The sequence below is a fragment of the Stenotrophomonas sp. NA06056 genome (genome assembly GCF_013364355.1).
GTDB lineage: Bacteria > Pseudomonadota > Gammaproteobacteria > Xanthomonadales > Xanthomonadaceae > Stenotrophomonas.
In genome coordinates, this window is record NZ_CP054931.1 from 2,227,007 (window position 1) to 2,342,349 (window position 115,343).

At 66.4% G+C, this 115,343-nt stretch carries 93 protein-coding genes (2 of these 93 running past the window's edge); 29 read left to right on the forward strand and 64 right to left on the reverse strand.

Features of this window, described 5'->3' with window-relative positions; translation table 11 throughout:
- Together HUT07_RS09860 and HUT07_RS09865 are read left to right on the forward strand one after the other, a co-directional pair.
- On the forward strand, window positions 1-369 hold the 3' end of the coding sequence (locus HUT07_RS09860) for a hypothetical protein (RefSeq protein WP_176020791.1). It extends 1,215 nt beyond the left edge of the window; the window shows 369 of its 1,584 coding nt (coding positions 1,216-1,584); its start codon lies off the left edge, out of view; the stop codon is at window positions 367-369.
- Between the two features lie 90 nt (window positions 370-459).
- Window positions 460-1,395 (forward strand): hypothetical protein, encoded by a 936-nt coding sequence (locus HUT07_RS09865; protein ID WP_176020792.1) that lies wholly within the window; start codon window positions 460-462, stop codon window positions 1,393-1,395.
- 175 nt (window positions 1,396-1,570) lie between these two features.
- Here HUT07_RS09865 and HUT07_RS09870 read toward each other — a convergent pair whose 3' ends face one another.
- From HUT07_RS09870 to HUT07_RS09885, 4 genes are all read right to left on the reverse strand, one after another.
- On the reverse strand, window positions 1,571-2,314 hold the full coding sequence (locus HUT07_RS09870; protein WP_176020793.1) for an energy transducer TonB: 744 nt from the start codon (window positions 2,312-2,314) through the stop codon (window positions 1,571-1,573).
- A gap of 168 nt (window positions 2,315-2,482) precedes the next feature.
- The gene (gene acnB, locus HUT07_RS09875) at window positions 2,483-5,074 is read right to left on the reverse strand and encodes a bifunctional aconitate hydratase 2/2-methylisocitrate dehydratase (RefSeq protein ID WP_176020794.1); all 2,592 of its coding nucleotides are present in this window, start codon (window positions 5,072-5,074) and stop codon (window positions 2,483-2,485) included.
- A gap of 39 nt (window positions 5,075-5,113) precedes the next feature.
- Window positions 5,114-5,512: a type II toxin-antitoxin system VapC family toxin gene (locus HUT07_RS09880; RefSeq protein WP_100465270.1), complete on the reverse strand. Its 399-nt coding sequence runs from the start codon at window positions 5,510-5,512 to the stop codon at window positions 5,114-5,116.
- A gap of 6 nt (window positions 5,513-5,518) precedes the next feature.
- Complete coding sequence (locus tag HUT07_RS09885) at window positions 5,519-5,743, reverse strand: AbrB/MazE/SpoVT family DNA-binding domain-containing protein (protein WP_099554759.1); 225 nt, start codon at window positions 5,741-5,743, stop codon at window positions 5,519-5,521.
- Between the two features lie 299 nt (window positions 5,744-6,042).
- Between HUT07_RS09885 and acnA the strand changes: the two genes are divergently transcribed.
- Window positions 6,043-8,796, forward strand: coding sequence for an aconitate hydratase AcnA (acnA, locus tag HUT07_RS09890; protein WP_176020795.1), 2,754 nt, complete (start codon window positions 6,043-6,045; stop codon window positions 8,794-8,796).
- An 86-nt stretch (window positions 8,797-8,882) separates the two neighbouring features.
- Here the strand turns inward: acnA and HUT07_RS09895 are convergent, their stop codons facing one another.
- Together HUT07_RS09895 and HUT07_RS09900 are read right to left on the reverse strand one after the other, a co-directional pair.
- On the reverse strand, window positions 8,883-9,335 hold the full coding sequence (locus HUT07_RS09895; protein WP_176020796.1) for a hypothetical protein: 453 nt from the start codon (window positions 9,333-9,335) through the stop codon (window positions 8,883-8,885).
- Window positions 9,336-9,452: 117 nt separating this feature from the next.
- Window positions 9,453-11,003, reverse strand: coding sequence for a BCCT family transporter (locus HUT07_RS09900; RefSeq protein WP_176020797.1), 1,551 nt, complete (start codon window positions 11,001-11,003; stop codon window positions 9,453-9,455).
- A 170-nt stretch (window positions 11,004-11,173) separates the two neighbouring features.
- Between HUT07_RS09900 and betI the strand changes: the two genes are divergently transcribed.
- The 5 genes from betI (at window position 11,174) to HUT07_RS09925 (ending at window position 18,022) form a co-directional block, all read left to right on the forward strand.
- Window positions 11,174-11,764, forward strand: a complete 591-nt coding sequence (betI, locus tag HUT07_RS09905; RefSeq protein WP_099818365.1) for a transcriptional regulator BetI — start codon at window positions 11,174-11,176, stop codon at window positions 11,762-11,764.
- 41 nt (window positions 11,765-11,805) lie between these two features.
- Window positions 11,806-13,278, forward strand: a complete 1,473-nt coding sequence (betB, locus tag HUT07_RS09910; RefSeq protein ID WP_176020798.1) for a betaine-aldehyde dehydrogenase — start codon at window positions 11,806-11,808, stop codon at window positions 13,276-13,278.
- A 100-nt stretch (window positions 13,279-13,378) separates the two neighbouring features.
- Complete coding sequence (gene betA, locus HUT07_RS09915; RefSeq protein ID WP_176020799.1) at window positions 13,379-15,061, forward strand: choline dehydrogenase; 1,683 nt, start codon at window positions 13,379-13,381, stop codon at window positions 15,059-15,061.
- Between the two features lie 250 nt (window positions 15,062-15,311).
- Window positions 15,312-16,988, forward strand: a complete 1,677-nt coding sequence (locus HUT07_RS09920) for a long-chain fatty acid--CoA ligase (protein ID WP_176020800.1) — start codon at window positions 15,312-15,314, stop codon at window positions 16,986-16,988.
- A gap of 161 nt (window positions 16,989-17,149) precedes the next feature.
- On the forward strand, window positions 17,150-18,022 hold the full coding sequence (locus HUT07_RS09925) for a crotonase/enoyl-CoA hydratase family protein (RefSeq protein WP_176020801.1): 873 nt from the start codon (window positions 17,150-17,152) through the stop codon (window positions 18,020-18,022).
- Window positions 18,023-18,116: 94 nt separating this feature from the next.
- On the opposite strand, the gene HUT07_RS09930 is transcribed toward HUT07_RS09925, so the two are convergent.
- From HUT07_RS09930 to HUT07_RS09965, 8 genes are all read right to left on the reverse strand, one after another.
- On the reverse strand, window positions 18,117-20,288 hold the full coding sequence (locus HUT07_RS09930; RefSeq protein ID WP_176020802.1) for a response regulator: 2,172 nt from the start codon (window positions 20,286-20,288) through the stop codon (window positions 18,117-18,119).
- On the reverse strand, window positions 20,285-21,430 hold the full coding sequence (locus HUT07_RS09935) for a two-component system response regulator (protein WP_176020803.1): 1,146 nt from the start codon (window positions 21,428-21,430) through the stop codon (window positions 20,285-20,287). The genes HUT07_RS09930 and HUT07_RS09935 overlap by 4 nt, the downstream gene beginning before the upstream one ends.
- A 203-nt stretch (window positions 21,431-21,633) precedes the next feature.
- Complete coding sequence (gene lysS, locus HUT07_RS09940) at window positions 21,634-23,145, reverse strand: lysine--tRNA ligase (protein ID WP_176020804.1); 1,512 nt, start codon at window positions 23,143-23,145, stop codon at window positions 21,634-21,636.
- A 175-nt stretch (window positions 23,146-23,320) separates the two neighbouring features.
- Entirely contained in the window at window positions 23,321-24,961 is a 1,641-nt protein-coding gene (locus HUT07_RS09945) for an acetolactate synthase large subunit (protein WP_108266093.1), read from the reverse strand.
- A 75-nt stretch (window positions 24,962-25,036) separates the two neighbouring features.
- A complete protein-coding gene (locus HUT07_RS09950) occupies window positions 25,037-26,428 on the reverse strand; it encodes an NAD-dependent succinate-semialdehyde dehydrogenase (protein ID WP_176020805.1) in 1,392 nt (463 codons plus the stop codon).
- Window positions 26,429-27,177: 749 nt separating this feature from the next.
- A complete protein-coding gene (locus HUT07_RS09955; RefSeq protein ID WP_176020806.1) occupies window positions 27,178-27,960 on the reverse strand; it encodes a helix-turn-helix transcriptional regulator in 783 nt (260 codons plus the stop codon).
- Window positions 27,961-28,059: 99 nt separating this feature from the next.
- Window positions 28,060-29,185 (reverse strand): peptide chain release factor 2 gene (prfB, locus tag HUT07_RS09960; RefSeq protein WP_176020807.1). Its coding sequence is split into 2 segments (ribosomal slippage): window positions 28,060-29,109 and window positions 29,111-29,185, totalling 1,125 coding nucleotides; the frame shifts between segments, so codons are not numbered across the junction.
- A gap of 90 nt (window positions 29,186-29,275) precedes the next feature.
- Complete coding sequence (locus HUT07_RS09965; protein ID WP_176022518.1) at window positions 29,276-30,118, reverse strand: LytTR family DNA-binding domain-containing protein; 843 nt, start codon at window positions 30,116-30,118, stop codon at window positions 29,276-29,278.
- Window positions 30,119-30,315: 197 nt separating this feature from the next.
- Here HUT07_RS09965 and HUT07_RS09970 point away from each other — a divergent pair, with 197 nt between their 5' ends.
- Window positions 30,316-31,527 (forward strand): acyltransferase family protein, encoded by a 1,212-nt coding sequence (locus tag HUT07_RS09970; RefSeq protein WP_176020808.1) that lies wholly within the window; start codon window positions 30,316-30,318, stop codon window positions 31,525-31,527.
- Window positions 31,528-31,629: 102 nt separating this feature from the next.
- Here HUT07_RS09970 and HUT07_RS09975 read toward each other — a convergent pair whose 3' ends face one another.
- Window positions 31,630-34,509: a VIT domain-containing protein gene (locus HUT07_RS09975; protein ID WP_176020809.1), complete on the reverse strand. Its 2,880-nt coding sequence runs from the start codon at window positions 34,507-34,509 to the stop codon at window positions 31,630-31,632.
- 133 nt (window positions 34,510-34,642) lie between these two features.
- Here HUT07_RS09975 and HUT07_RS09980 point away from each other — a divergent pair, with 133 nt between their 5' ends.
- Window positions 34,643-35,692: a DUF1176 domain-containing protein gene (locus HUT07_RS09980; RefSeq protein ID WP_176020810.1), complete on the forward strand. Its 1,050-nt coding sequence runs from the start codon at window positions 34,643-34,645 to the stop codon at window positions 35,690-35,692.
- Between the two features lie 84 nt (window positions 35,693-35,776).
- On the opposite strand, the gene recJ is transcribed toward HUT07_RS09980, so the two are convergent.
- Window positions 35,777-37,534: a single-stranded-DNA-specific exonuclease RecJ gene (gene recJ / locus HUT07_RS09985; protein ID WP_176020811.1), complete on the reverse strand. Its 1,758-nt coding sequence runs from the start codon at window positions 37,532-37,534 to the stop codon at window positions 35,777-35,779.
- Window positions 37,535-37,656: 122 nt separating this feature from the next.
- Between recJ and HUT07_RS09990 the strand changes: the two genes are divergently transcribed.
- Complete coding sequence (locus tag HUT07_RS09990) at window positions 37,657-38,700, forward strand: DUF1176 domain-containing protein (protein WP_176020812.1); 1,044 nt, start codon at window positions 37,657-37,659, stop codon at window positions 38,698-38,700.
- Between the two features lie 117 nt (window positions 38,701-38,817).
- On the opposite strand, the gene HUT07_RS09995 is transcribed toward HUT07_RS09990, so the two are convergent.
- From HUT07_RS09995 to HUT07_RS10035, 9 genes are all read right to left on the reverse strand, one after another.
- A complete protein-coding gene (locus tag HUT07_RS09995) occupies window positions 38,818-39,738 on the reverse strand; it encodes a phosphoglycerate mutase (protein WP_176020813.1) in 921 nt (306 codons plus the stop codon).
- Window positions 39,739-39,741: 3 nt separating this feature from the next.
- Complete coding sequence (gene greA / locus HUT07_RS10000) at window positions 39,742-40,206, reverse strand: transcription elongation factor GreA (RefSeq protein ID WP_176022519.1); 465 nt, start codon at window positions 40,204-40,206, stop codon at window positions 39,742-39,744.
- A gap of 8 nt (window positions 40,207-40,214) precedes the next feature.
- Window positions 40,215-43,457: a carbamoyl-phosphate synthase large subunit gene (carB, locus tag HUT07_RS10005; RefSeq protein ID WP_176020814.1), complete on the reverse strand. Its 3,243-nt coding sequence runs from the start codon at window positions 43,455-43,457 to the stop codon at window positions 40,215-40,217.
- A 54-nt stretch (window positions 43,458-43,511) separates the two neighbouring features.
- Window positions 43,512-44,066, reverse strand: coding sequence for a hypothetical protein (locus HUT07_RS10010; RefSeq protein WP_176020815.1), 555 nt, complete (start codon window positions 44,064-44,066; stop codon window positions 43,512-43,514).
- A complete protein-coding gene (gene carA, locus HUT07_RS10015) occupies window positions 44,066-45,196 on the reverse strand; it encodes a glutamine-hydrolyzing carbamoyl-phosphate synthase small subunit (RefSeq protein WP_176020816.1) in 1,131 nt (376 codons plus the stop codon). Before carA ends, HUT07_RS10010 begins: the two co-directional genes overlap by 1 nt.
- 308 nt (window positions 45,197-45,504) lie before the next feature.
- Window positions 45,505-46,224 carry a 4-hydroxy-tetrahydrodipicolinate reductase gene (gene dapB / locus HUT07_RS10020; protein WP_176020817.1) on the reverse strand — a complete coding sequence of 240 codons (720 nt, stop codon included), beginning with the start codon at window positions 46,222-46,224 and terminating at the stop codon, window positions 45,505-45,507.
- A gap of 197 nt (window positions 46,225-46,421) precedes the next feature.
- Complete coding sequence (locus HUT07_RS10025; RefSeq protein WP_176020818.1) at window positions 46,422-46,676, reverse strand: DUF6587 family protein; 255 nt, start codon at window positions 46,674-46,676, stop codon at window positions 46,422-46,424.
- Window positions 46,676-48,538: a ferrous iron transport protein B gene (gene feoB / locus HUT07_RS10030; protein WP_176020819.1), complete on the reverse strand. Its 1,863-nt coding sequence runs from the start codon at window positions 48,536-48,538 to the stop codon at window positions 46,676-46,678. The genes HUT07_RS10025 and feoB overlap by 1 nt, the downstream gene beginning before the upstream one ends.
- The gene (locus HUT07_RS10035; RefSeq protein WP_176020820.1) at window positions 48,535-48,789 is read right to left on the reverse strand and encodes a FeoA family protein; all 255 of its coding nucleotides are present in this window, start codon (window positions 48,787-48,789) and stop codon (window positions 48,535-48,537) included. Before HUT07_RS10035 ends, feoB begins: the two co-directional genes overlap by 4 nt.
- Before the next feature lie 119 nt (window positions 48,790-48,908).
- On the opposite strand from HUT07_RS10035, the gene HUT07_RS10040 reads away from it, so the two are divergent.
- The 7 genes from HUT07_RS10040 (at window position 48,909) to HUT07_RS10070 (ending at window position 55,709) form a co-directional block, all read left to right on the forward strand.
- Window positions 48,909-49,697, forward strand: a complete 789-nt coding sequence (locus tag HUT07_RS10040; protein WP_176020821.1) for an enoyl-CoA hydratase-related protein — start codon at window positions 48,909-48,911, stop codon at window positions 49,695-49,697.
- A 1-nt stretch (window position 49,698) separates the two neighbouring features.
- A complete protein-coding gene (locus HUT07_RS10045; RefSeq protein ID WP_108267325.1) occupies window positions 49,699-50,085 on the forward strand; it encodes a VOC family protein in 387 nt (128 codons plus the stop codon).
- Between the two features lie 171 nt (window positions 50,086-50,256).
- Window positions 50,257-51,150: a hydroxymethylglutaryl-CoA lyase gene (locus HUT07_RS10050; protein WP_176020822.1), complete on the forward strand. Its 894-nt coding sequence runs from the start codon at window positions 50,257-50,259 to the stop codon at window positions 51,148-51,150.
- The gene (locus tag HUT07_RS10055) at window positions 51,147-53,720 is read left to right on the forward strand and encodes an EAL domain-containing protein (protein WP_176020823.1); all 2,574 of its coding nucleotides are present in this window, start codon (window positions 51,147-51,149) and stop codon (window positions 53,718-53,720) included. The genes HUT07_RS10050 and HUT07_RS10055 overlap by 4 nt, the downstream gene beginning before the upstream one ends.
- 79 nt (window positions 53,721-53,799) lie before the next feature.
- Complete coding sequence (locus tag HUT07_RS10060) at window positions 53,800-54,570, forward strand: SDR family NAD(P)-dependent oxidoreductase (RefSeq protein WP_176020824.1); 771 nt, start codon at window positions 53,800-53,802, stop codon at window positions 54,568-54,570.
- A gap of 49 nt (window positions 54,571-54,619) precedes the next feature.
- Window positions 54,620-55,186 (forward strand): elongation factor P-like protein YeiP, encoded by a 567-nt coding sequence (gene yeiP / locus HUT07_RS10065; protein ID WP_006363947.1) that lies wholly within the window; start codon window positions 54,620-54,622, stop codon window positions 55,184-55,186.
- Window positions 55,176-55,709 carry a hypothetical protein gene (locus tag HUT07_RS10070; protein WP_176020825.1) on the forward strand — a complete coding sequence of 178 codons (534 nt, stop codon included), beginning with the start codon at window positions 55,176-55,178 and terminating at the stop codon, window positions 55,707-55,709. Before yeiP ends, HUT07_RS10070 begins: the two co-directional genes overlap by 11 nt.
- Window positions 55,710-55,782: 73 nt before the next feature.
- Here HUT07_RS10070 and HUT07_RS10075 read toward each other — a convergent pair whose 3' ends face one another.
- The 4 genes from HUT07_RS10075 to HUT07_RS10090 all read right to left on the reverse strand — a co-directional run bounded on the left by HUT07_RS10075 (window position 55,783) and on the right by HUT07_RS10090 (window position 61,278).
- Window positions 55,783-56,487 carry an MliC family protein gene (locus tag HUT07_RS10075; RefSeq protein WP_176020826.1) on the reverse strand — a complete coding sequence of 235 codons (705 nt, stop codon included), beginning with the start codon at window positions 56,485-56,487 and terminating at the stop codon, window positions 55,783-55,785.
- A gap of 83 nt (window positions 56,488-56,570) precedes the next feature.
- Entirely contained in the window at window positions 56,571-56,963 is a 393-nt protein-coding gene (locus HUT07_RS10080) for a nuclear transport factor 2 family protein (protein ID WP_176020827.1), read from the reverse strand.
- Window positions 56,944-60,108, reverse strand: coding sequence for a multidrug efflux RND transporter permease subunit (locus HUT07_RS10085; RefSeq protein WP_176020828.1), 3,165 nt, complete (start codon window positions 60,106-60,108; stop codon window positions 56,944-56,946). The genes HUT07_RS10080 and HUT07_RS10085 overlap by 20 nt, the downstream gene beginning before the upstream one ends.
- 21 nt (window positions 60,109-60,129) lie before the next feature.
- Entirely contained in the window at window positions 60,130-61,278 is a 1,149-nt protein-coding gene (locus tag HUT07_RS10090) for an efflux RND transporter periplasmic adaptor subunit (protein WP_176020829.1), read from the reverse strand.
- A 130-nt stretch (window positions 61,279-61,408) separates the two neighbouring features.
- On the opposite strand from HUT07_RS10090, the gene HUT07_RS10095 reads away from it, so the two are divergent.
- Window positions 61,409-62,125 (forward strand): response regulator, encoded by a 717-nt coding sequence (locus HUT07_RS10095; protein ID WP_176020830.1) that lies wholly within the window; start codon window positions 61,409-61,411, stop codon window positions 62,123-62,125.
- Complete coding sequence (locus HUT07_RS10100) at window positions 62,125-63,192, forward strand: ATP-binding protein (protein ID WP_176020831.1); 1,068 nt, start codon at window positions 62,125-62,127, stop codon at window positions 63,190-63,192. Before HUT07_RS10095 ends, HUT07_RS10100 begins: the two co-directional genes overlap by 1 nt.
- Here HUT07_RS10100 and HUT07_RS10105 read toward each other — a convergent pair.
- The 3 genes from HUT07_RS10105 to HUT07_RS10115 form a co-directional block, all read right to left on the reverse strand.
- Window positions 63,170-64,936: a DUF4105 domain-containing protein gene (locus HUT07_RS10105; RefSeq protein ID WP_176020832.1), complete on the reverse strand. Its 1,767-nt coding sequence runs from the start codon at window positions 64,934-64,936 to the stop codon at window positions 63,170-63,172. The genes HUT07_RS10100 and HUT07_RS10105 overlap by 23 nt on opposite strands.
- Window positions 64,937-65,036: 100 nt before the next feature.
- A complete protein-coding gene (locus HUT07_RS10110; protein WP_176022520.1) occupies window positions 65,037-65,336 on the reverse strand; it encodes a DUF2388 domain-containing protein in 300 nt (99 codons plus the stop codon).
- 62 nt (window positions 65,337-65,398) lie between these two features.
- Complete coding sequence (locus HUT07_RS10115) at window positions 65,399-66,787, reverse strand: FAD-binding oxidoreductase (RefSeq protein WP_176020833.1); 1,389 nt, start codon at window positions 66,785-66,787, stop codon at window positions 65,399-65,401.
- A gap of 169 nt (window positions 66,788-66,956) precedes the next feature.
- On the opposite strand from HUT07_RS10115, the gene serA reads away from it, so the two are divergent.
- Complete coding sequence (serA, locus tag HUT07_RS10120; RefSeq protein WP_176020834.1) at window positions 66,957-68,198, forward strand: phosphoglycerate dehydrogenase; 1,242 nt, start codon at window positions 66,957-66,959, stop codon at window positions 68,196-68,198.
- A 319-nt stretch (window positions 68,199-68,517) separates the two neighbouring features.
- Here the strand turns inward: serA and HUT07_RS10125 are convergent, their stop codons facing one another.
- Complete coding sequence (locus tag HUT07_RS10125) at window positions 68,518-69,132, reverse strand: NUDIX hydrolase (protein ID WP_176020835.1); 615 nt, start codon at window positions 69,130-69,132, stop codon at window positions 68,518-68,520.
- A 131-nt stretch (window positions 69,133-69,263) separates the two neighbouring features.
- On the opposite strand from HUT07_RS10125, the gene HUT07_RS10130 reads away from it, so the two are divergent.
- Window positions 69,264-70,739, forward strand: coding sequence for an amino acid permease (locus HUT07_RS10130; protein ID WP_176020836.1), 1,476 nt, complete (start codon window positions 69,264-69,266; stop codon window positions 70,737-70,739).
- Window positions 70,740-70,824: 85 nt separating this feature from the next.
- Window positions 70,825-72,252 (forward strand): amino acid permease, encoded by a 1,428-nt coding sequence (locus HUT07_RS10135; protein ID WP_176020837.1) that lies wholly within the window; start codon window positions 70,825-70,827, stop codon window positions 72,250-72,252.
- Window positions 72,253-72,521: 269 nt separating this feature from the next.
- Here HUT07_RS10135 and HUT07_RS10140 read toward each other — a convergent pair whose 3' ends face one another.
- The 3 genes from HUT07_RS10140 to HUT07_RS10150 all read right to left on the reverse strand — a co-directional run bounded on the left by HUT07_RS10140 (window position 72,522) and on the right by HUT07_RS10150 (window position 73,956).
- Window positions 72,522-72,956, reverse strand: a complete 435-nt coding sequence (locus HUT07_RS10140) for a hypothetical protein (RefSeq protein WP_254898841.1) — start codon at window positions 72,954-72,956, stop codon at window positions 72,522-72,524.
- Between the two features lie 114 nt (window positions 72,957-73,070).
- Window positions 73,071-73,523: a hypothetical protein gene (locus tag HUT07_RS10145; protein ID WP_254898842.1), complete on the reverse strand. Its 453-nt coding sequence runs from the start codon at window positions 73,521-73,523 to the stop codon at window positions 73,071-73,073.
- 205 nt (window positions 73,524-73,728) lie between these two features.
- On the reverse strand, window positions 73,729-73,956 hold the full coding sequence (locus HUT07_RS10150; RefSeq protein WP_176020838.1) for a hypothetical protein: 228 nt from the start codon (window positions 73,954-73,956) through the stop codon (window positions 73,729-73,731).
- Window positions 73,957-74,433: 477 nt separating this feature from the next.
- On the opposite strand from HUT07_RS10150, the gene HUT07_RS10155 reads away from it, so the two are divergent.
- From HUT07_RS10155 to mtnC, 3 genes are all read left to right on the forward strand, one after another.
- The gene (locus tag HUT07_RS10155; protein ID WP_176020839.1) at window positions 74,434-75,075 is read left to right on the forward strand and encodes a methylthioribulose 1-phosphate dehydratase; all 642 of its coding nucleotides are present in this window, start codon (window positions 74,434-74,436) and stop codon (window positions 75,073-75,075) included.
- 87 nt (window positions 75,076-75,162) lie between these two features.
- Window positions 75,163-75,720 (forward strand): acireductone dioxygenase, encoded by a 558-nt coding sequence (locus HUT07_RS10160; protein WP_176020840.1) that lies wholly within the window; start codon window positions 75,163-75,165, stop codon window positions 75,718-75,720.
- Between the two features lie 3 nt (window positions 75,721-75,723).
- Complete coding sequence (gene mtnC / locus HUT07_RS10165) at window positions 75,724-76,419, forward strand: acireductone synthase (RefSeq protein ID WP_176020841.1); 696 nt, start codon at window positions 75,724-75,726, stop codon at window positions 76,417-76,419.
- Window positions 76,420-76,519: 100 nt separating this feature from the next.
- Here mtnC and HUT07_RS10170 read toward each other — a convergent pair whose 3' ends face one another.
- From HUT07_RS10170 to HUT07_RS10195, 6 genes are all read right to left on the reverse strand, one after another.
- Window positions 76,520-79,141, reverse strand: coding sequence for a glycoside hydrolase family 2 protein (locus HUT07_RS10170; RefSeq protein ID WP_176020842.1), 2,622 nt, complete (start codon window positions 79,139-79,141; stop codon window positions 76,520-76,522).
- 57 nt (window positions 79,142-79,198) lie between these two features.
- Window positions 79,199-80,425 (reverse strand): AGE family epimerase/isomerase, encoded by a 1,227-nt coding sequence (locus HUT07_RS10175; protein WP_176020843.1) that lies wholly within the window; start codon window positions 80,423-80,425, stop codon window positions 79,199-79,201.
- Window positions 80,422-81,417: a carbohydrate kinase gene (locus HUT07_RS10180; protein ID WP_176020844.1), complete on the reverse strand. Its 996-nt coding sequence runs from the start codon at window positions 81,415-81,417 to the stop codon at window positions 80,422-80,424. Before HUT07_RS10180 ends, HUT07_RS10175 begins: the two co-directional genes overlap by 4 nt.
- Window positions 81,418-81,424: 7 nt before the next feature.
- Window positions 81,425-82,738, reverse strand: coding sequence for an L-fucose:H+ symporter permease (fucP, locus tag HUT07_RS10185; RefSeq protein WP_176020845.1), 1,314 nt, complete (start codon window positions 82,736-82,738; stop codon window positions 81,425-81,427).
- 70 nt (window positions 82,739-82,808) lie between these two features.
- Window positions 82,809-83,858 (reverse strand): LacI family DNA-binding transcriptional regulator, encoded by a 1,050-nt coding sequence (locus tag HUT07_RS10190; RefSeq protein WP_176020846.1) that lies wholly within the window; start codon window positions 83,856-83,858, stop codon window positions 82,809-82,811.
- A gap of 96 nt (window positions 83,859-83,954) precedes the next feature.
- Window positions 83,955-86,393: a GH92 family glycosyl hydrolase gene (locus HUT07_RS10195; protein WP_176022523.1), complete on the reverse strand. Its 2,439-nt coding sequence runs from the start codon at window positions 86,391-86,393 to the stop codon at window positions 83,955-83,957.
- Between the two features lie 1,064 nt (window positions 86,394-87,457).
- Between HUT07_RS10195 and HUT07_RS10200 the strand changes: the two genes are divergently transcribed.
- Together HUT07_RS10200 and HUT07_RS10205 are read left to right on the forward strand one after the other, a co-directional pair.
- Window positions 87,458-90,532 (forward strand): TonB-dependent receptor, encoded by a 3,075-nt coding sequence (locus HUT07_RS10200; protein WP_176020847.1) that lies wholly within the window; start codon window positions 87,458-87,460, stop codon window positions 90,530-90,532.
- 152 nt (window positions 90,533-90,684) lie between these two features.
- Window positions 90,685-90,879 carry a heavy-metal-associated domain-containing protein gene (locus tag HUT07_RS10205; protein WP_176020848.1) on the forward strand — a complete coding sequence of 65 codons (195 nt, stop codon included), beginning with the start codon at window positions 90,685-90,687 and terminating at the stop codon, window positions 90,877-90,879.
- A 77-nt stretch (window positions 90,880-90,956) separates the two neighbouring features.
- On the opposite strand, the gene cueR is transcribed toward HUT07_RS10205, so the two are convergent.
- The 19 genes from cueR to hisS all read right to left on the reverse strand — a co-directional run bounded on the left by cueR (window position 90,957) and on the right by hisS (window position 111,916).
- The gene (gene cueR / locus HUT07_RS10210) at window positions 90,957-91,409 is read right to left on the reverse strand and encodes a Cu(I)-responsive transcriptional regulator (protein ID WP_176020849.1); all 453 of its coding nucleotides are present in this window, start codon (window positions 91,407-91,409) and stop codon (window positions 90,957-90,959) included.
- A 12-nt stretch (window positions 91,410-91,421) separates the two neighbouring features.
- Window positions 91,422-93,923 (reverse strand): heavy metal translocating P-type ATPase, encoded by a 2,502-nt coding sequence (locus HUT07_RS10215; protein WP_176020850.1) that lies wholly within the window; start codon window positions 93,921-93,923, stop codon window positions 91,422-91,424.
- 336 nt (window positions 93,924-94,259) lie between these two features.
- Complete coding sequence (locus HUT07_RS10220; protein ID WP_176020851.1) at window positions 94,260-97,217, reverse strand: TonB-dependent receptor; 2,958 nt, start codon at window positions 97,215-97,217, stop codon at window positions 94,260-94,262.
- A gap of 300 nt (window positions 97,218-97,517) precedes the next feature.
- The gene (locus tag HUT07_RS10225; RefSeq protein WP_176020852.1) at window positions 97,518-98,249 is read right to left on the reverse strand and encodes a copper homeostasis protein CutC; all 732 of its coding nucleotides are present in this window, start codon (window positions 98,247-98,249) and stop codon (window positions 97,518-97,520) included.
- Complete coding sequence (locus tag HUT07_RS10230; protein ID WP_176020853.1) at window positions 98,246-99,244, reverse strand: N(4)-(beta-N-acetylglucosaminyl)-L-asparaginase; 999 nt, start codon at window positions 99,242-99,244, stop codon at window positions 98,246-98,248. Before HUT07_RS10230 ends, HUT07_RS10225 begins: the two co-directional genes overlap by 4 nt.
- Before the next feature lie 52 nt (window positions 99,245-99,296).
- A complete protein-coding gene (locus HUT07_RS10235; protein WP_176020854.1) occupies window positions 99,297-100,319 on the reverse strand; it encodes a glucokinase in 1,023 nt (340 codons plus the stop codon).
- Window positions 100,320-100,403: 84 nt separating this feature from the next.
- Complete coding sequence (locus tag HUT07_RS10240) at window positions 100,404-100,688, reverse strand: hypothetical protein (RefSeq protein WP_176020855.1); 285 nt, start codon at window positions 100,686-100,688, stop codon at window positions 100,404-100,406.
- Between the two features lie 48 nt (window positions 100,689-100,736).
- On the reverse strand, window positions 100,737-102,326 hold the full coding sequence (locus HUT07_RS10245; protein ID WP_176020856.1) for a calcineurin-like phosphoesterase family protein: 1,590 nt from the start codon (window positions 102,324-102,326) through the stop codon (window positions 100,737-100,739).
- Window positions 102,327-102,391: 65 nt separating this feature from the next.
- Entirely contained in the window at window positions 102,392-103,012 is a 621-nt protein-coding gene (gene hisIE / locus HUT07_RS10250; RefSeq protein WP_176020857.1) for a bifunctional phosphoribosyl-AMP cyclohydrolase/phosphoribosyl-ATP diphosphatase HisIE, read from the reverse strand.
- Complete coding sequence (gene hisF, locus HUT07_RS10255) at window positions 103,002-103,778, reverse strand: imidazole glycerol phosphate synthase subunit HisF (protein WP_176020858.1); 777 nt, start codon at window positions 103,776-103,778, stop codon at window positions 103,002-103,004. The genes hisIE and hisF overlap by 11 nt, the downstream gene beginning before the upstream one ends.
- Window positions 103,772-104,506, reverse strand: coding sequence for a 1-(5-phosphoribosyl)-5-[(5-phosphoribosylamino)methylideneamino]imidazole-4-carboxamide isomerase (gene hisA / locus HUT07_RS10260; protein ID WP_176020859.1), 735 nt, complete (start codon window positions 104,504-104,506; stop codon window positions 103,772-103,774). The genes hisF and hisA overlap by 7 nt, the downstream gene beginning before the upstream one ends.
- Complete coding sequence (hisH, locus tag HUT07_RS10265; protein WP_176020860.1) at window positions 104,503-105,105, reverse strand: imidazole glycerol phosphate synthase subunit HisH; 603 nt, start codon at window positions 105,103-105,105, stop codon at window positions 104,503-104,505. The genes hisA and hisH overlap by 4 nt, the downstream gene beginning before the upstream one ends.
- Window positions 105,102-106,175 (reverse strand): bifunctional histidinol-phosphatase/imidazoleglycerol-phosphate dehydratase HisB, encoded by a 1,074-nt coding sequence (hisB, locus tag HUT07_RS10270; RefSeq protein WP_176020861.1) that lies wholly within the window; start codon window positions 106,173-106,175, stop codon window positions 105,102-105,104. The genes hisH and hisB overlap by 4 nt, the downstream gene beginning before the upstream one ends.
- The gene (hisC, locus tag HUT07_RS10275; RefSeq protein WP_176020862.1) at window positions 106,172-107,266 is read right to left on the reverse strand and encodes a histidinol-phosphate transaminase; all 1,095 of its coding nucleotides are present in this window, start codon (window positions 107,264-107,266) and stop codon (window positions 106,172-106,174) included. Before hisC ends, hisB begins: the two co-directional genes overlap by 4 nt.
- Window positions 107,263-108,558 (reverse strand): histidinol dehydrogenase, encoded by a 1,296-nt coding sequence (gene hisD / locus HUT07_RS10280; RefSeq protein WP_176020863.1) that lies wholly within the window; start codon window positions 108,556-108,558, stop codon window positions 107,263-107,265. The genes hisC and hisD overlap by 4 nt, the downstream gene beginning before the upstream one ends.
- Window positions 108,555-109,466: an ATP phosphoribosyltransferase gene (hisG, locus tag HUT07_RS10285; protein ID WP_176020864.1), complete on the reverse strand. Its 912-nt coding sequence runs from the start codon at window positions 109,464-109,466 to the stop codon at window positions 108,555-108,557. Before hisG ends, hisD begins: the two co-directional genes overlap by 4 nt.
- Window positions 109,467-109,500: 34 nt before the next feature.
- Window positions 109,501-109,809 (reverse strand): YerC/YecD family TrpR-related protein, encoded by a 309-nt coding sequence (locus HUT07_RS10290; protein WP_176020865.1) that lies wholly within the window; start codon window positions 109,807-109,809, stop codon window positions 109,501-109,503.
- A 416-nt stretch (window positions 109,810-110,225) separates the two neighbouring features.
- Complete coding sequence (locus tag HUT07_RS10295; RefSeq protein WP_176020866.1) at window positions 110,226-110,522, reverse strand: hypothetical protein; 297 nt, start codon at window positions 110,520-110,522, stop codon at window positions 110,226-110,228.
- Window positions 110,519-111,916, reverse strand: a complete 1,398-nt coding sequence (hisS, locus tag HUT07_RS10300; protein ID WP_176020867.1) for a histidine--tRNA ligase — start codon at window positions 111,914-111,916, stop codon at window positions 110,519-110,521. The genes HUT07_RS10295 and hisS overlap by 4 nt, the downstream gene beginning before the upstream one ends.
- 139 nt (window positions 111,917-112,055) lie before the next feature.
- Here hisS and HUT07_RS10305 point away from each other — a divergent pair, with 139 nt between their 5' ends.
- A complete protein-coding gene (locus HUT07_RS10305; protein ID WP_176020868.1) occupies window positions 112,056-112,808 on the forward strand; it encodes a helix-turn-helix domain-containing protein in 753 nt (250 codons plus the stop codon).
- A 102-nt stretch (window positions 112,809-112,910) separates the two neighbouring features.
- On the opposite strand, the gene thrC is transcribed toward HUT07_RS10305, so the two are convergent.
- The 3 genes in view from thrC to thrA are tightly spaced (at most 29 nt apart) and all read right to left on the reverse strand, a layout consistent with a single transcriptional unit that may run on beyond the window.
- Entirely contained in the window at window positions 112,911-114,200 is a 1,290-nt protein-coding gene (gene thrC, locus HUT07_RS10310) for a threonine synthase (RefSeq protein WP_176020869.1), read from the reverse strand.
- Window positions 114,201-114,229: 29 nt separating this feature from the next.
- Complete coding sequence (locus HUT07_RS10315; RefSeq protein ID WP_176020870.1) at window positions 114,230-115,144, reverse strand: homoserine kinase; 915 nt, start codon at window positions 115,142-115,144, stop codon at window positions 114,230-114,232.
- Window positions 115,141-115,343: the end of a bifunctional aspartate kinase/homoserine dehydrogenase I gene (gene thrA / locus HUT07_RS10320; RefSeq protein ID WP_176020871.1), read on the reverse strand. Its footprint extends 2,302 nt past the window's final position; 203 of the gene's 2,505 nt are visible here — the last part of the coding sequence; the start codon falls outside the window, past its right edge; the stop codon is at window positions 115,141-115,143. The genes HUT07_RS10315 and thrA overlap by 4 nt, the downstream gene beginning before the upstream one ends.

Consider the following 115,343-nt stretch of genomic DNA (forward strand, 5'->3'; position numbering starts at 1 on the left):
CAGGACATGCAGGTACTGCTGTTCAGCCCTGGCCAACTGCAGATCCAGGATGCCAACCAGAGCAGCGCGCCGAAGCAGCTGAGCGACGATGCGGGCAGCAGCGAGGCACTGCAGCAGCTGCTGCAGCAGGCCAGCGGCACACCCGGCACGCGCTTGTGCGTGGTGCTACCGGCCACGGACTACAGCAGCGTCCTGCACGATGCCGTGCGCCAACGCGTGCTGGATGCACCGCAGGTATTGCCCAGCCTGTGGGAGGAAACGGCAACGCTGAACCAGCGCCGCAATGCCGCCGCCAATGCCCCGGTCGACATCGCCGCTGCGGTCACCCATTGCAAGGCGTTCCCGATCAAGGAATTCGCGGCGCACTGAGCTATTGCCCGCTGGCCCACGACGGTCAGCAGGCTTCAACCACCAGGGTGCGTCCTGCACCTCATTCCCGCTTTTCCAAGGAGTTCCACCGTGGCATTACGCCCAACCTGCCTCACCGCCGCGATCGCGGCCAGTCTGCTGCTGGCTCCCTCGGCCCATGCCAGCGACGAAACTCCCGTGCCCACGCCCGTCGCCGCCGCTGCGGTCACGAGTGAAGGATCATCCGATCCGGCAACGGACGCCACGCCCGTAACCGACGGCGTCGAGGCAGCACCGGCAGCGGTTTCCGCGGCCGAACCCGCTGCCGCGGATGTCGCAGCGGCGACGACGCCCGCGCTGGACTACAGCAGCCTGCAGCGCATCAAGATCACGTCCGGGCTGGGGGTTGGTCCCAACGGCAATCGTTTGGGCGATCCCGTGCTGCGCCTGGTGATGCGTGCCGACACCGCTGCCGTCACCGTAGCCAAAGTCGGGCTGTCTGCGCTGGCGTTCGTCACTGGCGTGGGTGACATCGGCACCAGCAACAGCTTCAGCAAGAACAACGTGCGCGGCGAAAACATCGGCGCCGTGCCCAGTCCGTCGTACGGACTGTTGCCCAGCATGATCCGCGAACAACTGGCGATCTACTTCGCGGCCCATCCCGGCGCCATTCCCAGTGATGAGCGCACGGTCGAAGCCAGCGCCGGTCAGTGGTCGCTGGTGTACCAGAAGCTCAGTGATGCCGACACGCCGTATGAGCTGCGCCACGACGCCACCATCGGCTTCCCGGTGGTGCGCAAGCTGTTCCGCAGCGCCAGTGGCGGCCAGGGCGTGCACTGCCAGGACGAAGCACGGGTTGCCCCGTTGCAGGAATGGCAGGCCGACGACTACGCCAAGGCCAAAGCGGCTTCGCGTGAGTTTGCCGACGCCTGCATTGCACGTTTCGTGGCTGAGCTGCCGCGCCTGTTCCCTGACCATGGCGTGTTGCCGCAGCCTGCGGAGCAAGCCGAGCTCCCGGCAGAAGCACCCGCCGCTACCGAGGCCTGAGTCAAGGCACACCTGCACCTTGGTAGTGCCGGCCGCTGGCCGGCAGCACTCCTGACCCCGCGCATCTGCCGGCCAGCGGCCGGCACTACCGCATCAGGCAGCGCCCCTCCCGGCCACATCCCGGTGCAGCTCGACCTGGACCAAATCCATCGGGCCTGCCGCTGCAATATGCGCTTCACGGTTGCTTGAAGCTCACCGGGATCCGGACGTGCCCCGGCACCGGCACGCCATTCTTCCTGGCGGCGGTGTACGTCCATTTCTTCACTGCCATCAGTGCCGCCTCATCCAGCACGGCCCAGCCGCTGCTTGTTTCCACGACGGCATCAGCAAGCGTGCCGTCGGCGGCCACGTGGCACACCACGATCACCTCGCCCTGCAAACCGTCCCGATAGGCCTGGCCCGGATAGATCGGGGCCTTGCCGTATCGCGATGACAGGTCCAGCGCCGCCGGGCCGTCCTGCGGCTCGACTGCAGCTTGCCCGGTAGCGGCTGTCGTCGGCACCGGCTCGCACGCCACCAAGCAGAACGACACCGGCAACCGCATCACGCCGGCCACCCGTTCGCCGTCGCGCACGGCCGCCTGATAGTCCCAGCGTTGGCTCGCCTTGACGTAGGCCGCATCGATGGCCTCCCAGCCGCTGCTTTCGATCACCTTCGTCGATGTCCACTCGCCCCGCGCATCCACATGCATTTCCAGCAGCAGTGACTTCCTGCCCGGGGGAACCTTCTTGTATACCGCCGCCGGGAACCATGCGGGGTTGTTCGCCATTGAACTGATGCCCACCGTCGGTGGATCTTCATAGGCGGCTGCGACGGATGCCACGCACAACAGTGCGACACCGGCCATCGATCTCACGAGCGCACGGAATGAACGACAGCGAACGGCGTCGGAGAGGGTCGGCACAGCAACGGGGCGCATGGAATGCTCCGGACGGACAGCCCGATAGCAGAACATGAACGCGGAAACGTGTCACCCATCGGTCAGGCCAGGTGATGCGTGGAAGACGATGCAGCAAACAGAAAACCCCCGGCTTGCACCGGGGGTTCTTCGTTTCAACGGGCTGCCGGCCAGCGGCCGGCACTACCCTCAGGCAGCGACCGTCTTGGCCACGTCCTGGTATTCCTCGATCTGGTCGAAGTTCATGTAGCGGTAGATCTCCGCGCCGCTGGCGGCGATCACGCCCACATCGGCCATGTACTCTTCCTTGGTCGGGATGCGGCCCAGACGCGAGCAGATCGCAGCCAGTTCGGCCGAACCCAGGTACACGTTGGTGTTGCGGCCCAGACGGTTCGGGAAGTTGCGGGTCGAGGTCGACATCGCGGTGGAGCCTTCGCGGATCTGCGCCTGGTTGCCCATGCACAGCGAGCAGCCCGGCATTTCCATGCGTGCGCCGGTGGCGCCGAAGGTGCCGTACACGCCTTCCTTGGTCAGCTCGGACGCATCCATCTTGGTCGGCGGTGCCACCCACAGGCGGGTCGGCAGGTCGCGCTTGCCTTCCAGCAGCTTCGCAGCGGCACGGAAGTGACCGATGTTGGTCATGCACGAACCGATGAACACTTCGTCGATCTTGGCGCCAGCGACTTCGGACAGGGTCTTCACGTCGTCCGGGTCGTTCGGGCAGGCCACGATCGGCTCGTGGATGTCGGCCAGGTCGATCTCGATGACGGCGGCGTACTCGGCGTCGGCATCCGGCTCCAGCAGTTCCGGGTTGGCCAGCCACGCTTCCATCTTCTCGATACGGCGCTGCAGCGAACGCGGATCCTGGTAGCCCTCGGCAATCATCCACTTCAGCAGGGTGATGTTGCTGGTCAGATACTCGATGATCGGTTCCTTGTTCAGGCGCACCGAGCAACCGGCCGCCGAACGCTCGGCCGAGGCATCGGACAGTTCGAACGCCTGTTCGACCTTCAGTTCCGGCAGGCCTTCGATTTCCAGGATGCGACCGGAGAAGATGTTCTTCTTGCCGGCCTTGGCCACAGTCAGCAGGCCCGACTTGATGGCGTACAGCGGGATCGCGTTGACCAGGTCACGCAGGGTCACGCCCGGCTGCATCTTGCCCTTGAAGCGCACCAGCACCGATTCCGGCATGTCCAGCGGCATCACGCCGGTGGCAGCGGCGAAGGCGACCAGGCCCGAACCGGCCGGGAACGAAATGCCCACCGGGAAACGGGTGTGCGAGTCGCCACCGGTACCGACGGTGTCCGGCAGCAGCATGCGGTTCAGCCAGCTGTGGATCACGCCGTCGCCCGGGCGCAGCGAGATGCCGCCACGGGTGGAGATGAATTCCGGCAGGGTGTGGTGGGTCTTCACGTCCACCGGCTTCGGGTAGGCGGCGGTGTGGCAGAACGACTGCATCACCAGGTCGGCCGAGAAGCCCAGGCAAGCCAGGTCCTTCAGCTCGTCGCGGGTCATCGGGCCGGTGGTGTCCTGCGAGCCGACCGAGGTCATCTTCGGTTCGCAGTAGGTGCCCGGGCGCATGCCCTGGCCTTCGGCCAGGCCACAGGCGCGGCCGACCATCTTCTGCGCCAGCGAGAAGCCCTTGCCGGTGTCGACCGGCTGCACTGGCAGGCGGAACAGATCGGTCGGGGCCAGGCCCAGCGCTTCACGCGCCTTGCCGGTCAGGCCGCGGCCGATGATCAGCGGAATGCGGCCACCGGCGCGCACTTCGTCGAACAGCACGTCGGACTTGACCTGGAACTCGGCGATCACTTCACCGTTCTTCAGCGCCTTGCCGTCGTACGGACGCAGCTCGACGACATCGCCGTGCTCCATCTTCGACACGTCCAGCTCGATCGGCAGCGCGCCGGCATCTTCCATGGTGTTGTAGAAGATCGGAGCGATCTTCGAGCCCAGGCAGACGCCACCGGCGCGCTTGTTCGGGATGAAGGGAATGTCATCGCCGGTCCACCACAGCACGCTGTTGGTGGCCGACTTGCGCGAGGAACCAGTGCCGACCACGTCGCCGACGTAGGCCACCAGATGGCCCTTGTCCTTCAGGTCGAGGATCTGCTGGATCGGGCCGCGCTTGCCGTCTTCTTCCGGGGTGAACGGCGCATCGTCGCGCTTGTTCTTCAGCATCGCCAGGGCGTGCATCGGGATATCCGGGCGGGTGGTCGCGTCCGGCGCCGGCGACAGGTCGTCGGTGTTGGTTTCGCCCGGCACCTTGAACACGGTGACGGTAAGGCTCTGCGGCACTTCCGGGTTGCTGGTGAACCACTCCGCATCGGCCCAGCTCTGCAGCACGGACTGGGCGTTGGCGTTGCCGGCCTTGGCCTTTTCCTGCACGTCATGGAAGGCATCGAACACCAGCAGGGTCTTCTTCAGGCCGTTGGCGGCGATGGTGCCGACGCTGGCGTCGTCCAGCAGCTGCACCAGCGGAGCGACGTTGTAGCCGCCGAGCATGGTGCCCAGCAGTTCGGTGGCGCGCTCGCGGCTGATCAGCGGGTTCTGCTCGCTGCCCAGCGCGATCGCGGCCAGGTACGAGGCCTTGACCTTGGCAGCGTCATCGACGCCGGCCGGTACGCGGTGGGTCAGCAGGTCGAGCAGGAACTCGGCCTCTCCCTGCGGCGGGTTCTTCAGCAGTTCGATGACATCGGCCGTCTGCTGCGCGGTCAGCGGCAGGGGCGGGATGCCAAGCGCAGCGCGCTCGGCGACGTGGTGGCGGTAGGCTTCCAACATGACAACTCCCGGGTAATGCGTAGGTTGAAAAAAATGGGCTCAGGCTTGCGGCACGATCAGCTTCAGGCCCTTGAAGTAGTCGCGGTAAAACGTATCGTTCCAGGTGATCAGGCCATCGCACTGCAGCAGTGCGTGAGCGCCGACCATGAATTCGTCCAGGCTGCGGCGGCTGCCGCTGCGTTGGCGGTGGCGCCGGTGCATTTCACCGGCGCGCAATGCGGACTTGGCCTCCATCGGATTGAAGTGCACGCCCATTTCCTCCAGCGCTTCAAGCACTTCGGCACCTCCGCGCAACGAAGCGCAGACCTCCGCCAAGGTGGCGCCGCACACCACCACGCGGCCACCGACCAGGCTCTGCCGCAGCATCGCCTCGACCGCGTCGGCCTGCGGGCCATTGCTGAGCAGTTCGACCAGCACCGGTGAATCGACGGCGATCATCACGGCTTATTCCTCGTCCCGCACCGCGCGCACGGCGGCCTCGGAAGATTCGAATCCATCCAGCGCGAACTTGCCGCGGGCGCGTGAGATCGCATCGTCCACGCTCTTGCGCAGGATGATGCGGCTGCCATCCAGCTCGACCTTCAGCAAGGTGCCCTTGGTCAGGCCCAGCGCGTCGCGCACGGCTTTGGGAAGGGTGATCTGCCCGCGTTCTGCAACAGTGGCTTCCATCGGTAGGCCCTCCAGAGTATGCACAAATTATACATACTTCCCCGGGCATACTTCCACCCTGAACCGGACAGGCGAACCGTCAGCCCCTGCCTCGCAAAGGATCGGCCACAAACGTGACATACGCCATACACCTTCCTCTGTAGTCTTGAACCGATGCCGCAGGCCGGACCCGGCCAGGTGAATCCATTCAGTTACGGGTTCATACTGGGACGACCGGGGCCGCAAGGCCTGCGGCGACCGCAAGCAGGCCCGTCCATGTACGGGCCACTGCAAGCCATCCGCAACAGGAGTCATCCCGCATGAGCGATTCGTTCTCCACCCGCAGCCAGCTGAACGTCGGCGGCAAGACCTACGACTATTTCAGCCTGCCCACGCTGGGCCAGCGCTTCGATATCTCCCACCTGCCCTACTCGATGAAGATCCTGCTGGAGAACCTCCTCCGGCACGAGGACGGCGGCGCCACCGTCGGCCCGGACCACATTGAAGCCGTCGCCCGCTGGAACCCGACCGCCGAGCCGGATACCGAGATCGCCTTCATGCCCGCGCGCGTGGTGCTGCAGGACTTCACCGGCGTGCCCTGCGTGGTCGACCTGGCCGCGATGCGCGATGCGGTGGTCAAGCTGGGCGGCAGCCCGGAGCAGATCAACCCGCTGATTCCCTCCGAACTGGTCATCGACCACTCGGTGCAGGTCGACGTGTTCGGCAAGCCCGACGCGCTGGACCTCAACGGCAAGATCGAGTTCCAGCGGAACCAGGAACGCTACGGCTTCCTGCGCTGGGGCCAGAAGGCCTTCGACAACTTCAAGGTGGTGCCGCCCAACACCGGCATCGTCCACCAGGTGAACCTGGAAAACCTGGCCCGCGTGGTGATGACCGCGGACAAGGATGGTAAGGCGGTTGCCTATCCCGACACGGTGTTCGGCACCGACAGCCACACCACCATGATCAACGGCATCGGCGTGCTCGGCTGGGGCGTAGGCGGCATCGAGGCTGAAGCGGCCATGCTCGGCCAGCCCTCGTCGATGCTGATCCCGCAGGTGGTCGGCTTCAAGCTGACCGGCAAGCTGCCCGAAGGCGCCACCGCCACCGACCTGGTGCTGACCGTCACCCAGATGCTGCGCAAGCTCGGCGTGGTCGGCAAGTTCGTCGAGTTCTATGGCGACGGCCTGCAGCACCTGCCACTGGCCGACCGCGCCACCATCGGCAACATGGCTCCGGAATACGGCGCCACCTGCGGCATCTTCCCGATCGACAACGAATCGCTCACCTACCTGCGCCTGTCCGGCCGCAGCGAAGAGCAGATCGCTTTGGTCGAAGCCTATGCCAAGGCGCAGGGCCTGTGGCACGACGCCAACAGCCCGCACGCCCAGTACAGCACCACGCTGGAACTGGACATGGGCACGGTGAAGCCGTCGCTGGCCGGCCCCAAGCGCCCGCAGGACCGCGTGCTGCTGGAAGACGTGCAGAAGAACTACCGCGATGCCCTGGTCGGCATGACCGCCAACCGGGACAAGCGCAGCGACGATGTATCGACCTTCGTCAATGAAGGCGGCGGCGCAGCAGTAGGCAACGAGCAGTTGGCCAAGGGCTTCGCCGACATCGAGATCGAGAACCGCAAGGTACGGCTGAAGGACGGCGCAGTGGTCATCGCCGCCATCACTTCGTGTACCAACACCTCCAACCCGGCGGTGATGATCGGTGCCGGCCTGCTGGCCCGCAATGCGGCCGCCAAGGGCCTGGACCGCAAGCCCTGGGTGAAGACCTCGCTCGGCCCAGGTTCGCGCGTGGTCACCGACTACCTGGAAAAGGCCGGCGTGCTGAAGGAGCTGGAGAAGATCGGCTTCTACGTGGTCGGCTATGGCTGCACCACCTGCATCGGCAACTCCGGCCCGCTGCCGACCGAAGTCAGCGCCGGCATCGCCAGTGGCGACCTGGTGGTCACCTCGGTGCTGTCGGGCAACCGCAACTTCGAGGGCCGCGTGCATCCCGAAGTGAAGATGAACTACCTGGCCAGCCCGCCGCTGGTGGTGGCCTACGCCATCGCCGGTACCACGGACATCGACCTGACCACCGAACCGCTCGGCACCGGCAGCGATGGCCAGCCGGTATACCTGCGTGACATCTGGCCCAGCAACAAGGAAATCGGCGATGTCATCGCTGCGACGGTCGGCCCGGAAATGTTCAAGCAGAACTACGCCGACGTGTTCAAGGGCGATACCCGCTGGAACACCATCGCCTCGCCGGACGGCAATCTGTACGAGTGGAGCGATGCCTCCACCTATATCAAGAACCCGCCGTACTTCGATGGCATGACCATGCAGGTCGGCAGCATCGACGACGTGCACGGCGCGCGCGTGATGGGCCTGTTCGGTGATTCGATCACCACCGACCACATCTCCCCCGCAGGCAACATCAAGAAGGACTCGCCTGCAGGCCGCTTCCTGCAGGAGCGCGGCGTGCAGCCGGCCGACTTCAACAGCTACGGCAGCCGCCGTGGCAACGATGACGTCATGGTCCGCGGCACCTTCGCCAATATCCGCATCAAGAACCTGATGTTCGGTGGCGAAGAAGGTGGCAACACCCTGTACTACCCGGCCAACGGCGGCCAGCCGGAAAAGCTGGCGATCTACGATGCGGCGATGAAGTACAAGGCCGACAACGTGCCGCTGGTGGTGCTGGCCGGCAAGGAATACGGTACCGGTTCGTCGCGTGACTGGGCGGCCAAGGGCACCCTGCTGCTGGGGGTGAAGGCGGTGATCGCTGAGAGCTTCGAGCGCATCCACCGTTCCAACCTGGTCGGCATGGGCGTGCTGCCGCTGCAGTTCCGCAACGGTGAGAACGCGCAGTCGCTGGGCCTGGACGGATCGGAAGTGCTCGATGTCACCGGCCTGCAGGACGGCGCCAGCAAGCGTGCCACGGTCACCGCGACCAAGGCCGATGGCACGAAAAAGACCTTCGAGGTCTCGGTGATGCTGCTGACCCCGAAGGAAGTCGAATACTTCCGCCACGGCGGCCTGCTGCAGTACGTACTGCGCCAACTGGCCAGCAAGTAACGCCTGACCTGTAGAGCCGAGCCATGCTCGGCTGCATTGCCACCAACCGCAGCCGAGCATCGGCTCGGCTCTACAGAATCACTGCCTTACGGCCTGACACCATAGATCCGCCAGGGCGCCTCGCTCGGCCCGACGTCATAGATCAGGCTTCGCAGCCCCTCCGGCATCATCGACTCGCCGTGCGCGGCGCCGACATTGAGCACGGTCACCACCATCTCGAACGCTGCATGTGGCGCCTGGCCGATGCGCGAACAGACCACACCGCGCTCGCCCGGATGCACCCGCGGGGTGAAGCCATCACCACACTGCACGCCTATGAACCGGTAGCCGCGATCCTCATCGCTGCCCGGCATCAGCGCATGCGCGGCATAGGACACGCGCCCCTGCCCGCCCGAATAGGCCGGCACCTTCACCCTGAACTGACCTGCGTCCCCCACTGCCAGCACCGGAAAGTCCAGCTGTCGCAACGGCGGCGGAAGCGGCTCGGCACTCAACGGAACCGTGGCGGACAGCAACAGGCCACAGAGGCATCGTTTCATCGGGATCTCCTGCTTGAAGAGACCCCATGGTCGATCACGACGCTATGCGACGTATCTAGGAATGCAACGAAATGTGGCGGGCACCGACCCACGTCGATACCCGCGCAGCGCCGGCACTCAGCGCCGCGGTGCGTCCGGGTCCGTGCGCAGCGCCTTCAGCAGGCCCCACATGTAGAGCGCCAGGATGGCCGAGAACGGCAGGCCGCACAGCACCACCGCCGTCTGCATCGCGCTGAAGTTGCCGGCCAGCAGCAGACCGACACTGGCCACAGTGATGCCCACCGCCCAGAACACGCGCAGCCAGATCGGCGCGTCATGCCCATCCTCCACCCCATCATCGACGCGGCGCGTGCACAGATTGGCAATCATCAGCGTGCCCGAATCGACCGGGGTCAGGAACAGCACGAACCCGATCACCACCGCAGCACCGGCGACATAGGGCGCTGCGGGCAGGTACTCCAGCAGCTTGAACAGGGTCATCGCCGCGTCATGCTGGGCCACTTCGCCCAGCACCGCCTGGCCATGGTTCAGCACCAGATCGATGGCGGTGTTGCCGAAGATCGACAGCCACGCCAGGGTGAAACCCAGCGGAATCAGCAGCACGCCCATGATCACTTCGCGGATGGTGCGACCGCGTGAGATGCGCGCTACGAACAGGCCCACGAACGGCGCCCAGGCAATCCACCAGGCCCAATAGAACAGCGTCCACGAGCCCATCCACTCACGCCCCTTCGGGTCGTTGAGGTACATGTCGAAGCTCTTGCGCACGAACGCACCGAGGTAGTCGCCGGTGTTCTGCACCAGACCATCGAACAGGTGCAGGGTCGGCCCGGTCACCAGCACGAACAGCAGCAACAGGCACAGCAACCGCACATTGAGGTTGGAGAGCCAGGCGATACCCTTCTCCACACCGGCAACGACGCCGATGGTGGCCACCACCATCATCACCAGCACGATCGCCACCAGCACCTGCGGCGTATCCGGGATGTGGAACAGGTAGACCAGGCCGGACTGCACCACCAGCGCACCGATGCCGAGGTTGGTGACCATCGAGATCAGCGTCGCCAGGATGCCGAAGCCATCCACCATGTCGCCGATACGGCCGTGGATGCGCTCACCGAAGATCGGATACAGCGCCGAACGCAGCGCCAGCGGCAGGTTACGGCGATAAGCGAAGTAGCCCAGCGCCACGCCGACCAGCGCGTACAACGCCCAGCCGTGCAGGCCCCAGTGCAGGAAGGTCAGCACCATCGCTTCGCGGCCGGCCGCAACGGTGCCGCCGGGCTGCCCGGGCGGGTTGAGGAAATGGTCCAGCGGCTCGTAGGCGCCGTAGTACAGCAGCGCGATGCCGATGCCGGCCGAGAACAGCATCGATACCCAGGCCACGTAGCCGAACGCCGGCGATTCCTCGTTATGGCCCAGGCGGATGCGGCCGTACGGGGAGAACGCCAGCCACAGCACGAACGCCAGGCAGGCCACGATCAGCAGCATGTACCACCAGCCGAACGCCGCCGAGACCTCGGCCTGCGCCAATTGCAGCCAGTGCTCGCTGGCCTCCGGGAAGAACACGGTCAACGCACCGAGGATGCCGATGGAGATCGAAGAACTGAAGAACACGAAACGGTTCAAGCGCAGGGGCGAGCGCTTGGGATGAGCCAGGGAAGACATGGGATCGTCTCATCAGTCCAAGGGGGCACATGGGCGGGGCCGGACCGGAAACCGGGCCCATGGCGTGGGGGCGCGACCGGCATCGTAGGGTTTATTGATTGAACGTTCAATCAATAAAAAGTATGATCTGCACCAGCCCGGCATTCCGGGTCGCAATCCGTGGAGAGACAATGCCGAAGAAAGGCGTGGAACCGGTCCGTCGCGAGCAGCTGATCCGGGCCACTTTCCAGACCATCGACGAGATCGGCATGGCCGATGCTACCGTCGCCACCATCGCGAAGAAGGCCGGCCTGTCCAGCGGCATCGTTGCCCACTACTTCGGCGACAAGGACGGCCTGCTCAATGCCGCAATGCGGCAGATCCTGCGTGAGCTGAAGGCCGCTGTCGCCCGCTACCGCGATGCCGCAGCCGACGACGCACGTTCACAGCTTCGCGCCATCGTTGATGGCAATTTCGACGACAGCCAGACCAACGGGACCGCCATGCGTGTATGGCTGACGTTCTGGGCCGCGAGCATGCACCAGCCGGAACTGACCCGGTTGCAACGCGCCAACGACCAGCGCCTGTTTTCCAACCTCTGCCACCAGTTCAACCGCCAGCTACCGCATGCGCAGGCACGCCTGTCCGCACGCGGACTGGCCGCGATGATCGACGGCCTGTGGCTTCGCGGCAGCCTGGTCGGCGGTGATTTCAACGCTGACAAGGCCCGCCGCATCGCCTACGGCTACATCGATTTCCAATTGCAGGCCAACGCGCCCTGAGCGCGCTGCGACCCCGCCCCACCCCTTCCAGGAGTACGCCGATGACCACCCTGCCCGTGCAACAGCTCTACATCCACGGCCGCCGCGTCGACGCCACCAGTGGCAAGACCTTCCAGACCGTCAACCCGGCCACTGGCCAGGTGCTGGCCGACGTGCAGATCGCCAGCCAGGCCGATGTCGAGCGCGCGGTTGAAAGCGCAAGCGAAGGCCAGAAGGTGTGGGCAGCGATGACCGCGATGGAGCGCTCGCGCATTCTGCGCCGCGCGGTCGAGATCCTGCGCGAGCGCAACGACGAGCTGGCCCACCTGGAAACCCTGGACACCGGCAAGGCGCTGGCTGAAACCACCACTGTGGACATCGTCACCGGTGCCGACGTGGTCGAGTACTACGCCGGCCTGGCCACTGCCATCGAAGGCATCCAGCTGCCGCTGCGCGAATCGAGCTTCTTCTACACCCGTCGCGAACCGCTGGGCGTGGTCGCCGGCATCGGCGCCTGGAACTACCCGATCCAGATCGCCATGTGGAAGTCGGCCCCAGCCCTGGCCGCCGGCAACGCGATGGTGTTCAAGCCGTCGGAAGTGACCCCGTTGACCGCGATCAAGCTGGCCGAGATCTACACCGAAGCCGGAGTGCCGGCCGGTGTGTTCAACGTGGTGCAGGGCCCGGGCCGTGAGATCGGCCAGTGGTTGACCGAGCACCCGGTGATCGAGAAGATCTCCTTCACCGGTGGCGTCGCCACTGGCAAGAAGGTGATGGCCAGCGCCGCGTCGTCGTCACTGAAGGAAGTGACCATGGAACTCGGCGGCAAGTCGCCGCTGGTGATCTGTGACGACGCCGATCTGGACCGTGCCGCCGACATCGCGGTGATGGCCAACTTCTTCAGCTCCGGCCAGGTCTGCACCAATGGCACCCGCGTATTCGTGCCGCGCAGCATGCTGGCCGCGTTCGAAGCCGCTGTTGTCGCGCGCGTCAAGCGCATCCGCGTCGGCGACCCGATGGCCGCCGAGACCAACTTCGGCCCGCTGACCAGCTTCCCGCACATGGAAAACGTGCTGCGCTACATCGAAAGCGGCAAGGCCGAAGGCGCGCGCCTGCTGACCGGCGGCGGCCGTGCCACCGACGGCGCCCTGGCCAACGGTGCCTACGTGCTGCCGACCGTGTTCTCCGACTGCCGCGATGACATGACCATTGTCCGCGAAGAGATCTTCGGACCGGTGATGAGCATCCTCGCTTACGACGACGAAGACGAAGTGGTGCGCCGCGCCAACGACACCACCTTCGGCCTGGCCGCAGGCGTGGTCAGCAAGGACATCAGCCGCGCGCATCGCATCATCCACCGTCTGGAAGCCGGCATCTGCTGGATCAACACCTGGGGCGAGTCGCCGGCCGAAATGCCGGTGGGCGGCTACAAGGAGTCCGGCGTCGGCCGCGAAAACGGCCTGTCCACCCTGGGCCACTACACCCGCATCAAATCGGTGCAGGTCGAGCTGGGCGACTACGCCAGCGTGTTCTGATCGGCGCGCTCTGAGCACGCCCCATCGTCCGGCCACCGCGCCGATCCGAGATTACGCCGGGACGCCTGCCTGCAGTGCGCCCGGCCTGAAGGAGACACCCATGAGCACTCATAACGAGTACGACTACATCATCATCGGCGCCGGTTCGGCCGGCAACGTGCTGGCCACCCGCCTCACCGAAGATGCCGATGTCAGCGTGCTGCTGCTGGAGGCCGGTGGCCCGGACTACCGGCTCGATTTCCGTACCCAGATGCCCGCCGCGCTGGCCTTCCCGCTGCAGGGCAAGCGCTACAACTGGGCGTACAAGACCGATCCCGAGCCCTTCATGAACAACCGCCGGATGGACTGCGGTCGTGGCAAGGGCCTGGGCGGTTCGTCGCTGATCAACGGCATGTGCTACATCCGTGGCAACGCGATGGACTACGACAACTGGGCCGGCATGCCGGGCCTGGAAGACTGGACCTACCTGGACTGCCTGCCGTACTTCCGCAAGGCCGAAACCCGCGACATCGGCGCCAATGACTACCACGGCGGCGACGGCCCGCTGCGGGTCACCACGCCGAAGGCCGGCAACAACGAGCTGTTCGCGGCGATGGTCGAGGCCGGTGTACAGGCCGGTTACCCGCGCACCGACGACCTCAACGGCTACCAGCAGGAAGGCTTCGGTCCGATGGACCGCACGGTCACGCCGAAGGGTCGCCGCTCCAGCACCGCGCGCGGCTATCTGGATCTGGCCAAGCCGCGCCCGAACCTGACCATCGTCACCCACGCGCTGACCGACCGCATCCTGTTCTCGGGCAAGCGTGCGGTGGGCGTGCAGTGGTTGCACAACGACCAGCCACAGCGTGCCGCCGCGCGCCGCGAAGTGCTGCTGTGCGGCGGCGCCATCGCCTCGCCGCAGATCCTGCAGCGCTCGGGCGTCGGCCCGGCCGACCTGCTGCGCAGCCTGGACATCGACCTGGTGCATCACCTGCCCGGCGTCGGTGCCAACCTGCAGGACCACCTTGAGATGTACCTGCAGTACGAGTGCAAGAAGCCGGTCTCGCTGGCCCCCGCACTGAAGCTGTACAACCAGCCGGCAATCGGTGCGGAGTGGCTGTTCCTGGGCACCGGCATCGGCGCCAGCAACCAGTTCGAGGCCGGTGGCTTCATCCGCAGCGACGCCGAGTTCGACTGGCCGAACCTGCAGTACCACTTCCTGCCGGTGGCGATCAATTACAACGGTTCCAACCCGATCAAGGCGCACAGCTTCCAGATGCACGTCGGCTCGATGCGCTCGCCCAGCCGCGGCCGCATCCACGTGCGCTCGAAGGACCCGCGCGAAGATCCCAGCATCCTCTTCAACTACATGTCGCACGACCAGGACTGGCGCGAATTCCGCGCGGCGATCCGGATCACCCGCGAGATCTTCGCGCAGCCGGCACTGGCCCCGTACAGCGGCCGCGAGATCTCGCCGGGCAGCGCGCTGCAGACCGACGCGCAGATCGATGCGTTCGTGCGCGAGCATGCCGAGACCGCCTATCACCCGTCCTGCTCGAACAAGATGGGCCACGCCGATGATCCGATGGCGGTGGTCGACGGCCAGGGTCGCGTGCACGGCCTGGAAGGTCTGCGCATCGTCGATGCCTCGATCATGCCGCAGGTGGTCACCGGCAACCTCAACGCGCCGACCATCATGATCGCCGAGAAGCTGGCCGATGTGATCCGCGGCCGCGCGCCGTTGCCGCGCAGCGCTGCGCCTTACTACAAGGCCAACGGCGCACCGGTTCGCAGCCGCGGCTGACGCAAACAGCCCTGCACTGGCGTGCGTTCGCCATTGGTGGGTGCCCACCTTGGTGGGCACACCTCCAGGCGCGTCGGCGGACCTGCGGTGCCGACCAAGGTCGGCACCCACCGTCGCAGCCCTCGCGCAAATGCAGAGGCCCCTCACGGGGCCTCTTCGCGTTTTCCCTACGGGACGGTATGCTGCGGAGAGCGGTTCTGGCGGATACTGTCCGCGCCGCACCCATCATTACGATTCCTGGAGGGGGAATATGAGTCTGGATCGTCCCTGGCTGCAGAGCTATCCGAAAGGCGTTCCCGCCGAGATCGACGTCAACGAGTTCCATTCGGTAGTTTCGGTCTTCGACGCGTCCGTCGCGAAGTACCGCGACCGACCGGCCTACTCCAGCTTCGGCAAGACCCTCACCTACGGTGAGACCGATGCCCTGGTCGAGCAGTTCGCCGCTTACCTGCTGGGCGAGCTGAAGCTCAAAAAGGGCGACCGCGTCGCCTTGATGATGCCCAACTGCCTGCAGTACCCGGTGGCGACCTTCGGCGTGCTGCGTGCCGGCTTGACCGTGGTCAACGTCAACCCGCTGTACACCGCGCGCGAGCTGAAGCACCAGCTCATTGACGCCGGCGTGGCCGCGATCGTGGTTGTGGACAACTTCGGCGACACTGTCGAGCAGGTCATCGCCGATACGCCGGTCAAGCACGTGGTCACCACCGGCCTGGGCGACCTGCTCGGCGCCAAGGGCGTGATCGTCAACTTCGTGCTGAAGTACATCAAGAAGATGGTGCCCAACTACCATCTGAAGGGCGCGGTGCGCTTCAAGCAGGCGCTCAAGCTGGGCAGCCGCCACACCCTGCCGAAGGTCGAGATCGACCATGACGACGTGGCGTTCCTGCAGTACACCGGCGGCACCACCGGCGTGGCCAAGGGCGCCATGCTGACCAACCGCAACCTGATCGCCAACATGCAGCAGGCCTCGGCCTGGATCAGTGCGTCTGGCATCGAGATGGGCAAGGAATGGATCATCACCGCGCTGCCGCTGTACCACATCTTCGCGTTGACGGCGAACGGCCTGGTCTTCATGAAGTTCGGTGGCTGCAACCACCTCATCACCAACCCGCGTGACATGAAGGGCTTCGTCAAGGAGCTCAAGTCGGTGCGCTTCACCGCCATCACCGGCGTCAACACGCTGTTCAACGGCCTGCTCAACACCCCCGGCTTCGACACCGTCGATTTCTCCTCGCTGAAAGTGACCCTGGGCGGCGGCATGGCCGTGCAGCGTGCGGTTGCCGAGCGCTGGAAGAAGACCACCGGCGTCACCCTGGTCGAGGCCTACGGCCTGACCGAGACCTCGCCGGCGGCCTGCATCAACCCGCTCACCCTGGCCGAATACAACGGCTCGATCGGCCTGCCGATTCCGTCCACCGATGCCTGCATCAAGGACGACAACGGCAATATTCTGGCCCTGGGTGAAGTGGGTGAACTGTGCATCCGCGGCCCGCAGGTGATGAAGGGCTACTGGCAGCGTCCCGAGGAAACCGCCAAGGCCATCGACGCCGACGACTGGCTGCACACCGGTGACATGGCGAAGATGGACGAGCACGGCTTCTTCTACATCGTCGACCGCAAGAAGGACATGATCCTGGTGTCCGGCTTCAACGTGTACCCGAACGAAGTCGAAGACGTGATCGCGATGATGCCGGGCGTGCTGGAAGTGGCCGCAGTGGGTGTGCCAGACGAGAAGTCCGGCGAGGTGGTCAAGGTGGTCATCGTCAAGAAGGACCCGAACCTGACTGCCGAGATGGTCAAGGAGCACGCCCGGGCCAACCTGACCGGCTACAAGCACCCCAGAATCGTAGAATTCCGAAAAGAGCTGCCGAAGACCAACGTCGGCAAGATCCTGCGTCGCGAACTCCGCGATACGCCCGCCCCGTAAGGGTTTCCGGAAAGTTGAACGCGCTCAGGCCCGGGTTGGCAACGACCCGGGCCTTTTCGCATGCGCAGGCCCGGGCCCGGTGTAGCATCGCCGCGTGAGTGGACCGTTCGGCCCGCCGGCCACCACCTTGAACTGCGGGCCGCACCGCCGAGGACCCTTCCATGAGTACCATCGAAAAGCTGCCCAGCAGCGGCTTGCCCTATGCCACCATCCGCACCCAGGACAGCGCTGATGGCGCCGCCCACTGGCTGTTCATGCACGCCGATGCCTCCACTGGCGTTCGTCCCTGCTGCCGCAAGGACATGCTGGACGAGATGTGGAGCTACATGAGCGCCATCACCCGCAGCCCGGCACAGCGCCACAGCGGCCAACTGCGCCATTTCGTGCTGGCCTCCGACGCTGCCGCCTACAACCTGGGCGGCGATCTGGACCTGTTCACGCGACTGATCCGGGAAGGCAACCGTGACCTGCTGCTGACCTACGCCCAACGTTGCGTGGAGGGCGTGCATCACCTTCACACCGGGTTCGGCGGCGACGTCCGCTCGATCGCCCTGATCCAGGGCGATGCACTGGGTGGCGGCCTGGAAATGGCCCTGGCCTGCCACACCATCGTGGCCGAGGAAGGCTGCGGCATGGGCCTGCCGGAGGTGCTGTTCGGCCTGTTCCCGGGCATGGGTGCCTACTCGTTCCTCTGCCGACGGGTGTCGCCGCAGCTGGCCGAGAAGATCATTCTCGACGGCCGTGTCTACAGTGCCGAGGAGATGCACGCGATGGGCGTGGTCGACGTGCTGGTCGGGAAAGGCGAAGGGCGCGGTGCTGTCGAAGAGATGATCCGCCAGCAGCAGCGCCTGCCGCAGTCGTATCTGGCGATGAATGCCGCGCGCAACCTGGCGCAGGCGGTCAGCTACGACGAACTGCTGGAAATCACCAAGGTCTGGGTCGATTCGGCGCTGGCCCTGGGCGATCGTTCGCTGCGTACCATGGACCGTTTGATCAAGGCGCAGACCCGACGCGCCAATCTGGATGTGGCCTGATACCTTCCCCTCCCCCGCAGGGTTCAAGCCCGGCTGGCCACCGGGCTTTTTTTATGGGAAACCTGAGCGCACACCGGCCCAAGCTGACCGCATCCTAGCGCTCGCCGTCGTCGGCCACGCCACGCGCTCTGCGTTCGGCGCGTGCATCGAGCGCCTGCCGCCCTTCCTTGATCGCGCCCTGCAGCACCGCAAGACGCTGGCGCCATTCGGCCTTGAGCTGCCAGTCGGCCATCCGCATCAACTCACCGGCGCGATTGGATGCGCGCACCAGGCCCAGGTTGCTGGCCACGCCCTTGATCGCATGCGACTGCTCACGGAAAGCGCCCCAGCGTGCCGCTTCACCATCGTCCTCGGCCTTGCGCAGGCACGACTCGGCATCGTCCAGGCACTGGCGGATGAATTCGCGCTCGAAGCCCTCGCCCATTCCCAGCGACGCCAGCTCATCAAGTACACCGGTATCGAGCACGCCATCGAGGTTGGTGGCGGTGCGCACGATCGGCGCAGCACTGGTCTTGAGCTGCGCGTTGTTGGCGATCTCGGCCAGGGTGTCCAGCAGGCGCACAGCCACCACCGGCTTGGCCAGGAATGCATGCGCACCAGCCTGGGTACAGCGCTGGATCGCTTCAGGAGTAACGTCGGCGCTGAGCACCAGCACCGGCGTGCGGGGGCCGCCACCGGCCTGCATCACCCGCAGCTCCTTCAGCATGTCCAGGCCACTCATGCCCGGCATGTGCAGATCGACGATGGCCGCATCGAACTCGCTTTCAGCCAGTGCGTCGAGCACCGCCTCGCCACCATCGACGCACAGCACCTTGTGCCCGGCCTTCTGCAGCAACCGCTGCAGCACCATGCGGTTGGCCTCGTGGTCGTCGGCGACCAGGATCTGCATGCTGCGCACCCGCGCGCGATGGCGCAGGAACGGGTCGGCGAACGCGATGACGTTGCCGCCAGCGCCGGCTTCATCTCCAGCCGCGAGGGTCGGCACCGCGCCCGGGACCACCGGCTGCGGCGGCGCAAACGGCAGTTCCACCCAGAAGTGGCTGCCCTGCGGCGGGTTGTCCAGGTAACCGATCTCGCCGTCCATCGCTTCGACCAGTCCCTTGGCGATGGTCGTGCCCAGGCCGGTGCCTTCATGGCGACGGGCCATGCTGACGTCGGCCTGCTCGAAGGCCTCGAACAGCCGCGGGCGCATCGCCTGTGGGACGCCGATACCCGTATCGAGAATGTCGAAGCGCAAACGCACCCCGCCGTGGGTATCTGCATGGACAACGCCGACACGGATCTCGACCCGCCCGTGATCGGTGAACTTGACCGCATTGCCAGCCAGGTTGAGCAGGATCTGCCGCAGATGACCAACATCGCCGCGCAGGGTCGGCGGAACGGTCTCGGCCACCTTCACCCGATAGTCCAGGCGCTTGGCCTTGGCCTGCGGCAACAGGATCAGGCCGATGGCCTGGATCACTTCGGAAAGGACGAAATCTTCGGCAACAACACGCAGTTTGCCGGCTTCGATCGCCGAGATGTCCAGCACTTCCTCGACCAGCGCCAGCAGGCTGCGCGAAGACGCCTGGATGGTACTCACGCACTCACGCTGCTCGTCATCCAGGCGCGTGGTCGCCAACACTTCTGTCATGCCATTCAATCCATTGAGTGGGGTGCGGAACTCGTGGCTCATGTTGGCCAGGAAGCGACTCTTCGCTTCACTGGCGCGCCGGGCCTCGGCCATCGCTTCGGTCAACTGCCTCAGCAACGTGGAAAAATACAGGGGAACCGCCGCCAGGCCAAGCCACAGGCCGATGGCCAGGCGCGCGTTCTGCTGCCAGTACGGGGTGGACAGTGCGGTACTGCCGAAGCTGACCATCGCCATCGCCACGGCCACATACAGGTAGTGGTTGCCGAAGCGCATGCCATTACCCACTGTCACCCACATCACCACGATGTAGACCCACGACAGCGGCTCACCCATCTGGATCATGCCGGCGGCAATCAGCCCGTAGTCGGCCAGCATGCCCAGTACGCGCCGGGGATCGGAGCGTCCCGGCCGCCACAGCAGCCAGCCGAACAGCAGCAGCGACAGGATCAGGCCGGTCAGCACGATCGCCAGCACACCGACATATTGGGTGTGCGGCAGTTCATGTCGTGCAGAAGGCAGCAGCACGTACGCCAGGATCAGGCTGATCAGGACGATGCGAACGATCTGCTGCCCGTGCTCGCTGTCCTGGCGCTGGGACAGGCGCAGCCGCAGTCGCGACAGCAGGCGTTTCACGCGCCCAGTCCCGGCCGCGCAGAGGCGGTGGAGTGCTCGGCGCAGATCTGTTCCAGCTGCTCGCGCCCGCGCAGCAACGCGTCCACGCAACGCGGATCGAACAGGCGCCCGCGCTGGGCATACAGATAGGCCATGGTGGCTTCCATCGTCCACGCTTCCTTGTACGGGCGCGGCGAGATCAGCGCATCGAACACGTCGGCCACGGCGACGATGCGCGCCTCCAGCGGAATCGCGTCGCCGACCAGTCCATCGGGATACCCACTGCCGTCGTAACGCTCATGGTGGCGCAGCGCGATCAGTGCCCCGACCTGGATGAAGCGGTTCTGGCTGCCACTGAGCAGTTCGTGGCCAATGCGCGGATGCCGGCGCATGATTGCCAGCTCCTCATCATTGAGCTTGCCCTGCTTGAGCAGGACTGCATCAGGAATGGCGATCTTGCCCATATCGTGCAGCGGCGCGGCCATTTCGATCAGCTTGACGTCGTCCTCCGGCAGCCCCAGCTGCTCGGCGATCAGGCCAGCCACGCGCGCCATCCGCTCAAGATAGGCACTGGTGCCGGCATCACGGAACTCGATCGCGCGCGCCAGCCGCGAAAGCGTCTCGCGCTCGCGCTCCTCCACTTCGTGCATGCTGGCCAGCAGCCGCTGCTCCAGTGACAGAGCGCGCTGTTTCACGTTTTCGGTCTGCTGGCGCAACTGCAGCAGGTTGTAGCAGCGTGCGCGCAGCTCGCGCGGGCGGATCGGTTTGACCAGGAAATCGATCACGCCGGCTTCGAGCGCCGCCTGGCGGATCGGCTCATCGCCGACCACAGTGATCAGAATCACCGGGATATCGCGATGTTTGGGCAGCCGGCGGAAACGACGGGCGAATTCCAGCCCGTCCATCTCCGGCATGCGGTAATCGAGCAGCAGCAGGTCGACCGGATACGATTCGCACCAGGCCAACGCAGTCAGCGGATCCCCGAAGTCATGCACGCTCAGTTCCGGCGCGATGTCCTCGATGACGTGACGAAGCATCGTCCGTGCGGAAGTCTGGTCATCGACGATGACGATATTCAAGGCGTTCTCTGCCTGCTTTCTCGACCATGATGAAAGGTCAACGGGCGAGGATACCCCGCCGCTGTGCACGCTGGCACCCTGCATCGGCTCGACTCCCGTCACAAGCCCCCCGATTCATGATCGTCATCACAATGTGAAGCGGATTCTCCACATTGCGGCCTCCCCTGACGCCATCAAGCCATAGCCGATGTCAAGGTTGTGCAATAACGATACGCCGAGTGCGGGACGCGTCAATCGCGCCGTCTCAAACCTAGACGGCGCGCACAAACAGACGCCGAAAAAGCCGGTTACTGCTCTGGACGCATGTACGGGAACAGCAGCACGTCGCGGATCGAGCTGCTGCCGGTCAGCAGCATCACCAGTCGATCAACGCCGATGCCAAGGCCGCCGGTCGGCGCCATACCGTACTCCAGCGCACGGATATAGTCGGCGTCGTAGTGCATGGCCTCGTCGTCGCCACCTTCCTTCGCCGCCACCTGCGCCTGGAAGCGCTGGGCCTGGTCTTCCGGGTCATTCAGCTCGGAGAAGCCGTTGGCCAGTTCCTTGCCGTTGATGAACAGCTCGAAGCGGTCGGTGTAGCCCGGGTCGTTGTCATTGGCACGGGCCAGCGGCGAGACCTCCACCGGGTGATCGGTGATGAAGGTCGGCTGGATCAGGGTGTGCTCGACGGTGGCTTCGAAGATCTCCAGCAGCAGCTTGCCCCAGCCGTAAGACGGCTTGACGCGGATCTTCAAGCGCTCGCAATGGCGCAGCAGCGCGTCGCGATCGGTGCAGTCGGCCGCGGAGATTTCCGGATTGTGGTGGCGCACCGCCTCGTCCATGCGCCAGCGGCGGAACGCCGGGCCCAGGTCGATGTTGGCGCCGTCCCACTCAACCGTGGTGGAGCCGTTCACCGACTGTGCCACGTCACGGATCACGCCTTCGGTCAGGTCCATGATCTCGTTGTACGTGGCATAGGCCTCGTACAGCTCCATCATGGTGAATTCCGGGTTGTGGCGGGTGCTGACGCCTTCGTTGCGGAAGTTGCGGTTGATCTCGTAGACACGCTCCAGGCCACCAACGGTCAGGCGCTTGAGGTACAGCTCCGGCGCCACGCGCAGGTACAGGTCAAGGTCCAGCGCGTTGTGGTGGGTGGTGAACGGCTTGGCCGCCGCGCCGCCGGGGATGTAATGCATCATCGGCGTCTCGACTTCGAGGAAGTCGCGGTTGTCCAGCCATGCACGCATCGCACGGATGATCTTCGAGCGCTTGATGAACACCGCACGCGATTCCGGCGTCACGATCAGGTCGACGTAACGCTGACGGTAACGCTGCTCGACGTCGGCCAGCCCGTGCCACTTGTCCGGCAGCGGGCGCAGCGACTTGGTCAGCAGGCGGATCGACTCGGCCTTGACCGACAGTTCGCCGGTCTTGGTACGGGTCAGGCCACCTTCAACCGCAATGATGTCGCCCACGTCCCAGCCCTTGAAGGCGGTGTAGGCATCGCCCAGCACGCTGCCCTGCAGGAACAGCTGGATGCGGCCGGATTCGTCCTGGATCTGGGCGAAACTGGCCTTGCCCATGACCCGCTTGGCCATCAGGCGGCCGGCCATCTTCACCTGGCGGCTGTTGCCTTCCAGGGTTTCGGCGGTCCACTGCTCAGCATCGGCGAATTCTTCCTGCAGGCTGCCGGCGAAGTCCTCGCGACGGAAGTCGTTCGGGTACGCGATGCCCTGCCCACGCAGCGCTTTGAGTTTCTCACGGCGCTCGGCGATCAACTTGTTTTCGTCGACGGGGGGGGTATCGGTAGCTTCGCTCATGGATCTGCGGGAATCGTGTAGTGAGGGGGAGTCTTGCGCCCGGCGCAGCCGGTTGCCCAGCATACCAAAAGCGCCCTGCCCCGGCCCCTGCGGAACCGGTAGCGCCGGGCCATGCCCGGCGGTCGTTCCCCGGAAATCCGCCGGGCATGGCCCGGCGCTACCCAACCATCCGCACCTACCCGTTCCCCGGGAACGCCTGCCGCAGCTCGTCCACCAGCACCCGCTGGTTCTCCGAATAATCAATCGGCACCGACACCAGGTGCACGCCACCGGCAGTGAACGCCGCTTCCAGCGTCGGAATGAACTGCTCGATCGCCGTCACCTCATGTCCCTGGCAGCCATAGGCCTCGGCGTACTTGACGAAGTCCGGATTGCCGAAGGTCATGCCATAGTCGGCGAAACCATCGACCGCCTGCTTCCAGCGGATCATGCCGTAGGCGCCGTCGTTGAGGATCAGCACCACCAGGTTCAGGCCCAGCCGACGCGCGGTCTCCAGCTCCTGGCTGTTCATCATGAAACCGCCATCGCCACATACCGCCAGCACGCGGCGTTGCGGGTACAGGATCGACGCCATGATCGCCGACGGCAGACCCGCGCCCATCGTTGCCAGTGCATTGTCCAGCAGCAGCGTATTCGCCACCTGGGTGCGGTAATTGCGCGCGAACCAGATCTTGTACATGCCGTTGTCCAACGCCACGATGCCGTCCGGCGGCATCACCTGGCGCACGTCATGCACCAGCCGTTGCGGCGTGAAACCCGCCTCTTCCGCGCGATCGGCGATGTGCTCCAGGATCGTCGCACGCAACGGCAGCAGCGCAGCGGCGTTGTCGACCTTGCCTTCGATACGGTCAGCCAGCAGGGTCAGCGAGCGACCGATATCGCCGATCACCTCTACCTGCGGAAAATACACCTGCTCCACCGCAGCCTGCGAATAGCCGATGTGGATGACCGTGCGGCCACCCGGGCGCATCACGAACGGTGGCTTCTCGGTCACCTCGTGGCCGATGGTCACGATCACATCGGCCTGGTCGATGGCCATGTGCACGTAGTCGCGCTCGCTCAGCGCCGCCGTGCCCATGTACAGGCCCGAACCACCCGCCACCGCGCCCTTGCCCATCTGCGTGGTAACGAACGGAATGCCGGCGCGCAGCACGAACGCCGACAGCGCCTCGCTGGACTGCGGCCGCGACGCCGCCGACGCGATCACCAGCAGCGGCCGCTTGGCGTCGCGGATGATCTGCGCCGCACGGTCCAGCGCCTCGGGGCTGGCAATCGGCCGATCCACCGGGTGTGGCGGGATCAGTGCAACGTCCTCGACCTCCATCGCCGCGATGTCCTCGGGCAGTTCCAGCAGCACCGGTCCCGGGCGCTCTTCCTGCGCGGTACGGAATGCTTCACGGACGATGATGGGGATGGTGCGTGCCGAGACGATCTGCCGGGCGGACTTGGTCAATGGCTTCATCGTGCCAACGATGTCCACGATCTGGAAGCGCGCCTGCTTGCTGGCAACGATGCCCTTCTGTCCGGTGATCATGATGACCGGCCACGCGCCGAGCAGTGCATAGGCGGCACCGGTGGTGAAGTTCAATGCACCCGGACCGAGCGTGGCCAGGCACACGCCGGGCTTGCCGGTCAGACGGCCGTAGGTGGCGGCCATGAACACGGCCGCCTGTTCGTGGCGGGTGATGACCAGCTCGATGCTGGAGTGGCGAAGCGACTCGACGACATCGAGATTCTCCTCACCGGGAATACCAAAAATGCGCTCGACGCCCTCGTTTTCGAGCGCGGCGACGAGCAGATCGGAACCCTTGGACATGGAATGACGTCCTTCTCGCAGTGCGTGATGATGGAACGTTGCTGGGATGCTGACAGGAACAGTGGATGGCCCGCGTCAACGGCGGTCGAACCACACCGTCTGCGCGTTGACGAATTCGCGGATGCCGAAGTGCGACAACTCGCGGCCAAAGCCACTCTTCTTCACGCCGCCAATCGGCACGCGCGGATCGGAGGCCGAGAAGCCGTTGACGAACACGCCACCGGTTTGCAGCCGGCGTGCCAGCTGCATCGCACGAGCCTGGTCGCCCGTCCACAGATTGCCGCTGAGGCCGAACTCGCTCTGGTTGGCCAGTTCCACCGCATGATCGGCATCGCGCGCGCGGCTGATCGACGCCACCGGCCCGAAGGTCTCGGTGTCGAAGGCCTGCATTCCCGGCTCGACGCCTGCCAGTACGGTGGGCGCATAGAAGCTGCCGGGGCGATCAAGCTGCTTGCCGCCCACCAGCAGCTGCGCACCGGCCTCGACCGAAGCGCGAACCTGCGCATCGAGCTGTTCAAGCAGGTCCTGGCGGGCCATCGGGCCGATCCGGTTGCCGGCCTCGCGACCATCGCCGACAGTCAGCGCCTGCACCCGCTCACAGAACAACGCCACGAAGCGCTCGTACACCGGCGCTTCGACGATGATGCGCTTGCCGGCAATGCACACCTGCCCAGTGTTCTGGAAACGCGAGGCGACGGCGGCATCGACGGCTGCATCGAGATCGGCGTCGGCCAGCACGATGAACGGATCCGAACCACCCAGCTCGAGCACCACTTTCTTCAAGGCCTGCCCAGCCTGCGCAGCGATGCTGCGCCCTGCGGCGACGCTGCCGGTCAGGGTCACCGCGGCGATGCGATCATCGGCGATGGCGGCACTGGTGCCCTCGCGGCTGATGTTGGCGGCGATGAAGGTGCCATCGGGCAGGCCCGCATCGCGCCACGCAGCCGCGAGCAGCCCAGCAGTGCCGACGATGTTCTCGGCCGGCTTCAACAGGAAGCCATTGCCACCCATCAGGATCGGCACGGCCGCGCGCATCACCTGCCAGTACGGGAAGTTCCACGGCATGATGCCGAGCACCACGCCCAGCGGCAGGTAGGAGACATAGGCCTTGTTGTCGGCCACCGCGGTGGGTTCGTCGCGCAGGAAGGCCGCACCGTTGTCGGCGTACCAGTCACACAGCACCGCGCACTTCTCGATCTCGGCCAGCGACTCGGCGTGGACCTTGCCCATCTCGGCGGTGGCCAGCGCGGCCAGGGGTTCACGGTCACGGCGCAGCACGGCGGCCATCGCCCGCAGCACGCTTGCGCGTTGCTCGAGTGACTGCGCACTCCAGGCTGCAAAGCCGGCCTGTCCGCGGTCAAGGATGGCTTCCAGTTCCGCGGCATTGGCGAAGGGATGGCTGGCGATCTGCTGGCCGGTGGCCGGATCGCGGGAAATGGCAGCGGGGGCTGCGGGGGACGCGGACATGCAGGTCTCCTGTTGTCTCGACAACGGGCGGCTGCCCGTTTCCTGACAAGGAATGTGGACCTGATCGGCAAAGGCAACAAGGCGTCTGTTTATCCTGTGACCTGCACTTACCTGCCTGAATGGGGTGGGGTTCCCGGCAGGGCTGCGCCCTGCACCCGCAGAGGCAACAGCAACGGCAGAAGCAACAGCAACAGCAACGGCCGCATTCCGTGGCATGGCGGGGTGGGTCCGGCTGCGGGGGACGCCGTGAATACGTCCATGTAGGCTCGGTCGCGCCTTGCTCGTGTGCGCTGTCCTGCGCACACGGCAAGACCGGGGTTGGGCGTCCTGCCCAACCCGCCCGAGGCATGCCTCGGGCCCATGGCGCTCACGCCCCCGCAACCGGACCCACCCCGCCTTCGACAATTTCCCGCTGCTGTTGGTGGGTGTCGACCTTGGTCGACACATGGATCCACGCCATGCGTGGATGAATTTCCATCGAGATCGAATATCTCGAATCGAAATCGAAAAGCATCCACGCATGGCGTGGATCTACCAGATCGCCGAAATCTGTCAGAGGTGGGGCGGTGTCGGATTGCGGGGTGTCCGCGGCATGGATGCCGCGGCCAAGCCCCCATGGATGGGTTCACGGCGTCCCCGCAATCCGACACCGCCCCGCCAACTCACGGAAAACCCGCTGTTGCTGTTGCTGTTGCTGTTGCTTCGGCCTGGCCTCTGCAGGTGCAGGGCGCAGCCCTGCCGAACACCCTCTACCTGCGCGGCAGGTAGGTCACCAGTGACAGGTCGTGCCGGCTCTCCGGCACCAGCGCCACGTACTGCAGGTCCAGCAGCCCTCGCGTGGGATGGTTCAGCTTCTTGGCGCCTTCGTCGAAACGACGGACATCGTGCTCCGGCCACCACTCACGGAACTGCTCACTGTGCGTGCCGATGTCCTCGGCCAGCGCCAGGAACGGCGCCTTGTCCGGCGCCTGCGCCATCGCCGCGCGGAAGCTGGCCAGCAGGCCGCGGGTCATTTCTTCCCAGTTGAGGATCAACGTTCTGTACGGCGGATACAGGAACATCAGCCGCAGCGTGTTGCGCTCATGCGGCGCCAGCTGACCGTAGTCGACAAACAGTTCGGCGATGGCCGGGTTCCAGGCCAGGATGTCGAATCGGGTGTTGCGCACGTAGGCGGGGATCGGCTGCATCGCCTCCACCAGCTGGCGCAGGCCGTCGGTCACCGTCTCGTCGGGCGATTCCAGCGGCACCCCGTAGCCGGACAGCGCGAATGCGTAGGCGCGCTCGTCGTCGCTCATCCGCAGCACCTGCGCCAAGCGCTCCAGCACCTCGGGCGAGGCGCGTACTTCCCGGCCCTGTTCGATCCAGGTGTACCAGCTGACGCTGACCCCGATCGCCAGCGCGACTTCCTCGCGCTTCAGGCCCGGTGTGCGCCTGCGCCCCGCTGGCAGCCCCAGCGTTGCTGGCTCGACCCGCGCGCGGCAGGCCTTGAGAAACCCACCCAGTTCCTTGCGTTCGGCTTCACTGCGCATCATCGCCCTGCCCTGCAGGATTCAACGGCGCTGCGGGACGCCGATGACGTCCCGCAACGCAGGGCCCGGCCAGCAGATGGCACCGCTGTCGCCGGGCACGCATCAGGCATCGATGCGCTTGGAGCCGACCGCCAGGCCGGCCTTCAGGCTGGCCTCGACGAACTCGTCCAGGTCACCGTCGAGCACCTTCTGCGTATCCGAACGCTCGATGCCGGTGCGCAGGTCCTTGATACGGCTCTGGTCGAGCACGTAGTTGCGGATCTGGCTACCCCAGCCGATGTCGGACTTGGTGGCTTCCACCGCATCACGCTCGGCGTTGCGCTTCTGGATTTCCAGCTCGTACAGCTTGGCGGCCAGCATCTTCATCGCGTTGTCGCGGTTCTGGTGCTGGCTGCGGCCGGTCTGGCAGGCCACGACCGTGTTGGTCGGGATGTGGGTGATACGCACCGCCGACTCGGTCTTGTTGACGTGCTGACCACCGGCACCGGAGGAGCGGTACACGTCGGTACGCAGATCGGCCGGATTGATGTCGATTTCGATGTTGTTGTCCACTTCCGGCGACACGAACACCGAGGTGAAGCTGGTATGGCGACGGTTGTCCGAGTCGAACGGCGACTTGCGCACCAGGCGGTGCACGCCGGTCTCGGTCTTCAGCCAGCCATAGGCATAGTCGCCTTCCACGCGCAGCGTGGCCGACTTGATGCCCGCGACGTCGCCACCGGAGACTTCCATCAGCTCGGTCTTCCAGCCACGCGATTCGCACCAGCGCAGGTACATGCGCAGCAGGATCTCGGCCCAGTCCTGGGCTTCGGTGCCACCGGCGCCGGCCTGGATGTCGACGAACGCCGGAGCGGTGTCCATCTGGCCAGAGAACATGCGCTGGAACTCCAGCTTCTCCACGTGCGCCTGGTGCTTGTCCAGGTCGGCCACCACGGCCAGCGCGGTGTCCTCGTCCTGTTCGGACTCGGCCAGCTCCAGCAGTTCGGTGGCGTCGCTCAGGCCCTCCAGCACCGTGGCGATGCCGCCCACGGTCTTCTCCAGGGTCGAGCGCTCGCGCCCCAGGTTCTGGGCGTATTCGGCGTTGTTCCAGATGTCGGGGCTTTCCAGCTCCCGCGTTACTTCCTCAAGACGCTCTTTCTTGGCGTCGTAGTCAAAGATACCCCCGGAGCGACAACACGCGATCGGTCAGATCGGCGATGCGCTGGCGGACAGGATTCAGTTCGATCATGTCGGCGGTTTTGCATTCAAAAGATGACTGCAAATGATACCGCAGCCCGGGGTGAACAGGCGCAAAAGCCAGGTTCGTACTGCCCCGGCCCTACCCGCCCAGCGCCTGCCGCAGCAATGGCAGCTGCCGCCGGCTGCACGGCACCCGGGCCCCGTCAGCCATGTGCAGCAAGGCTTCACCGCCGTCCAGTGGCTCGATCGAGCGCAGCTGGTCACGGTTGACCAGCCAGCTGCGATGGCTGCGCAGGAACAGAACCGGGTCCAGCCGCGCTTCCAGCACCGCCATGGTGATCCGCAGCGGGTAGTCATGGCCGCGCACCCGCAGGTTCACGTAGTTGCCGGCGGCCTGGGCGTACTCGACGTCGGCCGTGGCCACCAGGAACTCCTTGCCCAGCTTGCGCACCAGGAAATGGTCCGGTCGATCGACCGGTTCGACCGGCGGGCCCTCGTCGGGGGCGGCCAACAGGGTCGCTTCACCCTGCCGGCGACGACCGAACCAGGCCACCGCATGTACCGCCGAGACCAGCAGCGCGTAGGTCTGGATGTCCTTGAAGAATTCGTAGAACCATTGTGCCGGCCAGTCCCCGAAGGTGTAGTGGCTACCCGACAGGGTGTGTGCGGCCTTGCGCAGCAGCACCATCCCGCTTACGTGCAGCAGCCACCACGCGACCGCACCCAGCAGGTATGGCATCAGTCGCTGCCGCCAGGTGTCGGCGTGCAGCGGCCAACGCGAGGCGGCACGGATCAACAGCGCCAACAGCAGCAGCGACACCAGCGCACTGCTGAACTCGTCGATCGTCGTCGCCATCCATTGCGAGGGCAGTCCGTCCCGCGCCGCCATCATCACCTTGGCCAGCACGTTGGCCGCCGCCGTCCCCAGGAACAGCACGCCCCAGAACACGGCTGCCTGCCGTCCTTGCCTGCTGCTGACCATTCGTTCGCCACGCACTTGTGGGTCCTGCTGGTTGTGCTCGTCCATCGCTGGATTATCGCCAACCACAGCCCCGGTGACGTACGCCATTCGTCCCCCAGCCCCGCCACTGGGCCCTGCGGGGCATCCAGCCGCCCCCTCCTGCTGGCGACAACCCATCGGGACTTCCACTCTGCGAAGACGCCAACACGGATACCGCCATGACTCGCCGCCACGATCTCGACACCCTGCGCATCGGCGCCTTCGGGCTGTTGATCCTCTACCACGTGGCCATGGCCTACGTGGCCGGATGGGACTTCCACCTCAAGAGCGTCCACACCGCTGAGTGGCTGCAGTGGCCGATGATCGCGTTGAATCGTTGGCGCATGCCGCTGCTGTTCGCGATCTCCGGCATTGCACTCGGCCTGTGCCTGCCCACTCACGGCCGCTGGCGCTTCGCGTTGCGGCGCGGCTGGCGGCTGTTGTTGCCGCTGTTGTTCGGCATCGTCGCGGTCGTTTCCCTGCAGGCCTACTGTGAGGCGGTGGACAAGGGTGACGCCGCGCCGGGACTCGGCGCCTTCCTGTGGCGCTACTGGCAGTTCCGGCCGTGGCCGGGCGCCAGCTTCAGCGGCGCCGCCCATGGCTTCACCTGGAACCACCTGTGGTACCTGGCTTATCTGATCCCCTACACACTGCTGGCGATCCTGTTGGCCAGCGTGTTGCGGCCGCTACGCCACCGCCTGCCGGATCTGCATCTGGGCGACCGCTGGATCGCCACGCTGAGCCTGCTGTTGCCGGTGCTGTGGCTGGCGTGGGCACTGCTGGTCATCCTGCCCGCGCACCCGCCAACCCATGCGCTGGTCAATGACCTGTACGTCCACGCCGAATCGCTGCCCCTGTTCCTTGGCGGCTTCCTCGCAGCGCGCTGGCAGCGTGGCTGGGATCTTCTGGTGCGCGGCCGGCGGTTGACCCTGGTATTGGCCTTGATCGGGCTGACTGTCGAACTGGGCATCCGCGCACTGGCGCGGATGCCGCATGTGGGCGATCTGGATGCTTGGGTGCTGGCCCTGCCCTGGGCGCAGACCGAGCGCGTTGGCCGCGCGCTGTACACCTGGTGTGCCCTGCTGGCCATCTTCGGCTGGGCGCAGGTCCTGCTTGCGCGTCCCTGGCGTGGCCTGGGCTACTGCCGCGAGGCGGTCTTCAGCTGGTACATCCTGCACCAGACGGTCCTGATCCTTCTGCTGTACTGGCTGCGGCCATTGCGGTTGGGCGCAGGGCTGGAGCCAGCGTTGGTGATCATCGGTACGGTCGGCGGCTGCCTGTTGATCCACGAACTGCTGGTGCGGCGCGTGCGCTGGCTGCGGCCGCTGTTCGGGTTGCGTGCCGATCCACCAGAGTCACCGATCGCACGCGCCGCAACAGCACGGTTGTAGAGCCAAGCCCACGCTCGGCTGCTTGTGCCATGAGCCGAGCACAGGCTCGGCTCTACAGCGAAGCAGTCGAGCAAGCTCGACGCTACACCGGCGTCCGAACCATCAACGCACCTCGAACTCGCCCACCAGCACGGTCTCGGCGCGATCCTTCAGCCGCATCGTCACCCTCTGGTCCTTCTGCTTCGGCGTGCCCCAGTGGGTGGTCAGGCGCAGCATCAACGTCGTCGCGCCGGTCACCAGCTGCTGGCGGCTGCCGAAATAGTTCGCCTCCACCTTGTACCTGCCGGGCTTGGCGTTGCGCAGCGAGAACTGTTCCGGGCCGTAGCCGCCGGTGAAGTCCTGCGACATCTGCCCACCCTGATAGGTCAGGCGGTTGCCGTAGTACGCGCGCTCACCGTTGGGGTCGGTCACCCACAGGTCCATGTCGCTGTTGTCGGCATCCCAGGCCAGCACCACGCGCAGGTCCAGCGGCATCGCCTGCAGCAGGCGCGGGTCGATGCCCTGGGTATCCAGGCGCGGCTTGCTGCCGGCTACCAGGTTGGTCAGCTCATCCAGGGCGATCAGCGCGATGCCGTCGAAGCGAGAATCCCAGCGCCGCACGACCACTTGATACAGCGGCGCCAGCGCCTGCTGCGACTTGCCCGCTGCGGCCAGCGCCAGGCCCAGGTCACGGAAGCTCTGCGGTTCCTCCTGACCCATCGCCAGCACCTGCTCGAACACGGGCACCGCCAGCGCCGGGGCATCGGCCTGCAACAGGCGATAGCCGAGCACGCGCAGCAGGTGGCGGTTGTCCAGGTCCATCTCAGCCAGGTTGGACAGCACGCGCAGGGCCAGATCGCGCTGCCCCTGTTCGAACAACAGGTCGGCCACGTCGAGGAAGAACGCGCTGCTGTCGGCGTGCGCATCGCGCTCGGCCAGATAGCGGTCGTACAGTTGCGACGCTGGCCCTTGGCGCAGGCGGCGGGCAACCGGCGAATCCGGCTGCCACGCAGCCAGCTTGATTCCCAGCCGACCGTCGTTGGCAGCGGCAGGCTCGGCCGCCATCGCATCGGCGGCCGCTTCCTGCATTGGCGCCGGTGCCGGTGCGGGACGCGCGACCGAACGCTGGCGCGCCGTGGCTGCATTCAACTGCATCTCCGCTGCTGCCGGCACCGGAGCAGCCAGCATCGCCACGGGTGCCGGCGGCGCGCCGGCCGCCACCTCCAGCGCCTTCGAATCGGCCTGCGGCGGTGCGCCCTTCGGCCAGCTGCGGTTCCACCACTGCTGGCGCTGCTGCCACTGCGTCACCACCTTGTCGAGGCGCTGGCGGTCGGCCGCATCGCGATCTGCCACCTGCCGCGCGAAGCGCTGGTCATACTCGGCGCGCAGCTCGCCCGACGGCCGGATCGCGTAGCGCAGATAGTCGTCCAGGGTTTCCAGCACGATCAGCGAGGTGTCCGGGCCCACCAGGCTGAACTGCTGCGACAGCAACTGCATCGCCTCACGGTTGCCACGTCGGTCGGTGCCCAGCTGCTGCAGGCGCGCCTGGGCCCACAGGCCAGCCAGCAGATCACCGTCTTGGTTCTTCTGCGTCGCGGGCAGCGCCTGCCACTCGCCACCGGCCACGCGCACCCGCATCGGCACGCCTTCGGCTGCCAGACGCGCATGCAACCACAGCCAGCCCTGGGCCTGGCTGCGGCGGTCGATCACCACATCCTGCACGCCACGGCCGGCATCGATCTGCACATCCAGCGGCACCGACAGCAGTTCGCGTGCGGCGGCATCGACATCGCTGCCGAGTGCCACGAAACTGCCGCCATGCGCCTCGCTCCAACCGCGCAGGCGGATGGCATCGGTGCGTGCACCCGCACTGCTGACCGCAAACAGGCGCTGGTCGGCAGCCAACGCGGGCAGCGCTTCCGGCCCGTAGGTCAGCAGGCCATCGCTGACCATCAGGTATTCCTTCACCTCGGCCTGGGGCTGCCACTGCGCCAGTGCACTGGCACCATCCGGCTGTACCGCCATCAATGCCCGGCGCAGTTCACTCCAGTCGCCGCCGCGGATACGGAAACGACGCAGCGGCTCGGCACGATCACGCAGCACCGTCAACGCGACACTGCCTTCGCCCATCGCAGCGAAGTAGCGATCGAGCAGCGCGAACTCGCGGCTGCGGTCGCGCTGGCCAGCGGAGCCGGAACCATCCCACAGCAGCCCCACGTCCGACGGCACGCGGCGCGGCGCGGCCGACGTCGGCACCGGCAGCTGTGCCAGCAGGTAATGACCGTCCTGCCAGCGGGCAACCTGCACCTGCGCCTTGCGCTCGGCCGGCAGCGTCCATTGCAGCTGGGCCGGCAACTGTGCGCCGCGCCCTTGCCAGTGCAGGCGGCCATCGGCGATACGGAACGGTGCGCTGCCAGTGTCAGCACCCTTCGGTGCCTGCACGTCCAGTTCGACAGCAGCGGCGCCGGCGACGAACTGCAGCGGCAGTGTCCAACGCCACCCCTGCCCGGCGTATGCCAGCGGCTCGCGTACGACCAGCTGCACGCGGCGGCTGCCACCGGCCGGCAGCGGATACACGCGCAGGCGGAACTGGTTGCCGGCGGTCTGCTCGAGCAGGCCCGGGTCGACGCCACGACGGGCGATCTCCTCGAACACCTGGCGACCGCGGTCCTTGGGCACCGGCACCGCTTCGCGCAATTCGCCATTGATGTCCAGGGCGAATCCGGTGATCTGCTGACCCTCACCCAGCGGGAACTGCAGCTCGCCCTCCAGCACGCGCTGATTGGGGTTGTGGAACTCCAGGGTGATCCGGGTCTGGGCAATGCCAGCCTGCACCTCGCCTTCGATGCGCGCCTGCCGAAGCTGCACGGGCTGTTCTGCCGCAGGAGCGATCAGCAACGGCGTCGACGTCATCGGCGGTGCCGGGCGGCGCGATGCCTGGGGCAATGCCGGCCAGGTTGCCAGGGCCAACAACAGTACGGTGCAGCAACGGGCGAAGACCATGACAGGACTCCAGTGGGATCGTGAATGCTAGAACGCACCAGACAGGTGGATGGGGTTAACGCGATTCGATGCTGGCTCTTGGCCGCCCCTGGGCGCACCATGTGCGACTTCCCGATCCCGTGCAAGGATGCCCATGCGTTCTCCCCTGCTTCCCACCCTGCTGGCCCTGTGTTGGCCATTGGCCGCCGGCGCAGCCGATGCGCCTGCAGGGCTGTATTTCGAGCATCACGACTGGGTCGTGGCCTGCGACAACACCCGCACTTGCCGCGCTGCCGGCTATGCCAGCAGCGATGACAGCACCCTGAGCGTGCAGCTGACCCGGAAGGGCGGCCCCGATCAAGCCATCAGCGGCCGCGTGTCATTGCAGCCGATCGACGACCAACCGCAGCCGAAGGACGCGCTGCATCTGCGCATCCAGCAGCGTGACCTCGGCGTGCTGTTGCCGGCCAAGGACACGGGCACCTACGTGCTGAGCCCAACGCAGACCACCGCAGTGCTGACGGCACTGGTGCGCGATGGCGGCATCACCGTTGTCGATGCCGGCGGCCGTGCGTGGCCGTTGTCGGACAAGGGCGCAGCGGCCGTGCTGCTGAAGACCGATGAGTTCCAGGGCCGCGTGGGGACGCCGGGCGCGGTGATGCGCAAGGGTACGGCTGCCGAAAGCAGCGTGCCTGCCGCCGTTGCCAAACCCGTGGTGCGCAAGGCAGCGACCTTGTCGACGCCGCCGGACGACCCGTCGTTTGCCAAGCTGGCCGCTTCACCGGCGCTGCGTGCAGCGCTGCGCGCCACTCTCGAAGGGCCCAGCTGCGAAGGCCTGCTCGAGACCGACCCGGATTCTCCGATCAGCAATTCGCCGCTGCAGATCCAACGTCTGGATGCCAAGCATCTGCTGGTCAATGTTCCCTGCTGGCGCGCCGCCTACAACACCGGCGATGGCTACTGGGTCATCGGCGAGAAAGCGCCCTACCAGCCGCAGTGGGTGACCAGCGATGCGATCGACTACGGCGACGGGCAGATTGTCGCCTCGCACAAGGGCCGCGGCCTGGCCGACTGCGTGTCGGATGAAACGTGGACCTGGGATGGCACGCGCTTCGTCGCAACCTCGGCGATCAGCGGCGGCCTGTGCCGCGGCGTTCCCGGTGGGACCTGGGAACTGCCGACGCGGGTAAGCGAGGTCCGCTGACCTCACCGAAAAAGGGGACGGAGGGGATCAGGTCGCAAATGGCAAACAAGGCACAAGCGACTTGATCCCCTCCGTCCCCTTTTCTCATGCGGGCAGGCAGTGCTCGACGATCAGCTGGATCGCGCTGCCACCGCGATAGTCATCGCAGGCCAGGCGATAGGCCAAGTGGACATGCCTGCCTGGCGCGTTGCCGTGCCAGCCACCGAAGTGGATCGCGTTGATCGTGCCCGGTACGCCGGGCAGGCGCAGTTCCAGCTTCAGATGTCGTTCCTTCAGCACGCGCCAGTTGGCCACTTCGAAGTGGCCGTCGAACAGCGGCTCGGGGAAACCCTGTCCCCAGGGCCCGGCCAGGCGCAGTGCATCGGCATGGCGATGATCGAGCTCGTCCGCTGCCAGTTCGCCGTCGCTGAGCACCTGCTGCTGCAGTGCGGCCGGGTCGAGCATTTCCAGCGCGGTGGCGACGAACGCGGTTTCGAACTCGGCCAGATGATCCAGGCGCATGCTCAAGCCGGCCGCCATTGCGTGACCGCCGAAGCGCTCGATCAGACCGGGATGGCGGGCATCGACCAGCGCCAATGCGTCACGGATATGCAGGCCGGGAATCGAACGGGCCGAGCCACGCAGGGTGTCGGCACCCGGCTCAGCCGGCGCAAACGCGATCACCGGACGATGCAGGCGATCCTTCATTTTCGACGCAACCAGGCCAACCACGCCAGGATGCCAATCCGCATCGAACAGGCAGGCCGCCACCGGTCGCTGCCCTGCGGTATCGAGCACCACCTTCGATAGCGCCTGTTCGGCGTCATCGGTCATCGACTGCTGCACCGCACGCCGCTCGGCGTTGATCTGCTCCAGCGTCTGCGCGATGTCGCGGGCCTGCCGCGGATCTTCGGTGAGCAGCAGCGCGATACCCAGCGCCATGTCTTCCAAGCGACCGGCCGCATTCAAGCGCGGGCCAAGACCGAAGCCAATGTCGGTGGCGGTCAGTCGTGCAGCGTCGCGACCACTGGCTTCGATCAATGCTTTCAGGCCGACGCAGCCCTGGCCGTTGCGCAACCGCCGCAGTCCCGCGCTGACCAAGGCGCGATTGTTGGCATCCAGCACCACCAGATCGGCGACGGTGCCCACGGCCACGAGGTCCAGCAGCGTGGTCAGGTCCGGCCCCTTGCCATCGGCAAATACACCCGCTTCGCGCATCTGCCGGCGCAGCGCCATCAGCACGTAGAAGATCACGCCCACGCCGGCCAGCGATTTGCTGGGGAAGGCATCACCGTCCAGATTCGGGTCGACGATGACATCTGCAGGTGGCAGCTGCGGGCCGGGCAGATGGTGATCGGTCACCAGCACCTGCCAGCCACGCGCCTTGGCTGCGGTCACGCCGGCATGGCAGGCGATGCCGTGATCGACGGTGACCAGCAGATCCGGCTGCAGCGCGGCCAGTTCGTCCACCAGCGACGGTGACAGACCATAGCCATGCACCATGCGGTTGGGCACCGCGTGGAAGACATGCTGCGCGCCGAGCATGCGCAGACCCCGCACGCCGACCGCGCAGGCGGTTGCGCCGTCGCAGTCGAAATCACCGACCACCAGGATGCGCTTGTCGGCGGCGATGGCGTGGACCAGCAGGTCCACGGCCGCATCGATACCGGTCAGCAGCTCGGGCGCGTGCAGATTGCCCAGCTTGGGCAACGCCAGCTCCGGCGTGTACGCACCGCGTGCGGCATACAGGCGGGCCAACAATGGCAGCGTGCCGTCCGGCCAACTGCCAGGCGCGACGGCATCGCGACGGCGGATCATCGGCGTATCACAGGTCGACGGCACGGCATCGGCGGCAAGGGACATCGGCATCGCCGGGTTACGGAAGACCCGCGCATAATACCCCGCTCGGCTTGTCAGGCTCTGCGCGGGCTTGGCGCAGGCGGGGTGATCGCCCATGCTTGTTCGCTTCTGAAACGGAATTCGCCATGTACCGCCCGCTGTCCGCATTGATTGCCAGCCTGTTGCTGCCGCTCGCCAGCCACGCCGGAAACACACCGCTGGAACCCGGTATCGAGTTCGTGCACCACGACTGGTTCCTGGCCTGCGACAACACCGGCACCTGCCGCGCCGCCGGCTATGGCCCGGAGAACGCAGACAGCCTGCTGGGCCTGATGCTGGAACGCCCTGGCGGTCCCGGCACGGCAGTGAAGGCGCGGCTGCGGGTCGGTGAGGATGGCGAAAGTGCGATGCCTGAAGGTGAGATGCGCCTGCAGGTGAATGGACGTGATCTGGGCGCTGTGCAGGACACCGGGGCCGACGAAGCAGTGACGCTGCGGCCGGCGCAGGTTGAGACCCTGCTCGCCGCCCTGCCCGGCCGGGCCCGCATCGAGGTGGTCGACAGCAGGGGCACGCGCTGGCCGATCTCCGATCATGGTGCCGCCGCAGTGCTGTTGAAAATGGACGAGGCACAAGGGCGGGTGGGCACGCCCGGTGCACTGGTACGGCGTGGCACGCGTGCCGAGGCGAGCGTGCCGGCCGCAGCGGCCAAGCCGGTGATCATGCGCGGCGTGCTGGCGGCCACTCGCCCCGGCGATAGCGTGCTGGGCGGCAGCAAAGCGCTGCGCGACGCGCTGATTGCCACGCTCGGCGACAGCGACGACTGCCCACGCCTGATCGAGTACACGGGAACCCCGGAAATGGTGATCCAGCGGCTGGACGACAGTCACGTGCTGGTGCAGGCGCTGTGCCAGATGGGCGCGTACAACTTCAGCAATGGTTTCTGGATCACACGCGATCAGCCACCTTTCGCAGTGGAGGTGGTCACACTGGAGGCAGAGGGCTTCTCGCACGAGGAGCGCACGCTGTACGCACGCTACAAGGGCCGCGGCATCGGTGACTGCGTTTCCGGCTCGGACTGGGTATGGGATGGCCGCAGATTCCAGCCCAGCAGTGTGTTCAGCACCGGCTTGTGTCGTGGCGTGCCGGGCGGGCACTGGACCCTGCCGACGCTGGTCAGCGAGGTTCGTTGAGCGCGCGACCTTTCGCGGCTGGGCGAAGGCGAAGGCCTGCGCCAGCTGCTTCAGCCCAGCAGCACGGCACGACCATCACCTCACCCGCCGGGCTTGGCCCAGCGCTACTGCATTGCCTCAGGCGTCGTGCAACTGCCGTGGCTTCTTCCAGAACTGCCAGCGCTGGCCCCTGTCCAGCTGGAACTGCAGGCCGTCCTCGAAGTCCAGCACCAGCCGCTGCAGTTCGCCGCGCTTGAGCGCGGCCAACAGCGGCCGGATGGCGTCGTTGCCCAGCTGCTGCAACGAGCGCAGCTGGCGCAGGTCGACCAATGCATCGACTGACTGTTCGCCGTCCACCGCTACGCCTGCGGCCTGGGCCAGGCCCTGCAGCAATGCGTCGCGGCTGCGCACCTGCGCGTGCGGCGTGGCGACCGAAACCGGCATCACGCCACCACCCCAGAACCACAGCGAATTGATCGGCTGCTGGCCCTGTGCCGCACGCTGCTGGTTCCACGAATGGGTGTGCAGCAGCACCTGCGCCTCGGTCATCAACGCGCGCCAGCGACGGCCCGCGTCGCCGGGCGGCAGGTGCGAGAACAGGTCATCGCCCAGCACCTCGTCGGGGCTGTCGAACTCCGGCAGCTCGGTACCGATGGGAAGCCGCAGATACCAGCGCGACGGATCGGGGGCATCCAGAATGAAGCCCGCATCCGCAAACAACGGCTGCAATACGGGCAGCAAGGCCAGCGTATCGGCCAGGCTGGGCCGCAGCGTTTCGCCGTGGCCCATCATGCGCGCGCCGTGCATGTCCGGCACCATGCAGGCCGGGTCCGCACGCAGCCAGCAGGCGCCGGCAGCATCGCCGACGTCACGCTGACGGGTCAACGCGGCCACCGGCCATTGCGGCGCGGCAACCGTGAAGTGGCGCAGCAGCTGCGCACGCTCACCGGCGTCGCCCTGCGAGGTGGCGGCGCGGCCCAGGGCACGCGCCACATCATCCGGCAATGCAGCCACCGCAAAGCGGCTGCGTGCCGGCAACAGCAGGGTCGCCGTCGCCACGGATCAGTCCTGGTAGCTGACGCTGACGATCTCGTACTCGCGCTGGCCGGCCGGCGCGTCGATCACGATCGAATCACCTTCCAGCTTGCCGATCATCGCGCGGGCGACCGGCGAGGAAATCGCGATCAGGCCCAGCTTGATGTCCGCTTCCAGATCGCCAACGATCTGGTACTTCTTCTCTTCGTCCGATTCCACGTCGGCCAGGGTCACGCTGGCGCCGAACACCACCTTGGAGCCTGCATTGAGCTTGCTCACGTCGATGATCTCGGCGTGCGACAGCTCGCCTTCCAGCTGCTTGATGCGGCCTTCGATGAAGCCTTGTTCCTCGCGCGCGGCGTGGTACTCGGCATTCTCCTTCAGGTCGCCATGCTCGCGCGCTTCGGCGATCGCGGCGATCACCTTCGGGCGCTTGACCGACTTCAGGTGATCCAGCTCATCGCGCAGTCGCTGCGCGCCCTTCATCGTGATGGGTGCTCTCATGCGTTCAACTCCTTGTGCAGTTCCTGCAGCGACCAGACCGGGCCGGTACCGCGGAATTCCAGTGAATCCACCAGCGCCTTGGCGCCGGCAATAGTGGTCGAATAGGTGACGCGGTGCTGCAACGCCTCGCGACGGATCGAGAACGAGTCGTTGATCGCGGCACGCCCTTCGGTCGTGTTGACGATGTAGACGATTTCGCCGTTCTTGATCGAATCAACGATGTGCGGGCGACCCTCGACCACCTTGTTGATGATCTCGCAGTCCATGCCGTGCTGCTGCAGCCACGCGGCGGTGCCACGGGTGGCGACCAGGCTGTAGCCACGCGCCAGCAGGGCCTTGGCCACCGGCAGCACGCGCTTCTTGTCCGGATCGCGCACCGACACGAAGGCCTTGCCGACCGGCGGCGCCTTGATGCCACCGGCTTCCTGCGCACGTGCGAAAGCGGCGTTGAAGGTACGGCCCACGCCCATCACCTCACCGGTGGAGCGCATCTCCGGCCCAAGGATCGGGTCGACGCCCTGGAACTTGGCGAACGGGAAGATCGCTTCCTTCACCGAGTAGTAGTCCGGCACGATTTCCTTGGTGGCGCCCTGCTCTTCCAGGGTCTTTCCGGCCATGCAGCGGGCCGCGATCTTGGCCAGCGGCATGCCGGTGGCCTTGGACACGAACGGCACGGTGCGCGAGGCACGCGGGTTCACTTCCAGCAGGAAGATGGTGTCTTCACCCTCTTCGCTGGTCTGGATCGCGAACTGGGTGTTCATCAGGCCCACCACGTTCAGGGCCTTGGCCAGCTCGACCACCTGGCGGCGCAGCTCGGCCTGGGTTTCAGCCGACAGCGAGTACGGCGGCAGCGAGCAGGAGGAATCGCCCGAGTGCACGCCCGCCTCTTCGATGTGCTCCATCACGCCACCGATCAGGACGTTGCCCTGGGCGTCGGCGATGATGTCCACGTCGCACTCCACCGCGTTGTCGAGGAAGCGGTCCAGCAGCACCGGCGAATCGTTGGACACCTTCACCGCGTCACGCACGTAGCGGGCCAGATCGGATTCGCCATAGACGATTTCCATCGCGCGGCCACCCAGCACATAGCTCGGGCGCACCACCAGCGGGTAGCCGATCTCGCGCGCCAGCAGCAGCGCTTCCTGGTCGTTGCGGGCGATGCGGTTCGGCGGCTGCTTCAGGCCCAGCTGGTCGACCAGCTGCTGGAAGCGCTCGCGGTCTTCGGCCAGGTCGATCGAGTCCGGGCTGGTACCGATCACCGGCACACCGTTGGCCTCCAGCGCGCGCGCCAACTTCAGCGGAGTCTGGCCGCCGTACTGCACGATCACGCCCTTCGGCTGCTCCAGCTCGACGATTTCCAGCACGTCTTCCAGGGTCAGCGGTTCGAAGTACAGGCGATCGGAGGTGTCGTAGTCGGTCGACACGGTTTCCGGGTTGCAGTTGACCATGATGGTTTCATAGCCATCCTCGCGTAGCGCCAGTGCCGCGTGCACGCAGCAGTAGTCGAATTCGATGCCCTGGCCGATGCGGTTCGGGCCACCGCCCAGGATCATGATCTTGTCGCGGTTGGTCGGCGCGGCTTCGCACTCGTCCTCGTAGGTCGAGTACAGGTAGGCGGTGCCGGTCGAGAACTCACCGGCGCAGGAGTCCACGCGCTTGTAGACCGGGCGCACCTTGTGGGCACGGCGCAGCGCGCGGATGGCCGCTTCATTGGTGCCGGTCAGCTGGGCCAGGCGGGCGTCGGAGAAGCCGGCGCGCTTGAGCTTGCGCAGGCGTACCGCATCCAGTGCATCGATGCCATCGGCCGCGACCTGGGCCTCGGCGGCGATGATTTCTTCGATCTGGTCCAGGAACCACGGATCGATGTAGGACAGCTTGAAGATGTCCTCCACGCTCATGCCGGCGCGGAACGCATCGGCGACGAAGAACAGGCGTTCCGGACCGGGTGCCTTCAGCTCACGACGCAGGGTCTGCAGGTCGTCTTCATTGGTCAGGTCCAGGCCGGTCGGGTCGAAGCCGACCTTGCCGGTTTCCAGACCACGCAGGGCCTTCTGCATCGACTCCTGGAAGGTACGGCCCATCGCCATCACCTCGCCCACCGACTTCATCTGGGTGGTCAGGCGTGCATCGGCGGCCGGGAACTTCTCGAAAGCGAAGCGCGGAATCTTGGTGACGACGTAGTCGATGGACGGCTCGAACGACGCCGGGGTCAGGCCACCGGTGATCTCGTTCTTCAGTTCGTCCAGGGTGTAGCCCACGGCCAGCTTGGCAGCGACCTTGGCGATCGGGAAACCGGTGGCCTTGGAGGCCAGCGCCGAGGAGCGCGACACGCGGGGATTCATCTCGATCACCACCACGCGGCCGGTGTCCGGGTTGATGCCGAACTGCACGTTCGAACCACCGGTATCCACACCGATCTTGCGCAGCACGGCGATGGAGGCATCGCGCAGGCGCTGGTATTCCTTGTCGGTCAGGGTCTGCGCCGGGGCCACGGTGATCGAGTCACCGGTGTGCACACCCATCGGGTCCAGATTCTCGATCGAGCAGACGATGATGCAGTTGTCCGCGGTATCGCGGACCACTTCCATCTCGAATTCCTTCCAGCCCAGCACCGACTCCTCGACCAGCACTTCGGTGGTCGGCGACAGCTCCAGGCCGCGGTTGACGATCTCGATCAGCTCTTCACGGTTGTAGGCGATGCCGCCGCCACTGCCGCCCAGGGTGAAGCTGGGGCGGATGATGGTCGGGTAGCCGACGCGGGCCTGGATCTCCAGCGCTTCGTCCAGGGTATGGGCAACGGCGGCGGTCGGGCACTCCAGGCCGATCTCACCCATCGCCACACGGAACAGCTCGCGGTCTTCGGCCATCATGATCGCTGCGCGCTTGGCGCCGATCAGCTCGACGTTGTACTTCTCCAGCACCCCGTTGTCAGCCAGGTCCAGCGCGCAGTTCAGCGCGGTCTGGCCGCCCATGGTCGGCAGCAGCGCGTCGGGCTTCTCCTTGGCGATGATCTTCTCGACCGTCTGCCAGTTGATCGGCTCGATGTAGACAGCGTCGGCCATCTCCGGATCGGTCATGATCGTGGCCGGATTGCTGTTGACCAGCACCACGCGGTAACCCTCGTCACGCAGGGCCTTGCAGGCCTGGGCGCCGGAGTAATCGAACTCGCAGGCCTGGCCGATGACGATCGGGCCGGCACCGATGATGAGGATGGTCTTGAGGTCAGTGCGCTTGGGCATTTTCTTCTCTAAGTCAGTACAGCGTGACAAGGGGGAGTGATCGCACGCTGTCGATCAGGAAATCTCTTCGGGTTTCAGCGCAATCCGGCACTGGTCCTGCAACGGCTTGGCCAACTGCGCGTCCAGGTCCTCTGGAATCGCTGGCTCACTTTCGAACGAAGCCACCATGCGGCGGTACGCCGGGCTGGCCATGAAGGCAGCAAGCTGTGCGCGGTCCGTTGCGCCCAGGCCGGCGCCGGCCTTGGCCTCGGTGTTGTCCGGGGTGGAATTGGCGAAGGTGGACGACAGGGCCTTGCCTGCCGTCGTGGCCAGGAAGCGCGACCATTCGGCAATCACCACGTCACCGTCATTGCCCAGGCCCTGGATGATCGAACGGCGGAACTGCGCATCCAGCAGATCGCCCACAGGCGCCTGCGCGCAGGCCTGGTCGGCATCCGGCAACGCCTTCAATGCCGGCGTGTTGTCGATCACCAGATCGGCCATGGTCGCGCCCAGCGAGCCCATGCCCAACGACTTCACCACCGCCGCCACATCGGCATCGGACGCCGGCGTTGCCTGCGCCACGCCCGCGACACACCACAGCAGCGGCAGTAGCGCCAGGCTGCGCATCAAGCCTTGGCCTCGGCCATCAGGTTCACGAAACGATCGAACAGCGGACCGACGTCGGTCGGGCCCGGCGACGCTTCCGGATGCCCCTGGAACGAGAAGGCCGGCACGTCGGTGCGGGCGATGCCCTGGTTGGTGCCGTCGAACAGCGAACGGTGGGTCACCCGCAGGGTGGCCGGCAGGGTCGTTTCATCCACCGCGAAGCCGTGGTTCTGCGAGGTGATCATCACCCGGCCGCTGTCCAGGTCCTGCACCGGATGGTTCGCACCATGGTGGCCATGGCCCATCTTGATCGTCTTGGCGCCCGACGCCAGGCCCAGCAGCTGGTGGCCCAGGCAGATGCCGAAGGTCGGGACCTTCACGTCGATGAAAGTCTTGATTGCCTCGATGGCGTAGTCGCACGGTTCCGGGTCACCCGGGCCGTTGGACAGGAATACGCCGTCCGGCTTCAACGCCAGCACCTCGGCGGCCGGGGTCTGCGCCGGCACCACGGTAACCTCGCAACCGCGCTCGGCCAGCATGCGCAGGATGTTGGTCTTCACGCCGAAGTCGTAGGCCACGACCTTGAATTTGGCCGGCACACTGACGAACGCGTTGGCGTCCAGGTCCAACTGGCCTTCGGTCCAGGTGTAGGTCTTCTCGGTAGTGACGACCTTGGCCAGATCCATGCCCTTCAGCCCCGGGAACTTGCGGGCGGCTTCCAATGCCTTTTCCACATCGATGCCGTCGCCGGCCATCAGCGCGCCGTTCTGGGCGCCCTTCTCGCGCAGGATGCGGGTCAGCTTGCGGGTGTCGATGCCGGCGATGGCGACCACGCCGCGCTGGATCAGCCAGTCCTGCAGCGACACCTGGCTGCGCCAGCTGCTCGGGCGGCGCGGTACGTCGCGCACGATCAGGCCGGCCGACCACACCTTGGACGCTTCATTGTCCTGGTCGGTCATGCCGGTGTTGCCAATGTGCGGATAGGTCAGCGTGACCATCTGCCGGGCGTAGGACGGGTCGGTCAACACTTCCTGGTAGCCGGTCATGGCGGTGTTGAACACCACCTCACCGACGGACAGGCCGGGCGCGCCTACGGATTCGCCCTCGAATACGGTGCCGTCTTCGAGGACGAGGATTGCGGCTTGGGTCACGGAATTCTCACTTTGGCTACCGAGGGGGTGCCGAAGTCACGCCTGCGCTTCACGGAAATCCGGTTGCAAAAAAGCGCGGACGTACGGTCTGGGACCGGTCCGGCTTTCGTGATTCGGCGAGTGCGAATTGTAGCGCTGCCGGGGCGCTCGCGCCAGCGGTTATCGCCATTCATGAACAGGCGATTGCGCATTCATTTCAATCCGGGGGCGTATGCGGGCCCTGCCCCCGGTAGTGCCGGCCGCTGGCCGGCAACCACGGGGTGCCCGACGGCAAGGGGGTTGCCGGCCAGCGGCCGGCACGACCTGTCTTATTCCAGCAGGTCCCGCACCCGGTAGCTGCCCGCCGCCCGGCCCTGCAGCTGGCGAGCGGCAAACAGCGCCCCGCGGGCAAAGATGTCGCGGTTGCTGGCCCGGTGCACCAGCTCGATGCGCTCGCCCAGGCCGGTGAACTGCACCAGATGCTCGCCGACGATGTCACCGGCGCGCAGGCTGGCGTACTGCGGCTCGGCTCCGCCCCGCTGCGCCGCGGCGCCCAGAGTCAACGCCGTGCCCGAGGGCGCGTCCTTCTTCTGCGTATGGTGCGACTCTACGATGTCGCAGTTCCAGCCAGCCAGCGCCTGCGCAGCGCGCTCCACCAGCTCATCCAGTACCGCCACGCCCAGGCTGAAGTTCGATGCCCACACCAGCGGTATCTTCACCGCCGCCGCCTCCAGCGCCTGCCGCTGCGCAGTGGAAATGCCGGTGGTGCCCGACACCAGGCCTGCGCCGCGCTCCACGCACAGTGCCAGCAGTGCGTCGAAGCCCTCTGGAAGGCTGAAGTCGATCGCCACGTCGAACACCGGCGCCCCCGGCAACTCGCTGGCAGCGAAGAACGGCACACCATCGATCACCCGCTGGGCCGGCGCGCGGCCGGTCACCGCAGCGACGATCTGCAGGGATTCAGGGTGTTCGGCGGCCAGCCGCAACAGGGCCTGGCCCATGCGCCCGGAGGCGCCGTGAATAAGCAATCGCAGGGGAGTCTGGTTCATGCATGCAGGCTAGCGGCAGCACGCATGCTCCGGCAAGCGCTGTCGCTGCGACGCTGCGTGCGCTTCTGCCGTGGACTGCCTGGCCATCATGCAGATCACGGCCTGGCCAGCGAACGGTAGATCCACGCCATGCGTGGATGAAGATCCAGGGCCTGCGAACCAGGGCCTGCACCCACCAACGCGGCTCAGGCCCTGCCCTAGTGCTGCTTCGGCGACGTCGGCCCGCAGCTGTCACAGCCCCCGCACGCGCCGCCGCCACCAGTGGCCGGCGGCGCGATCTTCCGGCCCAGCGTCTGCAGCCAGGCCGCGCGGCCCGGCTTCAGCAGCGCCAACGCAAGCGCACCGCGCAGCTTGCGCACGGTGCCGGGCGCCTGCTTTTTCAGCACGACCCATGCACTGACCAGCACGGCCACCGCGATGATCAGGTACTGGATCAGCAGACCGGCGTCCATCAGCCGCCTCCCAGCGCCACGGTCACCTGGTAGGTGATCAGCGCCGCCACGTAGGCTGCGGCAAACAGGTAGAGCGCGGAGAAGCCCATCGTCTTCCACGAGTTGGTCTCGCGCTTGATGGTGGCCAGGGTGGAGATGCACATCGGCGCGTAGATGAACCACACCAGCAGCGCCAGGCCCGTGGCCAGCGACCAGCCATCAGCCACCACCGGCGACAACGCGGAGATCGCCGCATCGTCATCGGCAGCCGACAGCGCATACACCGTGGCCAGCGACGACACAGCGACTTCGCGTGCGGCCAGCCCCGGGATCAGCGCGATGCAGATCTGCCAGTTGAAGCCCAGCGGCGCAAAGATTGCCGTCATCGCATGGCCGATCTGGCCGGCATAGCTGTAGTCGATGGCCGGCATCGTCGCGTCGGCGGGTGCACCCGGGAACGACAGCAGGAACCACAGCAGGATGGTCAGCGCCAGGATGATGCCGCCGACGCGCCTGAGGAAGATCATGCCGCGCTCGTACAGGCCGACGGCGAGGTCACGCGGATGCGGAATGCGGTACGACGGCAGCTCCAGCATCAGCGGGTGCTCGCTCTTGTCGCGGCGCCACTTCTTCATCACCCACGACATCACCAGCGCGCTGAGGATGCCGGCCACGTACAGGCCAAACAGCACCAGACCCTGCTGGTTGAAGATGCCGATCTTGCCGGCCGGAATGAACGCGCCGATCAACAGTGCATAGACCGGCAGCCGCGCCGAGCAGGTCATCAGCGGTGCCACCAGGATCGTGGCCAGGCGGTCACGCGGGTCCTGGATGCTGCGGGTGGCCATGATGCCCGGCACCGCGCAGGCGAAGCTGGACAGCAACGGGATGAACGAGCGGCCGGACAGGCCCGCCGCCGCCATCATCCGGTCCAGCAGGAACGCAGCGCGCGGCAGGTAACCGGACTCCTCCAGCGCCAGGATGAAGGCGAACAGGATCAGGATCTGCGGCAGGAACACCACCACGCCACCCAGACCGGCGATGATGCCGTCGGTCAGCAGACTGGTCAGCGGGCCGGCCGGCAACACGCTGGCGGCCAGTTCACCGAGCCAGGCGAAGCCGGCCTCGATGCCATCCATCAGCGGCGTGGCCCAGGCGAACACCGCCTGGAAGATCAGGAACATCACCACGACCAGGGTGATCAGGCCGAACACCGGATGCAGCAGCCAGCGGTCGAGCGTGTCGTCGATCTTCGCCGTCCGCGCCGGCATCCGCACCGCGGCGGCCAGAATGGCGCGCACCTGTGCGTGGTAGTCCGCGCTGCCGTCAACACCGGCCAGCGGCGCGTCCAGATGCGGCACCATGGTGTCCAGGCGCTCCACCAGCGCACGTGCGCCCTGCTTGCGTACCGCCACGGTTTCCACCACCGGCACGCCGATCTCGCGCTCCAGCGCGGCAACGTCGATCTGGATGCCGCGACGCTGCGCGGCGTCCACCATGTTCAGGGCGATGATCATCGGCTTGCCCAGCTCGCGCAGTTCCAGCGCGAAACGCAGGTGCAGGCGCAGGTTGGTGGCGTCGATCACGCACAACAGAACGTCCGGTGCGGCCTCACCCGGGTAGAAACCCCGGCACAGGTCGCGGGTGATCGCCTCATCAAGGCTGGCCGGATGCAGGCTGTAGGCGCCCGGCAGGTCAAGCACGGCGAACTCGCGGCCGGACGGGGCGCGGAGGCGGCCTTCCTTGCGCTCGACAGTCACGCCGGTGTAGTTGGCGACCTTCTGCCGGCTGCCGGTGAGCTGGTTGAACAGGGCCGTCTTGCCGCTGTTGGGGTTGCCGACCAGCGCGATGCGCAGCGGTGCGGCGGTTGCGGTGGCGCTCATGCACGTCGCTCCTGGCTGGCCGGGTCGATGACCACGCGCCGGGCCTCACTGATACGCAGCGCGAAACGGGTGAACCCGACCTGCACCAGCAGCGGCTCACCGCCGACCGGACCTCGCGCCACCAGGCGCACTTCCTCACCCTTGACGAAGCCCAGCTCGCGCAGGCGCCGGGCGATGGCATCGTTGGCATGCAGGTCCTGCACGGAATCGACCACGGCCGAGGCGTGCAGGGGCAGTTCGGACAGCGTCATCTAGCGTGTTCTCTGCTGGATGTAAATGGTTCTCGATTCTAACATTCCCGCGTCGCGTCATGGCCCATGACCAATGGCCCGCTATGATCCATACAGGTATGGAGCAACCCCGGAATCCCATGAACGATGCTTTGCAGATCGAGCGCACTGGCGCTGTCCTGACCCTCTGGCTGAACCGGCCGGAGCTGCACAACGCCTTCGATGCCGGGCTGATCGCCCGGCTGACGGCGGCCCTGGAAGCCGCCGGCCGCGATGACAGTGTGCGCACGGTGGTGGTGGCCGGTCACGGCGCCTCCTTCTCCGCCGGTGCCGACATGCAGTGGATGCGCGGCATGGCCACGGCCAGCGAGGCGGACAATCGCGAGGACGCCCTGGCCCTTGCCCGGCTGATGCGCACCCTGGACGAGCTGCCCAAGCCGACCCTGGCACGGGTCCACGGTGCTGCCTTCGGTGGCGGGGTCGGCCTGGTGGCCTGCTGCGATATCGCCATCGCCACCAGCGCTGCCCGCTTCGGCCTGACCGAAAGCCGCCTGGGCCTGCTGCCGGCGGTGATCTCGCCCTATGTGATCGAGGCCATCGGCAGCCGCCAGGCCCGCCGCTGGTTCGCCACCGGCGAGCACTTCGACGCCGACACTGCCCTGCGCATCGGCCTGATCCACCAGTTGGTGGAACCCGAGCGCCTGGACGAAGCCCTGCAGCGGCAGCTGGCCCTGCTCGACAAGGCCGGGCCGATCGCCTCGGCCTCGGCCAAGCTGCTGGTCCGGCAGGTCCGCGACAGCCGCGACCGCGACAGCCTGGACCGGGACAATGCTGCGCTGATCGCCCGCCTGCGGGTGTCTGCCGAGGGCCAGGAAGGTCTGGGCGCGTTCCTCGACAAGCGCGCGCCGCACTGGGTCACGGAGGCCTGACATGCTCGACCATATCGGATTGAACAGCGGCGATCTGCCGCGCAGCAAGGCCTTCTTCCTGCAGGCGCTGGCGCCGTTGCAGATCGGCCTGGTGATGGAGGTCAGCGCCGAACAGACCGGCGCCCACGACCACGTGGGTTTCGGCAACCATGGCAAGCCGTTCTTCTGGCTGGGCAATGCGGCACCCCTCAGCCAGGGTGTGCACGTCGCTTTCGTCTGCGGCGAACGCGCCCAGGTTGATGCGTTCCACGCCGCCGCCCTGGCCGCAGGTGGCCGCGACAACGGGGCGCCCGGCCTGCGCCCGTGGTATCACCCGGACTACTACGCCGCCTTCGTGATCGACCCCGATGGCAACAACATCGAGGCGGTCTGCCACCTGCCCGGGTAGGCCCTGCCGCCACAACCAGGCGCAGGCGTGGCCGCTTGTGCGACCCGCCTGCGTATCTCATCTGGCAGCCCGGCGAAGACCGGGCCGCCCCCGTTTCCCAGGAACCGCCGTGACCCCAGTCGATCCCATCCGCCTTGCCCGTCCCGCCTCGCCTGCCGTGGGGGTGCCGCGATGAGCGATTTCGTCCGCATCGTCGAAGTCGGCCCCCGCGATGGGCTGCAGAACGAAAAGCAGGCCGTGGCCACCGCCGACAAGATCGCCCTGATTGATCGTCTGTCGGCCACCGGCCTGTGCACCATCGAGGCAACCAGCTTCGTCAGCCCACGCTGGGTGCCGCAGTTGGCCGACGCGGCCGAGGTCTATGCCGGTATCCAGCGCCGCGCGGGCATCGCCTATCCGGTACTGGTGCCGAACGAACAGGGCTACGACCGTGCGCGCGCCGTCGGCGTGCAGGAAATCGCGGTATTCACGGCTGCATCGGAAGCCTTCAACCGCACCAACACCAACGCCGGCATCGATGAATCGCTGGCCCGCTTCGAGCCTGTCCTGCGCCGTGCAGCGGCCGATGGCGTGCGCGTACGTGGCTACGTCTCCACCGTGCTCGGCTGCCCGTACCAGGGCCAGGTGCCACTGACCGATGTTGTGCGTGTAGCCCGGGCACTGCACGAGATGGGGTGTTACGAAATCTCGCTGGGCGACACCATCGGCGTTGGTACGCCGCGCAAGGCCCGCGCGATGCTGCAGGCGGTGGCTGCCGAGATCCCGATGAGCGCACTGGCCGTGCACTTCCACGACACTTACGGCCAGGCCATCGCCAACATCGCGGCCTGCCTGGAAGAAGGCGTGCGCGTGGTGGACAGCGCCGTGTCCGGCGCTGGCGGCTGCCCATACGCCAAGGGCGCCAGCGGCAACGTGGCCAGCGAGGACGTGGTGTACCTGCTGCAGGGACTGGGCCTGGAATGCGGTGTCGACCTGCCATTGCTGGCCGAGACTGGTCGCTGGCTTGCCGGGCTGCTCGGCCGTGCTACCGCCAGCCGCGTCGGGCAGGCGCTGGCGGCGACATGAACGACAGCGGCCCGCGCGACCGTTCGGCCATCGGCGATGCATCCGCCGCAACCGACAACGCGCTGGCCGCCCTGGATGCCGCGCTGGCCGCCTCACCGCCGCCGGCCCAGGCCAGACTGCTGCGCCAGGCCCGACAAGCGCTGGCCGATGCGCAGCAGCGCGAGCTGGATACGCAGGCCCGCTACGCCGCGCTGTTCGACGCGGTGCCCGACCCGGTCAGCATCCTCAGCGCCGAAGGCGTGGTGCTGGACGTCAACCGTGCCGGCATCGTCGCCTACGATCGCCCGCGCGAAGACATCGTCGGCCAGCCCATCGAGCTGCTCAACCCGGACCTGCCCAGCGACCACCTGCAGCCGGTGTGGGAAGCGCTGAACCGCGGCGACACCTACGTCATCGAAGTGACCAACATGCGCGGCGATGGCAGCCGCTTTCCGGTGGAAGTGCACTCGGCCGGCTTCCAGGACCGTGGCCAGCCCTGCATCGTCGCCGTCGCCCGTGACCTGAGCGGACGCTGGCGCGCAGAGTCCCGCTATCGCCTGTTGATGGAGTCGATCGACAAGGGCGTGATCCTGTTCGACCGTGATCTGCGCGTTCTGTCCGCCAATCCCGCAGCGCACCGCATCCTCGGCCTCACCGGTGGTGGCGTGGGCTTGAATGCGATGCTCGATCCCGACGCCTGGATCATCGTCGACGAACACGGCCATCCATTGACCCAGTCACAGTGGCCGACCAGCCGCTGCTTCCAGGCCGGGCGGGTGATCCGCAGCACCATCATCGGCCTGTACCACCGCCCACGCGGACGCATGCTGTGGTTGTCCACCACCAACGTGCCGGTGTTCGGCAACGGCTGCGACCAGGCCGACCATGTCTATGCAATGTTCAGTGACATCACCGAACTGAAGCGCAACAACACCCTGTTCGCGCGCGCGCAGTCACTGGCCCACATCGGCGGCTGGGAGTGGGATCGCGGGCTGCAGCGCCTGTACCTCACCGATGAGGCGCGGCGCATCGTCGGCCAGCCGGCCGACATGGAGGACATGCCGGACCTGCTGGACTGCCTGCGCAGCGACGATCGCGCCGCCCTGCAGCAGGCGCTGGCCGACACCATCGAACACCGCAGCAGCTTCGGCCTGGAACTGCAGGGCCAGCGCCGCGATGGCCACTCGTTCTGGATCCGGATGATCGGCGAGGTATCGGCCGGCGATGTCGATGCCGCGCGCATCACTGGCACCGTGCAGGACATCACCGAGCGCAAGCAGGCCGAGGAAACCCTGCGCGTGCAGGCCCGCACCGACCCACTCACCGGGATCATGAACCGCGATGCGGTGCTGAGCGACCTCGGCGTGCGCATGGACAGCCCCAGCCACGACCGCGTGGCGGTGCTGTACATCGACCTGGACCGCTTCAAGGTGGTCAACGACCTGCTCGGCCACAATGCCGGTGACGAACTGTTGATCGAAGCGACCCGGCGCATCGCCACCGCGATCGGCACCGAAGGCCTGCTTGCACGCTTTGGCGGCGACGAGTTCCTGGTGATCTGCGACCTGCGCGACCAGCCGGACCAGGCCGAACAGCTGGCCGAGCGCATCACCGCCGCCTTCTCGGCGCCATTCCAGCTGGGCAGCGACGAGTTCCCGGTCACCGCCAGCATCGGCATCGCCCGCGCACCGCGCGATGGCGACCGGCCGCAGCAGCTGATCCAGAACGCCGACACCGCGATGTACGAATGCAAACGACGTACCCGCAACGGCTGGCAGGTGTTCTCCCCGGAACTGGCACAACGCCAGCATGACCGCCTGCAGATCGAGAGCCGGCTGCACAAGGCCCTGGATGGCGACGAGTTCCATCTGGTCTACCAGCCACAGGTCAACCTGCGCAGCGGCGCCACCATCGCCTGCGAAGCCTTGATCCGCTGGCACAACACCCAGCTGGGGCCGATGCGGCCGGACCTGTTCATCCGCCATGCCGAGCACACCGGCGACATCGTACGCATCGGCCAATGGGCGCTGCGCGAAGCCTGCCGCCAGGTTCGGCAATGGCAGGACGACGGGCTTGGCCTGGTGCGGGTGGCCGTCAATGTTTCCTGGCGCCAGTTCGTCGGCGAGGATCTTGCGCGCTGGGTGCGGCAGGTGCTGGACGAGTTCGGCCTGCCCGGCAGCGTGCTGGAGCTGGAGTTCACCGAGCGGGTGCTGATAGAGGACGCGCCGGACACCCTGCGCACCTTCGCCCGCCTGCGCGAGATGGGGGTGATGCTGACCATCGACGACTTCGGCGAAGGCTACAGCGCGCTGAATTACCTGCGCCGGCTGCCCATCCATGGGCTGAAACTGAGCCAGTTGTTCGTCGAAGGCATCCCCCGCAACCGCTCCGATGTGGCGGTCTGCGAGGCGGTCTGCGCGATTGCCCGCAGCCTCGGCCTGGGCGTGGTCGCCGAGGGCGTCGAAACCGAGCCGCAACGGCAGTGCCTGCTCGACCTGGGCGTGACCGTCGGCCAGGGCTTCCTGTTCGCCCACGGCCTGCCCGCCGCGGACTTCGAGCGTCGATTGCGCCGCGCCCGAGAACTGGGTTGAAGCCGGCGGCGCAGTGCACAACGGCGGCTGCCGCCGCTTCCGTTAGAATCGGCGGTTCTTGAACCTGCAGGACCGTGCAATGCAGCTGTCTTCCGTACGTGCCGTGATCACTGGCGGCGTCTCCGGCCTCGGCCTGGCCGTGGCCCAGCACCTGGTTGCCCAGGGCGGCAAGGTCGCCCTGTTCGACCTCAACGACGCCAAGGGCGCGGCGGCCGTCGCTGAGCTGGGGCAGGACAACGCCCGCTATTTCAACGTCAACGTCAGCGATGAAGCGTCCGTGTCGGCGGCCATCGACCAGGCCTGCGATTTCCTCGGCGGCCTCAACGTCGCCATGAACTGTGCCGGCATCCTCGGTGCCGGCCGTGTGCTGGGCAAGGAAGGTCCGATGCCGCTGGCCGGGTTCCAGGGCACGGTGATGGTCAACCTGGTCGGCAGCTTCAATGTCGCCAAGGCCGCCGCCAACCGCATGCAGCACAACGAAGCCGGCGTGGACGGCGAGCGCGGCGTCATCATCAACACCGCCAGCGTTGCCGCTTACGAAGGGCAGATCGGCCAGGCCGCCTACTCCGCCTCCAAGGGTGGCGTGGTGGCGATGACCCTGCCGATGGCCCGCGAGCTCTCGCGCTTCGGCATCCGCGTCAACACCATCGCGCCGGGCGTGTTCTGGACGCCGATGGTCGATGGCATGCCCGAAGCCGTGCAGGAATCGCTGGCCGCGTCGATCCCGTTCCCGTCGCGCCTGGGCAAGCCGGAAGACTTCGCCAGCCTGGTCGGCCACATCCTCGGCAACACCTATATCAACGGCGAGACCATCCGCCTGGACGGCGCCACCCGGCTCGCTCCGAAGTGATTCCCCCCGGGCGCCGGGACGGCGCCCTCCCCCAACGACCAACATCATCATGAAAGCCAACGACATCAAGAAGGGCAACGTCGTCGAGTTCAACAACGGCGTCTACCAGATCCGCGACATCGAGCGCAGCTCGCCGCAGGGTCGCGGCGGCAACGTCCGCTTCCGCTTCATCATGTACAGCGTGCCGGGCGGCAACAAGCTCGACGCCAGCTTCGATGCCGACGACAACCTGGTCGAAGTCGAACTGCTGCGCCGCCAGTCCACCTACTCCTACAAGGACGGCGATGCGTTCGTGTTCCTCGACGACGAGGACTACACCCCCTACACCCTGGACGCGGACGTGATCGGCGATGATGCCGGCTACATCACCGACGGCCTGACCGGCATCTACGTGCAGGTGATCGACGAGCAGCCGGTGGCCATCCAGCTGCCGGCCTCGGTGGTGCTGGAAGTGATCGAGACCCCGCCGGAACTGAAGGGCGGCACCGCCACCAAGCGCCCGAAGCCGGCCAAGCTCAACACCGGCATCGAGATCATGGTGCCGGAGTACATCGTCAACGGCGAGCGTGTGCTGGTAAACACCGCCACCGGCGAATTTGCCGGCCGTGCCGATTAAGCGCGCGGCGCTGATTGCCTGCCTGTCCCTGCTTGCGGCGTGCTCGCCGCAGGCAGCGGACAGCACCGGTGAGGTCGCGGCAGACGCGGTGACGCAGCCCGCCGTTGCGGACAGCGCTGCCGCTGCGGTTGCACCGGCTGCGGATGAAGCAGATGCTGCGGCCACGCTGGCGGGCACCCTCGACGAGGACCAACAGGCGCGGGCCGCGGCCGGTTGCAGCGTCCCCGACGACGTCGCTTTCCTGCAGGACATCCGCATCTACTGCGACATGCCCGCCGATGTGCAGGCCTTCATCGTACGGGAGAACAGCTGCGAGCATTTTGCCGGCGAAGAACCCTACGACGACGCCCGTCGCCGCGAGCTGGAGGCCGCTGCTGCCAGGTTCTGCGACGGTCGAGAGAAGATCTTTGCCGACCTGGTGGCCCGCCATCGCGACGACTGCGCGATCAGGCAGGCGTTGATCGGTGTGAACCTGCGCTACGACCTGTCTCCCGGTCTGGACCTGAAGCCCTGCGAGGGCTGACGCAAAAAATGGGGACGGAGGGGATTACGTCGTTCCTGGCACAAACGACGTAATCCCCTCCGTCCCCATTTTCTTATTTGCCGCCGAAGTTGCCGCAGCCGTGGTACTGGCGCGTGCCCACGGTCAGCATCGCCTTGGCCTCGAACGCTTCCCCGCTCATGTCGTCCTGGCAGGTGGTGCGCTGGAAGCTCAGTTTGATGTCGGTGCCATCGGCCGCCTTGCCAACCCAGCCGTCCGCGCCCTCGGTCGGCTTTGCGACCGTGAAGCGGCGCTCGCCGTAGTCGACCTCCACCTGCAGGCCCGGCGCATCACCGTCGACGACGGCCAGCCAGCCCGGCTCGTTGCCGGTGGCACGGAACGCGGCGTTGCCGGCACTTCCATCGCCCTCCGTCGCTTCCACCGCACCACACTCACGGTCCGTCTCGCCCTTCAGGCTGAGCAGCGCTTCATCGCTGCCGCGGGTCCAGAAGCTGTTGCCCTTGCCATCGGCATATTTCGCTCCGGAGGCCGCGCGTTCGGAGGACATCGCGAAACTGCGCTCGCCGATCACAACCGTCGCTGCGTCTTCGCCGTTGAAGGTCGCGCGCACGTCGAGGTCGCCGCAGCGATAGAGGGTTTCGTTGCCGCCGCCATCAACGGCAGCGGTCATCGGTGCCGGTGCCGGCTCTGCCGTCGCGGTCGCATCGGCTGCGCCACTGGAAGCCGGCGCCTGCGCCGGTTGACACGCACTCAACACAAAGCCGAGGGAGGCAGCCAACAGACTGGGAACTACACGCATGGCTCGACTCCTTGTCGAAACTACAGAGACATTCGACCCTACCACCTGTGCCCAAACGGAGCCTGAAAGCTGCATGACCGCGTTCAGCCTGCCAGCACCGTCATCGACAGCAGCTGTGCGCCGCCGGCACCGGAACAGCTTGTCCAGACACGCAGCAGGCGCAATCGCCGTACGTGTTCGCGCCCCAGCCAATGCACATGCAGCTGAACATCGCCGGACAACAACGCCAAGCGTCCACACAGCAGCGTTTCCACCGCGTGCACCTGCAGCGCGTGAATCTGCAGATGCCCTTGCCGCCAATCCTGCATCCAGGGCAGATCGAGCATCCGGCCGCCCTGCCCGTCCATCATGAACAACATCGGTGACAGCAGCGCAGTGGCTGCGCCATGGTCGCCGTCCAGCAGCGCATCCCGCAGCTGCTGTTCCAATACGCGCAGCTGCGCCTCGTACAGGCCCTCAGGGCTCCTGTTTTCCATCCACCTGCTTTCCATCCACGCTTCCTCCCGGCGTCGGCCGGCGTCGGCGCAGGCGCTGCGCAAGCCACTGCTGCGCCCCCTGCACCACCACATAGAACACCGGCACGAAGAACACGGCCAGCACGGTCGCACTGACCATGCCGCCAAACACGCCGGTACCGATGGCCTGTTGCGTTTCCTTTGAAGCCCCCTGCGCCAGCATCAGCGGCACCACGCCCAGCGCGAACGCCAGCGAGGTCATGACGATCGGCCGCAGTCGCAGGCGTGCCGCTTCGATGGTCGCTTCGACCAGACCGCGTCCCTGCTGTTGCAGCTGGCGGGCGAACTCCACGATCAGGATCGCGTTCTTCGCCGAAAGCCCGATCACCGTGATCATGCCGACCTTGAAGAACACATCATTGGGCATCTCGCGCAGCAGCACCGCAGCAACGGCACCGAGCAGGCCCAATGGCACCACCAGCATCACCGCCAGCGGGATCGACCAGCTCTCGTACAGCGCCGCCAGCACCAGGAACACCACCAGCATCGACAGCAGCAGCAACCACGGCGCCTGGGCCCCGGACTCGCGCTCCTGCAGCGACTGGCTGGTCCACTGCAGGGCGAAGCCCGCAGGCAGCTGTTGCGCAAGACGCTCCATCTCGATCATCGCCTGGCCGGTGGACACCCCGTCTGCGGGTGCGCCGGACAGATTCAATGCCGGGAACCCCAGGTACCGTTGCAGCTGCAGCGGCGCCTCGGTCCACTGCGCGGTGACCAGCTCGGACAGCGCCACCATGCCGCCCTGGCTGTTGCGGACATACAGCTTCAGCACATCCTCCAGCTCCATCCGGTACGGCGCATCGGCCTGCATGATCACCTGCTGCATGCGCCCTCGATTGGGAAAGTCGTTGACGTACTGCGAGCCCATCGCCGCCGAAAGCGTGGCGCTGATGTCGGTGAACGCCACGCCCATCGCTTCGGCCTTGGCGCGATCGATATCCAGGCGCACGTTGCTGCCTGCCGGCAGGCCATCGGCATGCACTTCGGCCAGCAGCGGACTGGCCTCTGCCAGTTTCAGCAACTGCTGCAGGGCAGCCCGCAGTTCGATCTGGCTCTGCCCGGTACGCGCCTGCAGCGCCAACGAGAACCCGGAGGATCGACCAAGGCTGTCGATGGCCGGCGGCATCACGCTCATCACCTCGCCCTCCGGCACCGTCGCCATGGCCTGCTGTGCCGCCTTCACCTCATCCGCTGCGGTGCTGCCGCCGCGCTCACCCCAGTCCTTCAACATGGTGTAGGTCAGTGCCGCGCTCGGACCGGACCCGGAGAAGCTGTAGCCAAGGATGGCCTGGTTGGACGCGATCGCCGGTCGCGAGGCGACATGCTGTTCGTAGGCTTCGACCACCGCCAGCGTGCGCTCGGCTGTGGCTTCGGCCGGCAACTGGATGGAGGTCATGAAATAGCCCTGATCCTCCTCCGGCAGGAACGCACCCGGCAACCAATGCAGGCCGATCAGCAGTGCCACCAGCAAGGCAGCGAACAGGCCCATCACCCGACCGCTGCGTCGCAGCACGGCCGCCACGCCGTGCTGGTAACGCCCGGTCATCCGCTCGAAGCCGCGGTTGAACGCACCGAACACGCCGCCGCGACCATGGTGACCGCGCGTGCCCTGCCGCAGCAGGGTCGCGCAGAGCGCCGGGGTCAGGCTCAGCGCCAGCAGTGCCGAAAACAGAATCGACACCGACATTGCCACGCTGAACTGACGGTAGATCGCACCGACCGAGCCACTGGCCAAAGCCATCGGGATGAACACCGCCGTCAGCACCAGGGTGATGCCGATCACCGCGCCGGTCAGCTCACGCATCGCCTTGATCGTCGCCTCGCGCGGCGGCAAGCCCTCTTCGGCCATGATCCGCTCCACGCCCTCGACCACCACGATCGCATCGTCAACGATGATGCCGATCGCCAGCACCATGCCGAACATGGTCAATACGTTGATCGAGAAGCCCAGCGCCAGCATCACCGCGAAGGTGCCCAGCAGCGCGATCGGCGCGACCAGGGCGGGGATCAGCGTATAACGCCAGTTCTGCAGGAACAGGTACATCACCGCAAAGACCAGCAGCATTGCCTCGACCAGGGTCTGCAGCACCTTCTGGATCGAGACTTTGACGAAGGGCGCGGTATCGAATGGAATGCTGGATTCAACGCCGTGCGGCAGCAGTGGCTGCAGGTCGGCCATGCGTTCGCGCACGGCCGTAGCGGTGCGCACCGCATTCGCACCGGGGCGCAGCTGCACGCCAGCGGCCGTCGCCGGATAGCCATCCTCGCGCGTTCCCCAGGCATAGCTCTGCGCGCCCAGTTCGATGCGGGCGACATCACCCAGCAGCACCCGCGAACCATCGGCACCGGCGCGCAGCACGATCGCCGCGAACTGCTCGGGCGTGGACAGCTGACCTTCGGCACTCAAAGGCACGGTGACGCGTTGGCCGGAAACACCGGGCGAATCACCGATTCGACCCGGCGAGATCTCAAGGTTCTGCTGCTCGATCGCGCTGGCCACGTCACCCATGGTCAGGCCGTAGCCCGTCAGGCGGGTCGGGTCCAGCCAGATCCGCATGGCCTGTTCGGCACCGAACAGCTGCACACGGCCGACGCCATCGATGCGGCGCAGCTCCTCGATGATGTTGCGCGCCATGAAATCGCCCAGCGCCGCCTCGCTGACACTGCCATCGGGCGAGCGCAGACCCACCAGCATCAGGAACCCGGAGTCGGCGGCTTCCACGAAGAGACCATTCTGGCGCACGCTGCGCGGCAGGCGCGGCTCGATTGCCTTGATCCGGTTCTGCACGTCCACCTGCGCCAGCTCAGGATCGGTGCCGGGCTTGAAGGTGGCGGTGATCGACGCTTCGCCGGAGGTGTCCACCGACGATTCGAAGTACAGCAGGTGTTTGACGCTGGACAGCTCGCGCTCGATCAGGCCGACCACCGCATCGTTCAGCGTCTGCGGACTGGCGCCGGGATAGCTGGCATAGATGCTGACGCTGGGCGGTGCGACCGCCGGGTAGCGCTCGACCGCCAGCCGCGGAATGGCCAGCACGCCGGCCAGGATGACGAAGATCGCCAGCACCCAGGCAAATACCGGGCGATCGATGAAGAAACGGGCCATGTCGTAGGTTCCTGGAAGGGCTCAGCCCTGGCTCTCGGATGCCGGCAGTGCGCTGGCGCTGGCCACCGGTGCCTGCCAGTCGCGCGGATCCACCAGCACGCCCTCCTGCAGACGTTCCTGGCCTTCCACCACGACCTTCTCGCCGGCCTTCAGGCCGTGCCGCACCAGCCATTGCCGGTTGACGCTGCCGTCCACCTCCAGCGTGCGGATCACCGCTTTGCCATCGGCCGCAATGACCCAGGCATACGCCTGGCCGCCGGCGCTGCGCAGCACTGCCTGCTGGGGCAGCAGCAACGCGCTGGCCGGCGCACCACGTGGCACCCGGGCACGTACATACATGCCCGGTAACAGCTGCCGCTCAGGATTGTCGACCAGGATGCGCAGGACCACATCGCCGGTGCGTGCATCGACATTGACACCGGAGAACAGCAGCCGGCCACGCTCAGGCAGCGGCGTACCCGCCGCGCCGATGATCGTCACCGGCAACTCACCGTCCACCGCCTCGCGCCGCAGGGACTGCAGCTGCGATGCAGGTTGGCGCACGTCCACGTAGACCTGGTCGATCTGCTGCACCACCGCCATCGGCTCGGCATCAGCGACGCCGACCAGCGCGCCTTCGGTCACCAATGCCTGGTCGATACGGCCATCGATCGGCGCACTGACCGTCGCATAGCGCAGATCGAGTTGGCGTCGCGCCAGGATCGCGCGTGCCTCGTTGACCGCCGCGCGGGCCTGCTCGTGCTCGGCACTGGCATCGTCGCGATGCTGCTGGCTGACCGCCTGCGCAGCGGCCAGCGCCTGCAGCCGCTGCGACTGCACACGGCTGCGGCCGAGGGCGGCCTCACTGCGCTGCAGGGCCGCCAGGGCCGAATCAACGTCGGCACGGAACGCCGCCGGGTCGATCTGGAACAGCGGCTCCCCGGCACGTACTTCCGCGCCCTGCTCGAACATCCGGCGCTGCACGATACCGCCGACCTGCGCACGGATCTGCGCGGTACGCACCGCCGACACCCGACCGGGCAGTTCATCATCGCGCTGCACCACCTGCGGGCCGACGGTGACCACGCTGACGCGCGGCACGGCTTCGACGGTGGGTTCGGGGCGGGAGCAGGCCGTCATGGCCAAGGCGAAGGCCGCGACCAGCGCGACCGGAGTCCTGAAGGTTCTCATTGCAGTGCACAGTGCCGCAGGCGCGGCTGAGGAATCATGAAGCGCGCAGTGTGCGCAGCGATGATGGGGTTTCGATGGAGGAAGTGTGGAGATACGATGGAGGGCAAGCACCTTCCGGCCTCGCCTTGCCATGCATGCCTCCCCTGCCCTCGCGGCGCTGGTCCTGATCGTCGAGGACGAAGCCGAGATCGCCGACATTCTTGCCGCCTACCTTGAACGCGAAGGCCTGCGCACCCTGCGTGCAGCCGATGGCCAGGCGGCCCTGGACATGCATCGCAGCATGCGCCCGGACCTGGTACTGCTGGATGTGCAGCTGCCGCGACTGGATGGCTGGAGCGTGCTGACCCAGCTGCGCCAGCGCGGTGAAACACCGGTCATCATGCTGACCGCGCTGGACCAGGATCTGGACAAGCTGACCGCGCTGCGGATGGGCGCCGATGACTACGTGGTCAAACCGTTCAACCCGGCAGAGGTGGCCGCGCGCGTGCGTGCAGTACTGCGGCGCACGCTGCGCAGTTCGCGGGCGGATGCGCCCAGCGCCCTGCGCGTCGGCCCCTTGCTGATCGACACCGCCACCCACGCGGTGCATGTGGAAGGCGACGGTTACAGCCACGAGCTGCTGCTGACCCTCACCGAGTTCAAGCTGCTGCATTGCATGGCGTTGGCGCCGTCACGGATCTTCAGCCGCAGCGAGCTGATGCACGAATGCCTGCCGGAAAGCGAAGCGCTGGAGCGCACCGTGGACAGCCATGTGAGCAAGCTGCGGCGCAAACTGGACGAAGTAGGCCTCACCCAGATCCCGGCCAGCGTGCGTGGCGTCGGCTACCGCCTGATGGCCGACCGCTGATGCGCCGCTCCGGGCTCAGCCGGCACATCATCGTGTCGATGTCGCTGATGGTCGTTGGTGTCATCGTGATGGTGATCCTCTCTTCGTGGCTGCTGTACGCCGTGCTGATCGAGTTCTTCCCGGCCAGCGCCGAAGAGCCGGAAGGATGGTTGCCGACCGGACCTGAGCTGGCGTGGATGGTCGGGGTGATCCTGACCGGCCTGGCGCTGGCGATTGCCGCCTCGGTCCGCCTGGCCCACCGCATCCTGTCGCCGCTCAATTCACTGGTGGACAGCGTGCGCGCGCTGGCGGGCGGCGATCTCGGCGCACGCGCCACCGCCGAGGCCAACTCCCCCGGCGAGGTCGCAGCGCTGGTGGACGACTTCAACGCGATGGCGCGCCGCCTGCAGCACATGGAAAGCGAGCGGGTGATGTGGCACGCGGCCATCGCCCATGAACTGCGCACGCCGGTGACGATTCTGCGCGGCCGCCTGCAGGGCCTGGCCGAAGGCGTGTTCCAGCCCGATGAGTCACAGTTCCGCAGCCTGCTGGCGCAGGTCGAGGGCCTGTCACGGTTGATCGAGGACCTGCGGGTGCTGAGCCTGGCCGACAACGCCCGCCTCGACGTGCGCCGCGCCCGCACCGACGTCGTGGCCGAAGTGCATTCAGTGATGACCCTGGTCGATCCCGCCTTCCGCAGCGCTGGCTTCGTGCTTGAGCTGGAAACCAGCCGCGAGGAGCACCCCGCCCATTGCGATCCGACGCGATTGCGGCAGGCGCTGCTGGCCTTGCTGGAGAACGCGCGCCGCTATGCCAACCCGGGCAAGGTACGCATCGCTGTGCATGACACCGTGGCCCACGTGCAGGTGGCGATCGAGGACGAAGGCCCCGGCATCGACCCGGCCCTGCACGCGGACATCTTCAATCCGTTCATGCGTGGCGACGGCTCGCGGTCACGCCTGGGCGGTGGCAGTGGACTCGGCTTGGCGGTGGTCAAGGCCATCGCCGATGCGCACGGCGGCCAGGTCTACTGCACGCCGGGCACGGCCGGCGGCAGTCGTTTCGTCATCGAGCTGCCGCGCCAGTAGGCGGCACTTCGGCTGCCTGCTCACGCACGCGCGCACCCAAGGCAGCGAGATTGCGGTCGATATCAGCCAGCTCGCGCTGCTGTGATGGCGGCAACTGCGCGCGCAGCTGCACGCGCAGCGCCTGCCAGGCGGGGACGGCCCGTGCGCTGGCAGCGGCCGCTGCCCGTGCGACTTCCGCCTGCTCTTCCGCCTGCGGCAGGCCATAACCCGCGTCAGCCAGCAACGGGCCCGGTCGCAACCACTGTCCACTCTGCTCCAGCAAGGCGCGCAGCGAACGGGTAGCGCTGCTATCCGGGTTGGCCAGCAGGCGTCGCTTCAGTGCATCGCGTGCGCGCAGCTCCGCGCGTCGCTGCGCTGCCTGTTCCAGCAGCAGCAAGCCGGCGCTGGCACGCACATCACCGCGCAGCAACCAGGGTGCGCGCTGCTGCGCCGGCATCGCCAGCCAAGCGCGCACATCGCGCGCCGGCAATGTCGCCTGCGCAGCGGCAACCGAGAACAACTGCTGGTAGTGATCGCGCGCAGACGCAAAGTAGTAGCCCTGCGCCTGGGCCTGCCCGGGATCGGCCAGCACCTGCTCGTCCAGGGCATCCAGCCGCGCCAGCCGTCGCCGCAACCCGCGCGGAGTCAGCTGTGCCAGGCCCGCCTCGCCCAGCCGCGGCACGCCGGCCTGCAGCAGCTTCGCCGTCTCCACCGCGCAGTTGTTGCTGACGAAGTAGTAGCGGCCGTCATAACTCCAGTGCACCTGCGCGGTACGCTCGAGCAGGCTGGCGATCTCGCTGCGGTCCAGCTGCAGCGGCAACGAGGCCAATCCGCGCAGTTCGACCTTGGTGTATTCGTCCACCACCTGCTGCAGCGGCAGCACGAACAGGCGCGAAGGATAGCCACCGGTCAGGCCGCGCCAGTTGGAAATCTGCACATCGCCGACGAAGGCGCGGAAGGACAGCACCCGATGATGCTCAAGGTCCAGCCTGCAGTCCGGTCCCGGCACGCGGCCAGGACGACAGATCACCAGCCGCAGCATGCTGTGGCCCCAACGACTCATCGGCTGCGCACTGCCTTCGGCGAACAGATAGTCCACGGCGTACACCCGGGCCGGGTCCAGTGCCAACAGCGAGGCGGCGCCCTCTTCTGCGTCGGCCTGCAGCAGCGGCACCGTGTCCGCGCAGTGCGGCGCAGGCAACGATGGCGGCGTACCGAAATGCGCCTGATACCACTGTGCCAAGGCGGGGCGGCGGCACGCGAACTCTGCATCCAGCACGAAGTGTTCGGCGTTCACCGCCAGGTACTCGGCCGGATCCTTCAGTTCATAGGCATCCGGGCTGCGGTCACGAAAGGCATTGTCACCGCGACCCAGATGCCAGGGCTTGCGCTGCCAACCGGCAAGGTCGCGCCAGCGGGCGCTGCGTGACCACTGCGCACCGTTGCGGTCGGCAACATGGGTCAGTTCGTGCACCAGCGCGCTGCGCCGGGCGCGACGGGCGCCGGCCACGTCTTCATCCAGCAGGTCGCGGCGCAGCGCGATGCGCCCAGCAAAGGCACGGCCATGCACGTCGGCAGGCAGGTCGTCACGCCAACCGACCAGCACCTGCGCGGGCAATGCACGCAGCAGGCCGTCGGGCAGCAACGACTGCACATCACGCAGTGTCTGCGTTGCAACCTGCTGCTGCGCCGGGCTCAGCCCGGCCGGGTCCAGTTGCAGGCGCTCAGCCGCATGCGCAGCGTGAGCGACCAGCAGTAGAGCCACGCCATGCGTGGCTGCTGTGATTCCCCACCCGCGCCTGGCTTCCAGCCGAGCATGGCTCGGCTCTACAAAGACCGATCCGGCGGGTGCCACGCGGTGTGGATCAACGCGCCAGCAGGGCGCGGGCCAGCTGCAGGTCGCTCTGCTGCTGTGCAGCTGCGTCCTGCTCGCGCAGGTGCACCAGTGCCGCCTGCAGGCGTGCGCCGCGGATCTGGCCATCGCTGGCAACAAACGCCGCCGCATCATCGCGCGCAGCCAGCACCACCTTGTCATCGCCCGAGCTGCTGCCCGAGGAACCCGAAGACGCGCCCGTCGCCGAACCGGCCGAGGTACCTGCGAAACTCGAAGCGAAGCCGACCAGCGGCAGGGACAACAGGGCAAGCAGCAGGAACGGACGGATCATGGTGGCGAAGTTCATCGATTGGGTGGGTGGAGCGTAACGGCTGCGTGAAGTCTTTGCGTGTGTCAAAGGTCGAACAATTTGCCGGGATTCAGCCGGCCTTCGGGATCAAACGCGCGCTTGACCGCTTTCATCAGCGCGATCTCGGCCGGGCCACGGGTGCTGTCCAGGTAGCCCTTCTTGACCAGCCCGATACCGTGCTCGGCCGAAATGCTGCCATTGAACCGCGCCAGCACCTGCGCCAGCAGCTTGGTCACGTGCTCGCACTGGGTCACGAAATCGGCGTCGCGGGTGTCATCCGGCTTGAGCACGTTGATATGCAGGTTGCCGTCACCGATATGGCCGAACCAGACCACATCGAAATGCGGGTAGGCGTCACCGATCAGCGCCTGGGTCTCGGCCAGGAACGCGGGCATCGACGAGATCCGCACCGAGACATCGTTCTTGTAGGGCTTGTAGCGCGCCAGCGCCTCGGTGATGCCCTCGCGCAGGCGCCACAGCTGCGCCGCCTGGGCATCGCTGGCACTGATCACCCCGTCACTGACCCAGCCATTGCCCATGCAGTCTTCGAAGGCGGCCATCGCTGCGGCTTCCTGCGCGTCATCACCGGCAGCGAACTCGGTCACCACGTAATAGGGATGTACTTCATCGAACGGTGCCTGCGCGCCGTGTGAGAGCACGTGTTCCAGCGCACGGTCGGTGAAGAATTCGAAGGCCTGCAGCTGCAGGCGCGCGCGGAACGCGGCGAACACCTGCATCAGCACCTCGAAGCTGGGCAGCGCAAGCAGCATCACGTTGCTGGCCGGCGGCGGGTCGGTGAGCTTCACCGTGGCCTCGACGATCACGCCCAAGGTGCCCTCCGAACCAATCAGCAGCTGGCGGAAGTCGTACCCGCTGGAGTTCTTGATCAGGCCTTTGTTGAGCTCGAGCAGGTCGCCCGTGGCCGTGACCACCTTCAGGCCGGCAATCCATTCACGGGTATTGCCGTAGCGGATCACCCGGATGCCACCGGCATTGGTGGCGATGTTGCCGCCGATCGAACACGAGCCGCGCGCCGCGAAGTCCACCGGATAGATGAGGCCATGTTCCAGCGCGGCGTTGTGCAGCGCCTCCAGCGGCATGCCAGCCTGCACCACCAGGGTACGGTCGACCGCGTCGTAGTCCAGCGCCTTGTTCATCCGCTCCAGGCTCAGCACCAGCTCGCCGTTCGCCGCCACAGCGCCACCGGACAGGCCGGTACGACCGCCGGATGGCACCACCGCAACGCCCTCGGCCGCGCTCCAGCGCATCACCGCCTGCACCTCTTCGACCGTGGCCGGCAACGCGATCGCCAGCGGCGCCGGCGTCCAGCGCCGGGTCCAGTCGCGACCGTAATGCTCCAGGTCGGCAGGGTCGGTCTTCAGCTTCAGGCCGGGACAGGCCTGCTGCAGCGAGGCGATGCGGGAATCGGTCATGACGGTCCAGCGCGGTGCGTGAAGAACGGGCAAGCGTGCCAGTGGCTGGGCCCAGCGTCCAGCCCCGCAGCGCCTTCAATAGCTGCAGTTGCAACCAATTGCGCACTGCACCATGGGCGTTGCGATCTGGCATAGTGGTCGGCCCCTGTCCCACTGGCCGTGCCGCCCCATGTCGCCGAAGAAGACCTCGTTCCCGAAGCAGGATATCCGCGTGCTGTTGCTGGAGGGGGTCAGCCAGACCGCCGTCGAGGTGTTCAGCGCCGCCGGCTACAGCCAGATCGAGGCGCATACCAAGGCATTGCCCGAGGACGAACTGAAGGCGCGCATCGCCGAGGCGCACATCGTCGGCATCCGTTCGCGCACCCAGCTCAGCGCCGAGGTGCTGGCCGAGGCCAAGCGCCTGATTGCGGTCGGCTGCTTCTGCATCGGCACCAACCAGGTCGACCTGGATGCGGCTGAGCTGGCCGGCATTCCGGTATTCAACGCGCCCTACTCCAACACCCGCAGCGTCGCCGAGCTGGTGATCGCCGAAGCCATCATGCTGACCCGTGGCATCCCGCAGAAGAACGCCGAGTGCCATCGCGGCGGCTGGTCGAAGTCGGCCAGCGGCAGCCACGAGGTGCGCGGCAAGACGCTGGGCATCATCGGCTACGGCCACATCGGCACCCAGGTGGGCGTACTGGCCGAATCGCTGGGCATGCAGGTGATCTTCCACGACGTGGAAACCAAGCTGTCGCTGGGCAATGCCCGTGCCGCGGCCAGCCTGGACGACCTGCTGGCGCGCGCCGACATCGTCACCCTGCACGTGCCGGAGACGCCGTCCACGCAGTGGATGATCGGCAGCACCGAGCTGGCGAAGATGCGCCGTGGCGCGCACCTGATCAACGCTGCCCGCGGCACCGTGGTCGACATCGATGCGCTGGATGCTGCGCTGGCCAGCGGCCACATCGGCGGCGCGGCGCTGGACGTGTTCCCGGTCGAGCCGAAGGGCAACGGCGATATCTTCGAATCGCCGCTGACCCGCCACGATAACGTGATCCTGACCCCGCACGTGGGCGGCAGCACGCTGGAAGCGCAGGACAACATCGGCATCGAAGTGGCCGCCAAGCTGGTGCGCTACAGCGACAACGGCAGCACCCTGTCGGCGGTCAACTTCCCGGAGGTGACCCTGCCCGAGCACGCCGACAGCCTGCGCCTGCTGCACATCCACCAGAACGTGCCGGGCGTGCTCTCCAAGGTCAACGAGATCTTCTCGCGGCACAACGTCAACATTGACGGCCAGTTCCTGCGCACCGACCCGAAGGTCGGCTATGTGGTGATCGACATCACCGCCAGCGAGGAGCAGGCCAGCGCGGTGCGTGACGAGTTGGCGGCGATCCCGGGCACGTTGCGTACGCGCATTCTGTATTGATGGTAGCGCCGGGCCATGCCCGGCGGAATGCATCCGGCACCACGCCATCCACGCATGGCGTGGAACTACTGGCAATGCGCCATCCACGCATGGCGGGGATCTACTGGCATCGCGCTATCCACGCATGGCGGGGATCTACTGACATTGCGCCATCCACGCATGGCGTGGATCTACTGGCATCGCGCTATCCACGCATGGCGTGGATCTACTGGCATTGCGCTATCCACGCATGGCGGGGATCTACTGACATTGCGCCATCCACGCATGGCGTGGATCTACCGGGTTGCAGTAGAGCCACGCCATGCGTGGCTGCCCCCTGTCAGCGCGCCAACCACCGGCGCGCCATGCGCTGCATCGACTCGTCCGATTCCGGATCGGCGGCGACTTCGGCCACCGGCCGCCAGGCCAGCTCCAGCGACTCTTCGCTGAGCACGAAATCCTCTCCGCCCAGCGCGCGGATCACGAAACGCACGTCGTAGTGCCAGTGCCCCGGCACGTCCTTGCGTTCGGGAATCCAGTGCTTGTCCAGGTCGAAGATCGCCGGATCGTCCAGCACCAGCCCGGTCAGGCCAGACTCCTCTTCGGCCTCTTTCAGCGCCACCCGGGCCAGGTCGCGGTCACCGTCGGCGTGGCCGCCCAGCTGCAGCCAGCGCTGCAGCTTGCGGTGGTGGGTCAGGAGCAGGCGCTGCCCATCGGCGCTGACCAGCCAGCAGCTGGCCGTAAAGTGGCCGGCCAGCCGCTCGCGGCGGAAAGCATCTTCCACATCGTCGATCAATGTGCCGAATTCGGCAGCGAGGGCGTCGTGGGCGGGTTCTTTGCGCGCATAGTCATGCAGCAGGCTGCGCAGGCGATCGTCAAGCACGGCAAGGGATTCGGTGGTTTCGCTCATGAATGCGGGGTGCCCGGAAAAATACCGGCCATTATCGCCGTTCATTGTTGCGTTTGCGCTTGTGCGGTGCCTTCAGCATTGGCTAAGGTACAGCGGGCCGTTCGCACGGCCTTCACCATTCAGGCCGCTGGCAACGTACCGGCGGCCCTCCCAATCCGATCATCAGGAAGTACTGCATGCTGAAAGCTCTGTTGAGGGTCAAGCCGGTCGAACCGGCCGGGCACGTCGATGCCGGCGAACCCATCGAAGGCAGCCTGGACGGCGAAGCCACGTTGAAACGGACCCTCACGGCGAAACACCTCATCATGCTCGGCATTGGTGCGGTGATCGGCGCAGGTATCTTCGTGCTCACCGGCCAGGCCGCGGCCAACCACGCCGGCCCGGCGGTGATGCTGTCGTTCGTGTTCGCCGGCATCGCCTGCGCGCTGGCCGGCCTGTGCTACGCCGAGTTCGCAGCAATGATGCCGGTCTCCGGCAGCGCCTACTCCTATTCTTACGCCACGCTTGGCGAAGGCATGGCCTGGTTCATCGGCTGGTGCCTGGTGCTGGAGTACCTGTTCGCCTCGGCCTCGGTCGCGGTGGGCTGGTCGGCGTACCTGATCAGCTTCATCACCACCACGCTGCACATGCCGTTCCCGGATGCGCTGAGTGCGGCGCCGATCGCCTGGAACGGGCACGAGTTCGCCGCCTCCGGCAAGCTGTTCAACCTGCCGGCGGTCCTGATCGTGGCGGCGGTGACCGGCCTGCTGTATGTGGGCGTGACCCAGTCCGCATTCGTCAACGCGATCATTGTCGCCATCAAGGTGTTCGTGATCTGCCTGTTCGTGGGTATCGGTGCGGCCCACGTGGACCCGGCCAACTGGCACCCGTTCATCCCGGAAAACACCGGCGTGTCCGGCGAGTTCGGCTGGAGCGGCGTGTTCCGCGCGGCCACCATCGTGTTCTTCGCCTACATCGGCTTCGATGCAGTCTCCACCGCCGCCGGTGAAACCAAGGACCCGCAGCGCAACATGCCGATCGGCCTGCTCGGCTCGCTGGCGGTCTGCACCATCGTCTACATCATCGTCTGCGCGGTGCTGACCGGCATGCTGCCGTACCACCTGCTGGGCACCGACAAGCCGGTGGCCACCGCGCTGGAAGCCTACCCGAGCCTGTCGTGGCTGAAGACCGCCGTGGAAATCGGCGCGATCGCCGGCCTGTCTTCGGTGGTGCTGGTGATGATGATGGGCCAGACCCGCATCGCCTACACCATCTCGCGCGACGGCCTGCTGCCCAAGGTATTCGGCAAGGTCCACACGCGCTTCCGCACGCCGTACTGGGCCACGATCGTGGTGGGCGTCATCGCCGCCTCGCTGGCCGGCCTGGTGCCGCTGAACGTGCTCGGCGAACTGGTCTCCATGGGCACTCTGCTGGCCTTCGCTACGGTCTGCATCGGCGTGCTGATCCTGCGCTACACCCGCCCGGAACTGCACCGCCCGTTCCGCGTGCCGCTGGTGTGGGTGATCTGCCCGCTGGGCGCGCTGTCGTGCCTGTTCCTGTTCTGGCAGGCGTTCGTGGTGCATTGGCACCTGTTCGTGGGCTGGACTGTGCTGGGCCTGCTGATCTACTTCGGCTACGGCATCCGCCACAGCAAGCTGGCCAAGTCGCCTTGATCCTCCCGACGGGCCGGCGTTGCGCCGGCCCGTCCGATTTCATCCGCGCAGCGTTTCCGCTGCGCTTCGACAAGACACTCCTGACATGCTCAAGCAACTCTGGGCCACCAAGCACCCGCATGCCGCCCATGAAGACGCCAACGGCCTGAGCCTGCGTCGCCACCTCGGTCCCTGGGGCCTGACCGCGCTGGGCATCGGCGCGGTGATCGGCGGCGGCATTTTCGTCATCACCGGCCAGGCCGCCGCCAACCACGCCGGCCCGGCAATCATGCTGTCCTTCGTGCTGGCCGCCATCTGCTGCGCCTTCTGCGCGCTGGCCTACGCCGAGTTCGCGTCGATGGTACCGGTCTCCGGCAGCGCCTACACCTACACCTACGCCACTTTCGGCGAGCTGTCGGCCTGGTTCATCGGCTGGATGCTGGTACTCGAATACGGCGTCTCCGCCTCGGCAGTCGCGGTCAGCTGGACCGGCTATTTCCTCAGCCTGCTCAGCCAGTTCGACATCCATCTACCGGCGGCACTGGTCAGTGCCCCGCTCGACGCACAGTTGCGCCCGACCGGCGCGATCGCCAACCTGCCGGCCGCCGCCCTGGTGCTGCTGCTGACCTGGCTGTGCTACGTCGGCATCAGCAAGTCCTCGGCGATGAACATGGCGATGGTCGTGCTCAAGACCGGCCTGATCGTGCTGGTCATCGTGGTCGGCTGGAAGTACGTGGACACCAGCAACTGGACCCCGTTCATCCCGACCAACGAAGGCCCCGGAAAGTACGGCATGGAAGGCGTGCTGCGCGGCGCGGCGATGGTGTTCTTCGCCTACATCGGTTTCGAGGCGGTATCGGTGGCCGCGCAGGAGTCGAAGAATCCGCAGCGCGACATGCCGTTCGGCATGATGCTGTCACTGGTGGTCTGCACCGTGCTGTACATCGCGATGGCCGCGGTGATGACCGGCCTGGTGCCGTTCCAGCTGCTCGGCACCGACGAGCCGGTGGTGACTGCGGTGGCGGCCCACCCACAGCTGGGCTGGCTGCGCTGGGTAGTCGAGATCGGCGCACTGGTCGGCCTGTCCTCGGTGGTGCTGGTGATGATCATCGGCCAACCGCGCATCTTCATGATCATGGGCCGCGACGGCCTGCTGCCGCCGGTGTTCACCAAGATCCACCCGAAGTACCGCACCCCGCACATCAACACTGTGATCACCGGCATCGGCATCGCGCTGCTGGCGGCGCTGTTCCCGCTGGACATCCTCGGCGAACTGACCTCGATGGGCACGCTGATCGCGTTCGCTGCCGTGTGTGCTGGCGTGCTGATCCTGCGCCGCACCCAGCCGGACCTGCCGCGCCCGTTCCGCATGCCGATGGCCTGGCTGATCTGCAGCCTGGGCGTGCTGAGCTGCGTGGCGCTGCTGTCGGCGATGACGATGCACAACTGGATGCTGATGGGCGTGTGGACGTTCGTCGGCTTCGTGATCTATTTCTGCTACGGCTTCAGGCACAGCCGCCTGCGGGTGAAGTAAAGGAATTGCAGGGCCTGCGGCCCTGCACCGGCCGTTGAAGCCCGAGCAATGGCACCGGCGACAGCGGGACTGAGGGTTTGGCGGGACGGGTTGGGTTCGCGGGGGGCGCCGTGAACTCATCCATGAGGGCTTGTCCGCGGCATCCATGCCGCGGACACCCCCGCGAACCCAACCCGCCCCACCGCCGACAGTCTCCTGGTGCGTCCGGTAGATCCACGCCATGCGTGGATATCGGCGGCACCATAAATGTGTCGGCTATCGGATGAGGATCACCTGCGGCCAAACCAGATGGTCTTCTGTATCCAACCGGCACCGCCCATGCAACCCATGAAGTACTCATGGTTACCGTTGGCATTGACGTCCACGGTGTAGCGTTCTGTCTTTGGCATCAACATCTTCTTGTATTTGCCATCCACGTCGCATGTCTCGCCTTCCTTGCAGACGGTCAGCACCTCGATCTCCTCGGTGCGCTCGACAACTTCCATCTTCTCCGGCCACTTCTCGTTGGCCTCTGCCCTGCAGCGCCACCGCGACTCATCCAGCGGATCAGCGTGATCACTGAAGCGGGCCCATTCGGTCGCACAACCGCCGGTCAACAGCGCAAGTCCCGCAGCAATGGCCATTCGCATACACGTACCCATCTCCATCATCCTTTCCCTGCCATGTCGCGGCGTTAACGCGCCGCTTCCGGTTTCGGTTGCCACAGCCAGCGATCCTGTTACGACCGGCCCCCAGCTCCACATGCTGCCGGCATGGTTGCCTCGGCTCCGTTGAGCATCAATCGGTCGAGCAGCTGTCGTCCGCTGCGCCGGCCTCGGCTAGCGGCGATTGAACCAGATGAGCTGCTGCTGCCAGCCGGCACCTGCCATGCAGGCATTGAACTCGCTGCTGCGGTCGGACGCGTTGACGTCCACGATGTAGCTCTCCTCTTTCGGCATCGGCACCATGTTGTACTTGCCGTCAATGGCGCAGACTTCATCAAGCCTGCAGGGCACCTTGCGGTCCTCATAGACGGTGCGCGTGGCCACTTCATTCCTTACCGGCCAGTGATCGTCGGCCTGCGCCCTGCAACTCGAATGGGCGGGGCCAAATGGCCGCGCTGCGGCATCCATCCTCACCCATTCCATCGTGCAGCCACTGCTGGCCAGCACGATGCCGATCACCCCCATCATCCCCATCGCGCGCGTGATCATCGAAATACTCCTGTCCTTGGTGCTCGCCGGAACTCCTGCGGCCATCCGATGGTGTTTCGCGGCGCGGAAGCTGTCCATGACCGGAATCGCTTCCAGCGCCCGCGCCGCCCTCCCCATTCAGCCAGCGCTGTGCTTGTGTCGATCCAAGGCCTGCCCAATGGTCTTCCGAATGCAACCGGCGCGGTCAGGCAGCCGATGAAGTGCTCGTGATTCCCGTTGGCGTTGCCGTCTACGATGCAGCACTCGATATCCGCGTGCGCCTCTTCCCTGCGCCGCTCCGACATCAACGTGCCGCTTCTGATTTGCGCTGCCAGAGCCAGCGCTCCTGCTCCGACCAGCCCCAGTACCACATGCAGCTCTTGTACGCGCTGCTGCGGCTGTCTTGGTTCACATCCATGACGTAGCTCTCGATCTGCGGCTGCTGCACGCGGTTGTACTTTCCATCCACGTCGCACTTGCTCTTGTCGTCTTCCCTGCACTTCTCCAGCTGCTCCACGTACACGGTTCGCATGGCCACTTCGTTCTTCACCGGCCACTGCCCCCTCGATTCCGTAGAACAGTAATCGGTCGAGTAGCTGTATTCCGCTGCATTTGTACGCGGCACCCACTCGGTCACACAGCCACTGGTGGATACCACCACCAGGATCAGCCCCGCACCTGCAAGTCGCCTGCACCACATCGTGCTCCTTTCCATGCCGCCCCCTTTTCATCAGTGCCGATTCGATCGTGGCTACGACGCAATGGGCTTGTCCACGACCGGAACCGCTTTCACCAGCGACGGCCAAGCGCCTGTTCATCTGACGGCAGGCCTGTCTCGATCCAAACGCCTGCAAAGCCCCACGAGCAAGGCGCAGCGACCGTTTGCGCAGGCCCCGGAGGGGAGTTCACCGCGCGTCCTGCGCAGCCCGACCGACCCAATCCCGGATCCTGTTTTTATCCCTCGTCACAAGGACCTCAGCCGCTGGCCGAATCCAGTAAAATCGCCCGCATGGACACCCCCACCTTCCCCTACGACACCGCGCGCCTGAGCGAACTGGCCCAGCTGCTGATCGACAACGTCCGCGAACTGGCCCAGGCCGGCTGGACCCCGGCCACCAGCAGCAACTTCTCCCACCGCCTGGATGACCGCCACGCCGCGATCACCGTGTCCGGCAAGGACAAGGGCCGCCTGATCGAAGACGACATCATGGTGGTGGACTTCGATGGCAAGGCCGTTGGCCGCCCGTTGCGCCCGTCCGCCGAAACTCTGCTGCATACACAGCTGTACCGCCGGTTCCCGGAGATCGGCTGCGTACTGCACACCCATTCGCCAGTGCAGACCATCGCCTCGCGGCTGTATGCACCGCAGGGCCATATCCGGGTGGAAGGCTACGAACTGCTGAAGGCCTTCGCCGGCAACAGCACCCATGAGATGGCCATTGATATTCCGGTGTTTGCCAACACCCAGGACATGGATGTGCTGTCTGCGCAGGTCGACGCCCTGCTCGATACCCAGACCCTGTGGGGCTACCTGATCGATGGCCATGGCTTGTATGCCTGGGGCCGCGACATGGCCGAAGCGCGCCGGCACATGGAAGCGTTCGAGTTCCTGCTGCACTGCGAGCTGGAGCTGCGCAAGCTGCGCGGTTGATCCAGTGATGCAGATTCCCATCTGGAATCTGCGCCCTGCCCCCGCCCTGCTACCCTGTATTCCCCCCGAGACGTTCAAGCTGCCGCCATGAGCCGACTGCGCATCTACGACGACACCCGCCCCGAATCGCCGCTGCTGGACACCCAGGACGGCGCCCTCATCGCTGCCGAACTGAAGAAGATCGGCGTCACCTTCGAACGCTGGCAGGCCGCCGCACCGGTCGCACCCGGCGCCAGCCAGGATGAAGTGTTTGCCGCCTACCGTGCCGACATCGACCGCCTGGTTGCCGAACACGGTTTCAAGAGCGTGGACGTGGCCTCGATCGCACCGGACAACCCGAACCGCGCCGAGCTGAGGAAGAAGTTCCTCGACGAACACTTCCACAAGGAAGACGAAGTACGCTTCTTCGTCGCCGGCTCCGGCCTGTTCACCCTGCACGTGGGCGACAAGGTGTACGAGATCGAGTGCGTGAAGGATGACCTGATCGCCGTGCCCGACGGCACCACCCACTGGTTCGACATGGGTGATGAGCCGAGCTTCGTGGCGATCCGCTTCTTCACCGAGCCGGATGGCTGGGTCGGTCACTTCACCGGCACCGACATCGCGCAGAAGTTCCCCCGTTACATTCCGACCCAGGCGTCCTGATCCATGCAGCCCCGCGTCATCCTGACCGACATCGAAGGCACCACCAGCAGCATCTCGTTCGTCAAGAACGTGCTGTTCCCGTACGCACGCCAGGCACTACCCGGTTTCGTGGCCGAACATGGCCAGCAGCCGGAGGTACGCCGCTGGCTGGACGCCGTCGCCACCGAGATCGGTGGCGCCTGTCAGGACAGCCTGGTGGCCGAGACCCTCCAGGGCTGGATCGACCAGGACCGCAAGCACACCGCACTGAAAGCCCTGCAGGGACTGATCTGGGATGCCGGCTACCGCCGCGGCGACTACACCGCGCACTTCTATCCGGAAGTGGCATCGGTGTTGAAGGGCTGGCACGCATCGGGCCTTCCGCTGTATGTGTACTCCTCCGGCTCGGTGCCGGCGCAGAAACTGTTCTTCGGCTTCAGCGATGCCGGTGATCTCAGTCCGCTGGTGTCGGGCTGGTTCGACACCGAAGTCGGTGGCAAGCGCGATGCCGACAGCTACCGCACCATCGTACAGGCCATCGGCGTTCCCGCTGGCGAGATCCTGTTCCTGTCCGACGTGGTCGAGGAACTGGACGCGGCGCGCGAAGCCGGTCTGCAGACGCGTCTGATCGATCGCCTGGACGACTACCCGATGCCACGCATCGGTGACGCCGCCAACGGCCACGATCGCGTCGAGAACTTCCAGCAGATCCAGCTGTAAGCAAGAAGGTGTGCGGACCAACGGTCCGCACCCACCCGATGATCGGCTTTCCGGTTCTGGTAGATGCCAACCAAGGTTGGCATCTGCCAAAGCGTGTCCCTCAACGATCGTTGAGGGTCTTCACCTTCAGCGCCTCGCGCAACGTTTCCAGATCCACCGGGCCACGCACGGCGATATCACGGGTTTCGCCCGGCAGCAGGTCCAGCAGGTTGTCTTCCACCTGCACGTCGAGCGCGCCGAAATCGATCCAGGCCGCGCGCACCAGCGCAGCGCTCTGCAGCCGCAGGCGGTAATGGTCCCCGTCGATCGCCAGGGTTGATTTCAACTGCTGGCGTGGCAGCAACTGGTCCTTGGCTTCGACGAATCCAACCACCTGCCGCGCCGCCACCCTGCCGTCCTGCAGCAGCTCGAACACGGCCACTGTCCGTGCAGGATCGGCGCCGGCCAGCAATTCGGCATCGGCGTAGTTGCCGATATCGGTGACCCCGGCAGCGGTCAGCGTCACCGCCTGCTCGCGCCGACGCAGCACCTTGCCTTCCACGTCCATCACCCGCAGGCGCCACCGTGCATCCAACGGCGTGGCCTGGTCATTGATCAGGCGCACGCGTGTCCTGCCCTCATCGCGCAGCGCCGCCACGGTGACCGGCGCGAAGAAGCGGCGCGCCGCATAGTGCAGCGCCTTCCAGCGGCCGAAGTAGTCCACGCTCGACCACGAGGCGCCCGGCCAGACGTCGTTGAGCTGCCAGTACAGCGAACCCATCGTGTAGGGCCGCGAAGCGCGGTGGTGCAATGCCGCCAGCGCAATGCCATCGGCCTGCATCACCTGGCTCAGATAGACGAAGTCCTCGAAGTCCTTCGGCGTGCCGTAGCCCAGCTCGATGTAGTGCAGCAGGCGCGTATTGCCCTCGCCAGCCATGAATTTCTGGTGCGCGCGGATCACCGGGCTGTCGATGCGTTGCTCAGCTCGGGTAGCGATCTGATCCACGGTCGCCACCGCAGGCCAGGCCTGCAGGCCGTACTCGGACATGAAACGCGGGGTTTCGCGCAGATAGGCCTGCACCGGCAATGCCGGATTGCCCCACACCTGCCAGTAGTGCTTGTCACCACGGGTGGAATCGTTGGCCTTCTCGTCCAGATCGTTGCTGGGCGAACTGGACCAGTACGGCACGCCCAGGCCATCCTCGCTCACGACCTGGCGCAGGTCGTTGCCGAACAGATCGACATAGCCCTGCCAGACCTTTGCAGCGAATGCGGGATCAGCGGCCTTCAGGTCGCGACCGTGACCCCAATCCTTCCATGCTGTCTCTTCTTCGTTGTTGCCGCACCACAGCACGATGCTGGGATGGTGGCGCAGCCGGCGCACGTTGTCGCGCGCCTCGGCCACCACGCTGGCGCGGAATGCCGGGTCGTAACCCGGCTGCATGCCACCGCCGAACATGAAGTCCTGCCACACCAGCAGGCCAAGTTCATCGGCGATGTCGAAGAACGCGTCGTCTTCGTAGTAGCCGCCGCCCCAGTTGCGCAGCATGTTCATGTTGGCATCGCGCGCGGCGGTCAGCACCTGGCGCAGGCGTGCAGCATCGACGCGTGCGGGGAAGGCGTCGAACGGGATCACGTTCGCACCCTTGGCGAAGATCGGCACCCCATTGATGACGAAGGCGAAGCCCTGCCCTCCCTTGTCGTCCTGCTCCCGGCGCAGTTCGACCGTACGCAGGCCGATACGCTGCTCGCGCTTCAGCACGGAATCGGCACCATCGTCGAGCGAGGCCAGCACGGTGTAGCGGTCCTGCGCGCCATGTCCCACTGGCCACCAGCGCCGGGGATCGGCCAGTTCAACCGGAACCTCCACGCTGTTCTGGCCAGGCTTCAGCAGCACCGAGCGCTGCACCTGTGCCACGCTGCGACCTTCGGGGTCGCGCACAGCCACATTCACCACGGCCGAGCCGGCAGCACTGCCCTGCTCCACCTGCAATACCACGGCCAGCCTTGCCTTTTCCGCATCAAGCGCGTCGGTACGCACGGCCAGATCGGTCAACCGATGCGCATCCCACGCCTGCAGGTCAACGCCGCGCCAGACGCCGGCGGTGACGTAGCGCGGGCCCCAATCCCAGCCGAAGTGGTAGGCCGGCTTGCGCGCGAAGTTGCCAACCATCGCGTCCTTGGGTTCATCCCCATAGGGCGAAGGATAATTGCCGGCGATCCTGTGCGGCATGGCCTGTACACCCGGCAGCAGCGTGCGGATCGGCGAACGGAACACGATCTGCAGTTCATTGCCCTTCGCTCGCAGGCGACCCTCGACGCGGGCATGCCAGGTGCGGTGGGCATTGTCGGCACGCAGCAGCGGCTTGCCGTTGAGCTTCACCTCGGCATAGGTATCCAACCCATCGAAGCGCAGCTCGGCATTCGGCTTGGCCAGGGTGACGGTGTCCACATCGAAACGGGCGCGGTACTCCCAATCGGCCAGGCCGATCCACTGCAGCTCGGCTTCGGGCGCGCCAACGTAGGGATCGCGGATCAGCTCGTGCGCCAGCAGATCGGTGTGCACGCTGCCCGGCACCGTGGCCGCGCGCCACTGCTGCAGGCCCGGATGTGCCGCGCCCTGCGCGTCGCCAGGCAGCAGGCGGAATTCCCATTGCGCCTGCAGCGGTGCGGCGGTTGCGGGGAATGCGGTCGCCGCGATCAGCAGCAGGAGCAGACGGACAACGAGGGGAAGGCGATGCACGTGATGCTCCTCTTTTTCTGCCAGGCATGGCCTGGCACTACTGCATTCGGGCGATGTTCAACGAACGACGTTCAAAACCTCGTAACACGCGCCCATGGTGTGGTAATCGACCTTGCCTGCCGGGCTCTTCTCGTCGCTGTACTTGCGGTTGTCAGCGTCGAGAATGCGGAACCACGCGCCGTACCGATGGTCGACGAAGTGCTCCCACGAGTACGCCCAGATACGGTCGTACCACTGCCAATAGCGCTCATCGCCGGTGCGCGCGGCCATCAGCGCGGCGGTAGCCAGGGTCTCGGCCTGCACCCAGAAGTACTTGTCGTCGTCGCAGACGAAGCTGTCGCCGCCGATCGGCGCGCCATCCATCCCCGGCTGGCGGCGCGACTCCGGCGCGAAGCCGTAGTAAAGGCCGCCGCGCACCTCGTCCCAGCTGCGCTCCACGGCCACGTCGAACAGATGCTGCGCGGTCGGCACCAGCCAGTCGGCCTGCACGTGACGGTCCAGGATCAGAAGCAGCTTGGCCCACTCGGTCTGATGCCCGGGCTGGAAGCCCCACGGCCGGAACAGGTGCTTGGGATCGTCCAGGTTGTAGTCCCAGTCGATGTTCCAGTTGACGTCGTAGTGCTCCCAGACCAGGCCACCCGCCTTGGCCGCCTGGCGACGGGTCATGTTGTCGGCCAGCTGCAGCGCGCGCTCGACATAGCGCTGCTCGCCACTGGCCTCGAACGCGGCCAGCATCGCCTCGCACATGTGCATGTTGGCGTTCTGGCCACGGTAGCCGGTGAAGTTCCACTGGCCGTCGGCTTCGTCCTTGTACAGGCCGTGCTCGGCTTCCCAGAAGCGCGCTTCCAGCAGCTGCCAGGTCTCGTCCATCCACTCGCGGGCCTGCTCGACACCGGCCTTCAGCGCGCAGCTGTAGGCCAACAGCACGAAAGCCACGCCATAGCAGTGGTTCATGTCGTCCTCGACCTTGCCGTCGCGCAGGGTCCAGGCATAGCCACCGGTGGCCGGGTTGCGGTGCACCTCGCGCAGGTAGCGCACACCGTGCTCGACCGCATCGCGATACTCGGCATTGCCGAATTCGCGGTAGGCCATGGCGTAGTTGAAGACGAAGCGGGTGCTGCTCACCAGGTGGCGGTGGCCGGCATCGTAGATGCTGCCGTCGTCACGGAAGTAGTGGAAGAAGCCGCCCTTGGGATCGATGCAGCGCGGGTGATAGAACGCCATCGTCTCGGCGATGTGCGCGCGCAGGAAGGCGGAGGAACGGAATTCGGGGGAGGTGCTCATGCGGGGAGGTCCTGTGCCTGCAGCAGCTGCTGCACTTCATCGAACGAGGGCATCGCGGCGAAAGCGCCCTTGCGTGTTACCGCCAGTGCGCCAACGGCAGCGCCAAAGCGTAAGGTGGCGGCGATGGCCTGCGGGTCCTGACAGAACGCGGCAAAACCGGCACCCGCCCCACCCCGTTCCAGCAGGCCGACCAGCACGCCGCCAACGAAAGCATCACCGGCTGCGGTCGTGTCTACGGTGGGGACGCGGAAACTGGTGACCTTGCCCTGCGTTTCACGGGTATACCAATGCAGCGTGGCGGCGCCGTCGGTGATGATCACCCAGCGTGCCTGCGCAGCCAGCAGGCGACGCAGCACCAGTGCCTCGCCGTCGTCGCCGAGGGGAGCCGCCAGGTACTCCAGCTCCTCGCGCGACAACTTGACCAGGTCGGCACGTTCCAGTGCCTGCCACAGCCGCGGTGTCGGATCGACATTGGCCGGCCACAGCGCCGGACGCAGGTTGAGGTCCAGGCTGACCACCGCACCGGCCGCACGCGCGCGGTCCATGCCGGCGAACGTCGCTTCGGCGATGTCTGCTTCGGTCAGGCTGTTGGAGCAGACATGGAAGCAGAGCGCGCCATCGAAACAGCCCGCTCGGAAGTCGCTGTCACGGAACAGCAGGTCGGCGGCAGGCGGGCGGTAGAAACTGAAGCTGCGTTCGCCGTTCGCATCCAGTGCAACGAAGGCCAGCGCGGTTTTGGCCGCGTCGGTACGCACGATGTAGTCGGTGCCGACGCCGTGCTCGCGCAGGCTCTCGGCCAGGAAGTCACCGAACATGTCGCGGCCGAGCATACCGACGAACTGGGTCTTCGCACCCAGCCGTGCAGCGGCCACCGCGACGTTGGCAGGCGCCCCGCCGGCGTACTGCAGGAAGGCGCGCGGTGTATCGGCCGAGGCCGGCGGCTGCGCTAGTAGATCGATCAAAATTTCGCCGAAGCAGACAATGGAACCCATTTTTGACTCAGCCTCCCTGCGTGCCGGCAGCCGGCGCGCGGGCGCCGACCAGTCCGTAGAAAATGATGTAGCCGTAGCACAGCAGCGGCAGGATGAAGCTGGCCTGCACGCCGACGTGGTCGGCCAGAACGCCCTGCAGGTAAGGCACCACAGCGCCACCGACGATGGCCATGATCAGCAGGCTCGAGCCCTTGCTGGTGAGCGGGCCGAGGCGCTCGATGCTGAGCGCGAAGATGGTCGGGAACATGATCGAATTGAACAGGCCGATCGCTACCACCGAGTACAGTGCGACATTGCCGGAGGTCATCATGGTCAGCGTCAGCAGGCCAACATTGACCAGCGCGAAGATCGCCAGCAGGCGGCTCGGTGAGAAGCGCGCCAGCAGAGCCGAACCAGCAAAGCGGCCGATCATCGCCATCGTCCAGTAGGCCGACACATAGTGGGTGGCTTCCTGCTCGCTGAAACCGCCGATGGTGGGCATCGACAGATAGTTGACCAGGAAGCTGCCGATCGACACTTCAGCGCCGACGTAGAAGAAGATGCCCAGCACGCCCAGCAACAGATGGCGCTTGCGCAGCGCATCCAGGTAGCTGTGCTGATGGCCCTCGTCAGCCTGCTCGGTGGTGTCGTTCAGCGCCGGCAGACGGAACAGGAACACGAACAGGGCCAGCAGCACCAGCGCCACCGCCAGGCCCACGTAGGGGCCCTGTACCGCATGTGCCTCGGCGGTACGGTAAGCAAGCTGTTCGGCGGCCGGCAGCGCAGCGATCTGCTCACCGCTCATGGCCGTGTTGGACAGGATCAGCATGCCGCCGAAGATCGGCGCGATCGCCGTACCCAGTGAGTTCAGCGCCTGCGCCAGGGTCAAACGGCTGGAACTGGTCTGTTCCGGCCCCAACAGCGCGACATATGGGTTGGCCGCTACCTGCAGCACGGTGATGCCGGTGGCCAGCACGAACAACGCGCCGAGGAAAGCGCCATAGACGCGCAGCTCGGCCGCTGGCCAGAAACCCAGCGCGCCGATGCCGGCGATCACCAGGCCGGCCACGATGCCCTTCTTGTAACCCAACGCTGCCACCAGCCGTCCCGCCGGCAACGACATCAGGAAGTAGGTGCCGAAGAACGTGAACTGCACCAGCATTGCTTTGGCGTAATTCAGCTCGAACACCGCCTTCAGGTGCGGAATCAGGATGTCATTGAGGCAGGTCAGGAAGCCCCACATGAAGAAGATGGTGGTGACCACGGCCAGCGCCTTGCCGTTGGTGACGGCAGGCTGGTTGCCCGAGGAACCCGATGGGCGGGGCGTTGCGGAGATCGGCATGCGGTACGCGCCTCGATGCGCGAAAGGTCGTTGAAGCGTGGAAGGGTGCAATCAGTTCAGTAGCAGAGCATCAATTGGGACGTGCGGCACTGCTTTCGCGGATGCGCAACTGTACCGGGGCGACCGTGCGCCGCGGCGGCGCCTCCGGTTCCTCCAGCCGCTGCAGCAGCAGGGATGCCGCCTGCCGACCGCGTTCGCGCGGGTCGGCGGTCAAAGTGGTCAACGGCGGCACGGCAACCGACGCTTCGGAAATGTCATCGAAGCCGGTCACCGCGAAGTCACCGCCTGGACGGATACCGCGCGAGTTCAGGCCCAGCATCAGGCCGAGTGCGACGGTGTCGTTGTAGCAGACCGCCGCGCTCGGCCGATGGCCGTCGACGAACAATTCGTCGGTGCGCGCGGCCGCTTCCAGGCGGTTGGGTGCCGATTCGATCATCCAGCCCGGCGGCAGCGCCAGCCCGGCTTCGGCCAGCGCCTGCTGGAAACCAGCACGACGCTGGTGGCAGGAACTCGATGCAGCGTGGCCACCGAAGAACGCGATCTGGCGATGACCGCGCTCGATCAGGTGGCGGGTGGCCAGGTAGGCGCCATGCTGGTTGTCCAGGGTCAGGAAGTCCCAGTCGGCGCCTTCCAGTTCGCGGTTGAACAGCAACACGTTGGCATTGGCACCCAGCACCTGCCGCAGCAGCGTGGCATCGCTGCCTTCGGCCGGCGACAGAATCAGGCCTGCAGGCGTGTGTTCCATCAACGTGGACAGCACCGCCTGCTGGCGCTCGGGTGATTCGCCGGTACTGCCGAGCAGGGTCACGTAGCCACGCCCGCCCAGTGCTTCGTCCACACCAGAGGCGAATTCGGCGAAGAACGGGTTGGACAGATCGTTGATCACCAGGGCGATGCTGGACGATGTACGTCGCCGCAGGTTCGCCGCGGCGCGGTTGTAGACATAGCGCTGGCGGCGCAGCTCGGCCTCCACCCGGGCGCGGGTATCGACGTTGACCAGCGGGCTGCCACGCAGCACCAGCGACACGGTCGCGCGCGAAACGCCGATGGCACGGGCGATGTCGGTCACCGTCACCGCCTTGCCGGAACGCTTGCTTGAACTGTCGCCGTTGTCGTTCATCGTCTTCCCGCACTCCGATGGATGCTCAAGCCTAATGGATCGCGGCCCTGTCGTGCCGTGCCGTTCGCTGGGTTGCCTCGAACGGCACAGCCCGGCTCAGTGCAGCTGGCTGCCTGGTGCCGCACACCAGGACACCGGCAGATCCTTCACCGCCGTGCCCCAGCCCTGCGTCGGCGCCGTGCCATCGAGGGCGAAACGCAGCTTCGGGCCCTGCTGCAGCTGGTTCCAGCCCAGCCACACCGGCGCATGGGCCTTGCCGTCAACCTGCACACCCTGCACATACTGCAGGCGGCGGCCATCGGCGCCAGGCGCCTCGATGCGCAGGGTACGGCCATTGCCCAGCTCGACCTCGACCTTGGCAAAGCGCGGCGTATGCAGCAGGAATTCGCCACTGCCCGGCACCGCAGGGTACAGGCCGATCGCACTGAACAGGTACCAGGCCGACATCGTTCCGAGGTCGTCGTTGCCGGTCAGGCCGTTGGGTGCATTGGTGAACAGCTGTTGCGCCGCACGCACTACCGCCGCGGTCTTCCACGGCTGGCCGATCAGCGTGTACAGCCACGGCGAGTGCAGGTCGGGCTCGTTGTTCGGGTTGTAGCGGAACTGGTTGTAGTAGCTGTACGGCCCGACCACCCATTCCTTGCGGGCGGCATTGAGCGGATCGGCCTGCAGCGCATCCATCGCGAAGAAGGCATCCAGGCGGCGGCCCGCCTGCTCGCGACCGTCCATCGCCTCGACCAGGCCCGGCACGTCCTGCTGCGCCAGCCACTGGTACTGCCATGCGGTGCCTTCATGGAAGCCATGGTGCGAACGCGGGCTGTAATGGCCGTCCGCCGGGGTATACCACTGGCCATCTTCGGTGCGCGGGCGCGGGAAGCCGCTGAAGCCGGTTTCCGCATCACGTACCTGCGGGTCCCATACCTTGCGCCAGTTGCGGCCACGCTCGCGCAGCGTTGCTGCATCCTGGGCATGGCCGAGGCCATCGGCCATCTGCGAAAGCGCGCAGTCGGCCAGTGCATATTCCAGCGTCGCCGAGCCGCCATGGTGCGGATCGACATCCATGCCCTTGGACGGGAACGCACGGTCGTAGACCACGTAGCCCTTGTCCAGGTAAGTCGGGTTGCCGGAGCGGCCGGCCATCCGCGAGTTCAGCGGCGGCGTGCCGAACGCGTTGCGGCGCAATGCATCCCAGGCCTGCGATTCACGGCCCTTGAGCGCACCGAAGCGCCACAGGTCGACCAGGAACGGAGTGACCGGGTCGCCGGTCATGATGTTGGTCTCGAAATTGGCATAGCCCCAGCGCGGCAGCCAACCACCCTGCTCGTCGATCGCCAGCAGGGTGCGGCCGATGTCGCGGGCCACGTCCGGACGTGTCAGCGCCAGCCACTGGTTCTGTGCACGGTAGGTGTCCCACAGCGAGAAGTATTCGTAGTAGGTCCAGCCATCGGCGCGATGAATGCCATCGTCATAGCCACGGTAGCGACCATCGGCATCATTGCCGGTCATCGGCTGCAGCAATGCGTGATAGACCGCGCTGTAGAACACGGTCCGATCGTCGGCAGTGCCGCCCTGCACACGCACCCGGCCCAGCTGCTCCCGCCAGGACTGCTGCGACAACGCGCGCATGCGCTCGAAGCCGAGCAGCGCCCCGCCCTGCATGCCCTCGGCGCGCAGATTGGTGCGCGCGCCTTCGGCATCCACGTGCGAGATCGCGCTCACCGCCGTCACCGATTGGCCCTTGGCGAGATCGAAGCTGAGCCACGCGCCATTCGGCTTCTGCTCGCCTTCCATGCTGTGACGCGCGCCCGGCAGGCCACCGCCCTCGCCCCAGGTACCATGCGCCTTGAACGGACGATCGAACTCGATGCGGAACCAGGTGGTGTACTGATGGCCACCGCAGAAACTCTTGGTGACCAGCTTGCCTTCAACCACGCGGTCACCGACCACGTCGACCACGCTGCCGATGACCGAATGGCGTTCGTTGGCCTGGCCGACGTTGACCAGCACGTGGCCATCGCCCTGGCGCTGGCTGAAGGTGTAGCGCTCGGCGGCCGCGCGGGTGCGCGCGGTGGCTTCGGCGTCGATGCCGCCGTAGCTGGTCAGGCGCACCTTGTAGTAGCCGGCCTGACCGATTTCGCCATCGTGGGTATAGGCAGAGGCATACGCCTTGTGGTCGAACTGCTTGGGGTTGGCGGTATCGAAATCGCCCCCGGGGCCAATGCTGCCGGTCACCGGCAGCACCGACACCTGCCCGCCCTGCTCCCAGCAACCGGCGCCGGAGATGAAGGAGTGGCCGAAACCGCGGATCTTGTCGTCGTCATAGCGCCAGCCCGAGTAGTGGCTGCCGATCGGGCTGACCTGGACCAGGCCGAACGGTGCCGAGGCGCCGGGGAAGGTGTTGCCATCATCCTTGCTGCCGATGAAGGTGTTGACCTCGCGCTCCAGCGCGGCCGGTGCGGCCTGCAGCCACGGCGTCACTGCGAGCGCCAGCAGGCAGGCAATGCGGGCCAGGGGCCGATGGGACAGTGCCGACAGGCGGCGGGCGGGACGACGGCGGGACAACCTGGTCACGGGCAGGACTCCTTGGCGGCAGGGCGGCAGCGAAGGACCGGCCGCACTGACCGAGCCCTCGTTTCCATCGGTACAAATCCGCACCCCGGCGGATTTAGATCGATTCAAGTAGACCATGGGAATTTCGCCCAATGCATTCTGCGGCGCAGCATGAGGGATGGGCGTCGGCCGGGCTGCGCCCGGCACCCGCAGAGGCAACGGCCGAAGCAACGGCAACGGCAACGGCAACAGCTGCACTCCGTGGGATGGCGGGGTGGGTCCGGTTGCGGGGGACGCCGTAAACCCATCCATGGGGGCTTGGCCGCGGCATCCATGCCGCGGACACCCCCGCGACCGGACCCACCCCGCCTTCGACAGTTTCCCGCGATCTGCTGGAATTGCATGGCGTGCTCCTGGTGGGTGTCGACCTTGGTCAACACGTGGTCCACGTCATGCGTGGGTTCTCTTCAATCAGATATGGAGATACTTGATTTCGATGGATTTGATCAACACAAGGCGTCGAAGAACCATCCGTCACCGGAGATGTGTCGAGGGCGGGGCGGTGTGGGTTGGCAGGACCGTTGGCGCCATGGATGGCGCCATCGAGCCCCCATGGATGGGTTCACGGCGTGTCCTGCCAACCCACACCGCCCCGCCAAACCCATAGAAAACCAGAGCTGCTTTTGACGTTGCCGTCGCTTCCGCCTCTGCGGGTGCCGGGCGCAGCCCGGCCGACCCACCCCGTTTGCGCATGTAACCGCTTACAGCAATTTTCCCCAAAGGGTCATTGGCACGACACGTCGCTGCCATATTGCGCAGCAACATGCGTCGGCGCCGTGGCCGTGCTAAAAATCGCCCCGCCCATCGCTTAGATCGATCCAAGACGACAGCGCGATGGCCCGGAGTTGGGGAGCAAGACAGGACGTGCCGCGCCATCTGCCAGGCGCTCGTTGCATCTGCAGGGCGAAGGCAAGATCGGCATCACGAATTAGATCGATTCAAGTTTCCGCGTCAGTCAGTCACCGGATCAATCCAGGAGAGAGGGAGAGATGGCAATGAAGCATTCAACACGTACGCAGGGCCACGACGCGTTGTCGCTGGCCATCGCGCTGGCCCTGGCCGCCGCCGTCGCCCCGCTTGGCGCCTCCGCGCAGCAGGCGGCAACGACCGGCGCGCAGGACGCCACCACCCTGGACAGTGTCCAGGTCACCGGCTACCGCTACGCGATCGAAAAGAGCCTGCAGCAGAAGCGCGACGCCAACGCCGTGGTCGAGGTCATCACCGCCGAAGACGTTGGCAAGTTCCCCGACAAGAACGTGGCCGATGCGCTTCAGCGCGTGCCGGGCGTGGTCATCACCCGCAGCGGCGGCGAAGGCAAGTCGGTCAGCGTGCGCGGCCTTGCGCCGGACCTGACCCTGACCCAGTTGAACGGCAACTACGTCGCCTCGTCGGAAACCAACAACGAAGCCACCCGTTCGTTCAACTACACCCTGCTGCCGTCGAACATGCTGTCCAGCGCCGAACTGTTCAAGTCGCCGGAAGCACGCATCGACGAAGGCGGCATCGGTGGCACGGTCATCCTGCACACGCGCCGTCCGCTGGATATGGAAACCAATTCCGGCTACGTGAACCTGGAAGGCACCTCGTCCGACACCAGCCACGACGTCGACCCGCAGGTCTCGGCGCTGTACTCCTGGCACAGCAAGGACGAGCGCTTCGGCGTGCTGGTCGGCGTGACCCAGCAGAAGCGCACCAGCCGCACCATGGAGACCAGCACCGAGGACTACCAGTGGTACGGCAACAACACCACCGCGCGCGATGCCAACGGCAACCTGCTGGAACAGGATGGCATCCACTACTGGTGGGGCCAGTCCGGTTTCAACAACCAGACTGGCACGAACTACAGCGAATTCTTCATGCCGACCTCGGTGAACTTCGCGGTGAAGGAAGAAAAGCGCGAACGCAAGGGCGGCCAGCTGACCTTCCAGTTCAAGCCGATCGACAACCTGACCCTGACCGCGAACTACTTCCGCTTCGAGCTGCAGGGTGATTACACCCAGAACATGCTGAAGGTGCCGGAGTGGAACCTGGCCCGCTACAACGGCGATGGCAACTGGGCCGGTGGACGCCTGCTCAACGGGCTGAGCTTCGATCCCAGTGGCAGCATCGTCACCGGCGCGCAGTACGAAAAGCTTGCCGGCAAGACCTACTACTGCAGCGAGGACCAGGCTGCCGCAGCCGGCCTGCCGCCGGGTGGCTGGGGTCCGGATGACTGCACCATCCCCACCCCACAGCTGACCGGTGGCTACAGCAAGGAAAAAGCGCTTTCGCAGACTGCCGACCTGACCGTCGACTGGGACATCAGCCCGCTGTGGAAGGCCAGCTTCACCGGCGGCCGCACCTGGTCCAAGGGTGGCCCGTCGATGAATTTCCGCATGTCGGCCAAGCCCCGCCGCAAGGTCGGTGACCAGTGGCAGGCGGGCAACCAGTACACCGCGTGGGACCTGACCGGCACGCCGTCGCTGACCGTCTCGCCGGACATCCAGCAGCAGCTGATGGCTGGCGTCGCCGAGGTCGATACCGGCTCCACCGATTCGTCGTGGATGCAGACCGAGGTCAAGCAGAACTACTTCCAGGCCGACGTCACCAAGATGTTCGAAGCCGGCTGGCTGGACTCGATCCAGTTCGGCGCCAAGTACCGCGACGGCCAGGTGCACCGCAACACCGGCAACACCTACTGGGTCTGCCAGGGCCTGGATCCGGCCGACTATGACAACAATCGTTACCAGGCCGGTTGCGATCCGACCGCAGGCAATGCGCAGCCAGGCTTCTTCCTGTCCAACCCGATCAGCAACATCGCCGGTGGCTTCAATGCCAACGTGTTCCCCGGCATCAACTACCCGGCCTACATCGATTACCTCAACCAGACCTACGGTGGCTCGCACAACCGTACCGAGGAAGACTTCGTCTACGACGTCAACGAGAAGATCTATTCGGGCTACTTCCAGGCCAACTTCCGCACTGATCGCGTGCGCGGCAATGTCGGCGTGCGCGTGGTGCGCACCAAGCAGTTCGCCCAGTCCAGCGATTCGGTCGAGCGCTTCAACGACTACTTCGTGGACAACGCCAGCGGCGCGCCAATGAGCTGTGATGACCCGGCCGCCGATCCGAACCTGCGTTGCCAGGGTGGCTTCGTGCGTCTGCCGGACAACCAGGTGCGCGACAAGGTCTATACCCTCAGCTCGCTGGAAAAGACCTATACCGACTTCCTCCCGAGCTTCAACATCGCCTGGGACATCACCGACAACCTGGTGCTGCGCGGTGCCGCGTCGAAGGTGATCGCGCGCCCGGGCTACACCAGCATCGCCTATCCGGGCGGCCTGCAGTACATCAGCCAGGAATACAGCAACGATCGTCGCGTCGCTGGCGGCACCGACACCCCCGGCTGGTACGGCTCGGGCAGCAACAAGGCACTGGAGCCGTTCAAGGCGGTGCAGTTCGACCTTGGCCTGGAGTGGTACTTCAAGCCGGGTTCGGTTGCAGGTGTGGCGTTGTTCCGCAAGAACGTGGACAACTTCACCGTGCCGGTGGTGCGCGACCAGCAGATGACCGTCGGTGGTGAAACGGTGGTGGTGCAGAAGTACAGCACCGAAGCCAACGGCCGCGACGGCGTGTCGCAGGGCGTGGAGCTGTATGGCCAGTACACCTTCGACATGGGCTTTGGTGTCCAGGCCAACTACACCTACAACGACACCAACCTGGCCTCGATCGTGCTGGATGGCGAGGAGATCGGTTCGTCGCCGCTGGTCGGCAGCGCCAAGAACCAGGCCAATGTCACCGTGTTCTACGAGAACGAGAAGTTCCTGGCCCGTGCCTCGTACAACCGTCGTGGCGAAGTGGTGGGTGGACTCAACAACGGCCTCACCACCTACACCAAGCCATACAGCCAGCTGGATCTGAACGTGGCCTACAACATCACGGCGGACTGGACCGTGACTGCAGCAGTGCTGAACGCCACCAAGTCCGAGCTGCGCAGCTACATCGGCAACGACAGCCAGGCCCGACTGCTGTCCAACCTGTATGCCGGCCGCCAGCTGTACTTCGGCGTGAACTGGAAGTTCTAAGGCAACACCCCCGCCTCATCGCGGGGACGATCCTCCACGGCAGCCGCGCTGGTACAGGTGGCTGCCGTTTTTTGTGCAGCGTATCGCTTGACCCTGCCATCGTTGGAACGTGCACACTGCCGCCACCCCCAAGCGAATCGAAGGAGCTACAGATGGAATTCCATGTGGAAGGCATGACCTGCGGTGGCTGCGCACGCAGCGTGACCAAGGCGATCGAGCGGGTCGATCCGGCGGCCAGCGTGTCGGCCGACCCGGCCAGCCGCCGCGTGCAGGTGCAGACCTCGGCCAGCGAAACACAGATCGTCGCGGCACTGACCGAAGCGGGTTTCCCGCCGCGTACGGCCTGATCGCCCTGCCAACGACGTAAACAATGCCCGCCCCCGTGCAAGTGCCGGGGCGGGCATTTCTTTTCCATCTGTCTTCGTCAGGTCCTGCGCGCGCGCCTGCGTACTGCCCCTGCGGGCGCTGCAACCGGCGCAGCGCCCTCCTCGCCTTCACCCAACCGCTGCAGGATCGGGCACTCGGGGCGATCATCGCCAGCGCAGCAACTGATCAGCGATTTCAATGTATCGGCCATCTGCCGCATGTTCTCGATGCGCTGTTCCAGGTCATCGATGTGCTGCTCGGCCAGGCGTTTGACGTCGGCGCTGTGGCGCGAGGTGTCGTTCCACAGGCCCAGCAGGTCAGCGATCTCGGCCACCGAAAAGCCGAGATCACGCGCGCGACGGATGAAACGCAGCCGATGCACGTCAGCCTGCGAATAGGCGCGATAGCCCGCGCCGGTACGGTCAGCCGGCGGAATCAGGCCGATCTGCTCGTAGTAGCGGATCATCTTGGCCGACACGCTGGACGCCTTCGACGCTTCACCGATGTTCATGCAATCGCTCCTTCAATGAGCCACATGGGACGCGTCCGCCATCGGCGCCTGGAAGCGCCGCAGGCGCAGCGCATTGCCGAGCACGAACACGCTGGACAGGGCCATCGCACCGGCGGCGAACACCGGCGACAGCAACACACCCCATACCGGGTACAGCGCGCCCGCTGCGACCGGGATCAACGCGGTGTTGTAGGCGAAGGCCCAGAACAGGTTCTGGCGGATGTTGCCGATGGTCGCCTTCGACAGCGCGATGGCGTTGGGCACGCCCTGCAGGTTGCCGGACATCAGCACCACATCGGCCGATTCCACCGCGACGTCGGTACCCGTGCCGATGGCCAGGCCGACATCAGCCTCGGCCAGCGCCGGCGCATCGTTGATGCCATCACCGACGAACGCGATCTGCCCGTAGGCGGCCTTCAGCCGGCGCACCGCCTCCACCTTGCCTTCCGGCAGCACTTCGGCCACCACGTCATCGATGCCGAGCTGGCGGGCGATGGCCTGCGCGGTAGCGGCATTGTCACCGGTAATCATGGCCACCTTCAGGCCAAGCTGGTGCAGGGCGGCAATGGCGGCCGGCGTACTCGGCTTGATCGGATCGGACACCGCGATGATCGCCGCCAGGCGGCCATTGATGGCGGCATACAGCGGTGACTTGCCTTCGTTGCCCAGGCGATCGGCCAGCACGGCGAAACTGCCGATGTCCACGCCCAGCGAACGCATGAAACGGTCGGCGCCCACTTCCACGCGTGCGCCATCGACGGTTGCACGCACGCCCATGCCGGTTACGGACTCGAAATCATCCATCGCCGGCAACGCGATGCCCTGCTCCGTCGCCGCCTCGACAATGGCGCGGGCGATCGGATGCTCCGAGCGAGATTCCACCGCCGCCACCCGTGCCAGCACCTGCGCGCGATCGAAGCCGTCGGCAATCTCCAGGTCGGTCAGCAGCGGACGGCCTTCGGTCAGGGTGCCGGTCTTGTCCACCGCCACCACCTTGGCATCCTTCAACAGCTGCAGCGCCTCGCCCTTGCGGAACAGCACGCCCATCTCGGCACCGCGGCCGGTGCCGACCATGATCGAGGTCGGCGTCGCCAGCCCCATCGCGCACGGGCAGGCAATGATCAGCACGGCCACGGCGTTGACCAGCGCGAAGGTCAGCGCCGGCGACGGCCCGAAGATCAGCCACACCAGGAAGGTCGCGAGGGCTGCCAGCATCACCGCCGGCACGAACCACAGCGTGACCTTGTCGACCACCGCCTGGATCGGCAGCTTGGAGCCCTGCGCCTGTTCAACCAGACGGATGATCTGCGCCAGCATGGTCTGCCCACCCACCGCCGTCGCACGCAGGGTCAGTGCGCCCTTCTGGTTGACGGTACCACCGACCACGCTGCTGCCGGCCGACTTCTCCACCGGGATCGGCTCGCCGGTGATCATCGATTCGTCGACGAAGCTGCGACCGTCGGTCACCTCACCATCCACCGGCACGCGCTCGCCCGGACGCACGTCCAGCAGGTCGCCCAGCAGCACCTCGTTGATCGGGATATCGACGATGCGCCCTTCGCGGCTGACATGCGCCACCTTGGCCTGCAGGTTGACCAGGCGCTTGATCGCCTCGGAAGTGCGGCCTTTCGCGCGCACCTCCAGGAACCGGCCGAGCAGGATCAGCGCGACGATCACCGCCGCCGCTTCGTAGTAGACATTCACCGTGCCCGCCGGCAACAGGCGCGGGATGAATGTGGCCACGACCGAATAGCCGAATGCCGCGGCGGTACCCACCGCCACCAGCGAATTCATGTCCGGCGCCAAGCGCAGCAGCGCCGGGAAGCCCTTCTGGTAGAAGCGCCGGCCCGGAATGGCCAGGACCAGCGCGGTCAGCACGAACTGCAGGTACCAGCTTGCCTGGAGGCCGATCGTGGACATCACCCAGTGATGCATGCCGGGAATCAGGTGCGAGCCCATTTCCAGCACGAAGACCGGTGCTGCCAACACGCTGGCCAGGATCAGGTCGCGTTTCAGCGCCACCCGCTCGGCATCCTTTTTTTCCGCCGCTTCCTCATCGACCTGGGTACCGCCATCGATCGCGTGCGCCGCGTAGCCGACGTTGTCGATTGCCGCCACCAGCGCGTCGATGCCGGCGACGCCGCGCACGGTCGCGCGCTCGGTGGCCAGGTTGACGCTGGCCTGGCTGACGCCCGGCACCGCCAACAGCGCGCGCTCAACGCGGCCGACGCAGGAAGCGCAGGTCATGCCTTCCACGGCCAGTTCGGTGGTCGCAGCCGGCACCTCATAACCCACGCTTTCCACCGCCTGGATCAGGGCATCGCGGTCGATCGGGCCAGAGGAACGGATGTCCGCACGCTCGGTGGCCAGGTTGACCGAGACACTGGCGACCCCCTCCACCTTGGCCAAGGCCGCTTCGACCCGGCCGACACAGCTGGCGCAGGTCATGCCTTCGATCGGCAGGCTGAGGGTGGACGTCGTCCCGGGGACGGCAGTAACGCTGGCAGTGCTCATGGCCTGGTTTCCCTGGTTCCATCTGGAGAGATGACCAGCCTAGACCTTGCCATCGTGGGAAGGTCAAATCCACCCTCCTCCGCCGGCGACCCATCCACGCATGGCGTGGATCTACTGCAAAGCCCCAGTAGAGCCACGCCACGCGTGGCTGCCCGCCATCCCGCGCGCCCCAGTAGAGCCACGCCATGCGTGGCTACCCGTCACCGCGCCCACGCCCAGCAGAGCCGCATCATGCGTGGCCGCCCGTCATCCCGCACACGCCCAGTAGAGCCACGCCACGCGTGGCTGCCCGTCACCCTGCGAGCGGCGCCGGGCCATGCCCGGCGCCGCCGTTCCTCAGAACGTGAACACGTATTCCAGCGCGAACTCACGGCCCACCGCGCCCAGCAGGCGGGTCGGTGCGAAATCGTAGTCGACCTTGTACGGGTCCTTGTGATTCCAGCTGGCCGCGTTGAAAGCGTTGTTCACGTACAGATTGACCTTCATGAACTCGGTCACCTGGTAGCCGACGTTGAAGTTCCAGGTGATGAACGGCCCGACCCGACCGTAGTAGCGCGCCGTCTGCTGCCCGGCGTTCGGGTTCGGATTGACCGAACCATCAGGACGGGTGGCAGGCTCCAGGCAGTTCAGCGACGGGCTGTCGCTGGGCACATAGCCATCGGCGAACGGCAGGCAGCCGCCAGGATTGTCCAGACGGTCGGTACCCCAGTGATAGCGCACACCCGGCACCGAACCGATGCGGTCGGCATACACGTTCGCATTCCAGTTGCCACGCTGCCAGGCCAGGCTCGCGCGCAGCTTGCTGCGCAGGTCGCGGTCGCGACGTTCCGGGTTCGGATCGTTGGCGTAGCGCTGCTCCTTCGTGGAGATCTGGTTGGTGTAGTTCACCCCCAGCTGGAAACTGCCCCATGCGGCCGTCTCCAGACGGTAGCGCGCACTCAGGTCGATGCCGCGGACTTCGCGGCTGGCCAGGTTGAACGGACCACGCTCGATCGACACCAACCGCCCGCTGCTGTCACGGTTCACCCGCGCGAGGATGCCGGCGCAGTACGCTTCACCCGCCGGGTTCGCCCACGGCGTGCCGTCCATGTTCTTGCCGGTCAGGCAGCCGGCCTCGCTGGCCAGTACTTCGTCCGCACCGACGTCGACGATCATGTCTTCCAGCTTGATCGCCCAGTAGTCTGCGCTCATCGACAGGTTCGGCAGCACGTCCCAGACGAAGCCAACCGTCCACGAATCGCCGGTCTCCGAGCGCAGCAGCGGCGTACCCCGACGGTTCACGTCGAACGCGTACCAGACATCGGTATTGCCCACGCCACAGTTGTTGACCAGATAAGCCCCGCTCTCGATGCAGCGCAGGCGGTCATAGGTCAGCACTTCGGAACTGCTGGCCTGACCGAGCAGGTAGTGCATGTCCGGCGCGTGGAAGCTGGTCGCGTAGGAGCCGCGCACCAGCAGGGACTCGAACGGCCGCCATTCCAGACCGGCGTTCCAGGTGGTTTCCTTCTGGCTACCGATATCCAGCGCCCCGCCATCGCCGTCGGCCTTGTAGCTGCCGTAACGGTCGTAGCGTGCCGCAGCGGTGGCGATCAGGCTGTCGGCCAACGGGATCTTGAACTCGACACCGGCCGAATAGCGGGTGCGCTCACCACCACCACGATCAACGTTCTGCAGATCGAAATCGATGCCGGCGCGCGGATCAGGGCTGAGGTGATAGCCCTGTTTCGCCACTTCGGCGACCGCTGCGAACGAGATCGGCCCGGCCCAGCCCTGCAGCAGTTCGCCGGTGATGTCGGCCGAGGCCTGGTTGACGTAGGACGTCGCGCGGTTCTTCGCGACCGTGCCCATCTGCCAGTACTGGTCCGGGGTGATCGGGTTCCACCAGCGCGACTCGTTCAATGCGTAGATAGCCTCGCCGTCGGCGGTGGTGCCCAGTCGTGGGCCGAGGAAGAAGTCGTACGACTTCTGCTCGTCCACCACGTTCTGCCGCTCTTCAACGCGGTAGTAGGAACGGCCGACCGTGGCGCTCCAGTCGAAGCGATCGGCCAGGCGCCCGCGCAGGCCTGCACTGACATCCCACGACAACTCGCGGTTGGTGTTACGCAGCGTATCCAGGCCACCGACTTCATTCGGGGTGAACTGGCGCACGCCAAGCACCGGGCGATTGCGGTTGGCATCCCAGTAATAGCCGTTGGCATCGTCGATCAATGAAACACTGGGTGGATTGGTGCCCCAGATCGCCTCGGAACGGTATACCGCCAGGTTGCTCCAGGCCTGCAGGCCATCACCGAAATCGAAGGTGCCATAAAGATTGCCCGACACATTCTCCGAGCCGCCGGTCAGCAGCCAGTTGGCGTAGTCGGCGCTCATGCCGCACAGGCGGCCGGTGTTGCTCACCGTATTGGCGTTGTAGTTGTAGACCAGCCGATCGGCGGTGTAGTACTCGCCAGCGAATTTCTCGCAGGTACCGTCCGGTGGTGCCAGGCGCTGGCCGGTGCTGGGGTCGATCAATGCCAGCCCCGCGGTGGGACGGAAACCGACCTTGCGCTGTTCCATGTTCCAGGACGGGTACAGCGCATCGTCAGCGTCGTCCATCTGCGGCCGGTCGCGGCCGAACAGCGGATCGCGCTTGGTGTACTGCAGGGCGTAGGTCACGCTCCAGTTGTCGCCGGTCTTGCCGCCCGCCCACGACAGATCCCAGATATCGCGGCCGCCTTCGGTGGAGGTACCACCGCGCACGCGCACTTCGTCGCCGTCGTAGTTGGTCTTCAGGATGACATTGACCACGCCGGCGATGGCGTCCGAACCATAGATCGCCGACGCGCCGCCGGTCAGCACTTCGATGCGCTCCACGGCAGCGGCAGGAATGTTGCTGTAGTTGGAGAAATTGGTCTCGCCGCCATAGGGCAGTGGGTAGTCCGCCACGCGGCGGCCGTTGACCAGCAGCAGGCTGCGGTTCGGGCCCATGCCGCGCAGGTTCAGGCCGCTCGCATTGGGGGTATGCGAGCCCCACTGCGACGCCGCTTCGACGGTACCGGTCGCCTCGGTCAGCGTCTTCAGGGCGTCGTAGACAGTGACGAAGCCTTCCTTCTGGATCTGTGCGGCGGTGATCACGTTGACCGGGGCCGGGCCCTCGACGCCAGCGCGTTTGATACGCGACCCGGTAACGGTGACGGCATCGAGGTCCTTGGTGGACGACGTGGCCGCTTCCTGCGCGCCCGCTGCGAAGGGCAACAGGGCAAGGACGAGGGCCTGGGACAGCAGATGACGACGGTTGCGGACGGACTGAGCCATGGGCGGATGCTCTCGGATGGTGGACGCGCGGTCGGATGGCGATCCCGGGCGTTGAACCGATCCAACTCGATTCGATCACCCTCCCCTGTGGATCGATCCAAACTAAAGCACAGCTGAACCACGCCCGGCATGTGGCGACGCAGCATCCGACTGTCGCGCGTTGCTGGCGCGAATCAGTAACCTTTTGAATCAATGGGTTGGAAAACATCGTTACGCTGACAGCGCAGATGTTGATGACAAGGTTGCGACACACTCGCGCAGAACGGTTTTGTCCGTCACTGGCCTGACGGCGATGGAAACTCAGCCGTCCAGCGCTTTCCGCAGGGCGGCCACGGTGGCGGTCGCGGTCTGGCTCCAGTCCGGGTCCAGCCCGCGCAGGGCCGGGTTCTGGAACTGCATGGCCGAGCGCCGTTGCCCCTTGGCCGAGGCATGCAGTTCGGCACAGCCGGTCTGCCGCGCCACGGCGGCGATGTTGCCCGGGCCAAGCCCTGCGCCGGCCATGACGCTGATCCGACCGGCCGCCTGTGCGACCAGCGCGGCCAGCACATCCGCTCCGGCTTCGGCGCTGGCCTGGCCGCCGGACGTCAGCACCCGCTGGCAGCCCAGCCCGATCACCTGTTCCAGCGCATCGGGCAGATCGCGGGCGGCATCGAAGGCGCGGTGGAAGGTCACCTGCAGCGGTCCGGCAGCCTGCAGCAGTTCCCGGCATAGCGGCAAGTCGATACCACCTTGCATATCCAGCGCACCGATCACCACACCGTCGCAGCCCAGCGCGCGGCACTGGGCGATGTCACGCAGCATCAGCTCAGTTTCCAGCGCGTCGTAGTGGAAATCACCCGGGCGCGGTCGCACCAGCACGAACAACGGAATCTGCAGCCGCTCGCGGGCGACGGCGATGCTGGCCAACGACGGTGTGGTGCCGCCTTCGGCAAGGTTGTCGAACAGTTCGATGCGATCCGCACCGCCAGCCTGCGCGGCCAACGCCGAGGCCACCGAGTTGCTGGCGATCTCCAGCGTGCGGCGCGTGCTCACGCCTGCGTGCTCGTATAGATCGATGGCGAGTCGCGCAGGTCATCCTGGCGCTGCGCATCGCACACCGCGTAGACGAAGCCGCGATGCAAGGCATACGCACCGACGTCACCCCGCTTGTTCATCGCCAGGAAGCAGACCTGCAGCGTGCGGCTGGCTTCGGGTCGCTTGCGCACCACGCGGTCGATCGCCTCGCGGCAGGCCTGTGCCGGCGAGCGCCCCTGGCGCATCAGCTCCACCACCAGGAACGAGGCCGCGTTGCGGATCATCTCTTCGCCGACACCCGAGGCGGTGGCTGCGCCCACTTCGTTGTCCACATATAGGCCGGCGCCGATGATCGGGCTGTCGCCCACCCGGCCGTGCAGCTTCCAGGCCATGCCGCTGGTGGTGCAGGCACCGGCGAGGTTGCCCTTGGCATCCAGCGCCAGCATGCCGATGGTGTCGTGGTTGTCGCTGTTGCCGGGGATTTCACGGCGCTCGGCATTGATCTGCGGCGCGTACTTCTCGGTCTTCAACCATTCGCGCCATGCCGCTTCGGCCTTCGGGGTCAGCAGGTGCTGGCGCTCGAAGCCCTGCTGCACGGCGAACTGCTGGGCGCCCTCGCCCACCAGCAGCACGTGTGGGCTGTTCTCCATCACCTTTCGGGCCACCGACACCGGATGCAGGATGTCGACCAGTGCAGCGACCGCGCCACAACGGCCGTCGCCATCCATGATGCTGGCATCCAGGCTCAGCACGCCGTCACGGTCGGGGTTGCCGCAATGACCGACGGTGGGATTGCACAGCTCGCTTTCGGCCCAGCGTGCACCGGCTTCCACCGCATCCAGCGCAGTGCCGCCCTGTGACAGCACCTTCCACGCGGCCTGGTTGGCCGGCACGCCGAAGTCCCAGGTCGATATCACCTTGGCTCCGCCCTGCGTACGCGCCTTCACCACCGGCAATGCTGCCACGCCTGCGGCCAGTGCACCGGCCTGCAGGAACTGCCTGCGATCCACCATCTTCGCCTCCGTCTGCATGCTGCGCCCGCCGGCCCGATGCCGGCAGCGTCGATCAACCGTGCGCGGGTGTCCGCGCGGCGTGCCAGGCGGCTGCACCGAGCACGCCCAGCTGACCATGTTCCACTCGCCACACCGGCACCTGGCGCAGCACGTCGGTCAGCACGCCCTTGTTGAGGAAGCGCTCACGGAATCGGCCGTCGGCCAGGAAGTCCTGCACATGGGTGGAAATGCCGCCGGCCAGGTACACCGAGCGCGCGCCCACCGCGATCGCCGCGTCGCCAGCCAGGCTGCCCAGCCAGGCGCAGAACACCTGCAGGGTTTCCACCGCCAGCGCATCGTCGCCTTGCCGCGCGGCTGCGATCAGCGCTTCGGTGCTGGTCCATTGCGGCGTCGCACCGCGCAGTTCGCACAGGCAGGGGTACAGGTTCATCAGGCCGCTGCCGGACAGCACGCGTTCGTTGTCCACATGCGGCCAGCGCTGCAGCAGTTGGCCCAGCACATGCAGTTCCAGCGCGTTGCCGGCACCCAGTGCAGCGTGCCCGATCTCGCTGGCCAGCACTGGGCGCTCGCCATCGGCGAAGCGCAAGGCCGCACCCAGGCCGGTGCCCGGCCCCAGCACCAGCGCCGGGAACGTCTTGGCGGGATCGGCATCGCCGTTCAACGGCACCAGCGTATCGGCCTGCAGGTAGGGAATGGCCAGCGCCACCGCTTCGAAATCGTTGATCAACTGCAGGTCGGGCAAGCCCGACTGGCGGCGCGTGGCCGACAGCGAGACCGTCCACGGCAGATTGGCATTGATGAGGGTGTCGCCGTCGAGCAGGCCGGCGATGGCGACCACCGCGCTGACCATCGGCTGACCGAGGCTGGCGGTGAAATCAGCCAGGATTGCCGCCAGGCTGGGATGGTCGGCGCAGGCGTAGGTGCGGTAGCTGCCCAATCGCGGTGCTTGCCCCGGCATGGTCTCAGCCAGCGCCAGGCGGGCAAAGGTGCCACCGACATCGGCGACCACCAGGCTGCGGGGAACGCCGCCGCGGGCGGAGTCGGATGGAACCGGGGACGCTGCTGCAACGTTCACGCTGGCCTGCTTGGATCGATTGAATCGTCCCGATTCTCAGGCATCGGCCGGCCTTTGCCTAGCGCGGCGATACCACCCCCGGGGTCACATGCCTTCCTGCTCGGCCACCTGTACGCCATCCACCAGCACCCGCAGGCGCTGCGGACGGAACCCGGCGAACAGCAGCGGGCGGGTCCGCTCCACCAGCACTTCATGGCCGCCGATATGGCGCTGCCACGACTGTACCAGCGAGAACGAGAAGTGCGTGCCCGGATGCAGCGGATGCTGCACCCAGACCTTCTCGCTGGCGCTCTGCAGCAGCATCGCGCCGGTGAACCAGTGGCGGCTGAGGGTCACCGGCGTGGTGCCGGCCATGAAGCGGATATCCATGCTGCGTCCTTTCGTGATGGAAGTTGGTGATGGCAGCGCGGCCGGTGCTCAGGGCTGCGCGGTCTGCAGACTGTAGCTGGTGCTGGCGGTGAACACCGCACCGTCCGGCTGGGTGGAACGCACCTCGACCTTGTGGCTGCCCACGGCGAGGTCGGTCGGCAACGCGCCACGCCACAGGTGCGGCGAGGCGGTGGCTTCCGGCGAACGGTCGTAGCCGCGCAGCGTGGAGGCCAGATCATCGGCGACGTTCTCCACCAGCAGTCGCGGGTCAGGCTGGCTGACCTGTTTCATCGGCTGCCAGGCGCCACCATCGATGCGGTACTCGACCACACTGGCATCCTCGCCCATGTAGACGTTGGCGTAGACGCCCCATGCCGGGTACGCGCCCTTGCGCAGCACCTTCGGTGCATGCAGGCCGATCTGCTCGCTGGCGGCTGCACCGGCCACCCGGTACTGCAGGCGGTAGCTGCCGTTGCCGGCCACGTCCAGCAGTGCATAGCCCTTCGGCGTGCCATCGCTCATGGTGCTGTCCGGTACGCCCGCGGCGTTCTTCACGCCCGACCAGAACGCACCGCAGTTGGCACCGACGTTGTACTCGTGCAGCGGCCTGGCGCCCTGCCAGCCGTCAGCCTTGCCGTGGTAGACGTGCTGCTGGGTGTGGCTGTGGCCGCTGAGCACCAGCACGTTGCGGAAGTCCTTCAGCAGATCGAACAGGCGCTGGCGGTCGGCATGGCGGAAGGTCTCGCGCCCCGGTGCCGCATCGAACAGCGGGATATGCATGCCCAGCACCAGCAGGCGGTCCTTGTGCAGACCCTTCAGGTAGGCAGCAAGGAAGGCGAACTGATCCTCGCGCAGGCCACCCACATACTTGGGCTTGGCGTTGGGGTCGTACACCACGTCATCGAGGAACACGAAACTGGCGCCGCCCTCTTCCACCGCATAGGTGTCGGGGCCGTAGATGTTGCGCCAGCTGTCCAACGAATGCGCGTCGTTGGCCGCGTCGAAATCCAGATCGTGGTTGCCGGGCACGTGGAACCACGGCACGCCGAGCTCGGTGGTGACCTTGTTGATCGCCGGGTACAGCGTCAGGTCGTCGTTGACGATGTCTCCGAGCGTGGTACCGAGGCGCGCCTTGGTCTGCCCCACCAGCGGCGCCACGATCGCCTGCTGGTAGTAACCGATGTCCCGCAGGCTGGCGGTCTGCGAATCGGTGAACACCAGCATCTGGAAGCCACGGCGGCCGTCATGCCGGTCGTTCTGCAGGGCGAAGTCCCAGTTGCGGGCGACATCGCTGGTCGCCGCAATGCCACCGTACTTCAGCGCTGGTGAACCGTTCGGGCGATAGTGCCGCCAGAACGACGGCAGGCCGTCGGCGGCCTTCGGGAAGGAATAGGCATCGGGCTTGATGACGAAGACCGTCTGGCCGTCACGCACCGGCAGGCTGTAGCTGCCATCGGCGGCGGTCTTGACGATTACTTCGCCGTTGGACACCTGCACACCGGCAAGGCCCGGATCGGTCGCACCGCGGCCCGGCTTGGCGTCACGCTCCAGATAGACCTTGCCGCTGACCACGGTGTCCGCGGCCCAGGCCGGCGAGGTCAGCAACAGGCAGCACAGCCACGCGGCAGGCAGTTTCATGGGGGCGGTCCGGGAAAAAGAAGACGCCATATTGTAGGTGCGGACCGTTGGTCCGCACACCTTGTTCAACGATGGCGCTTTTCCAGCACGTCGCGGGCATCTTCCAGCGACAGCCCACGCGCGCGCAGCAGAACCAGCAGGTGGTACAGCAGGTCGGCCGCTTCGCCCAGCAACGCCTCGTCCTCCTGCGCGACCGCCGCCAGCGCCGTTTCCACGCCCTCCTCGCCTACCTTCTGTGCGATGCGACGGATGCCGCCCTCGAACAGCGACGTCGTATAGCTTCCGGAAGGACGCAACGCCTCGCGCACGGCGACCAACTGGTCCAGGCCACCGAGGAAGTCCCTCGGCGCGCCATCGAAGCAGCTTTCCGCCCCGGTGTGGCAGGTCGGGCCTGCCGGGCGTGCCAGCACCAGCAGCGTATCGGCATCGCAATCGACGCTGATCGACTGCACCACCAGCACATTGCCGGACTGCTCGCCCTTGGTCCAGAGACGCTGCTTGCTGCGGCTGAAGAAGGTCATGTGGCCAATGGCCAGCGTGGCTGCCAGCGACTCGGCGCTGACGTAGCCCAGCATCAGTACCTGCAGGGTATCGGCGTCCTGCACCACGGCTGGCAACAACCCCTCGCCCTTGTCCCAGTCCAGCGTTTCCAGTGCCTGCGGCGACGGCCGCACGTCAATAGACATCCCGTACCTCGATCTGCTGCTCGCGCAGGTAGTGCTTCAAGTCGGCAATGGCGATGGCGCCACTGTGGAAAACGCTGGCCGCCAGCGCACCGTCAACGTCGGCCTGGTCAAAGGCCTGGGCGAAGTGCTCCATCGCACCCGCGCCACCCGACGCGATGAGTGGCACCTGGCACAGCGCACGCGCCGCCCGCAGCTGTTCGACGTCATAGCCTCGGCGTACGCCATCGCTGTCCATGCAGTTCAGCACGATCTCGCCGGCACCCCGGCGCTGCGCTTCGACGATCCAGTCCAACGTGCGCAGTGGCACCGCCTGGGTCTTGTCCGGGTCGCCGCTGAATCGGCGCACGCGCCACTGGCCATCGTCCTCGCGCACGGAGTCGACACCCACCACCACGCACTGCACGCCGAATTCTTCAGCCAGTTCGGTGATCAGTTCCGGGCGGCCCAGCGCGGGGGAGTTGATCGAGATCTTGTCCGCACCGGCGAACAGCACGCGGCGCGCGGTCTCGACGCTATCGATGCCGCCAGCCACACAGAACGGAATATCGATCAGGCGCGCGATGCGCTCGATCCAGGCCACGTCCACCGAGCGTGCCTCCGGGCTGGCGCCGATGTCATAGAACACCAGCTCATCGGCGCCCTGGTCGCGATAGCGCTGGGCCAGTTCGGCGATGTCCCCCATGTCGACGTGATCGCGGAAGCGCACGCCCTTGACCACGCGGCCATCGCGCACGTCCAGGCAGGGAATGATGCGGCGGCTCAACATGCCAGTGCCTCGCCCAGGTCCATGCGCTGTTCCAGCAGCGCCTTGCCGAGAATCGCACCACCACAACCGGCGGCCTGCGCCGCAGCCACATCGGCCACATCGCGGATACCGCCGGACGCCTGCACATCGACGTCGGGCAGCAACGCTGCGAGGTGCCGATACAGGCTGATGTTGGGGCCGGCGAGCATGCCGTCGCGGGCGATGTCGGTGCACAGCAGGTGGCGCATGCCCGCCTGCGCGTAGCGCTCGGCCAAAGCATCCAGGGTCACCCCCGCGTTTTCGGTCCAGCCGTGCACCGGCAGCTGCCACTGCCCCTGCGCGTCCTGGCGTGCATCGAGGGCGATGGTCAGCCGTTCCGGGCCGAACTCGGCCAGCCAGCTGATCACCTGTTCGGGCTCGCGCACCGCCAATGACCCGATCACCACACGGCTGGCACCGGCATCGAGGATGCGCGCCACGTCGTCGCGGCCACGCACGCCACCACCAGTCTGCACCTGCAGCGGGGTCTGCGTACGGATTGCCGCCAACAGCGGCGCCAGCGTGTAGCCACCGGCACGTGCAGCATCCAGGTCGACCAGGTGCATCCACTGCGCGCCCTGCGCCGCGAACGCCTGCGCGCGTGGCAACGGGTCGTCGCCATAGTGGGTTTCCTGCGCGTAGTCACCCTGGCGCAGCCGCACCACGCGGCCATCACGGATGTCCAACGCGGGATAGACGATGAAACTCATGCAGCGGTGCCCTCAAGGAAATTGCGCAGCATCAGCGAACCGGTATCGCCGGAACGCTCGGGATGGAACTGGGCGCCGAAGTAGCGGCCCTGCTCGACCACGGCGGTGAACAGGCCGCCGTGGTCGCAGGCGGCAACGGTATGGCTGTTCAGCGGCGCGGCGTAGCTGTGCACGAAGTACGCACTGGCGCGCTCGGGAACCCCCTGCAGCAGCCGCGACGGGCGCAACGGCAGCAGCCGGTTCCAGCCCATGTGCGGCACACGGATGCCACAGGCCGGCACCAGCTTGCGCACCACGCCAGGGATCAATCCAAGCGTATCCACGCCAGCTTCCTCGGAGCGATCGAACAACAGCTGCATGCCCAGGCAGATGCCCATCAGCGGCACCTGCAGTTGGCGCAGCGGCTCGACCAGTCCCTGCGCATGCAGGCGCTGCATGCCGGGGCCGGCCGCACCGACCCCGGGCAGGATCACCCGCTGCGCGCCGGCCAGGCCTTCGGCGTCGCGGACCAGCCGCACCCTGGCGCCGAGCCGTTCCAGTGCGTAGCGCACCGAACCCAGGTTGGCGCCGCCGGCATCGATCAGTACGACCTCGCTCACAGCGCCCCCTTGGTGGTCGGCAAGGCGGTGCCCTGCCGTGCAAGCGCAGGCCGCAACGCACGTGCCAATGCCTTGAAGCAGGCTTCGACCTTGTGGTGATCGTTGTCGCCACGCACCTGCAGGTTGAGGTTCAGGCCGCTGGCATCGCACAACGAACGGAAAAAGTGCGGGACCAGCTCGGTCGGCATGTCGCCAACGCGCTCGCGCTTGAACTCGCCTTCGAACACGAAATACGGACGACCACTGAAATCCAGCGCGGCACTGGCAAGGGTTTCATCCATCGGCAGGGTGAAGCCGTAACGGCCGATGCCCCGCTTGTCCCCCAGTGCCTCACGCAGGGCCTGGCCGAGTGCAAGGCCGGTGTCCTCGATGGTGTGGTGTTCATCGATGTGCAGGTCGCCCTCGGCACGGATGTCCAGCGCGAAGCCTCCGTGCTTTCCTATCTGTTCCAGCATGTGGTCGAAGAACGGCAGGCCGGTGTGGATGTGCGCATCGCCGGCACGATCCAGATCCAGTTCGACGCGGATCTTCGTTTCCTTGGTGTTGCGCTGGACCACCGCCGTACGCGGCGCATCAGCCAGCGCGTGGGCGATGCCCGGCCAGTCCCACTCGCCGCCGAACTGCTCGGTGCGCAGCTGGAAGCCACGGATGTTGAGGTTGTCGGCGAACTGCAGGTCGGTAATGCGGTCGCCCACCATGCCAGAGCGTGCCCAGTCGATGCTGCGATCCTGCAGATAGGCGGTCATCAGGCCGATGCCGGGCTTGCGCGTCGGTGCATTCTCGTGCGGCCAGCTGGCGTCGACCAGCACATCACGGAAGACGATGCCCTGGCTTTCAAAGATCTGCAGCATCAGATCGTTCGGGCCATCGAAGCTGGCGCGCGGATAGCCCTCGCTGCCCAGGCCATCCTGGTTGGTGACGATGACAAACTGGTAACCGGCATCGCGCAGTTTCAGCAACGCTGGAATCACCTGCGGCACGAAACGCAACTTTTCGTAGGTATCGATCTGGAAATCCGCAGGTTCCTCGATGAGGGTGCCATCACGGTCGATGAACAGGATGGGGGTCATGCCGCGGCCCTCCGTGCCGACAGGGCCGCAAGCACGCGGTCGTTCTCCCCGGGGCTGCCGATGCTGATGCGCAGTGCATCGCCCAGCTGCGGCGCGGCGCGCTGGTCGCGCACCACCACACCGGCAGCGAGCAACGCGCCGAACGCGGCCTGGGCATCGGCAAAGCGGACCAGCAGGTAGTTGCCGGCCGAGGCGTATACCCGACGAACGCCCGGCAGGCCAACCAGCGCGGCGGCCAAGCGCTCGCGCTCGGCAATGACCGTGGCCACGCGTTCGGCGGTGCGTGCCAGCGCGGCGGGCTGCAGTGCCTGCACGGCCAGTTCAGCGCATGGCGTCGGCACCGGATACGGCGCCTGGCAACGGCGCAGCACGGCAATCAGTTCCGGCGCGGCGATCAGGGTGCCGATACGTGCAGCGGCCAGTGCGTGTGCCTTCGACAAGGTGCGCAGTACCGCCAGGTTGGCGTGTGCGGCAAGCAGCGTGGTCGCCGATGCGCGCTGCGCATACTCCACGTAGGCCTCATCCACCACCACCAGTGCCTGCCCACGCAGGGCCATGGCCACCCGTTCGATTTCCGCCAGCGGAATGTCACTGCCAGCAGGATTGGACGGAGCGCACAGGAAAACCAGTGTGGCGCGCTGTCCTTTCGCAGCGGCAATCACCGCATCCAGGTCCGTGCGCAGGCCCTCGCCGTCGTCGATCAACGGCACGTCAATCAGCGGCGCACCCTGCAACCGCGCGCAGACCGCGTACATGCCGAATACCGGCGGGGTCACCAGCACGCCATCGCGGCCTGGCACGCACAGGGCGCGCACCAGCAGATCGATCGCCTCGTCGCTGCCACGGCCTACCAGCAGCTGTTGCGGCTGCACGTCGTACAGCGACGCCAACGCATCACGCAGCGCAACCGGTTGCGGCTCCGGGTAGCGGCGGCTGCCGCCCGTGGCATCGGCCGGATTGGCCCATGCCGATTCGTTCGCGTTCAACCACACTTCACCCTGCACAGCGCTGCTGCGCGCCGAACTGTAGCCGGCAAAGGCCTGCAGGTCCGGCCGTACCAGGGCCAGCACGCCGTCGATATCCGCGCTCATGCGGCCACCTCCATGCGCAGTGCCACCGCTCGTTCGTGCGCGTCCAGCCCTTCGGCGCTGGCAATGATGCGTGCACAGCCACCGATTGCCGCCAGCCCGGCGGCGCTGGCGCTCTGTACGCTGATCAGGTTCTGGAAACTGGCCACGCTGACGCCGCTGTAGGCACGCGCGGCGCCAGCGGTCGGCAGCACGTGATTGGTGCCGCTGCAGTAATCGCCCAGTGCTTCCGGCGTGTAGTCGCCGAGGAACACCGAACCGGCCGCCTGCACCTGGTCCAGCCAGCCGCGCGGTTCGCGCAGGGCCAGGATCAGGTGTTCGGGGGCGTAGCGGTTGCTGATGGCGAATGCCTCGGCCAGCGTATCGACCTGGATCAGACGCGAGGCGGAAAGTGCCTGCCGCGCGATCTCCTGTCGCGGCAGCAGCGCCACCTGCCGTTCGACTTCGGCCTCGACGGCGGCCAGCATCGCCGGGTCATCGGTCAGCAGCAGTACCTGCGAATCCGGGCCGTGCTCGGCCTGCGACAACAGATCGGCGGCAACGAAGGCCGGGGTGGCACCGGCATCGGCAATCACCAGTACTTCCGACGGACCCGCCGGCATGTCGATCGCGGCGGCACCGTCCTGGGCAACCTGCTGCTTGGCCTCGGTGACGAAACTGTTGCCCGGCCCGAACAGCTTGTCGCTCGCCGGGATGCTGGCGGTGCCATAGGCCATCGCTGCGATCGCCTGCGCACCGCCCAGCTTGAACACACGTTGCACGCCGGTCAGGCGCGCCGCCACCAGCACCGCAGGATCGGCCGTACCGTCGGCACGTGGCGGTGTGCACAGCACGACCTGCGGGCAACCGGCCAGCTGCGCCGGCACGCCCAGCATCAGTGCAGTGGAGGGCAGCGGCGCGCTGCCCGCCGGCACGTACAGGCCGACCCGGCCAATCGGCCGCAGCATGCGTTCACAGACCACGCCCGGCGCGGTCTCCACGGCATAGCCCTTGCCCATGCCAGCCTCATGGAAGCGCGTGATGCGCTCGGCAGCTTCGACCATGGCCTGGCGCAGTGCGGCCGGCACGGTGGCTTCGGCGGCAGCGAACTCGCGGTCGGAAACCTCGAAATCCTGGAGGTCCACGCCATCGAAGCGCGTAGTGATCGCGCGCAGTGCGGCGTCGCCCTGCGTGCGCACCTGCGCGATCAGCGCGGCCACCGCATCACGGGTCTGCTGCGCCACGGTCTGCACCGGGCGGGTCAGCGCCGCGCCACGCGCGGCCTCATCAAGTTGCGACCAGATCAGACGATTCATGCCAGCGACCGCTCCACGCTCAATACCATCAGGCCCTGGGCGCCGGCGCGCTCCAGTTCTTCCATGCGCTGCCAGGTCAACGGACCGGGGCACATGGTCTGCAGGCGCAATGCACCGCCATCGGCAGGCAAACGCACCAACGGTTCGGCATCGGCCAGCAGTTGCGTCAGTGCATCGACGCGGTCCTCGGTAGCGCGGAACATCAGCAGCTTGCGGTCCTGCCGCTGCACCACCCCGTCCAGGCGACGCAACAGCATGCTGCGCAGAGCGCCGCGGGCATCATCGGGAATGCGCACCGCGCCGGCCAGCACCGCTTCGCTGTCGAGCAGGTTGTGTACCGGGGTGAGCTGGTTGGCGCGCAGCGTGGCGCCACTGGAGACCAGGTCACAGATCAGGTCGGCGGTGCCCAGGCGTGGGGCGATTTCCACCGATCCGGACAGCTCGACCACCTGTGCTTCCACGCCCTGCTCGGCCAGCCACTGCTTGAGGATGGCCGGGTAGCTGGTGGCGATGCGGGTACCGGCCAGTTGTGCCGGGCTCTGCCATTGCCACTCTTCCGGCACCGCCAGCATCAACCGGCACTGGCCGAAGCCCAGCCCGCGCAGCGCCTGGTAGGCATCCGGCAGGCCGATCTGGCGGCGTGCAGCGGCTTGTTCGTCCAGTTCATTGCGACCGACGATGCCAAGGTCGCAGACGCCATCGGCGATCAGGCCGGGAATGTCGTCGTCGCGCACCAGCAACAGGTCCACCGGCAGCGATTCGCCATAGCAGAACAGCTTGTCGCGGCTCTCGCGCCAGCTCAGGCCGCAGGCACTGAGCAGGTTGCGGGCGGGCTCGGCCAACCGGCCACTCTTCTGGATGGCGATACGCAGCCGGTCTCGCGCCGGCGCTGCCTGGGTTGCACTCATGGGGGAGGTCTCGAAGTTCGGAACGGGGCGCGGATCAGCGCGAAGCAAGTCGGTCGATGGCGGCGGCATAGCCTCGATGGCCGTGCTCGAGCGTGCGTGCCACGCGTCCGGTGGTGGTCACGCTGACCCCGGTGCGCTCGTGGATTTCGCGGTAGGGCACACCCTGCTGCAGCAGCGGCACGACCTTCCAGCGGTCTGCCATGGCTTCCAGTTCGGCGGGGGTGCACAGGTCGCGCAGGAACGCTTCCACCTGCTCCGGTTCGCGCAGGGCGGCGAAGGCCTGGGCCAGGGCTTCCAGATCGGCTTGCGGGTCTTTGGCGGCGATGTCGGGGCGGGCTTTCACGGGCAGGATCTTGCATCAATGTAATAGCGTGTTAGTACATTAACGCATTCTTGCGCAGTGCGTCAAATCGAGGGCTGGGTTGGGGGTACGGCAGGGCTGCGCCCTGCACCCGCAGAAGCAAAAGCCAGTGCAACAGCAAAGGCCTGCATTCCGTGGGATGGCGGGGAGGGTCCGGTGGCAGGGGGCGCCGTAAACCCGTCCATGGGGGCTTGGTCGCGGCATCCATGCCGCTCACACCCCTGCCACCGGCCCCTCCCCGCCTTCGACAGTTGGCTGCGATCTGGCGGATCTCGCTGGAAAGCTGATCGGAACCGGCTTTTGTCGAGTCGAGCCATGCTCGACTGCTCTTCCCCATAAACGCAGAACGCCCACCAAAGGGCGGGCGTTCTATTTTGAAATCAATACGCTGGCGACACTCAGGGCAGGCAGCGAACCTCCGCCTGCAGCGCGCCGCGCCGCAGGCATTCGCCGAACAGGCTGCCCTGTCGGCTGGGATGGGGCTGCAGGTTCTGCAGCCCTCCTGCCCCGCCCGGGCACTTCTGCGCGGCCAGGGCCTGCAGATCCTGCTCAAGCTGCGCCCGGTCGATCACATGGCAGCGATCAACCACCAGCTGATACTGGGCCGGGCCGATCCGGGTGCTGCGCAGCGCCGGATCACTCTGGCAGCCCGCCAGCAGGAGCAGCGTCAGCGCCCCTGCGGCGGCACGCTTCACGCCATGACCCGCGACTGCTCCAACTCCACCTGCAGGGTGCTGGCCAGCTCGTCGCGGGAAACTTCGAACTGCTGCTCGCGCAGCAGGTCCTTTACCGCCACCACGCCACGCGCCAGTTCGTCCTCGCCCGCCAGCACCACGAAACGGATACCTGCCTTGGCCGCGTACTGGAACTGCTTGCCGATCTTCTTCGGCTCCATCTGCACTTCGGTGTTGATGCCACCGGCACGCAGGCGACGGGCAATGTCCAGCGACTGCGGCATGCCCTGCTCGTCCATCAGTGCCACCAGCGCTTGCACGCTGCTGGCTTCGATGCCCTCGATCAGGCCGGCTTCGCGCAGCTGCCAGAACAGGCGCGACAGACCGATGGAAATGCCCACGCCTGGCAGCTTGGACTTGCTGTAGTGGCTGGCCAGGTCTTCGTAACGGCCGCCCGAGCAGATCGAACCGATCTGCGGGTGGTCGGTCAGCGTGGTCTCGTACACCGTACCGGTGTAGTAGTCCAGGCCCCGTGCGATGGAGAAATTCAGGCAATATGCGGTTTCCGGCACGCCCAATGCCTGCACCAGCTGCAGCACTTCGCGCAGCTCGGCCACGCCGGCACGCAGGATCTCCGACGAACCGGCACCGGTTTCCAGTGCCGCCAGCTGCGCCAACGCATCGGCATGCCCCTGCGAACGCACAGCGACAAAGGCAAGGATCTTCTCGACCTGTTCGGCCGGAATGTTGAAACCCTCGCCCACCAGCGTCTCGCGCACGTAGTCGGGGCCACGCTTGTCCAGCTTGTCCACTTCGCGCAGCACCGCCAGCTGGCGCTCGCCTTCGGCCACGCCCAGGCTCTCGAAGAAGCCGCGCAGCAGCTTGCGGTTGTTCAGCTGGATGCTGAAGTCACCGATGCGCAGTTCGGCAAACACCGCGTGGATGACCGCCAGCACTTCGGCGTCGTAGCGCACGCTCAGGCTGTCCTTGCCGATCACGTCGATGTCGCACTGGTAGAACTCGCGGAAGCGACCGCGCTGCGCACGCTCGCCGCGGTACACGCGCTGCATCTGGTAACGACGGAACGGGAAGGTCAACTCGTGTTCGTGCTCGGCCACGTAGCGCGCCAGCGGCACGGTCAGGTCGAAGCGCAACGCCATCTCCGGCAGCGAACGGTCACCGGATTCGGCGGCGTTGGCCAACGCGCCGGTGGACTGCACGAAATACACCTGGCGCTCGGTCTCGCCGCCGGACTTGGTCAGCAGCACATCGGACAGCTCGAACACCGGCGTCTCCACCGGCAGGAACCCGAAGCGCTCGTAGTTGCGGCGGATGACGTCCAGCATGCGCTGGAACGCAATCTGCTCGCGCGGCAGCAGTTCAAGGGTGCCGGGCGGGGTACGGGGCTTGATCACGGGCGGAACTCCTGCGGGAACGGGGACGTGGGAGGGGCCGACATTCTAGCGCCCCACATCGCATTGCCGTGGAATACGGGGTCCAACGGCCGCTTGAAGTATCATAAAGCCCTCCCCGCCCGCGATACGCCCACGCAACATGTCCCGGCCTTCCGGCGTTCCGACCGCCACCAACGACCCCGCCGCGCCGTCCTGCGCCACGCTGGACTGCCTGCACTGCTCGGTACGCCACCTGGCGGTGTGCTCTGCGCTGTCGCCCGATGAGGTGCAGGCGCTGGAACAGGTGACCGTGTCGCAGCAGGTGACGATGGGCAGCACCCTCGCCCGCAGCGGTGAAGAGCGCCTGCATGTCTATACATTGACCGGTGGTGCATTGCGGCTGGTGCGTACGCTTGCCGATGGCCGCCGCCAGATCAATGGCTTCGTGCTGCCCGGCGACTACCTGGGCCTGAGCGGCAGCGACCACCATCGCTACGACATCGAGGCCATCGCCGACAGCCGCGTGTGCCGCGTTGCCCTGCCGCAGATGAAGGGCCTGCGTGCCCGCTATCCGCACCTTGAGCGCAAGCTGCTGCAGCGCGCCTGCCAGGAACTGGATGCCGCACAGGATGCCGCACTGGCGCTGGCACGCCTGCAACCGGCGGAAAAACTCGCTGATTTCCTGCTGCGCCTGGCCGCGCGCGAGGCCAAGCTGGGCGGAGACGGCCTGCGCGTTTCGCTGCCGATGGGCCGCGGCGACATCGCCGACCATCTGGGCCTGACCATGGAGACGGTCAGCCGCACCTTCACCAAGCTGCGCCAGCAGGGCTTGATCGCCCTGCCCCATCTGAACGTTGTTGAGATCCTCGACGAGGATGGATTGCGCAGCCTCGCCGGTGAAGTGCAGGGCTGAGCGCCCCGACGTTGCTGGGGTTGCCGGCCAGCGGCCGGCACTACCAGAAGCATGCATCGCGGGTAGTGCCGGCCGCTGGCCGGCAACCACCCGGATCTTCGCTCAACGCAACAGCACCTCGCGCAGCGCCGCGTAGTCCGCCGCCAGCGGCTCGGCATGCGCTGGACGCTGCAGCAGCGCGCCCAGTGCCGGCGGCACCGCCACCGCTTCACCGATCAACGGTTCCACCACCGCCTCGAATTTGGCCGGGTGCGCGGTAGCGACCACCGCCCAATCGCCCTTGGCGCCGCCTGTGCGCAGATCCTGCAGCACCTTCACCGCCGTGGCCGTGTGCGGGCAGAAAAGTTCACCGTTGCTGGCATGGGCGCTGGCGATGGTCGCGCGGATGGTCACGTCATCCACTGCGAAGGCGCGGAACGCCGCGCGCAGCTCCGCATCGTCGCCGTGGTAGAGCCAGCGCAGCCGCTCGAAATTGCTGGGAGCGCCGACATCCATGGCGTTGGCCACGGTCGCAATGCTGGCTGCTGGCTGGTACTGATTGCCGCCGAAGTAGCGCGGCAGCACCGCGTTGGCATTGGTCGCCAGCACGATCTGTCCGATCGGCACGCCCAGCGCACGCGCCAGCACCGCTGCCATCGCGTTGCCGAGGTTGCCGGTCGGCACCACCAGGTTCAAGCGCCGTTGATGCTGTGCATGATGACTCAACGCTGCATGCGCGTAATAGCTCATCTGCGGCAGCAGCCTGCCCAGGCTGATGCTGTTGGCTGAACTCAGCGGCACCTGCGCCTGCAGATCGCGATCGGCCAGCGCCTGCTTCACCATCGCCTGGCAATCATCGAACGAACCGGCCACCCGCAGCGCCTGGATGTTGTCGCCGAAGCAGCCGAGCTGATGCGCCTGTCGTGGTGACACCCGCCCGTCGGGATACAGCACCACCACACGCACACCCGGCTGTTTGTGGAAGGCTGCCGCGACCGCCGCGCCGGTGTCGCCGGAGGTGGCCACCACGATGGTCAGCTCGCGGTCCTTTCCGGCCTGCAGCCGCGACAGCACACCGGCGAGGAAGCGCGCACCGATATCCTTGAACGCCGCCGTCGGCCCATGAAACAGCTCCAGCACGTGATCACCGCTGTTGCCCAGCGGACGCAATGGCACGGGGAAATCGAAGGCGTCACGGCAGATCGATGGCAAGGCAGCGGCCAGCACGTCTCCGTCGAAGAAGGGCGCCAGCAGGTCAGCGGCACTGTCGGCCAGGGTCGCACCAGCCTGCAGCGCGCGCGGCGCCGGCAGCACCTCGGGAACATACAGCCCACCATCGGGTGCAAGACCGGCGGCAATGGCCGCACTGAGCCCAACAGCCGGCGACTGGCCACGGGTCGAAACGAATCGCATGGGATCGATATCCGGTAAGGAGGAAGAATTCAGCACAGGTGGGCTCCAGGTGCATCCAGCGCCGAGATCCAGGCATCGCTGTCGAAACCAGCAGCAGCGAACGCCGCACGCACCGGCTCCGCTGCCGCATGCGCCTGGTCGGCATCTTCAAACCAGGCGAATACGCTGGGTCCGGCACCGGAAATGCCCGCCCCCATCGCATCTGCGGCCAATGCCGCATCGCGCGCGGCGTCGAAGCCAACGATCAGGCCCGCCCGTCGCGGCTCGACCAGCACGTCGCGCAGGCCGGCGCGCACCAGCGATGCATCGCCGCGATGGCACCCACTCAAAACCAATGCCAAGTTGGCACTCTGCGCGACGAATTCGCCCAGCGCATAGCTGCCCTGCAGCGCCTGCCGCGCGCGCCGGGTTTCCAGCACCGCATGCGGATGCACCAACAGGCTGTGCCAGCTGGCCGGCACCGGAACCGGCACCAGGCGATCGGCCGTGCACAGCGCCACGCCGCCCAGCAGCAGCGGACCGACGTTGTCGCCGTGGCGGCCACCGCTGGCAACCGCTTCGCCATCCAGTGCGAACGGATACAACGCCTCGCGCGACAGCGGTACGTCCAGCAGTGCGTTCGCCGCCACCAGCGCGGCCACGCAGGAAGCGGCCGATCCGCCCATCCCGGAGCCGAAGGGAATGCCCTTGTCGATCTCGATGGCGAAACCGAAGCCCAGCCCCAGCGCCGCACGCAGTGAGATCAAAGCGGCGCCAGCGGTGTTGCCGGCCGCCTCGCGCGGCAGCTCCACCGCGCTGCCGCGAATCGCGTCGATGCGCACCAAGGGTTCGTCGATGCGGCGCACACTTACCGTATCGCCGACACCGGCAATGGTGTGGCCCAGGATGTCGAAGCCCACGGCCACGTTGGCCACCGATGCGGGTGCGAAGGCGCGTGCAATCACAGGCGCGCTCCTTCGCCGGCCGCGACACGCAACAGATCGGCGAACACACCGGCAGCGGTGACTTCCGGGCCCGCGCCCGGGCCCTGCACCACCAGCGGGTTGTCGCAGTAGCGGCGGGTACGGAACTGCACCACGTTGTCGGTCAGCCGCAGGTTGGCGAACGCGTGGTCGGCCGGCAGCTCCTGCAGGCCGACCGACG

Coding starts and splice junctions, on each gene's coding strand:
- HUT07_RS10110 (WP_176022520.1), bottom strand. CDS start 65,336: ATGATCCGTCCGTTCCTGCTGCTTGCCCTGTTGTCCCTGCCGCTGGTC.
- HUT07_RS10175 (WP_176020843.1), bottom strand. CDS start 80,425: ATGAGCACCTCCCCCGAATTCCGTTCCTCCGCCTTCCTGCGCGCGCAC.
- HUT07_RS10305 (WP_176020868.1), top strand. CDS start 112,056: ATGTCCCGGCCTTCCGGCGTTCCGACCGCCACCAACGACCCCGCCGCG.
- HUT07_RS10135 (WP_176020837.1), top strand. CDS start 70,825: ATGCTCAAGCAACTCTGGGCCACCAAGCACCCGCATGCCGCCCATGAA.
- HUT07_RS10125 (WP_176020835.1), bottom strand. CDS start 69,132: ATGAACGGCGATAATGGCCGGTATTTTTCCGGGCACCCCGCATTCATG.
- HUT07_RS09965 (WP_176022518.1), bottom strand. CDS start 30,118: ATGGTCAGCAGCAGGCAAGGACGGCAGGCAGCCGTGTTCTGGGGCGTG.
- HUT07_RS09925 (WP_176020801.1), top strand. CDS start 17,150: ATGAGTACCATCGAAAAGCTGCCCAGCAGCGGCTTGCCCTATGCCACC.
- HUT07_RS10085 (WP_176020828.1), bottom strand. CDS start 60,108: ATGGCCCGTTTCTTCATCGATCGCCCGGTATTTGCCTGGGTGCTGGCG.
- HUT07_RS09970 (WP_176020808.1), top strand. CDS start 30,316: ATGACTCGCCGCCACGATCTCGACACCCTGCGCATCGGCGCCTTCGGG.
- HUT07_RS10025 (WP_176020818.1), bottom strand. CDS start 46,676: ATGGACGCCGGTCTGCTGATCCAGTACCTGATCATCGCGGTGGCCGTG.
- recJ (WP_176020811.1), bottom strand. CDS start 37,534: ATGTCCCTTGCCGCCGATGCCGTGCCGTCGACCTGTGATACGCCGATG.
- serA (WP_176020834.1), top strand. CDS start 66,957: ATGTCGCCGAAGAAGACCTCGTTCCCGAAGCAGGATATCCGCGTGCTG.
- HUT07_RS09980 (WP_176020810.1), top strand. CDS start 34,643: ATGCGTTCTCCCCTGCTTCCCACCCTGCTGGCCCTGTGTTGGCCATTG.
- HUT07_RS10050 (WP_176020822.1), top strand. CDS start 50,257: ATGAGCGATTTCGTCCGCATCGTCGAAGTCGGCCCCCGCGATGGGCTG.
- HUT07_RS10100 (WP_176020831.1), top strand. CDS start 62,125: ATGCGCCGCTCCGGGCTCAGCCGGCACATCATCGTGTCGATGTCGCTG.
- HUT07_RS10060 (WP_176020824.1), top strand. CDS start 53,800: ATGCAGCTGTCTTCCGTACGTGCCGTGATCACTGGCGGCGTCTCCGGC.
- mtnC (WP_176020841.1), top strand. CDS start 75,724: ATGCAGCCCCGCGTCATCCTGACCGACATCGAAGGCACCACCAGCAGC.
- HUT07_RS10230 (WP_176020853.1), bottom strand. CDS start 99,244: ATGGTGGATCGCAGGCAGTTCCTGCAGGCCGGTGCACTGGCCGCAGGC.
- HUT07_RS09900 (WP_176020797.1), bottom strand. CDS start 11,003: ATGTCTTCCCTGGCTCATCCCAAGCGCTCGCCCCTGCGCTTGAACCGT.
- HUT07_RS09895 (WP_176020796.1), bottom strand. CDS start 9,335: ATGAAACGATGCCTCTGTGGCCTGTTGCTGTCCGCCACGGTTCCGTTG.
- HUT07_RS10205 (WP_176020848.1), top strand. CDS start 90,685: ATGGAATTCCATGTGGAAGGCATGACCTGCGGTGGCTGCGCACGCAGC.
- betA (WP_176020799.1), top strand. CDS start 13,379: ATGAGCACTCATAACGAGTACGACTACATCATCATCGGCGCCGGTTCG.
- betB (WP_176020798.1), top strand. CDS start 11,806: ATGACCACCCTGCCCGTGCAACAGCTCTACATCCACGGCCGCCGCGTC.
- carB (WP_176020814.1), bottom strand. CDS start 43,457: ATGCCCAAGCGCACTGACCTCAAGACCATCCTCATCATCGGTGCCGGC.
- HUT07_RS10220 (WP_176020851.1), bottom strand. CDS start 97,217: ATGGCTCAGTCCGTCCGCAACCGTCGTCATCTGCTGTCCCAGGCCCTC.
- HUT07_RS09950 (WP_176020805.1), bottom strand. CDS start 26,428: ATGTCCGCGTCCCCCGCAGCCCCCGCTGCCATTTCCCGCGATCCGGCC.
- HUT07_RS10145 (WP_254898842.1), bottom strand. CDS start 73,523: ATGGACAGCTTCCGCGCCGCGAAACACCATCGGATGGCCGCAGGAGTT.
- HUT07_RS10095 (WP_176020830.1), top strand. CDS start 61,409: ATGCATGCCTCCCCTGCCCTCGCGGCGCTGGTCCTGATCGTCGAGGAC.
- HUT07_RS10200 (WP_176020847.1), top strand. CDS start 87,458: ATGGCAATGAAGCATTCAACACGTACGCAGGGCCACGACGCGTTGTCG.
- lysS (WP_176020804.1), bottom strand. CDS start 23,145: ATGAGCGAAGCTACCGATACCCCCCCCGTCGACGAAAACAAGTTGATC.
- HUT07_RS10040 (WP_176020821.1), top strand. CDS start 48,909: ATGAACGATGCTTTGCAGATCGAGCGCACTGGCGCTGTCCTGACCCTC.
- HUT07_RS10010 (WP_176020815.1), bottom strand. CDS start 44,066: ATGCGCAGCCTGGCGCTACTGCCGCTGCTGTGGTGTGTCGCGGGCGTG.
- hisG (WP_176020864.1), bottom strand. CDS start 109,466: ATGAGTGCAACCCAGGCAGCGCCGGCGCGAGACCGGCTGCGTATCGCC.
- cueR (WP_176020849.1), bottom strand. CDS start 91,409: ATGAACATCGGTGAAGCGTCGAAGGCGTCCAGCGTGTCGGCCAAGATG.
- HUT07_RS10180 (WP_176020844.1), bottom strand. CDS start 81,417: ATGGGTTCCATTGTCTGCTTCGGCGAAATTTTGATCGATCTACTAGCG.
- HUT07_RS10045 (WP_108267325.1), top strand. CDS start 49,699: ATGCTCGACCATATCGGATTGAACAGCGGCGATCTGCCGCGCAGCAAG.
- yeiP (WP_006363947.1), top strand. CDS start 54,620: ATGAAAGCCAACGACATCAAGAAGGGCAACGTCGTCGAGTTCAACAAC.
- HUT07_RS10150 (WP_176020838.1), bottom strand. CDS start 73,956: ATGCGAACCGTGTACGTGGAGCAGCTGGAGAAGTGCAGGGAAGACGAC.
- HUT07_RS10115 (WP_176020833.1), bottom strand. CDS start 66,787: ATGACCGATTCCCGCATCGCCTCGCTGCAGCAGGCCTGTCCCGGCCTG.
- dapB (WP_176020817.1), bottom strand. CDS start 46,224: ATGAACCAGACTCCCCTGCGATTGCTTATTCACGGCGCCTCCGGGCGC.
- hisD (WP_176020863.1), bottom strand. CDS start 108,558: ATGAATCGTCTGATCTGGTCGCAACTTGATGAGGCCGCGCGTGGCGCG.
- HUT07_RS10245 (WP_176020856.1), bottom strand. CDS start 102,326: ATGAAACTGCCTGCCGCGTGGCTGTGCTGCCTGTTGCTGACCTCGCCG.
- acnA (WP_176020795.1), top strand. CDS start 6,043: ATGAGCGATTCGTTCTCCACCCGCAGCCAGCTGAACGTCGGCGGCAAG.
- HUT07_RS10035 (WP_176020820.1), bottom strand. CDS start 48,789: ATGACGCTGTCCGAACTGCCCCTGCACGCCTCGGCCGTGGTCGATTCC.
- HUT07_RS09990 (WP_176020812.1), top strand. CDS start 37,657: ATGTACCGCCCGCTGTCCGCATTGATTGCCAGCCTGTTGCTGCCGCTC.
- HUT07_RS10130 (WP_176020836.1), top strand. CDS start 69,264: ATGCTGAAAGCTCTGTTGAGGGTCAAGCCGGTCGAACCGGCCGGGCAC.
- betI (WP_099818365.1), top strand. CDS start 11,174: ATGCCGAAGAAAGGCGTGGAACCGGTCCGTCGCGAGCAGCTGATCCGG.
- hisIE (WP_176020857.1), bottom strand. CDS start 103,012: ATGTCTATTGACGTGCGGCCGTCGCCGCAGGCACTGGAAACGCTGGAC.
- HUT07_RS10240 (WP_176020855.1), bottom strand. CDS start 100,688: ATGGATATCCGCTTCATGGCCGGCACCACGCCGGTGACCCTCAGCCGC.
- HUT07_RS09920 (WP_176020800.1), top strand. CDS start 15,312: ATGAGTCTGGATCGTCCCTGGCTGCAGAGCTATCCGAAAGGCGTTCCC.
- HUT07_RS09945 (WP_108266093.1), bottom strand. CDS start 24,961: ATGTCCAAGGGTTCCGATCTGCTCGTCGCCGCGCTCGAAAACGAGGGC.
- HUT07_RS09955 (WP_176020806.1), bottom strand. CDS start 27,960: ATGATGCGCAGTGAAGCCGAACGCAAGGAACTGGGTGGGTTTCTCAAG.
- HUT07_RS10215 (WP_176020850.1), bottom strand. CDS start 93,923: ATGAGCACTGCCAGCGTTACTGCCGTCCCCGGGACGACGTCCACCCTC.
- HUT07_RS09880 (WP_100465270.1), bottom strand. CDS start 5,512: ATGATCGCCGTCGATTCACCGGTGCTGGTCGAACTGCTCAGCAATGGC.
- HUT07_RS09935 (WP_176020803.1), bottom strand. CDS start 21,430: ATGCAGGGTGCCAGCGTGCACAGCGGCGGGGTATCCTCGCCCGTTGAC.
- HUT07_RS10190 (WP_176020846.1), bottom strand. CDS start 83,858: ATGAACGACAACGGCGACAGTTCAAGCAAGCGTTCCGGCAAGGCGGTG.
- HUT07_RS10155 (WP_176020839.1), top strand. CDS start 74,434: ATGGACACCCCCACCTTCCCCTACGACACCGCGCGCCTGAGCGAACTG.
- acnB (WP_176020794.1), bottom strand. CDS start 5,074: ATGTTGGAAGCCTACCGCCACCACGTCGCCGAGCGCGCTGCGCTTGGC.
- HUT07_RS09885 (WP_099554759.1), bottom strand. CDS start 5,743: ATGGAAGCCACTGTTGCAGAACGCGGGCAGATCACCCTTCCCAAAGCC.
- hisB (WP_176020861.1), bottom strand. CDS start 106,175: ATGACCCCCATCCTGTTCATCGACCGTGATGGCACCCTCATCGAGGAA.
- HUT07_RS09870 (WP_176020793.1), bottom strand. CDS start 2,314: ATGCGCCCCGTTGCTGTGCCGACCCTCTCCGACGCCGTTCGCTGTCGT.
- fucP (WP_176020845.1), bottom strand. CDS start 82,738: ATGCCGATCTCCGCAACGCCCCGCCCATCGGGTTCCTCGGGCAACCAG.
- hisF (WP_176020858.1), bottom strand. CDS start 103,778: ATGTTGAGCCGCCGCATCATTCCCTGCCTGGACGTGCGCGATGGCCGC.
- feoB (WP_176020819.1), bottom strand. CDS start 48,538: ATGAGCGCCACCGCAACCGCCGCACCGCTGCGCATCGCGCTGGTCGGC.
- HUT07_RS10080 (WP_176020827.1), bottom strand. CDS start 56,963: ATGGAAAACAGGAGCCCTGAGGGCCTGTACGAGGCGCAGCTGCGCGTA.
- HUT07_RS10160 (WP_176020840.1), top strand. CDS start 75,163: ATGAGCCGACTGCGCATCTACGACGACACCCGCCCCGAATCGCCGCTG.
- HUT07_RS10090 (WP_176020829.1), bottom strand. CDS start 61,278: ATGAGAACCTTCAGGACTCCGGTCGCGCTGGTCGCGGCCTTCGCCTTG.
- hisA (WP_176020859.1), bottom strand. CDS start 104,506: ATGAGTTTCATCGTCTATCCCGCGTTGGACATCCGTGATGGCCGCGTG.
- thrC (WP_176020869.1), bottom strand. CDS start 114,200: ATGCGATTCGTTTCGACCCGTGGCCAGTCGCCGGCTGTTGGGCTCAGT.
- HUT07_RS09975 (WP_176020809.1), bottom strand. CDS start 34,509: ATGGTCTTCGCCCGTTGCTGCACCGTACTGTTGTTGGCCCTGGCAACC.
- HUT07_RS10055 (WP_176020823.1), top strand. CDS start 51,147: ATGAACGACAGCGGCCCGCGCGACCGTTCGGCCATCGGCGATGCATCC.
- HUT07_RS10075 (WP_176020826.1), bottom strand. CDS start 56,487: ATGCGTGTAGTTCCCAGTCTGTTGGCTGCCTCCCTCGGCTTTGTGTTG.
- hisC (WP_176020862.1), bottom strand. CDS start 107,266: ATGAGCGCGGATATCGACGGCGTGCTGGCCCTGGTACGGCCGGACCTG.